Annotated in this window: 114 protein-coding genes, 3 pseudogenes and 1 other annotated feature (1 of these 118 only partly in view); of the genes and pseudogenes, 24 read left to right on the plus strand and 93 right to left on the minus strand. The window is 43.1% G+C overall.

What is annotated here, in order from left to right:
- A protein-coding gene (locus C1E58_RS03720) for a CPBP family intramembrane glutamic endopeptidase (RefSeq protein ID WP_105209390.1) crosses the window boundary here: on the plus strand, positions 1-476 show its 3' portion. The gene continues 430 nt to the left of window position 1, outside the view; only the last 476 of its 906 coding nucleotides appear in the window; its start codon lies off the left edge, out of view; it ends in the stop codon at positions 474-476.
- Here C1E58_RS03720 and C1E58_RS03725 read toward each other — a convergent pair.
- The 30 genes from C1E58_RS03725 to ligA form a co-directional block, all read right to left on the minus strand.
- On the minus strand, positions 466-1,305 hold the full coding sequence (locus tag C1E58_RS03725) for a DUF975 family protein (RefSeq protein ID WP_161951262.1): 840 nt from the start codon (positions 1,303-1,305) through the stop codon (positions 466-468). The genes C1E58_RS03720 and C1E58_RS03725 overlap by 11 nt on opposite strands.
- 56 nt (positions 1,306-1,361) lie before the next feature.
- A complete protein-coding gene (locus C1E58_RS03730) occupies positions 1,362-2,255 on the minus strand; it encodes a DUF975 family protein (protein ID WP_105209392.1) in 894 nt (297 codons plus the stop codon).
- A gap of 216 nt (positions 2,256-2,471) precedes the next feature.
- Positions 2,472-2,738, minus strand: a complete 267-nt coding sequence (locus tag C1E58_RS03735; RefSeq protein ID WP_105209393.1) for a DUF2087 domain-containing protein — start codon at positions 2,736-2,738, stop codon at positions 2,472-2,474.
- A gap of 54 nt (positions 2,739-2,792) precedes the next feature.
- The gene (gene pheT / locus C1E58_RS03740; protein ID WP_105209394.1) at positions 2,793-5,192 is read right to left on the minus strand and encodes a phenylalanine--tRNA ligase subunit beta; all 2,400 of its coding nucleotides are present in this window, start codon (positions 5,190-5,192) and stop codon (positions 2,793-2,795) included.
- Between the two features lie 593 nt (positions 5,193-5,785).
- Positions 5,786-6,829, minus strand: coding sequence for a phenylalanine--tRNA ligase subunit alpha (pheS, locus tag C1E58_RS03745; protein WP_002939760.1), 1,044 nt, complete (start codon positions 6,827-6,829; stop codon positions 5,786-5,788).
- A gap of 597 nt (positions 6,830-7,426) precedes the next feature.
- Positions 7,427-9,151: a glycoside hydrolase family 3 protein gene (locus tag C1E58_RS03750; RefSeq protein ID WP_105209395.1), complete on the minus strand. Its 1,725-nt coding sequence runs from the start codon at positions 9,149-9,151 to the stop codon at positions 7,427-7,429.
- Between the two features lie 10 nt (positions 9,152-9,161).
- Positions 9,162-10,952 (minus strand): glycoside hydrolase family 3 protein, encoded by a 1,791-nt coding sequence (locus tag C1E58_RS03755; RefSeq protein WP_105209396.1) that lies wholly within the window; start codon positions 10,950-10,952, stop codon positions 9,162-9,164.
- Between the two features lie 46 nt (positions 10,953-10,998).
- Positions 10,999-11,799: an HAD family hydrolase gene (locus C1E58_RS03760; RefSeq protein ID WP_105209397.1), complete on the minus strand. Its 801-nt coding sequence runs from the start codon at positions 11,797-11,799 to the stop codon at positions 10,999-11,001.
- Positions 11,799-12,638: an SDR family oxidoreductase gene (locus C1E58_RS03765; protein WP_105209398.1), complete on the minus strand. Its 840-nt coding sequence runs from the start codon at positions 12,636-12,638 to the stop codon at positions 11,799-11,801. The genes C1E58_RS03760 and C1E58_RS03765 overlap by 1 nt, the downstream gene beginning before the upstream one ends.
- Before the next feature lies 1 nt (position 12,639).
- Positions 12,640-13,740 carry a mannonate dehydratase gene (locus tag C1E58_RS03770; RefSeq protein ID WP_105209399.1) on the minus strand — a complete coding sequence of 367 codons (1,101 nt, stop codon included), beginning with the start codon at positions 13,738-13,740 and terminating at the stop codon, positions 12,640-12,642.
- A gap of 13 nt (positions 13,741-13,753) precedes the next feature.
- Positions 13,754-15,154, minus strand: a complete 1,401-nt coding sequence (gene uxaC / locus C1E58_RS03775; protein WP_105209400.1) for a glucuronate isomerase — start codon at positions 15,152-15,154, stop codon at positions 13,754-13,756.
- Position 15,155: 1 nt separating this feature from the next.
- Positions 15,156-15,776, minus strand: coding sequence for a bifunctional 4-hydroxy-2-oxoglutarate aldolase/2-dehydro-3-deoxy-phosphogluconate aldolase (locus C1E58_RS03780; RefSeq protein WP_105209401.1), 621 nt, complete (start codon positions 15,774-15,776; stop codon positions 15,156-15,158).
- A gap of 122 nt (positions 15,777-15,898) precedes the next feature.
- The gene (locus C1E58_RS03785) at positions 15,899-16,615 is read right to left on the minus strand and encodes a FadR/GntR family transcriptional regulator (protein WP_105209402.1); all 717 of its coding nucleotides are present in this window, start codon (positions 16,613-16,615) and stop codon (positions 15,899-15,901) included.
- A gap of 45 nt (positions 16,616-16,660) precedes the next feature.
- Positions 16,661-18,460 (minus strand): beta-glucuronidase, encoded by a 1,800-nt coding sequence (uidA, locus tag C1E58_RS03790; RefSeq protein WP_105209403.1) that lies wholly within the window; start codon positions 18,458-18,460, stop codon positions 16,661-16,663.
- Positions 18,461-18,475: 15 nt separating this feature from the next.
- Positions 18,476-19,504: a sugar kinase gene (locus tag C1E58_RS03795; protein WP_105209404.1), complete on the minus strand. Its 1,029-nt coding sequence runs from the start codon at positions 19,502-19,504 to the stop codon at positions 18,476-18,478.
- Between the two features lie 55 nt (positions 19,505-19,559).
- Positions 19,560-21,113: an MFS transporter gene (locus tag C1E58_RS03800; RefSeq protein WP_105209405.1), complete on the minus strand. Its 1,554-nt coding sequence runs from the start codon at positions 21,111-21,113 to the stop codon at positions 19,560-19,562.
- A gap of 193 nt (positions 21,114-21,306) precedes the next feature.
- Entirely contained in the window at positions 21,307-22,143 is an 837-nt protein-coding gene (locus tag C1E58_RS03805; RefSeq protein ID WP_105209515.1) for a DNA/RNA non-specific endonuclease, read from the minus strand.
- Positions 22,144-22,172: 29 nt separating this feature from the next.
- Entirely contained in the window at positions 22,173-22,364 is a 192-nt protein-coding gene (locus C1E58_RS03810; RefSeq protein WP_105113934.1) for a DNA-directed RNA polymerase subunit beta, read from the minus strand.
- Positions 22,357-23,640, minus strand: coding sequence for a UDP-N-acetylglucosamine 1-carboxyvinyltransferase (gene murA, locus C1E58_RS03815; protein ID WP_105209406.1), 1,284 nt, complete (start codon positions 23,638-23,640; stop codon positions 22,357-22,359). The genes C1E58_RS03810 and murA overlap by 8 nt, the downstream gene beginning before the upstream one ends.
- Positions 23,641-23,663: 23 nt before the next feature.
- Complete coding sequence (locus C1E58_RS03820) at positions 23,664-23,888, minus strand: DUF1146 family protein (RefSeq protein WP_105209407.1); 225 nt, start codon at positions 23,886-23,888, stop codon at positions 23,664-23,666.
- A gap of 56 nt (positions 23,889-23,944) precedes the next feature.
- Positions 23,945-24,361, minus strand: coding sequence for a F0F1 ATP synthase subunit epsilon (locus C1E58_RS03825; RefSeq protein WP_105145390.1), 417 nt, complete (start codon positions 24,359-24,361; stop codon positions 23,945-23,947).
- 10 nt (positions 24,362-24,371) lie between these two features.
- The gene (atpD, locus tag C1E58_RS03830) at positions 24,372-25,778 is read right to left on the minus strand and encodes a F0F1 ATP synthase subunit beta (protein ID WP_105113937.1); all 1,407 of its coding nucleotides are present in this window, start codon (positions 25,776-25,778) and stop codon (positions 24,372-24,374) included.
- A 19-nt stretch (positions 25,779-25,797) separates the two neighbouring features.
- Complete coding sequence (locus C1E58_RS03835; protein WP_024398204.1) at positions 25,798-26,676, minus strand: F0F1 ATP synthase subunit gamma; 879 nt, start codon at positions 26,674-26,676, stop codon at positions 25,798-25,800.
- An 11-nt stretch (positions 26,677-26,687) separates the two neighbouring features.
- On the minus strand, positions 26,688-28,208 hold the full coding sequence (gene atpA, locus C1E58_RS03840; protein WP_161951267.1) for a F0F1 ATP synthase subunit alpha: 1,521 nt from the start codon (positions 28,206-28,208) through the stop codon (positions 26,688-26,690).
- Positions 28,209-28,211: 3 nt separating this feature from the next.
- Positions 28,212-28,745 (minus strand): F0F1 ATP synthase subunit delta, encoded by a 534-nt coding sequence (locus C1E58_RS03845; protein WP_105209409.1) that lies wholly within the window; start codon positions 28,743-28,745, stop codon positions 28,212-28,214.
- A complete protein-coding gene (atpF, locus tag C1E58_RS03850; RefSeq protein WP_105209410.1) occupies positions 28,746-29,252 on the minus strand; it encodes a F0F1 ATP synthase subunit B in 507 nt (168 codons plus the stop codon).
- A 17-nt stretch (positions 29,253-29,269) separates the two neighbouring features.
- On the minus strand, positions 29,270-29,986 hold the full coding sequence (gene atpB, locus C1E58_RS03855) for a F0F1 ATP synthase subunit A (RefSeq protein WP_105209411.1): 717 nt from the start codon (positions 29,984-29,986) through the stop codon (positions 29,270-29,272).
- Positions 29,987-30,021: 35 nt separating this feature from the next.
- Complete coding sequence (locus C1E58_RS03860; RefSeq protein ID WP_105113941.1) at positions 30,022-30,222, minus strand: F0F1 ATP synthase subunit C; 201 nt, start codon at positions 30,220-30,222, stop codon at positions 30,022-30,024.
- Positions 30,223-30,362: 140 nt separating this feature from the next.
- The gene (locus tag C1E58_RS03865) at positions 30,363-31,403 is read right to left on the minus strand and encodes a diacylglycerol kinase family lipid kinase (protein WP_105209412.1); all 1,041 of its coding nucleotides are present in this window, start codon (positions 31,401-31,403) and stop codon (positions 30,363-30,365) included.
- 10 nt (positions 31,404-31,413) lie between these two features.
- A complete protein-coding gene (gene ligA / locus C1E58_RS03870) occupies positions 31,414-33,372 on the minus strand; it encodes an NAD-dependent DNA ligase LigA (RefSeq protein ID WP_105209413.1) in 1,959 nt (652 codons plus the stop codon).
- Between the two features lie 125 nt (positions 33,373-33,497).
- Between ligA and C1E58_RS12185 the strand changes: the two genes are divergently transcribed.
- The 6 genes from C1E58_RS12185 to C1E58_RS03895 all read left to right on the plus strand — a co-directional run bounded on the left by C1E58_RS12185 (position 33,498) and on the right by C1E58_RS03895 (position 38,404).
- The gene (locus C1E58_RS12185) at positions 33,498-33,635 is read left to right on the plus strand and encodes an SPJ_0845 family protein (RefSeq protein WP_172028607.1); all 138 of its coding nucleotides are present in this window, start codon (positions 33,498-33,500) and stop codon (positions 33,633-33,635) included.
- A 2-nt stretch (positions 33,636-33,637) separates the two neighbouring features.
- Positions 33,638-34,543 (plus strand): permease, encoded by a 906-nt coding sequence (locus tag C1E58_RS03875; RefSeq protein ID WP_105209414.1) that lies wholly within the window; start codon positions 33,638-33,640, stop codon positions 34,541-34,543.
- Complete coding sequence (locus C1E58_RS03880) at positions 34,540-35,355, plus strand: TIGR03943 family putative permease subunit (protein ID WP_105113945.1); 816 nt, start codon at positions 34,540-34,542, stop codon at positions 35,353-35,355. The genes C1E58_RS03875 and C1E58_RS03880 overlap by 4 nt, the downstream gene beginning before the upstream one ends.
- A 78-nt stretch (positions 35,356-35,433) precedes the next feature.
- Positions 35,434-36,921: a glucose-6-phosphate dehydrogenase gene (zwf, locus tag C1E58_RS03885; RefSeq protein WP_105209415.1), complete on the plus strand. Its 1,488-nt coding sequence runs from the start codon at positions 35,434-35,436 to the stop codon at positions 36,919-36,921.
- A 255-nt stretch (positions 36,922-37,176) separates the two neighbouring features.
- The gene (locus C1E58_RS03890) at positions 37,177-37,851 is read left to right on the plus strand and encodes a DNA alkylation repair protein (RefSeq protein ID WP_105209416.1); all 675 of its coding nucleotides are present in this window, start codon (positions 37,177-37,179) and stop codon (positions 37,849-37,851) included.
- A 1-nt stretch (position 37,852) separates the two neighbouring features.
- Positions 37,853-38,404 carry a GNAT family N-acetyltransferase gene (locus C1E58_RS03895; protein ID WP_105209417.1) on the plus strand — a complete coding sequence of 184 codons (552 nt, stop codon included), beginning with the start codon at positions 37,853-37,855 and terminating at the stop codon, positions 38,402-38,404.
- 176 nt (positions 38,405-38,580) lie between these two features.
- Here the strand turns inward: C1E58_RS03895 and rplT are convergent, their stop codons facing one another.
- The 5 genes from rplT to C1E58_RS03920 all read right to left on the minus strand — a co-directional run bounded on the left by rplT (position 38,581) and on the right by C1E58_RS03920 (position 41,090).
- Positions 38,581-38,940, minus strand: a complete 360-nt coding sequence (gene rplT, locus C1E58_RS03900) for a 50S ribosomal protein L20 (protein WP_012028296.1) — start codon at positions 38,938-38,940, stop codon at positions 38,581-38,583.
- Between the two features lie 43 nt (positions 38,941-38,983).
- Positions 38,984-39,184, minus strand: a complete 201-nt coding sequence (rpmI, locus tag C1E58_RS03905; protein WP_012027223.1) for a 50S ribosomal protein L35 — start codon at positions 39,182-39,184, stop codon at positions 38,984-38,986.
- A 26-nt stretch (positions 39,185-39,210) separates the two neighbouring features.
- The gene (gene infC, locus C1E58_RS03910) at positions 39,211-39,717 is read right to left on the minus strand and encodes a translation initiation factor IF-3 (RefSeq protein ID WP_002940606.1); all 507 of its coding nucleotides are present in this window, start codon (positions 39,715-39,717) and stop codon (positions 39,211-39,213) included.
- A gap of 40 nt (positions 39,718-39,757) precedes the next feature.
- Positions 39,758-39,886, minus strand: a sequence feature (ribosomal protein L20 leader region).
- 26 nt (positions 39,887-39,912) lie between these two features.
- On the minus strand, positions 39,913-40,590 hold the full coding sequence (gene cmk, locus C1E58_RS03915; protein WP_105209418.1) for a (d)CMP kinase: 678 nt from the start codon (positions 40,588-40,590) through the stop codon (positions 39,913-39,915).
- Positions 40,591-40,598: 8 nt separating this feature from the next.
- Positions 40,599-41,090: an SAG1386/EF1546 family surface-associated protein gene (locus C1E58_RS03920; RefSeq protein WP_105113950.1), complete on the minus strand. Its 492-nt coding sequence runs from the start codon at positions 41,088-41,090 to the stop codon at positions 40,599-40,601.
- 50 nt (positions 41,091-41,140) lie between these two features.
- On the opposite strand from C1E58_RS03920, the gene C1E58_RS03925 reads away from it, so the two are divergent.
- Positions 41,141-41,335 (plus strand): ferredoxin, encoded by a 195-nt coding sequence (locus tag C1E58_RS03925; RefSeq protein ID WP_105113951.1) that lies wholly within the window; start codon positions 41,141-41,143, stop codon positions 41,333-41,335.
- Here the strand turns inward: C1E58_RS03925 and C1E58_RS03930 are convergent.
- The 24 genes and pseudogenes from C1E58_RS03930 to miaA form a co-directional block, all read right to left on the minus strand.
- Positions 41,324-41,812 (minus strand): EbsA family protein, encoded by a 489-nt coding sequence (locus C1E58_RS03930; protein ID WP_105113952.1) that lies wholly within the window; start codon positions 41,810-41,812, stop codon positions 41,324-41,326. The two genes, C1E58_RS03925 and C1E58_RS03930, sit on opposite strands and share 12 nt — an antisense overlap.
- A gap of 188 nt (positions 41,813-42,000) precedes the next feature.
- Entirely contained in the window at positions 42,001-42,942 is a 942-nt protein-coding gene (locus C1E58_RS03935; protein WP_105209419.1) for a glycosyltransferase family 2 protein, read from the minus strand.
- Positions 42,939-44,087 (minus strand): beta 1-4 rhamnosyltransferase Cps2T, encoded by a 1,149-nt coding sequence (gene cps2T, locus C1E58_RS03940; RefSeq protein ID WP_105209420.1) that lies wholly within the window; start codon positions 44,085-44,087, stop codon positions 42,939-42,941. The genes C1E58_RS03935 and cps2T overlap by 4 nt, the downstream gene beginning before the upstream one ends.
- Positions 44,088-44,175: 88 nt before the next feature.
- Positions 44,176-45,027 carry a dTDP-4-dehydrorhamnose reductase gene (gene rfbD / locus C1E58_RS03945; RefSeq protein WP_105209421.1) on the minus strand — a complete coding sequence of 284 codons (852 nt, stop codon included), beginning with the start codon at positions 45,025-45,027 and terminating at the stop codon, positions 44,176-44,178.
- Between the two features lie 54 nt (positions 45,028-45,081).
- Positions 45,082-46,128 carry a dTDP-glucose 4,6-dehydratase gene (gene rfbB / locus C1E58_RS03950; protein WP_105118093.1) on the minus strand — a complete coding sequence of 349 codons (1,047 nt, stop codon included), beginning with the start codon at positions 46,126-46,128 and terminating at the stop codon, positions 45,082-45,084.
- A 364-nt stretch (positions 46,129-46,492) separates the two neighbouring features.
- Positions 46,493-46,978 (minus strand): phosphoribosylanthranilate isomerase, encoded by a 486-nt coding sequence (locus C1E58_RS03955; protein ID WP_105209422.1) that lies wholly within the window; start codon positions 46,976-46,978, stop codon positions 46,493-46,495.
- A complete protein-coding gene (locus tag C1E58_RS03960) occupies positions 46,978-47,571 on the minus strand; it encodes a dTDP-4-dehydrorhamnose 3,5-epimerase family protein (protein WP_105209423.1) in 594 nt (197 codons plus the stop codon). Before C1E58_RS03960 ends, C1E58_RS03955 begins: the two co-directional genes overlap by 1 nt.
- Positions 47,571-48,440, minus strand: a complete 870-nt coding sequence (gene rfbA / locus C1E58_RS03965) for a glucose-1-phosphate thymidylyltransferase RfbA (protein WP_105209424.1) — start codon at positions 48,438-48,440, stop codon at positions 47,571-47,573. Before rfbA ends, C1E58_RS03960 begins: the two co-directional genes overlap by 1 nt.
- A 104-nt stretch (positions 48,441-48,544) precedes the next feature.
- Positions 48,545-49,369: a ZIP family metal transporter gene (locus tag C1E58_RS03970; protein ID WP_105209425.1), complete on the minus strand. Its 825-nt coding sequence runs from the start codon at positions 49,367-49,369 to the stop codon at positions 48,545-48,547.
- Positions 49,370-49,472: 103 nt separating this feature from the next.
- Entirely contained in the window at positions 49,473-50,267 is a 795-nt protein-coding gene (locus C1E58_RS03975; protein WP_105209426.1) for a Nif3-like dinuclear metal center hexameric protein, read from the minus strand.
- Positions 50,254-50,940: a tRNA (adenine(22)-N(1))-methyltransferase gene (locus tag C1E58_RS03980; RefSeq protein ID WP_105209427.1), complete on the minus strand. Its 687-nt coding sequence runs from the start codon at positions 50,938-50,940 to the stop codon at positions 50,254-50,256. Before C1E58_RS03980 ends, C1E58_RS03975 begins: the two co-directional genes overlap by 14 nt.
- A 1-nt stretch (position 50,941) precedes the next feature.
- A complete protein-coding gene (locus C1E58_RS03985; RefSeq protein WP_105113961.1) occupies positions 50,942-51,616 on the minus strand; it encodes a DnaD domain-containing protein in 675 nt (224 codons plus the stop codon).
- Between the two features lie 16 nt (positions 51,617-51,632).
- Positions 51,633-52,574, minus strand: coding sequence for a homoserine O-acetyltransferase MetA (gene metA / locus C1E58_RS03990; protein WP_105209428.1), 942 nt, complete (start codon positions 52,572-52,574; stop codon positions 51,633-51,635).
- A 103-nt stretch (positions 52,575-52,677) separates the two neighbouring features.
- Entirely contained in the window at positions 52,678-53,190 is a 513-nt protein-coding gene (locus tag C1E58_RS03995; RefSeq protein WP_105113963.1) for an adenine phosphoribosyltransferase, read from the minus strand.
- Between the two features lie 26 nt (positions 53,191-53,216).
- Positions 53,217-54,353 carry a DUF3114 domain-containing protein gene (locus tag C1E58_RS04000; RefSeq protein ID WP_105209429.1) on the minus strand — a complete coding sequence of 379 codons (1,137 nt, stop codon included), beginning with the start codon at positions 54,351-54,353 and terminating at the stop codon, positions 53,217-53,219.
- Positions 54,353-56,566, minus strand: coding sequence for a single-stranded-DNA-specific exonuclease RecJ (recJ, locus tag C1E58_RS04005; RefSeq protein ID WP_105209430.1), 2,214 nt, complete (start codon positions 56,564-56,566; stop codon positions 54,353-54,355). The genes C1E58_RS04000 and recJ overlap by 1 nt, the downstream gene beginning before the upstream one ends.
- Positions 56,567-56,679: 113 nt before the next feature.
- Positions 56,680-58,227 carry a cardiolipin synthase gene (gene cls / locus C1E58_RS04010; protein ID WP_105209431.1) on the minus strand — a complete coding sequence of 516 codons (1,548 nt, stop codon included), beginning with the start codon at positions 58,225-58,227 and terminating at the stop codon, positions 56,680-56,682.
- A gap of 173 nt (positions 58,228-58,400) precedes the next feature.
- Positions 58,401-60,583, minus strand: a pseudogene (locus tag C1E58_RS04015) (copper-translocating P-type ATPase).
- 143 nt (positions 60,584-60,726) lie between these two features.
- Positions 60,727-61,482: an SDR family NAD(P)-dependent oxidoreductase gene (locus C1E58_RS04020; RefSeq protein ID WP_105209432.1), complete on the minus strand. Its 756-nt coding sequence runs from the start codon at positions 61,480-61,482 to the stop codon at positions 60,727-60,729.
- Positions 61,479-62,408, minus strand: a complete 930-nt coding sequence (rnz, locus tag C1E58_RS04025; protein ID WP_105209433.1) for a ribonuclease Z — start codon at positions 62,406-62,408, stop codon at positions 61,479-61,481. Before rnz ends, C1E58_RS04020 begins: the two co-directional genes overlap by 4 nt.
- 3 nt (positions 62,409-62,411) lie before the next feature.
- Positions 62,412-63,047, minus strand: coding sequence for a cystathionine beta-lyase (locus tag C1E58_RS04030; protein WP_105209434.1), 636 nt, complete (start codon positions 63,045-63,047; stop codon positions 62,412-62,414).
- Positions 63,031-63,177 (minus strand): annotated as a pseudogene (locus tag C1E58_RS12600) (GTPase HflX); the annotation flags it as partial. The gene C1E58_RS04030 and the pseudogene C1E58_RS12600, both read right to left, overlap by 17 nt.
- Before the next feature lie 74 nt (positions 63,178-63,251).
- Positions 63,252-64,281 (minus strand): annotated as a pseudogene (hflX, locus tag C1E58_RS04035) (GTPase HflX); the annotation flags it as partial.
- Entirely contained in the window at positions 64,274-65,158 is an 885-nt protein-coding gene (gene miaA / locus C1E58_RS04040; protein ID WP_105209436.1) for a tRNA (adenosine(37)-N6)-dimethylallyltransferase MiaA, read from the minus strand. The gene miaA and the pseudogene hflX, both read right to left, overlap by 8 nt.
- Before the next feature lie 68 nt (positions 65,159-65,226).
- Here miaA and C1E58_RS04045 point away from each other — a divergent pair, with 68 nt between their 5' ends.
- Positions 65,227-65,397 (plus strand): DUF3042 family protein, encoded by a 171-nt coding sequence (locus tag C1E58_RS04045; RefSeq protein WP_032502441.1) that lies wholly within the window; start codon positions 65,227-65,229, stop codon positions 65,395-65,397.
- A 99-nt stretch (positions 65,398-65,496) separates the two neighbouring features.
- On the opposite strand, the gene C1E58_RS04050 is transcribed toward C1E58_RS04045, so the two are convergent.
- A complete protein-coding gene (locus C1E58_RS04050; protein ID WP_105209437.1) occupies positions 65,497-66,663 on the minus strand; it encodes an MFS transporter in 1,167 nt (388 codons plus the stop codon).
- A gap of 197 nt (positions 66,664-66,860) precedes the next feature.
- Between C1E58_RS04050 and C1E58_RS04055 the strand changes: the two genes are divergently transcribed.
- Positions 66,861-68,009 (plus strand): cobalamin-independent methionine synthase II family protein, encoded by a 1,149-nt coding sequence (locus C1E58_RS04055; RefSeq protein WP_105209438.1) that lies wholly within the window; start codon positions 66,861-66,863, stop codon positions 68,007-68,009.
- 102 nt (positions 68,010-68,111) lie between these two features.
- Here the strand turns inward: C1E58_RS04055 and C1E58_RS04060 are convergent, their stop codons facing one another.
- The 6 genes from C1E58_RS04060 to folE all read right to left on the minus strand — a co-directional run bounded on the left by C1E58_RS04060 (position 68,112) and on the right by folE (position 75,964).
- Positions 68,112-72,266 carry a pneumococcal-type histidine triad protein gene (locus C1E58_RS04060; RefSeq protein WP_105209439.1) on the minus strand — a complete coding sequence of 1,385 codons (4,155 nt, stop codon included), beginning with the start codon at positions 72,264-72,266 and terminating at the stop codon, positions 68,112-68,114.
- 138 nt (positions 72,267-72,404) lie between these two features.
- Positions 72,405-73,715, minus strand: a complete 1,311-nt coding sequence (locus C1E58_RS04065) for a GntP family permease (RefSeq protein WP_105209440.1) — start codon at positions 73,713-73,715, stop codon at positions 72,405-72,407.
- 18 nt (positions 73,716-73,733) lie between these two features.
- Positions 73,734-74,228, minus strand: a complete 495-nt coding sequence (gene folK / locus C1E58_RS04070) for a 2-amino-4-hydroxy-6-hydroxymethyldihydropteridine diphosphokinase (RefSeq protein ID WP_105209441.1) — start codon at positions 74,226-74,228, stop codon at positions 73,734-73,736.
- Positions 74,225-74,587: a dihydroneopterin aldolase gene (gene folB / locus C1E58_RS04075; protein ID WP_105209442.1), complete on the minus strand. Its 363-nt coding sequence runs from the start codon at positions 74,585-74,587 to the stop codon at positions 74,225-74,227. The genes folK and folB overlap by 4 nt, the downstream gene beginning before the upstream one ends.
- Positions 74,580-75,392, minus strand: a complete 813-nt coding sequence (gene folP / locus C1E58_RS04080; RefSeq protein WP_105209443.1) for a dihydropteroate synthase — start codon at positions 75,390-75,392, stop codon at positions 74,580-74,582. Before folP ends, folB begins: the two co-directional genes overlap by 8 nt.
- Before the next feature lie 8 nt (positions 75,393-75,400).
- Entirely contained in the window at positions 75,401-75,964 is a 564-nt protein-coding gene (gene folE / locus C1E58_RS04085) for a GTP cyclohydrolase I FolE (protein WP_044755661.1), read from the minus strand.
- A gap of 167 nt (positions 75,965-76,131) precedes the next feature.
- On the opposite strand from folE, the gene C1E58_RS04090 reads away from it, so the two are divergent.
- Positions 76,132-76,614 carry an NUDIX hydrolase gene (locus tag C1E58_RS04090; protein ID WP_105124143.1) on the plus strand — a complete coding sequence of 161 codons (483 nt, stop codon included), beginning with the start codon at positions 76,132-76,134 and terminating at the stop codon, positions 76,612-76,614.
- Between the two features lie 109 nt (positions 76,615-76,723).
- On the opposite strand, the gene C1E58_RS04095 is transcribed toward C1E58_RS04090, so the two are convergent.
- A complete protein-coding gene (locus C1E58_RS04095) occupies positions 76,724-77,401 on the minus strand; it encodes a DUF4956 domain-containing protein (RefSeq protein ID WP_105209444.1) in 678 nt (225 codons plus the stop codon).
- Positions 77,388-78,131, minus strand: a complete 744-nt coding sequence (locus C1E58_RS04100; RefSeq protein ID WP_105209445.1) for a polyphosphate polymerase domain-containing protein — start codon at positions 78,129-78,131, stop codon at positions 77,388-77,390. The genes C1E58_RS04095 and C1E58_RS04100 overlap by 14 nt, the downstream gene beginning before the upstream one ends.
- A 188-nt stretch (positions 78,132-78,319) precedes the next feature.
- On the opposite strand from C1E58_RS04100, the gene C1E58_RS04105 reads away from it, so the two are divergent.
- Positions 78,320-78,622 (plus strand): hypothetical protein, encoded by a 303-nt coding sequence (locus tag C1E58_RS04105; protein ID WP_105209446.1) that lies wholly within the window; start codon positions 78,320-78,322, stop codon positions 78,620-78,622.
- Positions 78,623-78,761: 139 nt separating this feature from the next.
- Here the strand turns inward: C1E58_RS04105 and C1E58_RS04110 are convergent, their stop codons facing one another.
- Together C1E58_RS04110 and C1E58_RS04115 are read right to left on the minus strand one after the other, a co-directional pair.
- On the minus strand, positions 78,762-80,156 hold the full coding sequence (locus tag C1E58_RS04110; protein WP_105209447.1) for an amino acid permease: 1,395 nt from the start codon (positions 80,154-80,156) through the stop codon (positions 78,762-78,764).
- 153 nt (positions 80,157-80,309) lie between these two features.
- A complete protein-coding gene (locus tag C1E58_RS04115) occupies positions 80,310-81,968 on the minus strand; it encodes a hypothetical protein (RefSeq protein WP_105209448.1) in 1,659 nt (552 codons plus the stop codon).
- 156 nt (positions 81,969-82,124) lie between these two features.
- On the opposite strand from C1E58_RS04115, the gene C1E58_RS04120 reads away from it, so the two are divergent.
- Together C1E58_RS04120 and C1E58_RS04125 are read left to right on the plus strand one after the other, a co-directional pair.
- Positions 82,125-82,952: an exodeoxyribonuclease III gene (locus C1E58_RS04120; protein WP_105209449.1), complete on the plus strand. Its 828-nt coding sequence runs from the start codon at positions 82,125-82,127 to the stop codon at positions 82,950-82,952.
- A 132-nt stretch (positions 82,953-83,084) separates the two neighbouring features.
- Positions 83,085-83,981, plus strand: coding sequence for a cation transporter (locus C1E58_RS04125; RefSeq protein WP_105209450.1), 897 nt, complete (start codon positions 83,085-83,087; stop codon positions 83,979-83,981).
- Positions 83,982-84,169: 188 nt separating this feature from the next.
- Here the strand turns inward: C1E58_RS04125 and C1E58_RS04130 are convergent, their stop codons facing one another.
- The 7 genes from C1E58_RS04130 to C1E58_RS04160 form a co-directional block, all read right to left on the minus strand.
- The gene (locus C1E58_RS04130) at positions 84,170-84,982 is read right to left on the minus strand and encodes an ABC transporter permease (RefSeq protein ID WP_105209451.1); all 813 of its coding nucleotides are present in this window, start codon (positions 84,980-84,982) and stop codon (positions 84,170-84,172) included.
- A gap of 8 nt (positions 84,983-84,990) precedes the next feature.
- Positions 84,991-85,926, minus strand: coding sequence for an ABC transporter permease (locus tag C1E58_RS04135; RefSeq protein ID WP_105209452.1), 936 nt, complete (start codon positions 85,924-85,926; stop codon positions 84,991-84,993).
- 90 nt (positions 85,927-86,016) lie between these two features.
- Positions 86,017-86,949, minus strand: a complete 933-nt coding sequence (locus C1E58_RS04140; RefSeq protein ID WP_105209453.1) for a DUF2817 domain-containing protein — start codon at positions 86,947-86,949, stop codon at positions 86,017-86,019.
- 2 nt (positions 86,950-86,951) lie between these two features.
- A complete protein-coding gene (locus tag C1E58_RS04145; protein WP_105209454.1) occupies positions 86,952-87,695 on the minus strand; it encodes an ABC transporter ATP-binding protein in 744 nt (247 codons plus the stop codon).
- Between the two features lie 15 nt (positions 87,696-87,710).
- Positions 87,711-88,478 (minus strand): ATP-binding cassette domain-containing protein, encoded by a 768-nt coding sequence (locus tag C1E58_RS04150; protein ID WP_105209455.1) that lies wholly within the window; start codon positions 88,476-88,478, stop codon positions 87,711-87,713.
- Between the two features lie 3 nt (positions 88,479-88,481).
- Positions 88,482-90,011 (minus strand): ABC transporter substrate-binding protein, encoded by a 1,530-nt coding sequence (locus tag C1E58_RS04155; protein ID WP_105209456.1) that lies wholly within the window; start codon positions 90,009-90,011, stop codon positions 88,482-88,484.
- Positions 90,012-90,248: 237 nt separating this feature from the next.
- A complete protein-coding gene (locus C1E58_RS04160) occupies positions 90,249-90,992 on the minus strand; it encodes a lysophospholipid acyltransferase family protein (RefSeq protein WP_105209457.1) in 744 nt (247 codons plus the stop codon).
- 145 nt (positions 90,993-91,137) lie between these two features.
- On the opposite strand from C1E58_RS04160, the gene C1E58_RS04165 reads away from it, so the two are divergent.
- Positions 91,138-92,583 (plus strand): UDP-N-acetylmuramoyl-L-alanyl-D-glutamate--L-lysine ligase, encoded by a 1,446-nt coding sequence (locus C1E58_RS04165; protein WP_105209458.1) that lies wholly within the window; start codon positions 91,138-91,140, stop codon positions 92,581-92,583.
- A 46-nt stretch (positions 92,584-92,629) separates the two neighbouring features.
- Here the strand turns inward: C1E58_RS04165 and C1E58_RS04170 are convergent, their stop codons facing one another.
- Positions 92,630-92,995: a hypothetical protein gene (locus tag C1E58_RS04170; protein WP_105113301.1), complete on the minus strand. Its 366-nt coding sequence runs from the start codon at positions 92,993-92,995 to the stop codon at positions 92,630-92,632.
- A gap of 207 nt (positions 92,996-93,202) precedes the next feature.
- On the opposite strand from C1E58_RS04170, the gene C1E58_RS04175 reads away from it, so the two are divergent.
- Genes C1E58_RS04175 through C1E58_RS04190 form a run of 4 tightly spaced genes read left to right on the plus strand, consistent with a single transcriptional unit; the run spans position 93,203 to position 96,963 of the window.
- Positions 93,203-93,988 (plus strand): ABC transporter ATP-binding protein, encoded by a 786-nt coding sequence (locus C1E58_RS04175; protein WP_105209459.1) that lies wholly within the window; start codon positions 93,203-93,205, stop codon positions 93,986-93,988.
- Between the two features lie 23 nt (positions 93,989-94,011).
- Complete coding sequence (locus C1E58_RS04180; protein WP_105209460.1) at positions 94,012-94,926, plus strand: iron-hydroxamate ABC transporter substrate-binding protein; 915 nt, start codon at positions 94,012-94,014, stop codon at positions 94,924-94,926.
- A 13-nt stretch (positions 94,927-94,939) separates the two neighbouring features.
- Entirely contained in the window at positions 94,940-95,989 is a 1,050-nt protein-coding gene (locus tag C1E58_RS04185) for a FecCD family ABC transporter permease (RefSeq protein ID WP_105209461.1), read from the plus strand.
- Positions 95,986-96,963: a FecCD family ABC transporter permease gene (locus C1E58_RS04190; protein ID WP_105209462.1), complete on the plus strand. Its 978-nt coding sequence runs from the start codon at positions 95,986-95,988 to the stop codon at positions 96,961-96,963. The genes C1E58_RS04185 and C1E58_RS04190 overlap by 4 nt, the downstream gene beginning before the upstream one ends.
- Positions 96,964-96,981: 18 nt before the next feature.
- Here C1E58_RS04190 and C1E58_RS04195 read toward each other — a convergent pair whose 3' ends face one another.
- Positions 96,982-97,461 carry a glutathione peroxidase gene (locus C1E58_RS04195; RefSeq protein ID WP_105209463.1) on the minus strand — a complete coding sequence of 160 codons (480 nt, stop codon included), beginning with the start codon at positions 97,459-97,461 and terminating at the stop codon, positions 96,982-96,984.
- Positions 97,462-97,474: 13 nt separating this feature from the next.
- Positions 97,475-98,191, minus strand: a complete 717-nt coding sequence (locus C1E58_RS04200; RefSeq protein WP_105209464.1) for a pseudouridine synthase — start codon at positions 98,189-98,191, stop codon at positions 97,475-97,477.
- A gap of 128 nt (positions 98,192-98,319) precedes the next feature.
- Between C1E58_RS04200 and C1E58_RS04205 the strand changes: the two genes are divergently transcribed.
- Entirely contained in the window at positions 98,320-99,282 is a 963-nt protein-coding gene (locus C1E58_RS04205) for a glutathione S-transferase family protein (protein WP_105209465.1), read from the plus strand.
- Positions 99,283-99,529: 247 nt separating this feature from the next.
- On the opposite strand, the gene C1E58_RS04210 is transcribed toward C1E58_RS04205, so the two are convergent.
- On the minus strand, positions 99,530-100,237 hold the full coding sequence (locus C1E58_RS04210) for a glucosamine-6-phosphate deaminase (protein WP_105209466.1): 708 nt from the start codon (positions 100,235-100,237) through the stop codon (positions 99,530-99,532).
- A gap of 181 nt (positions 100,238-100,418) precedes the next feature.
- On the opposite strand from C1E58_RS04210, the gene C1E58_RS12190 reads away from it, so the two are divergent.
- The 3 genes from C1E58_RS12190 to C1E58_RS04225 all read left to right on the plus strand — a co-directional run bounded on the left by C1E58_RS12190 (position 100,419) and on the right by C1E58_RS04225 (position 102,181).
- A complete protein-coding gene (locus tag C1E58_RS12190; RefSeq protein WP_193441735.1) occupies positions 100,419-100,586 on the plus strand; it encodes a hypothetical protein in 168 nt (55 codons plus the stop codon).
- 9 nt (positions 100,587-100,595) lie between these two features.
- Positions 100,596-101,624, plus strand: coding sequence for a tRNA preQ1(34) S-adenosylmethionine ribosyltransferase-isomerase QueA (queA, locus tag C1E58_RS04220; protein ID WP_105209468.1), 1,029 nt, complete (start codon positions 100,596-100,598; stop codon positions 101,622-101,624).
- 83 nt (positions 101,625-101,707) lie between these two features.
- Entirely contained in the window at positions 101,708-102,181 is a 474-nt protein-coding gene (locus tag C1E58_RS04225) for an arginine repressor (protein ID WP_105118366.1), read from the plus strand.
- A gap of 59 nt (positions 102,182-102,240) precedes the next feature.
- Here C1E58_RS04225 and C1E58_RS04230 read toward each other — a convergent pair whose 3' ends face one another.
- The 6 genes from C1E58_RS04230 to C1E58_RS04255 form a co-directional block, all read right to left on the minus strand.
- Positions 102,241-103,581 (minus strand): dipeptidase, encoded by a 1,341-nt coding sequence (locus C1E58_RS04230; RefSeq protein WP_105209469.1) that lies wholly within the window; start codon positions 103,579-103,581, stop codon positions 102,241-102,243.
- Positions 103,582-103,697: 116 nt separating this feature from the next.
- Positions 103,698-105,203: a YfcC family protein gene (locus C1E58_RS04235; protein ID WP_105113463.1), complete on the minus strand. Its 1,506-nt coding sequence runs from the start codon at positions 105,201-105,203 to the stop codon at positions 103,698-103,700.
- A gap of 325 nt (positions 105,204-105,528) precedes the next feature.
- On the minus strand, positions 105,529-106,476 hold the full coding sequence (arcC, locus tag C1E58_RS04240) for a carbamate kinase (RefSeq protein ID WP_105209470.1): 948 nt from the start codon (positions 106,474-106,476) through the stop codon (positions 105,529-105,531).
- A gap of 101 nt (positions 106,477-106,577) precedes the next feature.
- Positions 106,578-107,591: an ornithine carbamoyltransferase gene (gene argF, locus C1E58_RS04245; protein WP_105118362.1), complete on the minus strand. Its 1,014-nt coding sequence runs from the start codon at positions 107,589-107,591 to the stop codon at positions 106,578-106,580.
- Between the two features lie 39 nt (positions 107,592-107,630).
- Complete coding sequence (gene arcA / locus C1E58_RS04250) at positions 107,631-108,860, minus strand: arginine deiminase (RefSeq protein WP_105209471.1); 1,230 nt, start codon at positions 108,858-108,860, stop codon at positions 107,631-107,633.
- A gap of 372 nt (positions 108,861-109,232) precedes the next feature.
- A complete protein-coding gene (locus C1E58_RS04255) occupies positions 109,233-109,928 on the minus strand; it encodes a Crp/Fnr family transcriptional regulator (protein ID WP_105113458.1) in 696 nt (231 codons plus the stop codon).
- A 275-nt stretch (positions 109,929-110,203) separates the two neighbouring features.
- Between C1E58_RS04255 and C1E58_RS04260 the strand changes: the two genes are divergently transcribed.
- Entirely contained in the window at positions 110,204-111,160 is a 957-nt protein-coding gene (locus C1E58_RS04260; RefSeq protein WP_105209472.1) for a DNA/RNA non-specific endonuclease, read from the plus strand.
- A 209-nt stretch (positions 111,161-111,369) separates the two neighbouring features.
- Here C1E58_RS04260 and whiA read toward each other — a convergent pair whose 3' ends face one another.
- The 6 genes from whiA to relB all read right to left on the minus strand — a co-directional run bounded on the left by whiA (position 111,370) and on the right by relB (position 115,199).
- Entirely contained in the window at positions 111,370-112,281 is a 912-nt protein-coding gene (gene whiA, locus C1E58_RS04265; protein WP_105209473.1) for a DNA-binding protein WhiA, read from the minus strand.
- The gene (locus C1E58_RS04270) at positions 112,278-113,252 is read right to left on the minus strand and encodes a YvcK family protein (RefSeq protein WP_105113455.1); all 975 of its coding nucleotides are present in this window, start codon (positions 113,250-113,252) and stop codon (positions 112,278-112,280) included. Before C1E58_RS04270 ends, whiA begins: the two co-directional genes overlap by 4 nt.
- The gene (rapZ, locus tag C1E58_RS04275; protein WP_105113454.1) at positions 113,249-114,136 is read right to left on the minus strand and encodes an RNase adapter RapZ; all 888 of its coding nucleotides are present in this window, start codon (positions 114,134-114,136) and stop codon (positions 113,249-113,251) included. Before rapZ ends, C1E58_RS04270 begins: the two co-directional genes overlap by 4 nt.
- A gap of 20 nt (positions 114,137-114,156) precedes the next feature.
- Complete coding sequence (locus C1E58_RS04280; protein ID WP_105113453.1) at positions 114,157-114,534, minus strand: RidA family protein; 378 nt, start codon at positions 114,532-114,534, stop codon at positions 114,157-114,159.
- Between the two features lie 178 nt (positions 114,535-114,712).
- On the minus strand, positions 114,713-114,982 hold the full coding sequence (locus C1E58_RS04285; protein ID WP_105209474.1) for a type II toxin-antitoxin system RelE family toxin: 270 nt from the start codon (positions 114,980-114,982) through the stop codon (positions 114,713-114,715).
- Positions 114,972-115,199: a type II toxin-antitoxin system RelB family antitoxin gene (gene relB, locus C1E58_RS04290; RefSeq protein WP_105113451.1), complete on the minus strand. Its 228-nt coding sequence runs from the start codon at positions 115,197-115,199 to the stop codon at positions 114,972-114,974. The genes C1E58_RS04285 and relB overlap by 11 nt, the downstream gene beginning before the upstream one ends.
- Positions 115,200-115,343 lie beyond the last annotated feature (144 nt).

The following is a 115,343-nucleotide window of genomic DNA, read 5'->3' on the forward strand; positions in this document are numbered from 1 at the left end:
AGGGAACGACCGAAGAATTACTCACTCGGGGCTGGATGTTTTCTTCCCTAGCTACCAAGCACAATATCCCTGTCGGTATCCTTATTTCTTCCCTCTTCTTCACCTTTCTCCACTTGGGAAATAATGCTATCTCCCTCATTCCTATCCTAGACCTGACCCTCTTTGCCATTCTGGCCTGTCTGGTCATGTTGAAAACAGGCAATCTCTGGGTGATTGGTGGTATCCATGCCGCATGGAATTGTTTCCAAGGAAATGTCTTCGCCTTTCCAGTGAGCGGTAACCAGGCTGGTCAAGCCTTTATCGCAGTAGAAACCTCTGGACCAGACTGGTTGTCAGGTGGCGCTTTCGGTGTGGAAGGATCCGTTATCAGCCTCATCGTCCAAGGTCTTGTCATCGCCTGGTTGGTTTACGACCTCTACTTTAAAAATAAAAATACAGCTCAACAAAATGAAGAAAGACTGTCGGCTATTCACTAGCTGACAGTCTTTCTTTTAAATCCTGATAAAAAATAGCTCTGCTGATTTGATAATAAGGTCTGACATAGAATGATAGAACATTGAGGGTCAGGCATTCACTGATAAACCAGACAAAAAATGCCAAGTCCAAACAGAAAGCTTTCCAATAAGCTCCCTTCATCAATAGCTGGCTTTCTTGAAAAACAGCTCTAGGCTGATGGTAGCGGTCCTCTGCTAGTTGGTCATATAAAACAAATACGGTCTGGGAGAAGCGATAATGGATAAAGAAATAGATTAGACTTCCAAGGACCAGAAGAATGAAGCCTGTCTGTAAGAATTGGCTTGGATGATAAAGTGCCAGCTCTGCCATTGCCCCAGGCGATAAAATCATCAAACTATGTAAAACTAAGCCGGCGATGAGATGGCCAATACCCAGGACCAGCGGTAGCCCCGCTATAAAATCAATCGAGTAATGGAAAATTAGGGTGATTAAGACTGGTTTTGTCCACTCCTTTCTGGGAAGGAACAGACTGCCCTTTACATTAAGCTTATCTACTTTTCCTTTGAGAAAGTCCATTAGCTGAAAGCTTGCTAGACCAAGGAGAATGTGTATGATAGCATTCAATATCGAGCTAGTGACCAGGGCCAGAGAGAGATGGGCTACCAAGCGTTCTACAACCAGACTGCTATCCTGCCTAAGCAGAAGAAAGCCTCTTAGAGCAGCAAGTAAGCCCCCTACAAGATGACAAATAGACAATACCACTACAGGCGAAAAGGCGACCGTCATGCCCTGGGTTTCCTCACGGATTAGGGTAGCTTCTGCCATCTTCTCCTTCATCCACATAATCATCCCTCCTCTCAACTCTCTACTTGTTAACTCAACCATTCGCTCTACTAAAGAAAAAGCTAAACTACCGACGATGACATAAACCGATTGCTTTCTGAGAAAAGACTTTTAAAGACAAGAGGATTTTTTGCCTTCAAGTCCTCATAAAACAAGACCCTACAGGTCCAATAATATGGATAAACATGGAAAGCTAGCAATCCCAAAGTCATGAAAATACCGATAAACCAGCCCAGGAAAGACAGGTCTAGCAAAAACAAACGCCATCTATTTCCTTTCATCAATTGCCAACTCTGTCTGAATAAGACCAAAGGTGAGGAATAGGTCCTAATTTCCACATGGTCGTAGAGTAGAAATTCGACCAGACTAAAACTATAGCCAATAAAACTGGTCACTAAGCCACCTATGATGAGCAAGGCTAGCCCTAATTGCATACTACTAGAATGAAACAAAGCACCGATGTCTGGTAGTAGTCCAAAATAGATAGCTCCTAAAGCTCCCTCATCTAACAGCGCCCAGGTAATCAAACTGGTTCCAATCAAAATCGGTAGACTGCACACAAAGAGCAAGGCTCTTCGAATGACAACTGTTAAAACCAGCGGGAAGATATTCTTCTCATCCAGTCGGTTAAAACAATCCATGAAAGTCAGACGGCAACCTTCTTTTCGAACAACTCGTATGAGCTGAAAACAAGCGGTGATTATCAAACATTCTATAGCCAGATTAAAAAATATGCTTGGTGGAGATAGGTGGATTTGAAAGCTACGAACACTTCCAAATTCCTCAATCGTTTTGTTAAAAATAGGGATACCAGCCCAGCCATAAGCAAGCTTCAAGTAAGATGTAACCAGAGTAGAGAGAAAAGAAATCAAAATAGGGGGCATAAACAAGAAAATCATCCCATCTGTTGTACTTCTAATATCTCTTGCTTTCGCACGAATATCACTATTTAGCATAGATTACCCCTTTCGTTTAGCCTTCGGTTCTAAGACCAGCAAGAGCAAATCTGCTTGATAGGTTATCTAGTATGAAAAACCAGTCTTTAATTGTATATATTATACTATTTTGCACAAGAAATTTCCAGTTATTCTATAAAAAAATGGCAAAAAATCCCAGTCTGAAAACTAGGATTTGATAAAATCAGATTACCAGCCTTTCTCTACTCGATGACATCAGTTCTGTTCTTCTATTCTGTATTCCAAACCATACTGGTCACGCGATAAGTAGCCATAATCTACCAAGTAACATCTTAAAATAGCATAGTCATCATAAATCTCAGCTAGAAAGGCATTGACATCTTTTTCTGTAAATGTCGAGCCCTTCTTAGCCAATTCCTCCTGCAAGTAGGCAAACAAGACCTGCTTACTTTTTAATTTCTTCGGAATGACAAGCAACTTTCCATCTCGGAAAAATTTTTCTTGAATATCTTGAGTGTTCATACTTCCCTCCAAAAAATCCTAGCCCGCTGACTAGGATTTCACAAGATTTACATGTTAACGAATTTCAGCACCAAGCGCTTCGAGCGACTTACTAATTTTCTCCATATACTTAGCCACTTCCTCATCTGTCAGGCTGTCCGCAGGATTTTGGAAGGTCAGGTTATAAGCCATAGACTTCTTACCAGCCTCAATATTGCTACCCGCATAGACGTCAAAGAGGGTCACCTTGGTCAAGCGTTTCACGCCCGCAGCCGCAATGGCATCCAGGACATCCTGGTGTTTGACATCACTGCTCAAGAGCAGGGCAATATCACGGCTAACCGCTGGGAATTTAGAGATTTCGGTAAATGGCTGAGCAGGCTGGAGAGCTTCTTCAATCGCATCCAGATTGATTTCAGCCACGTAAGTTTCAGGAATACTGTAGTCCTTAGCCGTTTGAGGATGTACCTGACCGACAAAGCCGATCACAGCCCCATTCAAATGGATTTCAGCTGTACGACCAGGGTGCAGGGCTGCAATTTCACTAGTCGCCACAAAGTCAACGGCCAACTTGTAATGAGCAAAGATAGCTTCCAAGATACCTTTGGCATGGAAGAAATCAACTGGTACAGCTGGTGTCTGGAAGTCTTTCTCAGCTACCAAACCTGTCAAAACAAGGGCAAATTTATTGATTTCTTGTGGCAGGTCCTCTTTTGGATTGCCAGACTGTTCAAAGATTTTACCGATTTCGTAGAGGGCCAAGTTCTTGTTCTTACGAGCCACGTTGTAAGCCACTGTTTCCAGCATACCAGACACCATATTCTGACGAAGGGCAGAGCGGTCAACGGTCATCGGCCACATGAGTTCGGTGACTGTGGTTGGACGAGCCGCAAACTCCACTGCCTTTTCAGGTGTTGTTAGGGCATAAGAAATAATTTCTGTCAGTCCTGCACCTTCTGCCAGGCTACGCACTTGACGACGGATGTTCTGGGTCAGGGTCAACTCACCTGCTGTTCCGTCCTCTTTTGGAAGAGTGGTCGGCAGATTATTATAGCCATAGATACGTGCGATTTCCTCTACCAAGTCTGCTGGGATGCGAATGTCCCAACGACGACGCGGTACTGCTACTGTAAACTGACTTGCATCGCCAGTTGTTTCCATACCTAAACGACGGAAAATGTCTGCGATTTGAGCATAGTCCAGATTGGTCCCGAGCGAGCGGTTAACGTAATCAATCGTCGCTGTGACTGGGACATCCGAAGTGTCAACGCTACCCGCAGAAACAATACCAGACAAGACCTGACCGCCAGCCAGTTCCGCAATCATAGCAGCCGCTGTGTCCATAGCCTCCGTCAAAGTCGCCACGTTGATGCCTTTTTCAAAGCGAGAAGAGGATTCAGAACGAAGGTTGAGGCGACCTGAGGTCTTGCGGATAGACTTGCCGTCAAAGAGAGCCGCTTCCAGCACAACCGTCTTGGAGTTGTTGTCAATCTCTGTGTTGGCACCACCCATGACACCACCGAGGGCAACCGCCTTGTCCCCAACGGAAATGACAATGTCATCAGCAATCAAGTCACGCTCTTCGCCGTCAAGCGTTACCAAGTTTTCACCCTCTTTTGCCTGACGAGCCACGATTTTCTTGCCGTCAAACTTGTCAAAGTCAAAGGCGTGCATTGGCTGACCGAAATAGAGCAAGATGTAGTTGGTGATGTCCACCACGTTGTTGAGCGGGCGGATACCTGCGTTCATGAGCAGATTTTGCAACCACTGTGGGCTCGGTGCGATGGTCACATTTTCAATGACACGAGCTGTGTAGGCAACCACCTTGTCTGACTCAATGGCCACTTCAATCACATCGCTGGCCTTCTTGTCGCTTTCCTCCAAGGTCACAGGCTTGAAGTTGACCTTGCTGTCATAGATAGCGGCCACTTCGTGAGCCACGCCACGCATAGAAAGTGCATCCGCACGGTTTGGCGTGATAGACAGCTCGATAATCTCGTCGTCGAGGTCCAGATATGAAAAGATTGGCTCACCCACGACTGCATCTTCAGGCAGGTGGTAGATTCCATCCGCATATACTTTTGGCACCACAGAGTCGGACACACCGATTTCGCTCAATGAGCAGAGCATACCCAAAGACTCAACGCCGCGAATTTTGCCTTTCTTGATCTTGTAGTTTCCAGCGATACGAGCTCCTGGCAGAGCGACGATCACCTTGATGCCAGGCTTGACATTCGGAGCACCGCAAACGATTTGCGTGATTTCCTCACCCACATTGACCTGACAGATATTGAGGTGGGTATCTGGAATGGACTCAGCAGACACAACCTGACCGACAACCAACTTAGAAAGGCCAGCACTCTTTTGCTCAACCCCTTCTACTTCAATTCCTGTTGTTGACATTTTTTCAGACAAGTCATGACTTGTCGCATCAAAGTCAACCAGTTCTTTTAACCATTTGTAACTTACTAACATAACTTTTCTTTCTTTATTTTTTTAGAAAACACTACTTTTTCAACTGTAAACCTAGTGAGAGGAGTAGGTAGACCGCTATAACAGCTACCGCTTCTCTCAATCTATTAACTTTATCGGATTACGACGCTCTAAGGTTGAAAACGATATTTTTTCAACTCTAAACCTAGTGAGACGATTAGGCAGTTCGCCATAGCGACTGTCGTCTCATAAATAGGTGCTTTAGCACCATTTATGAGTATCGGAGTCCGACGGTATTTCAAGTAAAACGATATTTTTTGCTTGAAAGCCTAGTAAGGTAGCTAGGAAAATCGCTTAATGGCGATTTCCTTCTACTCACTCCTGCGGAGTTACGACGTTCTAAGGTTGAAAACGACACTTTTTTCAACCTTAGAACTAGTGAGGGGAGTAGGTAGACCGCTATAGCAGCTACCGTTTCTCTCAAACAACAATCTACTAACTTTATCGGATTACGACGGATTTCAAGCAAAACAATATTTTTTGCTTGAAATCCTAGTAAGGTAGCTAGGGAAGTCGCAGAATAGCGTTTCCCGTCTACTTAAGAGCTGACTTTGTCAGCCTTAAGTAGTGCTACGTTAAAATTGCTCCGAGAATCGTACATCGCCTTGATAGAAACCACGAATGTCGTTGATACCGTAGCGAAGCATGGCAATGCGTTCTTGACCAAGACCGAAGGCAAATCCAGAGTACTTGGTTGAGTCAATGCCACTCATTTCCAATACTTGTGGGTGGACCATGCCGGCACCGAGGATTTCAATCCAGCCTGTTTTCTTACATACGTTACAGCCGTCACCACCACACTTGAAGCAAGAAACATCCACCTCAACAGAAGGCTCTGTGAACGGGAAGTAAGACGGACGCAGGCGAATTTGACGCTCTTCACCAAACATTTTCTTGATAATCATTTCAAGCGTACCTTTGAGGTCACCCATTGATACATTTTCACCGACAACCAAGCCTTCAATCTGGTGGAACTGGTGGCTGTGGGTCGCATCATCCGTATCACGACGGAAAACACGTCCAGGCGAAATCATCTTCAAGGCACCTTTTGAGAAATCATGCTGGTCCATTGTACGCGCCTGAACAGGTGACGTATGCGTCCGCATAAGGATTTCTTCTGTAATGTAGAAGGTATCCTGCATATCACGTGCTGGGTGGTCTTTTGGCAAATTCATACGTTCAAAGTTGTAGTAGTCTTTTTCTACTTCAAATCCGTCAACGATTTGGAATCCCATACCCAAGAAAATATCTTCGATTTCCTCAGAAGTTTGGGTCAAGACATGACGTTTTCCGACCTTGACCTGACGACCTGGCAAGGTCACATCAATAGTTTCGGATGCTAATTGTTGTTGAATTTTCGCTGCCGCAACCTTCTGAGCTGTCTCTTCAAAGGCAGCCGTCAGCACATCACGCACTTCATTGACCTGTTTACCAACGATTGGTTTCATGTCGTTAGATAGGTCTTTCAAGCCTTTCAACAAGTCGGTCAAGGACCCTTTTTTACCCAAAACCGCAACACGCAGGTCTTGTAGTTCTTTTTCGCCTTGGTGCTGGATTTCTTTTAACTTTTCTAGTGTCGTTTGGCTTAATTCAGCCAACTGTTGTTCAATGTTTGACATAATTCCTCCAATAAAAAAACGCATGACACCACTCGTATCGGAGCGTTGTCACGCGGTACCATCCGTTTTCATCTGCTAGGCAGACCTTAGTTCTATGAACCTGTATTCACAAGTAAAGTGCTTGCACATAAGAGATAGTTTTTCGCTAATCAAGGCAGTTTTTTGAGGGAATACTGACTGTATTTTGAAAAAAACTAACGATGAGTAGCTGAAAAAACTAGCCTTAGATGGAAGTGCTGAACTGTGAATACAGGTTCTAAGTCCTTGTGTGAGTGAATTCGACCAACTTTCACTGATTGAGCTTGCAGTCACGGCTCAACTCCCTGGACAGTTTCCATAGGTGTACTAGTCTCACAGACTTCTATTCAATTAAGAACATTCTATCAAAAATAAGAAAGTTTGGCAAGAAATCTTCCCATAAAAACTCCCTCTATCTAGGATAGAAAGGAGTTTACATTTAAAACATATACTCACAAGCGAAGTACTTTAAATAAGAACTAGTTTTTCGCTCATCAAGGCTGTTTTTTGAAGGAATTCTGGCTGTATTTTACCAAAAACTATCCTTAGATGGAAGTGCTGAACTGTTGATACAGGTTCTTATAGTTTTGCCTGCCATTTATTGGTCCAAACATTTTCATTTGGCACACCATAGAAGTCATCTTTTCCTTCTAATTTATCAAGAAGGGATTCAATCGTGTTTTTATTATGATGGTAGGCATTGATAGCAGTTTTGACCATGGTAACATCGTGAAGGTGAGTTGTATAGTTTAGTGAAACGAAAATGGTTGGAACTTCATGTACATACCAAGGAACTTCATTGGACATGGCCGTTTTCCACTGGATACGGTAATTATTCTGCGCTCCATATCCAATGACATTGGCAACAGTCAAGGCTAAATCAACTTCTTCTCGGTATTGCAACGTTTTTCCTTTGATCCGAGTCGTACCATCATTGACGGTCACTTCATAACCACGCGCTTCCAAGGCAGCTTTAAGGTTATCAACCACTTCTGTACTTGCCGCCATAATCCCTTCTTTTTCACCTTCCAGGTAATACAAACGGATTCTGCGATGGGTTTCTGGACTGATTGGAAGATTTTTCTGTGTATCTTTCAACAGCGTAATTGCTTTATCTGCTGCTTCACGTTGCCAAGTCAAGTGTTCTTCACAGCCGATAATAGCCAATTCATCAGCTGATTTTAGCAAGGTTCCTTCCGCTTGCTTGATATGCAGATTGAGTTTGGCTTTCAGACCTAAAATGCGACGGAGAGCATCATGAAGGCGTTCTTCAGTAATCACTCCCTTGCGGTAGCCATTGAGCATAAATTCAAAATCTTCTTCTAAGTTATTGAAGAATAAGAACATATCGCAACCCGCAGCAATAGCTGCAGGGACATAGTCTTCACGACGCATCGCTGCTGTCATCCCCAACATGTGGCTGGCATCTGTTATGACCAAGCCATTGAATTCCAGTTTTTCTTTCAATAAATCTTGAATCAATTCGGGAGCCAGCGTTGCAGGCAAAATATCTTTATCTTTCAAACTTGGATTCAATGTTTGTTGGTAGTATGGCAAGGCTATATGCCCCGCCATAATCATCTCAACACCAGCTTCAATATGATGACGATAGACACGACCAAAACTCTTGTCCCATTCTTCTGGAGAGAGCTCATTGACACCGAGGACTAGGTGCTGATCACGTTCTTCTGTACCATCTCCTGGGAAATGCTTGATACATTGAATCACATCTCTTTCAGCAGTCAATCCTTCTAAATAGGCACTGGTATAGGCAATAACATCATCAGCATTTGTACCGTAGGCTCTGGTATTGACGATAGTATTGCGCCAATTCTGAACAATGTCCACGCAAGGGTCAAAGTTGACATTTACACCTAATGCAGTCTCCTCGCGCGCAGATACGAGACCTGCTAAGTAGGGAATACGAGGATCCCGACTGGCTTCAGATTGAGCGCCTGAGGAAATATAGGTTCCTCCTTTCACAGCTCCATCTCCACCTGAGTCGCAGTTCGCTGCAACCAAGAGAGGTACTTTTGAATAGCTTTGCAACTCGTTAATCAGTCCTTGTACCTGTTCTGGACTGCCATTCATATAACGGGCACCACCTATGTGGTATCGATTCATCAATTCCTGATTACTCAGATTATTTCCGCTAAAAGCATCTCCTCCGAAGAAGAATAGATTAACAAACAATTGACCGATTTTTTCTTCATCAGTCAGATGAGCCAAGGTATTTTCCACCCAAGCAATCTGCTCTTCATCCAAACAATAGGGTTTCTTCCGCAAATCAACCAATCTAGGCATTTTTTCCTCCTTATTTTCCTCGCCAAATACGTGTATCTACCAAACCACAATAGGCATCTACAGGCGATACTCCTGTAAAGGCTGACTCTCCTGCTAATTTGGTAACCAAGGCTTCTAAAGTGACAGGCAAGCCATCATAGGCATTGATATAGGTTGCAACCTGTGGCATATCTGCAAGTGCAAATGGGTGCTGAACAGAGACAACAATGGTTGGAATTTCGTGAACATAGAAAGGCTGGTCTGGTGTTCCCTTGGCAGCTGGCCAAATAATCCGCTGAGTTGTCCCTCCTGAGTTGACATCGACTAAATTGATAATCAAATCATAGTTATCTGTGATTTCGGCAATAGGACGCTTGGAAGCATAGACATTTGCAATCGCTGCTGGTCTTTCTTCTTCTGGTAATTTAGCAATCCGTGCTTCTGTATTTTCCCAGATAGATACTTGGTGACCTCGAGCTTCTAATAATTCTTTCAACGTATCGGCTGCTCTCTTCTTGCCAGCATTGATCATGGCGCCAAAACCACCCTTATAGCCATCTACTTCTACCAACAAAATACGTTTGTAGCGTTCTGGATTGACAGGGAAAATTCCTTCTTGTTTGGCTTTTACCAAGGTAATCGCCTTATCAGCTACTTCTTTGGCAAGCTGTTTCGCCTCATCTCTACCAATCAAAGCTAGCGCTTCTTCTTTTGGTAACATGATTTCCTGACGGCGACCTTCAAACTGGTGAAGACCCAGCTTAGCTTTCAAGCCCAAGGTACGACGAAGAGCATCATGGAGGCGTTCCTCAGAAAGCAGACCATTTCCCAACCCTTCTTTCATCCATTGCAAATCTTCTTCTGGATCATTGAAGAAAAGGAACAGATCACATCCTGCCTCAATAGCTGTAGGCAATAGCTCTCGACGCGGCATAGATGCTGTCATACCGATCATGTGACTGGCATCCGTGACGATGGCTCCATTGTAACCTAACTCTCCACGAAGCAATTCATCCAAGAGGGTTTTATTCAGCGAAGCTGGCAACATGTCATCCAATTCACGTTCTGGATGCATTTCTTTCTCAACATTTGGCAAATGAATGTGTCCCGCCATAATACCTGGAAGACCTGCGTCAGCCATCTCACCGTAAATCCGTCCAAATGTTTCCATCCATTCAGACTTGGTCATGGGATTCGAAGCAAAAGAGAGATGATGGTCACGTTCATCAATGCCATCGCCTGGAAAATGCTTAGCAAACGGCACAATGCCGTGTTCCATAATGCCACGCATGTATTCTTTGGATAATTCAATGACTTGGTCTACATTAGCTCCCCAAGTTCGGTTTGCAATGATTGGATTGCGCCAATTACGGCTTAGGTCCATAATCGGTGCAAAGGAGGCGTTGCAGCCTACCGCAGCTGCTTCAAGTCCTGCAACTTTCCCCATTTCATAAGCATAGCGGGGATCGGCTGTCGCAGCAATCTTGATTTCATCCCCAATTTTCGTTCCATCCGTAACAGCACCATTCCCACCAGATTCGGTATTTGCTGCAATCAAAAGAGGAATTTTAGACTTGGTCTGCAAAATATAGTTTTGCACCCAAATATCTGCTGCTGGTCCAGGATTATAGCGAACAGCAGCAATCTTATAATCATTTAGGACTCCTGTTAGATATTCTTCTGTTCGCTGGCTACCCATGTTGACAAAAAGATGACCGATTTTTTCATCCAAGGTCATCTGAGCAATGGTTTCTTCAATCCAAGAAATAGCCTCTTCGTCAAGGTTGTAAGGTTTCTTCCGTAAATCTACTAAATGTGTCATATTTGCCTCCAAAAAAGCTAGAGGGCATAGCGCCTCTAGCCCTTCTCTAGTCGTCTAAATTATTCCAAAATGCCTGTATCAATTCTGTTTCTTTCTCACCTGTGAATGCTTGATGAACAAATACATCTGCAATCGTTTCTGTCAAATCTGTCCAAGATTGCATCTCTCGTCCTACTAAAATAGGATAGAAATGGACACCGTTCAATTCCGCCGCCTTCAAATCACCAGGCGAGTCACCAATCATCATAATCTTATCAGGACAATACCCTTCCTCTATTAACAGTTTGATGACATCTTCTTTCTTGCCACGGTCTTGACAGTACAATTCTGTAACAAAGTCCATCAAACCTTGGTCTGTCCACTCTTCTTCTACTGCTTCCTTATTAGCAGAAGAAACCACGTAGACTTTTCCTAACTGGCTCAATTTTTCCAAGCCCTTGTGAACGCCGATGAAGGCTAAAACAGGACCGCTATAAAGTTTAATGGCTTGATTGACTTGAGTGGACCATTTTAAGGCTAATTCCAAGTCTTTTGACGGCTGCTCCTCTATCAATCTTTCCAGAGAAGCATTTGATAAAGAATCTGTGGTCGCGACCCAATTTTTCAAGTTGTCTATACCAGTCACTCCTGCAAATTCTAAACCTTTAACCAAGCCTACAAAACGGTTAATGCCACGTTCTCGTGAGTACAGATTGACTCGATTCCATTCAGCTAGAAACGGTTCTTTATCTTTGACATCAAAAACATCTGCAGCCAAGGGGCCGAAAAAGAGTTTATGTTTGTAGGTCATGGTATCCATGGCACAGCCGTCAGAGTCCACACAAAATACGTATTCCGTCCTCATCATCAGACTCCTGAATAGGCTGAGAAGCCACCGTCAATCGGTAAAACAACACCGTTGACAAAACTTGCCAAATTCTCATCCGCCAAGAAGAAGACCCCTCCGACCAACTCTTCGGATTCACCAAACCGTCCCATTGGCGTATTGGTCAAAATCTTGTTGGCACGTGCCGTCGGTTGACCGGACTCGTCAAATAGCAAGCCACGGTTTTGGTTGGTAACCAAGAATCCAGGTGCAATCGCATTACAACGGATGCCAACTTTTGAAAAATGGACTGCTAACCATTGGGTAAAATTACTAATAGCAGCCTTGGCACCTGAATAGGCTGGAATTTTTGTCAAAGGAGTAAAGGCATTCATGCTGGAAATATTGATAATATTTGCTCCAGAACGACCAATCATATCCTGGGCAAAGACCTGTGTTGGTAATAGGGTTCCTAGATAATTCAGATTGAACACAAAGTTGATACCTGCTTCATCCAAGTCGAAGAAAGTTTTGGTATCAGCTGGCAGTCCAATCTCATGGAATTCATTGTCAGTTGTCGCTTTGGGACTATTGCCTCCTGCACCATTGATTAAAATATCTACAGGACCAAAATCTGCTAGGACTTGCTGGCGAACTTCTTCCAAATTTTCCTTGGAAAGGACGTTAGATTTATAGGCTTTCGCAACGCCTCCTGCTGCTGCAATCTCATCAACAAAGACCTGAGCCGCAGCCTCATTCAAATCCAAAAGCGCAACCTTTGCACCTGCCTTAGCAAATTCTTTTGCCAAATAGCCACAAAGAACGCCTCCTGCACCTGTAATAACAACAACCTTATCTTTAAACTCAATAACGCGTGACATATTAGCTCTCCTTATTTCCAACCGTTTTGACTGTAATTCCAAAATCTGGCGTCTTGCCTGCTGCTCGCATATTGGCTTCATAGAGGCCGTTAAAGTAGGTTGCGCCAAGTGCACGATCATACAGACCATAACCAGGTGTCTTGGTCTGGTCTCCCCAGATGCGACGACCGTGGTCTGGACGCAAGGCACCAGTCCAGTCATAGTCTACCAATAATTTAACAACAGCGTTCATGTCAATGTCACCAGCCTGTGACAAATGTGCAGTTTCTTGGAAGCCCCAAGCACCTGCCGTCACATTGCGCGTATGCATAAAATTGATGCGATTGCGTTTGAGAGCATATTCTGTCATGGCAAGGACATCATTTTTCGGATCAGAAGCATAGGATCCCACACACATGGTAATTCCATTGTGCTCTGAATCATAAAGATTCAAAAATCGTTCAACAGCTTCTTGACCAGTGATGATACGCGGCAAGCCGAAAATCCCATACGGAGGGTCATCCGGGTGAATGGCCATTTTGACGCCAGCCTCCTCAGCCGTTGGCAAAATCGCCTTGATGAAATACTCCAAATTCGCCCATAAATCCTCTTCGGAAATATTTTGACGATAATTTTCGATAATGGCCTTCATTTCTTCCTTGGAATAGGATGAATCCCAACCTGGTAAGTTCAAATCATCCGCCACAGGATCAACACCTGCTAAATCCGATTTAAGGAAAGCTAAAGAGGTCGATCCATCTGGAAGTGGGTGATGCAAGTCTGAACGGGTCCAGTCAAACACAGGCATGAAATTATAGCACACAACTGGAATACCTGCAGCCCCTACATTACGGATGGAAGTTTTATAGTTTTCGATTAACTCATCGCGATTTGACTTCCCTTGTTTGATGTCTTCATGGACAGGAATGGATTCAATAACAGTAATTTCAAGTCCTGCCTCTTCTACCATTTTTTTCAGCTCTAGTATGTTTTCAAGGGGCCAAGCTTGACCAACCGGTACATCATAGACAGCTGTCACAATTCCCTGCATACCAGGAATTTCTTTAATCTGTCCAAGTGTTACAGGATCCTTTTTCCCATACCAACGAAATGACATTTTCATGATTTGCTCTCCTTTATTGTTCAAAAAATTCTTTGGCATTGTAGTAGGATATGGCTTCTACAAACTGCCCTAAACGATTGTAATCTTCAGGCACTTCTTCATCAACAATCCATTTGCCGACATAAGTCGCTAAAATGCGTCTGAAATAATCATGCCGTTGATAAGACAAAAAGCTACGTGAATCGGTTAACATTCCAACAAAATTCGCTAGCATCCCTTGCTCTGCATAGGCATTCATCTGGTCAATCATACCCAACTTGGTGTCATTGAACCACCAACCAGCACCAAATTGTAGCTGGCTACGAATCCCTTCCTCATTGGACTGGAAATTCGCCAAAGTATTGGCTAGGGCAATGTTGTAACTTGGATTGAGATTGTACCAAATCATTTTTGGAAGGGCATTTTCTTTGACCAAGTTATCTAATAAACGATTCAAGTTCGCTGATAAACTGGTCTGATCTCCAATCGAATCCACGCCTACATCTGCTCCGAGTTTGTCAAACAGTCCTGTATGGTTGTTCCGTAAGGCGCCAAAATGAACCTGGGTCACAAAACCATGTTTCTTGTACAATCGACATAATTCTCTAAAGATGGCAGTCTGCCATTTATTGATACTGGATTGGCCAACTTCTTTACCTGCAAGTCTTTCTAGTAAAATATCATCAAGCTCTTCAAGGCTTGCTTCTTCGTATGAAATAGCCGTAAAACTGATGTCACTTGCTCGGCAACCATGTTGAGCAAAATAGGAAACGCGCTGACCTAGTGCCTCTACAAAACTTGTAAAGTCCCTTACTGTTCCCCCTGTTACTTCTTCCAAGCGTTTAATAAATGGATTGAAATTTCGATGTTCTATAAAGGCTTCATCTGGGCGGAAAGTTGGTGCCACTACAGTATCTATAGTTGAGTCCTCAGCCAAGCGCTTATGCCATTCCAAGCTATCTAGTGGATGGTCAGTTGTCCCAATAAAGGTCACCCTAGCATCCGCAATCAGTTTCCGTGGACTAACTTGATGTTCTTGCAAATAGGTATTGAGCTGATGATAGAGTCGCTCCGCATTTTCTTCTGTCAACAATTCATCAATACCAAAAACTTGTCGCAATTCCAAATGACTCCAATGATAGAGAGGATTTCCGAAAGCCTGTTCCAAGGTTCTTGCCCAAGCCTTAAACTTATCTAGTTTACTTGCTGAACCTGTGATTTCTTCCTCTGAGATACCATTTGCCCGCATCAAGCGCCACTTATAATGGTCACCCCCCAGCCACAGATCAACAATATCTTCATAAACCTTATCTTCAAAAATTTCCTTAGGGTCCAAGTGACAGTGGAAATCGTAGATAGGTAGCTCTGCTATTTTGCTGTAGAGCTCCTTAGCGGGCTCATTTTTTAGCATAAAGTTTGTATCGTTAAAACTCATTTTATTCCTCCAAGGCTGCTACAAAACTGCGAGCAATCATCCTTACACTTTCATAACCCTCAGCATGTACTCGACTTGCCAAAGCCGAACCGACTCCAACAGCACAAGCACCTGCCTTTTTCCAAGCTGCAACATTTTCAACTGACACTCCGCCTGAAGGCATCAAATCTACGTCAGGAACAGGACCGTGAATATCCTTGATAAATCCAGGCCCCAACACGCCACCAGGGAAAAGCTTGATAATGGGACATCCTGCCTGACTAGCTGTGACAATTTCTGTTGCAGTTGCACACCCTGGGAAATAGAGTACCTCAGCCTCTTGCGCCAACTGCTGAATATCCTTATCAAAATGAGGGCTGACTAAGAAACTAGCACCTGCATCAATTGCCTCTTGAGCTAAACTAAGATTCATTACTGTTCCTGCACCAATGACTACGGAAGAATCATCTGATAACTCTTCTTTTAACTCTGTAATGACTGCTGCAGCGTTGGGTGTCGAAAATGTAATCTCAATATTTCGAATACCTCCCAAAACCGCCTGGCGAGCAATTTCTTTTGCATCTTCTTCATCTTTTCCACGAATCACAGCGAAAAAATAATTTTCTTTTAATTGCTTTAACATCTTGACCTCCAATTAGAAAGCGTTGTCATCTATAGTTATAGTATATAATTCGTCAGATGATTTGTCAAGAAAAAATAAAAAAATACTCAGAAGAATTCTTCTGAGTATATGAATAAACACTTCTACTTATGATCATTCAATCCATGTAGGGTCATATCTTTATCAAACCATTCACTTAAAACAACCTGTCTTACCGAGATTATATGTGCTAACATGCTATCATACGCTGCAACAGGATGGCGTTGTTTGATAGCCATTAAAATATTTCGGTGAGCCTGCAAACTATCCGATTTCATCTGACGATTTGAATAGTTTTCATTGATCAGATGAATAGACTGGTTGATAACAGGCATCAAACTAGTCATGGCTAGATTTCCGCTCATCTCCGCCAACATACAGTGAAACTGTACATCCAATTCTAAATGATGAGGGTCGCCAGCAATAACTGCTTCTTCGATAGCGATAACAATTTCTTCCAATCTTGCAACATCGTCATCCGAAGCAAACTGAGCTACACGCTCTGCAATTCTAGGCTCAAGCAAATACCGAATTTCAAACAAATCTGTCGTCAACTTCACTCGATCTCTGACTAATGAAAAACCTAAGGGATCTTCTGACACACCTTTTTTCGAGCTAATGTAGGTCCCCGACCCTTGACGTACTTCTAAGATATTTCGAGTAGCTAAACTCCGAACCGCCTCACGAACAGTCGAACGTCCAACCTCCAAATCTTGAGCTAGTTCATACTCATTAGGTAACTTATCCCCTACGTTATATTCTCTCTCAAGTATCAATTCTAATAAGCGTTCCGCTGCTTTTTCAACCAAGGGTCTTGCCATGTGATTGGTCCTCCAATACAACTTTCTATTTGCTACTATTATAGCTTATTTCTTTTTATAATGGTAGATTGGAATGGAAGTCCAACGTTTCTTTATTTCTCTAACAATCCGCTTAGGCTGACGATTCCGTGAGAATAATCCCTTATGATTTCCTTGAATGCGAATGAGACCAACCGTGGTTTCAAAATCCGCAAAATTCCATACCTGCTCCCCAACTAAATTAGGAATTGAATCAAATACTCGATGGTTCATATCATAGTAATCCACCTGAAATTCCTCTGTATAAGGAATATCCCACATCGAATGCAAACCTGGAAGGGTATCTGCACCATATTCCGTCATCAAAATCGGCTTGTCAGGGTAAAGTTTTTGCCAGATCTCTAATTCTTGACGGAGTCCTTTCTCTGCCGCCTTCAAGTCACCATGAGCAACATACCAACCATAGTAACGATTGAGACAGACAACATCGACCAAATCCATAACCTCATCCTTATCAGGCGTTGCTGTCATAATATTGACCAAGGTCACAGGACGCTTAGAAGGATCTCTGTCCCTCATGCGCTGAATCAAAGGTTCAAAGTAAGCACGCGCTCCCTTTTCATGCCCTGCCGGTTCATTGGCAACAACCCACATCACTACAGAAGGATGATTCTTATCACGCGCTATCAATTCATCAATCACCAGCTCATGAGCCTCCTTGGTTTGCATAACTTCCCAAGTGTTTTTTACTTCTTCAGAATCACCAGTCAAATTCAAGGCCGCATTGAAAAGCTGGAACAGTCCAACTGCTGGCACTTCATCAAGGACGACGATTCCCAAACGATCTGCCAGCCGCATCATTTCCTCAGAATAGGGATAATGAGATGTCCTAAAAGAATTTGCTCCAATATCCTTCAGTAAATTCAAATCCATCAGATTGGCTGCTTCATTGAAACCACGACCATTAATAAAGGTATCTTCATGTTTACCAAATCCCTTGAAATAGAAAGGTTTTCCATTGATGAAAAACTGCCCATTTTCAACCGCAACACTACGAATACCGAATTGTTCTGAGTAGGTGTCGAGCAAGTTTTCTCCGTCAAATAATTCAACTTTAGCAGTATAGAGATAGGCATCCAAGACTTCCCAAAGGCGTGGATGTTCAATGGCCATTTGTCCATTTTCAAGAAGACCTACTTCCTGTCCCTCTTGATCTAAAATAGACACACGGATGGAATCGTACTGCCCAACTATCTTCACATCAACATTCACTACCGCCTGAGTCAAATCTTGATTTAGCTCCGTCCGAATAACAATATCCTCAATTCTATTTTTGGGACGTTTATAGAGATGGACTGTCCGCTGGATACCAGCATAGTTGAAAAAGTCAAAATTCTCCTTGACGGTCTTCACAATTTGACCATTCCCATCCACTTCTTCGCTATAATTCCCTACTGGAAGGGTTGTGTAATTCAACTCATTATTGGCACAGACTGTCAAACGGAATTGGTCAGCGTCGTATAAGTTTGATGGAATCAAGCATTCAAAAGGTGTGAAACCACCCTTGTGCTCCCCGATTAGCTGACCATTCGCATAGACTTTGGCCTGATGCGTCACCGAACCAAAACGCACAACCAACTCCTCATCAGCTGATACGACAGGGAGAGCCACCATGAGTTCATACCAATTATCTCCGACAAAACGACGCTTTGCTTTATCGACAATAACATCATTAAAAGAACTCGGTACAACCATTACTTCATCTGTATCTAACAGACTATGAACATCATTGTTCCCTTGCTTAAAAGCCCATATTCCATTTAAAGAATAAACTGAGCGTGTTTTTGTTTGTATAGGATACAACATACTTTTTCCTTCTTTCTATCGTTTTATTTCACGTGACCCTTTTTTCAATAGCAAATCAATATCTGATTGACTGATGACATTAATGTCCCCTTCAATGGTATGCTTGAATTGAAAACTAGCCATCCCCAAGTCAACTATTTCCTGTGGCGTTTTTTCCTGCAAATAACCCAAAATAATTCCTGCTGTAAAGGCATCCCCTGTCCCAACTCGGTCCAAAACTTGAATGGATTCTTTTTCCGTTTCATAAAGAATACCATCTTGATACAAGTATGCTTTCAGCAAATATTCATTATTGTAGGTCATTTCCCTCTGGGTAAAAGCAAGACACTGCAAAGAATACGCCTCCGCCAGACCTTTCACTACCGCCAACAAGACTTTTTTATTTTCATAAGGGCGCTTCAACCCCAGTTCATCCTTCACATCTTTTCCAAATTCATTGAAGAGTTGAATAGGCTCTAGACCAAAGCAAATATCTGCTAAACCTACAAAAGGAGATAATCTCTCCCTCGCTTCTTCAAAAGAAGACCACAAACTTTCTCGATAATTCAAGTCAAAGGAAACCTTAACACCCTGTCCTTTTGCCATCTCCATCAAATGAAAGGCCAGTCGATAAATATCTGGATTCAAAGCGACCGTTATACCACTCACATGAAACCAATCGACACCGTCAAACATACCTTCCAAATCATATTCTTCTTCCTTGGATAAGCTGAAAGTAGAATAATCACGGTCGTAGGTCACCTGGCTAGGTCTAAGAGAGAAACCCTTTTGATAATAATAAAGACCCAGCCTTCCCTCTTTTCGAATCACATATTTCTGTCCAATCTGCCTTGCAAAAAGAAAATGTTCTGCCATTTTCCCCACTTCATTCTTAGGCAGTGCCGTCACCAACTCGACTGAGTGACCAAGCTGAGCCAAGCTAGCTAAAACATTCAACTCCGAACCACCAAACTGACAATCTAAACTCGTGGCCTGTGTCAAGGTCTGATAATGGGGAGGAGATAGCCGCAATAAAACTTCTCCAAATGCTAAAATTTTCTTCATGCCGCCTCCTAGATGAAAGACCCAGCTGGCATCCACCAACTAGGTCGTTATTGTATTATTTATCGTCGTATTGGTCAACCTTATATTGAGTTACATCGACATAATCCATATCAGATAATGGAACATTATTTGCTATATCACGCACACGTTCCTCATCTTTTGCTGCCTTCATAACATGGATTTTTTCTTGAATCCGTGCCATTTCTTCACGGTCTAGTTTGTAGAATTTCATCAAGAACAAGGATACGCTCAATACTACTGCTGGAATAACTGTCAATAAGACAATCAAGGCCATTCTCAAATCATTTGAAAATGCAGTTTCAACTGTTGGATACTCTTTACCAAATCCGATACCTGCTAATACAAAACCAACAACCATTGGAGCAAATGAAGAAGCGATTGAGTCTGTCAATGAGAAGATAGTCCCAATCATACCTGACAAGTAACGACCAGATACTGAAGTTTCATAGTCTGTAATATCTGCACCCATTGTCAATACCAAACCAGATGGAGCACTAGATGCATAACGAGCAATGATATAAACAATAAAGAAACCGATTGTGTAGAGATTCCAATTTGACAAGTCTAACATCCCTGGTTTAGCAGAAAGAAGCATAACTGCTAGAATGATGAGACCTGTAATACCTAATTGCAGCGCGGTTACATATGCAAAACGTAAACCTTTACGACGAGCTAACTGAGCTGCTCCAACTGTTACTAGAATACCAGGTAAAATCAAAAGCATAGACATCTTTCCTGAAAGGGCATAATCACCAAAGATGATACCATACAGCATAACCCCAATAACAGAGTCGCCGAAAAGCTGTGCAACAAATTTTACAAAGGCTGCAGAAATTGAAAGAACTTGCAAAGGTTTATTTCCTTTGATAACTTTCCAGTAGTCTTTCAACTTAGTTTCTTGTGTCTTCTCACCAAGACCAAAATATTTCTTATTATCTTTTTCCCAGATACCAATAATGGCAAGAATAGCCAAAACAGCTGAAATTATGACTACACCAAGGAATAACTCTTGGAAGAATCCTGGTGTAAAACCTCCATGTTTTGGAACCAAAGTTCCTGATACAATAACTTGACTACCAGTCATTAAGATAGTTGTTGCAATACCATCAACAATGTTAAAGATTGGACGTTGTTTTGGATCATTGGTAAGTGCAACCTGACCAGCTTTCGTGATAGTTTGTTGTAATGAATAGCCAATTTTATGGATAATTAAAACAACTAGGAATAAAGGTAGACGCAAACTTTCACTAACACCACTCAAACCTAACATCATAAAGAGTGAAGCTGCAGTGATGATATTCCCCAAGACTAAGATTGGACGATACTTACCAAACTTAGTATCCGTTTTATCAATGATAACTCCAATTGACGGATCAATAAAGCCATCAAAGATACGGATATATCCCATCAACTGACTAACAAATAATGCTGCTAATCCAAGTACACCTGTCGATAGATAAGTTACGAAAGTAAATGCAACCAAATAAATATTGGTCGATGAATTATTCATCGCAAACAATATAATTTGCCATAACTTGGCTTTGTTATAAGTAACGTCTTCGACACGTTGCTCAACATGTTTTTCCATCGGAAAGTCCTCCTAAATTTTTCTACGATAAAATCGTAAGCGTTTTCTTTAAGTATATTTTAATATTCATCTGATGATTTGTCAATTGTTTTTGTAAAAAAATTTAATTTTTATTAAAAAAAAGACGATTTTAAGTAAAAATCGTCTGATATATTGCATTTTTGAAATACTAAATCATCTGAGAACTTATACACTAGTTAGCGTGAATCTCTCCACTATGATAATTAATACTCAACCCACTCTGCACATTCGGTACAAAGACATTAAACTCTAAGCTGCCATCGGATGATTTTGCTTCCAGATGGCTTCCGACTGGAACTAGGTCGTCATTTTCTGCATAGACCAGGGTGACACGGTAACGTACCCGCTTGTTCTTGTCTAGTGCTTTTCGTACCAAGGTTTCAAAGTAATTCTGCCCTGTCGAGGTAGGGTCGTTGGCTTGGTTGGACCAGGCTGTCTGAACTGCGATATTCTTAGGATTGCTGGTTGACGCATCAAAACCAGAAAGTCCCCCAATTAAAGCATAACCTAGAAGATGTCCACGATCAACAGCGTGATCATATTCACCTGGCAAATCATGAATTTGGTGCCAGCCAGCAGGTGTCCAAGATGTCCGACCATTACCAGTTGCCTCACGGTCCTTGTACTGCCTTGTCGACTTTGCTAGAAGAGCATTAGCGACTGTTGGAACCGTCTCTCCCTGAACAGTCTTTGTCTTGTTATCCCCATAAGGTGCACTGGCGACCGAAGCATCTAAATCAGTCTTATTGCCGTTAATTAGAAAAGCTCCAGCTCCATTCCATTCAATGGAATTCCCAAGTTGTTTCCTTACTTTCTCCGTCAATACCGAACTAGCTAGCTCCTGGCTAGGTGTAAACTCGCTTGCTTTCGACTGATTGACATAATAAGAATAGTTTGCAGCATTGTCGCTGCTCGTATTATTTAAAAAGTAGCCACCACCAACCACAACGATAGTAGCTAACAAACTTAGTAGGCTCATAGCCTGTTTCTTTACATTTTTCTTCGCCATAAAATCTCCCATCAAAAAAGTAGGTTACCCTACTTTCCTGTAAATTTATTGATTAAATCTTGCCATTTTGCAGGGGATAGGACTGCAAATAAATTATCCCCATCACCAATGACACCATAGCCTACCATAAGTCCTAAAGCAAAAACCAGTAGGGCTAAAAGTGCTACGATAGCAACCAGAAGCAGATTTTTTCCAACATAGTTCAGATTTTCCTTAAACATTTTCACTTTCTCCACTTACACGTCTGATGTCAGCGCCAAGTCCTGCCAATTTCTCATGGAAACGATAATAGCCTCGGTCCAAATGGGTTAATTTACCAACAATTGTCTCACCTTCAGCAACTAAACCAGCTAAAATCAAGGCGGCACTAGCTCGCAAATCCGTTGACATAACTGGTGCTCCCTGTAAGGCTTTCCCACCTGTAATAATAGCTGTATCCCGTAAAATCTCCGAATGCAAATCCATCCGACGCATTTCTTCCAAGTGTTGGAAACGATTCTCAAATACCGTTTCAATCATGGTCGATTCACCATTTGCAACTGCCATAAGAGCCGTAAATTGAGCCTGCATATCTGTTGGGAAACCTGGATGAGGCAAAGTTTTTACAGTTACGGGTTTAAGTTTATCCACTTGCGACCGAACTCGGATTCCCCCTTCTTCTTCTGTCACTTCAACCCCCATTTCTAACATCTTAGAAATGAGTGGGCGGTTGTGTTCCCAGACAGCATCCTTAACCAAGACATCTCCGCCTGTCATGGCAGCAGCCACCATAAAGGTTCCTGCTTCAATTCTGTCTTGGACTACTTGGTGTTCAGCTCCATGCAGCTGGTCAACACCTGTGATGGTAATGGTTTCTGTACCAGCACCCTTGACCTTGGCACCCATTTTATTGAGGAAAACTGCTAAGTCAACGATTTCTGGTTCCCGCGCAGCATTTTCCAAAACAGTGGTACCTTGCGCCAGTGTCGCCGCCATCATTAGATTTTGAGTGGCTCCTACACTTGGAAAATCAAGATAGATATGGGCCCCCTGCAATTTCTCTGCACTCGCCTCAATGTAACCCGCACGTTGCTTAATCTTGGCACCAAGTGCCTGCAAGCCCTTCAAATGCAAATCAATTGGACGGCTACCGATGGTACAACCACCCGGCATGGATACCTTTGCATAACCATTTCGAGCCAAAATTGACCCCAGAATGACAATAGAAGCCCTCATCTGACTTACATACTTATAAGGCGTTTCATTACCAAGACGACCTGTCGCATCAATGTCAATAGTCTTGCTATCTTCATCAAATTTGACCCGAACTCCTAAACCACGAACGACGTTGTTCATGGTATAGACATCTGACAAAATAGGCACTTGAGTTAATTTGGTCTGTCCTTGACTAGCTAATACCGTCGCTGCCAATAAAGGTAACACAGCATTCTTTGCCCCTTCGATTTCTACCTGACCCTTCAAGCCATTTTTACTACCTTTAACAATAATTCTGTCCATTTACTATCCTTTTCTCACTTTAATCACATATTTGCAAATGAGCGCCCTACCACCAACAATTCCAAGAAAAAGTTGGAAACTAGGTACCCTAAAGCAATGGCTAAAAAGAGAATGAGCAGATTGATTTTCCGCTGATTTTCTCCTGTAACCTTTAACCACCGTGACCAGTCAACAGTTGTCACCAAAAGATGATGGGCCAAATAGATAAAAAGTATGTGACTAAAAAATTGTAAAATTGAAATAATCATGTTTCCATTATACCACGAAATGCAAAAAAGGAACTGAACTAAGTTCAATCCCATTTTTAATGTTTACCCACTCGAATACGGTTAATAGCCCTTTGGAGTGCTACTGTAGCACGTTTTTCCAAATCAGCATTGTGGGCCTTATGAGCTTCTTCAAGCTCTCTTTCGGCACGCAACTTAGCCCTTTCTGCACGACTGATATCAATATCACGTTCTCGCTCTGCTGAGTCCGAAATCACCGTAATCATATTTTTATTGATTTCAATAATCCCACCATTGACGGCAATCCAGTCCACGTGATTTTCATCATCAACACGGCGGACTTTCATTTCATCGATTTCCAAAACGGCAATCAGTTCCTCATGCCCAGGATAGATTCCCATCTCACCTTCGACAGTCTTTACCAAAACAAAGGCTGCATGGTGGTCATATTTCATTCCATCCGGTGTCACAATTTGAACAGTCATTTGTTCCATAGGTCACCTCTTAGAATCTCATTTTTGCAGCTTTTGCGACTACATCCTCGATTGAACCGACATTTCGGAAGGCATCTTCTGGTAGATGGTCATGTTTACCGTCCAAGATTTCCTTAAAGCCTTTCACTGTTTCAGCCACTGGCACATAAGAACCTGGCATACCTGTAAATTGCTCAGCAACGTTGAAGTTTTGAGATAGGAAGAATTGAATACGACGAGCACGTCCAACCAAGGTCTTCTCTTCGTCAGACAATTCATCCATACCGAGAATGGCAATAATATCTTGCAATTCTTGGTAACGCTGAAGAACACGTTTGACTTCCATAGCAACTACATAGTGCTCTTCCCCTACGATTTGTGGAGAAAGGGCACGAGATGAGGATGCCAAAGGATCTACTGCTGGATAAATACCAAGCTGGGTCAATTTACGCTCCAAGTTAGTCGTTGAATCCAAGTGGGCAAAGGCTGTTGCTGGCGCAGGGTCTGTATAGTCATCGGCAGGCACGTAGATAGCCTGGATAGATGTAACAGAACCTTTCTTGGTTGAGGTAATCCGTTCTTGTAATTGACCCATCTCCGTCGCAAGTGTTGGCTGGTAACCAACGGCTGACGGCATACGACCCAAGAGGGCAGATACTTCTGAACCAGCCTGCGTGAAACGGAAGATATTATCGATGAAAAGAAGTACATCCTGACCTTCCACATCACGGAAGTATTCCGCAATGGTCAAACCAGTAAGAGCAACACGCATACGGGCTCCTGGTGGCTCATTCATCTGACCAAATACCATGGCCGTTTTTTCAATAACACCTGACTCCTTCATTTCCCAATACAAGTCGTTCCCTTCACGAGTACGCTCACCAACACCAGTAAATACAGAGATACCTCCGTGTTCTTGGGCAATGTTATGAATCAATTCTTGGATAAGAACGGTTTTACCAACACCGGCACCACCGAAGAGACCAACCTTACCACCTTTTAGATAAGGTGCTAGGAGGTCAATTACCTTAATCCCTGTTTCCAAAATTTCGCTTGAAGTAGATAACTCATCAAAAGCTGGTGCCTTTTTATGAATTGGCTCACGTTCAAAATCAGCTGGGAAAGGCTCATCAAGGTCAATGGTATCTCCCAAGACATTGAAGACACGACCCAGAGTTTCCTTACCAACTGGAACGGAGATTGGTCGGCCTGTATCAAGTACTTCCATCCCACGAGTCAATCCATCTGTTGATTCCATGGCAATGGTACGAACAACGCCATCACCAAGTTCCAAAGCAACTTCAAGCACAACTTTTTGCTTGGAATCATCATTTTTATATACAACGAGTGCGTTGTTAATCTCAGGAAGTTTATCTTCTGCTGCAAACGCAACGTCTACAACGGGTCCGACAACCTGAGTAATTTTGCCTGAACTCATTCTATTTCCTCTATTTCTATTACTCAAGGGCTGAGGCACCAGCTACAATCTCAGTAATTTCCTGAGTGATCGCTGCCTGACGAGCCCTATTGTATTGAATTGTCAAATCGTTAATGACATTCTTAGCATTATCCGTTGCTGTCTGCATAGCCGTCATTCCAGCCGCATTCTCAGCAGTTTTGGCATCCAAAATCGCTCCATAAATGGTTGATTCAGCATATTGCGTCAACAATTGCTCCAGAATCACTTCACGGTTTGGCTCCAATTCAAAAGTAGATGTATAACCATCTGCTTCATTATGGTCCAAATCCTCAACAGGAAGCATCTGCTGGACACGCACCTGACTGGTCAAACTATTGACATGGTGGTTATAACAGACATACAATTCATCGAAAAGTTCATTCTTATACATTTCAACAGATTTAGAAATGATTTTTTGAACCTCTTCAAAGCTTGGATTGTCCGCCAGGCCGCGCAATTCAAAGACGGGATTGATACCACGGGCACGGAAGAAATCAGCCCCCATACTACCAATGGCAATAATTTCATACTCATCTTTTGAGTCATGGTCCTGTTCAATCATGCCCATGACAGCTTTCAGAATGCTGGAATTATAAGAACCCTTTAATCCACTGTCCGATGTAATGACAATATAACCCGATTTTTGAACTGGACGACGGATGAGCATTGGATTACTCGTATCTGATGCCATCAATTCTCCACGCAAGAGGTCCGTTGTAATCTGACGAACCTTGCTAGCATAGATTTGAAACGATTGTGCTAACTGCTCTGATTTGGCTAGTTTAGATGCCGAAACCATCTGCATGGCACCGGTGATTTGACTGGTTTTCTTAGTTGATGCAATTTTTGACTTGATTTCATTGAGAGAACCTGCCATCATTCACTCCTTTACTTAAAGACAGACTGGTCTTTGAAGGCTTGAATTGCAGCGTTCAACTCATCTGTGTCAGGAAGATCTTTGGTTGTACGAATGACATCCAAAAGATTATCATAATGCAAATCAAAATAAGCATACAACTCTTCTTCAAATGCCAAGATATCATCAATCGGCACTGAATCAAGATAGCCATTTGTCAAAGCATACAAAATCAAAACTTGTTTTTCAACTGGAAGTGGCTTATGCAATGGCTGTTTCAAGACTTCCACAGTTCGACGACCCCGGTTGAGTTTTGCCTGAGTTGCCGCATCCAAATCTGAACCGAATTGCGTGAAGGCTTCTAATTCACGATAAGATGCCAAGTCGATACGAAGGGTACCAGCCACCTTTTTCATAGCCTTGATTTGAGCCGAACCACCTACACGAGATACGGAAGAACCCGCATCAATGGCTGGACGGATACCTGAGTTGAACAAATCGTCCTTCAAGAAGATTTGTCCATCCGTGATTGAAATCACATTGGTCGCGATGTAGGCTGAAATATCTCCCGCCTGGGTTTCGATAAATGGCAGAGCTGTAATGGAGCCACCACCTAATTCATCAGAAACCTTGGCTGAACGCTCCAGCAAACGGCTATGCAAGTAGAAAACATCCCCTGGATAAGCCTCACGACCTGGAGGACGACGAAGCAAGAGGGACAATTCACGGTAAGCTACCGCCTGTTTTGACAAATCATCATAAACAATCAAGACGTGCTTGCCTTCATACATAAACTCTTCTGCCATGGCAACACCCGCATACGGAGCCAAGAAAAGCAATGGTGACGGCTGTGATGCAGATGCAGTTACAACGATAGTATAATCCAAGGCACCAAACTGACGTAGGATTTCAACCTGGGTACGAACCGTTGATTCTTTCTGACCAATGGCAACATAGATACAAATCATATCTTTGCCTTTTTGGTTAAGAATGGCATCGATCGCAACAGATGTCTTACCTGTCTGACGGTCACCGATAATCAACTCACGCTGACCACGACCGATCGGAACCAAAGCGTCAATGGCCTTGAGACCTGTTTGAAGCGGCTCATTTACCGACTTCCGTTGCATAACTCCTGGCGCAGGATATTCAATCGGACGGGTCTTACTTGTGCGAATGTCACCAAGTCCATCCACAGGCTGACCAAGCGGGTTAATCACTCGACCAATCAAGGCTGAACCAACTGGTACTTCCATGATTTTACCAGTACGGCGAACAACTGACCCCTCACGAATATCCGTAAATTCACCAAGGATAATAATACCGACATCGTTGGTTTCTAAGTTTTGTGCCATACCAATGGTGCCATTTTCAAATACCAACAGCTCTCCACTCATGGCATTGTCAAGACCTTGCGCACGGGCGATACCGTCACCGATATAGGTTACGACACCAGTTTCTGTATAGTCAAAGTCAGGCTGAAAGCCTTCAATTTGTTGTTTTAGTAAAGCGCTAATTTCTTGTGCATTAATCAAAAGAACACCACTTTCTATTTCTTAAAGTTTTTTTCTAACGTCCTTCAACTGAGTTCGAACGCTTGCATCGATTACCTTGTGGTTGACAGTAACGATAAATCCGCCAAGTAAACTTGGGTCCAATTCTTCAGAGATGTTATGAACACGTAGGGCAAATCGTTCTTCAACCACTTGACGAAGACGCTCTTTTTGTACTTCAGTCAAAGGGTAAACAGAAACCACATGGGCTTCAAATTCATTTTTAAATTTACTGATTTGTAAACGGACACGCTCTAGCGTTTCAAGTAGCAAGTCTGCATGACCATCACGAATAATATCTTCAATCAAATCATTGATTTGCCAGAAACTAGATTGACGAACAGTCCGTACAAATTCAGCCTTTTCTTCTCTTGATACCGTAGCAGACAGCAAGAGACGATTGAGCTTACTATCATGGATAATAGAAATCAATTCAGAAATTTGGTCATACATATCCCAAATTTCTGCATGATCACTGACTTTTTCAACAAATGATAGAGCATATTTTTGCACGATGGCATTTTCTCTAGCGTTCATCTATTTGTCTCCTAGTTTGTCCAAATAACGATCAATCAAGTTACTATGAGCCTGTTGGTCCAAATCTTCCAAGATAATTTTACCTGCCAAGTCAACCGCTAATTCTGCTACTTGAACACGCAAGTTTTCTTGAGCTTCACGTTTTTCAGCATCAATTTCCATTTGAGCTTTTTGCTTCAAAGCTTGAATCTCAACTTCTGCTTGCTCTAGAACACGTTTTTTCTCCAATTTAGCACGTTCAACAGCATCTTGGATAATTTTCTGTCCTTCAACACGACCTTGAACTAACTCTTGCTCACGTTGTTGAACTAGATTTGAAGCAGCTGTCAGCTTTTCTTCTGCTGCATCAATATCATTGGCAATCTTATTGGCACGCTCTTCAAAAATACCCGTAATGCGATCCCAAGCAAATAGTCGGATTAGTCCAATCAAAATTGCAAAGGAAGCTGTTACCAAGATAAAGTTTCCAAGAATGGTACTAGATTGCATTGTAATAGTTGTTACCATAGTTGTCTTTCCCTTTCTTACTCACTATGACCATGGATTTTTTTATTCAAGTACATGGATACCAGCATGACAAATACATAGCCTTGCAAACATGAAATGAAGACAGAGAATGCTGTCCAAACAATGTTAAGAGCAAATGCGATTGGATAGGCCACTGCACTTTGTTGTGATAATTGAAGAAGAAGTGAAACCAAAACTTCACCAGCATAGATATTGCCATACAAACGTAAAGCAAGTGAAACAAGGTTTGTAATCTCTTCAAGTATGTTCATTGGTGTCATTGCCAATGGTGTCACAAAATCTTTTAGATATTGCTTAAACCCTCTACGGCGAATCCCTTCAACATGACAAAACACAGTTGCAATTGTTGCCAAACCGAAATCATAAGCCATATTTGCTGTCGGTGAAGTCCATAAATTATGGCCATCCGACGTTTCCAATTTGGTCATCAAACCCAGGTTGTTTGCCACTAATAGGAAGGTAAAAACAGTGAAGAAAAACAAGGCATACCTTTTAGCATCTTCATCACCTAAGTTTCCTTTTGTAAAATTGATGGTCAGCTCATAAACATACTCAAGGACATTTTGTTTGCCCTTGGGTTTGAGTTCCATCTTACGACTAGCCCAAAAAACAAGTAAGAAAATAGTGAGAATGGTAATGACAGAAACCAATACCATAGTCAAGTCAAAGGTCACGGGACCAAGGGTAAGGGTTGGACTTAAATGTTCTTCCAATGGAGGTTCCCCCCTTTTCTAATTCTCTTGATGTACTAACGCAAAACAAATGCCATAGCCAAGGTAACGAAGAAAGTACCCTCGATAAAGGCAACACCCAAGAATACACCAGCCATCAACTTGCTTTGCATTTCAGGTTGACGTGCAGTTGCGCTAAGGTAAGAAGCTACCAACAAACCCTCACCAATACTAACACCAAGACAGGCCAAACCTAAGGCCAATGCGCCTAAACTCATAACGAATTCTCCTTTTAAAATTTAATACCATGTAAGAATACTCCTAAAACATCTATTTGTCAAGAAAATACCGCTATTGGAAGCGTTTAATTCGTTATTGAAAAATAAAAAGAAAAGACCTTGTCGTCTTTTCTTCCTATTTATATTGTAGAGTGTATATGACTACTTTCTTCAATGAAACGTTTGGTCATGTTTTCCCTGTTTACTTGTTCCGTGTCCAAGGTAATGGCTTCATCAGAAACAAGGTCTGTATCTGCAAAAAATTCGATATGATTCTGGAGATTAAAGAGTTCGACAGGTGCATCTCCTCCAAATTCCCCATCCAAGTTAATCAGGAGACGACTATCTGGATCAAGATTCTCAATGGTGAGATGTTGTGTTTTAATGTATTCTATCAAATCACTTTCGATGTGCTTGCCACCATCTAAAACTTGACCAATTAAGTGGAGGATTTCAAAGAGGTTTCCAGTCTTGACCATGAGTAAGGTAAAATTCCCGTCATCCAACTTGGCATCTGGAACAATTTGCTCAAAACCACCAATAGAATTAGTCAGGGCGACGAAAATCATAGAAACTGACCCTTCAAACACTCCACCATCATGCCTTACCCGTACGGGTGTAAACTGAACTTGAGGTAAGAGTTCAGCCCCCTTGACCACATAAGCCAAATAGCCAAACATGGTTTTGAGCTGACTTGGCACACTGTAGGTCAATTCTGTCAGTGTTCCAGCAGCAGCGATATTGATGAAATAATGTTCTTGATGAATACCGTTCTTTTGATTCTTTGCCAAGCCAATATCCATCAAAATCGACTGATTTTTACCAATCAGCTTGGCTGCCTCAACTGGATTGCCTCGTGGAACCTTAAGAGCACGCGCATAGTCATTGGTTGTCCCAGTTGGAATAATAGCCATTTTCGGTCGTTTTTCGAGCGGTGCAATGCCGTTGACCACCTCGTTAATAGTGCCATCTCCACCTGCTGCAATGACTAAGTCAAAACCTGCTAAGGCAGCTCTTCTGGCTTCATTTTTAGCCGAATCCTTTTCAGGCGTCGTTTGAAAGGCAGAAGTTTCGTAGCCGAATCCTTCTAAAATATCCAATACTTCTGCCACATTTTTCTTCATGATTTCCTGACCAGAGGTCGGGTTGTAAATCAATCGTGCTCGCTTGCGTTCTTCCATATCCTTTACCTTAGAGACTTTCTAACCAAGCCTCGTCTTTTATTTCAATTCCTAATTCCTGTGCCTTGACCAGCTTGCTTCCCGCGTCAGCTCCTGCGACAACAAGATTTGTCTTCTTAGAAACAGAACCCGCTACGTTGGCACCCAAGGCTTCTAGCTTAGCTTTTGCCTCGCCCCGCTTCATCCGTTCCAACTTTCCTGTCAAGACAACAGTCAGTCCAGACAAGGCTGCATTTTCATCTGCCACCTGTCCTAGATAGGTCAAGTTTACGGCATTTTCCTTAAGTTCAGCTAAAAGTTGCTGAGCACCTGACCTGGCAAAGAAGCTGGTTAAGGACTTGGCGATGACCTGACCCAAACCTTCTAGGGAAGCAATGTCTTCTTGACCTGCTTGAGCTAGGGCTTCCAAGTCGCCGAAGTTTTCCAGCAAAATCTTGCTGGCCTTGCTACCGACATGGCGAATACCCAGACCAAACAAGAGCCGTTCTGCTGAATTACTTTTTGATATCTGAATGGCTTGGTAGAGCTTATCTGCAGATTTTTCCTTGAATCCGTCTAGGGTCAAGAGGTCATCGACTGTCAGTTTATAGATGTCTGCCACATCCTTAACCAGACCTGCTAGGAAGAGTTTTTCTACAATAGAAGACCCCAGACCTGCGATGTTCATTGCATCCCGACTGGCAAAATGTTCCAACTTACTCATCAACTGGCTCGGGCAAATAGGATTGATGCAACGGAGGGCAACTTCATCTTCATAGTGTTGCAAGTCGCTCTGACAAGACGGACATTGGCTTGGGACAGGCATGACTTCTTGGTCCGTCCGATACTTGTCCACCACTTTCAGAACGGCTGGAATAATGTCCCCCGCCTTGTAGACAATGACCGTATCGCCAATGCGAATGTCTTTTTCTGCGATGTAGTCCACATTGTGCAGGGTAGCACGGCTAACGGTTGTTCCTGCTAGCTGAACTGGACTGAGGTTGGCAGTTGGTGTAACGACACCTGTGCGGCCAACGGTCCAGTCAACCGATAGGATTTGCGCTTCTTTTTCCTCTGCTGGAAACTTGTAGGCCACCGCCCAGCGAGGTGCCTTAACGGTAAAGCCCAGTTCTTCTTGGATAGCAAGGTCATTGACCTTAATGACGATACCATCGATTTCATAAGGCAAATCGTCTCGTCGCTCTGCCATTTTTTCAATGAAAGCCCAGACATCATCCATGCTGTCAGCCAACTGGTAGTCGTGGTTTGTCACAAAGCCTAGACTATCCAGCTTTTCCAGTACTTGCGACTGGCTGGTCGCCTCAGACGGACTAGCCTCTTGGTAGAGGAAGGTAGCAAGACCGCGCTGAGCCACTACGCCTGTATCCAGCTGGCGAAGGGTGCCTGCCGCTGCATTACGTGGATTGGCAAATTCTGCCTCGCCTGCCTCCTGACGCTGCTGATTTACTCGGTCAAAAGAAGCTTTGGGCATGTAGCACTCGCCACGGACAGTGACATCAACCGTCTCTGGTAAGGTCAAGGGAATGTCCGCAACACGCTTGAGGTTTTCCGTGATATTCTCACCGACACTGCCGTCGCCACGTGTGGCACCAACAACCAGATTGCCCGCTTCATAGGTCAAGGAAATGGACAGACCATCAATCTTGAGTTCACAGATGTAGGTCGCCTGTGGAAATTCCTTACGAACCCGCTGGTCGAAAGCATCTAATTCTTCGCGCGAAAAGGCATCCTGCAAACTAAAAAGAGGATAGACATGGCTGTATTTTTCAAAGCCATCCAAGATTTTTCCACCTACTCGATGAGTTGGGCTATCTGGTAAAACCAATGCTGGATGAGCTGTTTCCAGTTCCACCAATTCTCGATAGAGTTTGTCGTATTCGGCATCAGACACGCTTGGTTTGTCTGTGCGATAGTATTCGTCGGCATATTTGTTAAGTAAGTCTACTAATTCTGATATTCTTTTTTCCATAAGACAATTATACCACGACTTAAGATGGCAACTGAAGATTTTAGTTTTGAATTAGATTAGGAAATTTTAGATACATTTGAGCAAAAAAGGGTATAATAGATATATAAAATTTTGGGAGGTGCCCTATGGCTGTAACATTTAAAAGACAAGATGATTTGGAAAAAATGCTAGAAGAATTTGCATCCTTTGACAAACTCGAAGAAGTTGAGTTTCCAGACCCAACAAGCACTGAAAAAAATAAGCAGAAAGTTGACGATAAGTAAGGATGTTTGGATTTGAGCAACTGCCCTCTTCTGTTTTACAGGCGGGGGCTATTTTCCTGTCCATTATCATCGAAGCCCTCCCCTTTGTCTTAATTGGAGCAATCATTTCTGGGCTTATAGAGGTCTTTATTACACCAGATAAGCTTGTGAAATTTCTTCCCAAGAATACCTTTCTAGCCATCCTCTTCGGAAGTTTTTTAGGCTTTATTTTCCCCTCTTGTGAATGTGGTATTGTCCCCATTGTGAATAGACTGTTGGAAAAGAAGCTTCCTAGCTATACGGCCCTTCCCTTTCTGGTAACGGCTCCCCTTATCAATCCCATCGTTCTTTTTGCAACCTACACGGCTTTTGGAAATTCTTGGACGGTTGCCTTATACCGTGTTATCGGCTCCATGCTAGTGGCTCTCGTTCTCGGTCTTGTTCTCGGCTTCTTGGTCAAAGAGCCGATTACCAAAAATCATGTGACACATTCTCATCAGCAGGATACTTCAGATAAATCCGTCTGGCAAAAAATTGGTCATGCCCTCATTCATGCCATCGATGAATTTTTTGATACGGGTCGCTATTTGGTCTTTGGTTCTTTATTTGCTAGTCTAGTCCAAGTCTACGTGCCGACCACATTCCTGACTTCTATTGGTCACAGCCCCTTATCTGCTATCTTGCTCATGATGGTCCTTGCTTTCTTGCTCTCCCTTTGCTCCGAAGCAGATGCCTTCATCGGTGCATCCTTTCTATCCAGCTTTGGTCTAGCTCCCGTCATGGCCTTCCTTGTCATTGGACCAATGGTAGATGTCAAAAATCTCCTGATGATGAAGCGTTACTTCACAGGCAGATTCATTCTTACGTTTATAGCCATTGTCAGCTTGGTCATCCTGAGCTATAGTCTACTACTAGGAGGCTTGCTATGATTCGATTTTTAATTCTCGCAGGGTATTTTGAAATGACCATGTATCTCTATATTTCTGGAAAATTGGACCAGTATATCAACCTGCATTACACCTACCTTGCCTATCTGTCCATGGTTCTGTCCTTTATTCTAGCTATAGTTCAACTCTATGTTTGGGTAAAAGACAGTGAAACACATCGTCATTTGACAAAAAAATCAGCTCAGTTTACAAGTATTTTTCTCCTAATCCTCCCGCTTGCAGTTGCCTGGCTCTTTCCGACCGTCAGTCTGGATGCTACTGCTGTAGCGGCTAAGGGCTATCATTTTCCCCTAGCAGCCGAAAACGACACCGCTACTCAAGCTCAGGAAGGGACCAGCGTCCAATACCTCAAGCCTGATACATCCATCTATTTTACTAAGTCAAGCTACCAGACAGAGATGAGAAAGGTGGCAGACCGCTATCTAGCCCAAGATGAGATAGAAGTGACCAGCGATAATTACATGGAGGTTATGGAGGCCATCTATGACTATCCCAATGAATTTTCTGGAAAAAGGATAACAATGGTCGGTTTCGTTTATAATGACCCCGACAAGACTGACCAACAATTTATCTTCCGTTTTGGCATTATTCATTGCATCGCCGATTCGGGTGTCTATGGCTTGCTATCTACTGGAGCTCCAAGTCATTTTCCTGACAATAGCTGGGTCAAAGTCAGTGGAAAAATTAAGATTGACTACCATCATTCCTTACAACAAAGCCTGCCAACTATAGAACTGGAGCAGATAGAAGAAATCCAACAACCTGAAAATCCCTACGTTTACCGCGTTTTCTAATAAATGGGATTTAAAAATGAATTTTCTGACAATTTATGCTATAATAGTGTTTATACTCAACAGAATAGGAATAAAATTATGTCATCACATGTATTGTTTACCATTTTTGGTGCCAGTGGCGACCTTGCCAAACGCAAACTTTATCCATCCCTTTTCCGTCTGTACAAGGCAGGACATATCCGAGAAAATTTTGCTGTTATTGGAACAGCCCGCAGACCTTGGACCAAGGAATTTTTTGAGCAAACTGTCATCGAATCTTTAGGCGATTTACCTGATACACCGCGTCAGGCCCATGAATTTGCAAGTCATTTCTACTATCAAAGCCATGATGTCAATGACACCGAGCATTATGTTGCCCTTCGGAAATTACAGGACGACTTATGTGAAAAATACGATACCCAGCACAACAAGGTCTTCTTCCTGTCCATGGCACCTGAATTCTTCGGAACCATTGCCAAACACCTCAAGTCTGAGAAGATCGTTGACGGACAAGGTTTTGAGCGTTTGATTATCGAAAAACCATTCGGAACAAGCCTTGCAACTGCAAGCAAACTCAATGAGGAATTGGCGGCTGCCTTCGAGGAAGACCAAATCTACCGTATCGACCATTATCTTGGTAAGGAAATGGTGCAAAACATCTTCGCTGTCCGCTTTGCCAATATTATATTTGAACATATCTGGAACCGCGATTACATTGACAATGTCCAAATCACTTTCGCTGAGGCGATTGGGGTCGAGGACCGTGGGGGCTACTACGACCATTCTGGCGCCTTAAAAGACATGGTGCAAAACCATGCCCTCCAAGTTCTTTCCCTTCTAGCAATGGATAAGCCTGCCAGCTTTAAAGAAGAGGATGTCCGTGCGGAGAAGATCAAGGTCTTCCAACACCTTCGTCAGCCTTCTGATGAGGACCTCAAACGCAACTTCATCCGTGGCCAATACGCTGCAGGTTCCATCGACGGAAAAGACTACGTTAGCTACTTGGATGAACCAAATATTGCCGAAGGTTCTCAGACAGAAACCTTTGCTGGAGGGGTCTTCTTCGTTGATACTGACCGTTTCCGTGATGTTCCTTTCTTCTTCCGTACAGGTAAACGCCTGACAGAAAAGGGCACACGCGTGACCATCACCTTCAAGCATGCGGAAGATATTTTTGATCAGCCTTCCGAAGCTAATGTCTTGACCATCTTTATTCAACCAACTGAAGGCTTTATGCTCTCTATCAACGGTAAGGAAGTTGGTTCCCATTTTGCTCTTACTCCTGCTAAGCTCAATTTCCGCCACAATGCTACTGCTCTTGGAAATTCACCTGAAGCCTATGAAAAACTATTTTTCGATGTCCTAAATGGTGATTCTACTAACTTTAGCCATTGGGAAGAAGTGAAAGCTAGCTGGAGCTTGATTGACCGCATTGTTGATTTGTGGGCAAGCAACCAAGTCCCACTCCACACCTATCCAGCTGGTACAATGGGACCAGAAGCAGCCTTTGATTTGCTAGAAAGCTACGGTTGCAAGTGGGTCTGGACACCAGATGTGTGGTATCGTGAACGTGGCTTGTTGAAGTAGTCATTTAGTTTATCTTTGATTACTTCGACGTATGAGGAAACTCCCTTTCCTTATTTCTAACTTCAAATAATCTCATCATTATTTGAACTCGCTTTGCCGTACTTCACAAAAGTGACTTGCTTCGCATGTCTTATTTCCAACCTAGAACAGCCTCTAGGCTGTTCTAGCAACCTGCAGCTCGTTGCCTTGTACTAAAAGCAAACTAAACGACTACATATGAAAACTGGAGCAATCCAGTTTTTTTCGGAGACATTTATGACTGAATTAAACACCATTCTCACCCAACTTGAAGCAGCCAGCCATGCTGGCACCCTCAAGCGTTATGAAAAAATTGGCGAAACCAAGCCCTACTACGGCGTTCCGATGGGAGCTATTTCTGGTATCGCCAAGGCCTATAAAAATCGACTGGACTTGTTTGCTCCACTCTGGCAAACAGGTGTCCTCGAGGCACAATATTTAGCTATTCAAATTGCCAAAACAAAACCTGACCAGCTGACCCAAGCTGACCTAGAGAACTGCCTCAATGAACAAGTTTCGGTCAACATCCTCGATAAGCTAGCTTCCATCATTCTTAGCAAACGCAAGGATAGCAAAGACTGGGAGGAATACTTACTCATCCAAGACCAATCTATTTTTCAGCGACTTGGTTGGTTCCTTCGTGCCAAATATTTTGCTGGAAAAACAGCAACAAATCAAGAAATTGAAGAAACGCTAACCTACATTAACGAGCATTTGCAAACCGCAAACCCGCTTGTCCAATGGACCATGAACCAGTGCTTGGTGGAGATTGCGGTTGCCTATCCTGACTACCTTGAACAAGGCCTTGCTATCGGTCAGGAATTGGCAGTCTATGTGGACATGAAAGTACCAAAAGGCTGTACTTCTGCCTACGCACCCGACTGGATTGAGGCATTATTGAGGAGAAAATAAGATGCAACATAAAGGAACTCAGGTATTAGAAACAGAACGTCTAATTTTACGCCCTTTTCAAGCAACAGATGTTGAGTCCGTTTTCCAAAACTGGACTTCAGATGAAAAGGTTACCACTTATCTGACCTGGTCAACTCATCAAAGGCTGCAAGATACAGAAGACTATATTCAGTTCTGTCTTCAATCCTATTCACAAGAAAAAGCATACAGGTGGGCTATTGAACTCAAAGCAAGTCAGCAAGCAATTGGCGATATTTCCGTCGTCAGTCTGGATGAACGGGTACAGGCTGCTGAATTGGGCTGGGTGTTAGGCAGTAAGTGGTGGGGACAGAACTATATGCCCGAAGCCCTTGAAGCAGTCACTCACTTTCTGCTGGAAGAAGTTGGTTGTTTACGGATTACGGCTGTCCACGATAATGAAAATCGCCCTTCTGGTCGTGTTATGGAAAAAGTCGGCATGACCTATGAAGGTACCCTTCGACAAGCTGCTCGAAACAATCGTGGCATTGTGGACATCGCCATTTACTCACTGCTGCATACAGATAGCAAATAAGCTGAGTTCAAGCCCTTTGTTCCTTCTCAATATTCGCGTTACCACCTCTGGGCAGTTGTTGAATCATTAACGAAATTTTTTTCCTTCCTGTAGAGTTCTTTCCAACTTCTCCACATCATTTTCAATCCATAAAAGCAAAAAGAGAGAACTTATCGTTCTCTCTAATTTTTAAAGCGTTATTTAGCAAGTTTTGCTTTAGCAGCATCTGCAAGAGCTGTGAAAGCTGCTGCATCGTTTACTGCCAAGTCAGCAAGCATTTTACGGTTTACTTCGATTTCAGCCAATTTCAAACCGTGCATCAATTGTGAGTATGACAAACCGTTCATGCGAGCAGCCGCGTTGATACGAGTGATCCACAATTTACGGAAATCACGTTTTTTCTGACGGCGGTCTCGGTATGCATAGTAGTAAGAGTTCATTACTTGTTCTTTCGCAGTGCGGAACAAGAGATGTTTAGCTCCATAGTAACCTTTAGCTAATTTTAAAATACGTTTACGGCGTTTACGAGAAACAACGCCACCTTTAACACGTGCCATTTAATTTTCCTCCAAATAATAATCTAAATTCTAGTAAGTCGGCTTATTTCAAACCTGTAAGCATTGATTTGATACGCTTGAAGTCACCAGCATGTACCATACCTGCTTTACGAAGGTGACGACGTTGTTTTTTAGTTTTACCGTGGAAACGGTGTGAAGTATAAGCGCGGAAGCGTTTCAATCCACCAGAACCTGTACGTTTGAAACGTTTAGCTGATGCGCGGTGAGTTTTTTGTTTTGGCATGTTAATTCTCCTTTTGCTTAAAAAGCTTATTTTTTATCTGAAGCTGGGGCCAACTGCATAAACATTTGACGTCCGTCCATCTTAGCACGTTGTTCGATAATGGCAATATCTTGGGTTGCTTCGGCGAACTCAGCTAATACTTTCGCTCCAACTTCTTTGTGGGTAATCATACGACCCTTGAAACGGATCGAAACCTTGACCTTGTTTCCTTTTTCAAGGAATTTACGGGCATGACGAAGTTTTGTCTCGAAATCCCCCTTGTCAATAACTGGGCTTAGACGCACTTCTTTTACAGTGACAACACTTTGTTTCTTGCGTTGTTCTTTCTGTTTCTTCTGATATTCAAATTTGAACTTACCGTAGTCCATAATTTTCGCTACTGGCGGTTTAGCTTGCGGTTGAATCAATACTAAATCCACGTTTGCGCTATCAGCAATGGCCTGAGCCTCATTGAGCGGTTTGATTCCCAACTGTTCACCCTCAAGACCGATAAGACGAACTTCACGCACTCGAATTTCATCATTGATGAACAAATCTTGCTTTGCTATGGCTTTTCACCTCATTTTATATTTTTCGAGAAAAACGAAACGGACTTGCTACACAAGTCCGCACTACACCATTATTCTTTCCGAAGAAATCTTAATCCGTAGAGCCAGACAACGTTAGTCGCAAGGCGAGAAGTTCTCACTTCTGCTTTTCTCAATACGACTATTCTAACATGTCTAAAACTACTTGTCAAGAATTTCTTTCGCTTTTTCAGAAATAAATTGAACGACTCCTTCAATAGATACTCCTGTCGTATCAAATGTAATGGCATCTTCTGCTGCTTTCAAGGGAGAAACCTCCCGAGTACTGTCTTTCAGGTCACGAGCCGCAATCTCCTCTTTTAAAGTTTCTAAGTCAGTCTCAATGCCACGTTCCGTATTTTCCTTAAAACGACGAAGTGCACGCTCTTCAACGGATGCGATAAGGAAAATCTTAAGCTCTGCTTGTGGTAACACGACCGTTCCAATATCACGTCCATCCATGACAATACCACCAGCTTGAGCAATTTCCTGCTGCAAGCGAACCAGTTCTTCCCTTACTAGAGGAAGTGCCGCCACTGCTGACACATTATTGGTCACTTGGTTATCTCGAATAGGCAAGGTAACATCTTGATCACCAACAAATACAAGTTGTTGACCATTCTCATCACGACCAAAACGAATAGGATTCTGAGCAAGTAAGGCAACAATGCCATCCTGGTCGGTTACCTCTATACCATTTTGGAGAGCCAAATGGGTAGCTGAACGATACATAGCTCCAGTGTCTAAATAAGTATAACCCAAATCTTTGGCAATAATTTTAGCAACTGTTGACTTTCCACTTGAAGCTGGTCCGTCAATTGCAATTTGAATAGATTTCATAAGACCTCTTATCTAATTCGGACAACATCTCCTGGATGAGCTAACCAGGAACCTGTTGCCATTTTTTCAGGATTTAAACGTTCTAGCTCAGCAATAGAAATACCACCACGCGCTGCCAGCGCTCCAACACCCTCACCAGCTTGAACGGTAATCGTAGAACCGTCTGCTGCTTCTGTCAAGCTTGAACTCGTTTCTGTTGTTTCAGTTGTATCTGCGGTTTCCGTCTCTACCATGTCTGTTGATACTGATGTTTCCGTCGGTGTTGTAGAACTTTCTGCTACTACAGCTACTGTACTTGGGTTGTAAAATTCTTTGGTCGAATCTGTTTTGCTACCACCAACTGACAAATAAAGCGCAATTAATCCAATAATAATAACAATAGTAAAGAAAATAATCGCCAGTACAGTAAACACTTTTGTACTTGCTACTGACTTACTCAAGCGGTCTTTGCGACTTTCTGCTGTTTGATACACTTCTTCATTCCATGGCTCTTGTGACATTCTCGGGACAACTCCTTGTTTTTTTCTAAAAATATGATTAAAATAATAGTATGAATATAAAACTGATTCCTGAACGGTGCATTGCCTGTGGGCTTTGCCAAACCTATTCACCTGTGTTTGATTATGATGACGATGGTATTGTGGTCTTTTCAGATGGCGAGCATCTGGAAAAAAAGAGCGACATAACACCTGATATACTCGAAGCCATCAAATCCTGTCCTACCAAAGCCATTTCACTGGATTGATTTGGCTTTTTTTGCATAATAAATTTCAAAATAATCTTGCTTGATCAGATGATCAGACAAAATTACTTCTCCAGAAAATGCAGGATGTAGGGCTAAATGATTCACAAAAAATTTTTTAGGCCATTTCCGCATATAATAGACCTTACCATCCGGTAATTCGTTAGAAAATATGCGAACCGCGATATAAGAAACTTCCACTTTTGTTATTTGAGCAATTTCAATATCTTGAATGGCAAATAGATTAGCCGTAACAATACGTAAATGGGTTTCTTTTATTTCAAAATACCTATGTAATCCTAGGATTACTAGTAGTAAAAAAAGAAATACTAGCAAAAGAAATAGACCTGATACGCGTAGTTTTTCCAATAATAGCGTCATACTCATGAAAAGTGGAATGAAGGTAAGTGACCAGTAAATGACACCCCAGGAAAGTTCTGGCTGCCAATGGTAACGAATTTTACCAAAAATTTTGATCATATCGGACCTCCATCTATTATTCTAGCACAAAACAAGAGATTTTCCTATGAAAATCTCTTGTTTTTGAAATTTTTTATTACATTTACATGACAATACTTAGTCGAGCGTAAAATAATTGAAATGGTTTTGAAATATTTTATTTTTGCTACTTCAACACTACAATAGACGAAAAATAAGGTTCGGTATACCTATATTTCATCACATCCCTTATAAGCAAATTTTGTCACAATCAGTGTTGTAAACACGAAGGTGTGAAAAGCCTTGTTTTTTCTCAAGCCGTATTGTTTCAATACCTTGAAACGTTCGAACATAGGTTTATCCAAAATGGATACAAAAGCTTCAACTAACTCTCTATCTGAGGGAGAGAGGGGCAGTTCTAACAACAAGCTGGCTTGTTTTTGGCTATTTTTAATCAAGTCCCAATAGACCCTAAATAAAACATGGGGGCGAATCCATTTTTTAAGTCGCTTGGATAGGGTCCTAGCTCCCAAGACATTGTCAGCATGCTGGCGATAGAGTTCTCCAGCCTTATCAATAAATACCAGTTTCCCAAATGCAGAGGCTAGTAAGGCAAGATACCAATCGTGCATGATAATATCCTCCGTTTTAGTCCACAAGCTTGCAAGAGAATGGTTGATCATGGACACACCACCTGTGACAGTATTCTCTGTCAATTCTTGCACCAACTGGGTATTGGCATGGTGGGACTGGGAACGAATCATGCTCTCCGTCATAATTTGCAGGTCTTGGTCAACAACGGTCAAATCCATATAGACCATCAATGGCTGGTCAGTCTGATAAGACTGTGCTTCTTGCAAACTAACTGCTAGCTTATCAGGCAACCAGACATCGTCCTGGTCGCTGAAAAAGTAATAATCTGCCTGTTCATAGTGAACCAGTCTATGAAAACTCTTGATAACGCCAAGATTTTCGGTTTCCTCAACATCTATTAGCCGAATACGACTGTCCTTGCTGGCAAAATCTTGAAGTATTTCCCTGGTCTTGTCACTAGACCCATCATCACGAACCAATAACGTCCAATCTGTGTAGGTCTGGTCCTGAATGGAGCGGATTTGCTCAGCCAAGAACTGTTGACCATTATAGGTTGACATCAGTATGTTTACTTTCATTGTAAAAATAATTCCTCGTATTCTTGGACTATCTTTTCCCAAGTATAAGCAGTACTCATGTGCTCTTTGGCAATCCGTCCAAGTTCCTCTGCTTCTGCTTGTCCATCAATACTGTCAATCAGTTCAGCTAGATTGCCCTGTTCCTTAGACCAATAGTGGGCGCCATTCAGGGCTACTTTCTGGTTAAAATCAACACCTAGAACGAGATTTTCGTTGGTCTGAGCCAAAGCCTCGAGCAGGCTGGGATTGGTTCCGCCCACTTCATGTCCATGAATATAGGCACGGCATTGGTTTCGCAAATACTTGAGCAGATTGCTATCATAGACAGTTCCGACAAATTTAATCCGTTTATCCCGTGAAAAATCTGTTTCCTCTTCAAGCTTTTGGAAATAAGCAGAACCCTCATGATTGGCAACGATGACCAAATCACGCTCGGTCGAACTAGCCATAAATTCCTTGATAGCGGTCAGATAATTATTTTCAGGAACAAAGCGACCGATAATCAAATAATAACCCTTTTCAATCAAGTTCCATTGTCCAAAAAAATCTAAAACAGCTTGGCTATCTGCTTGATAGTCTGTCGGACTTAAATCCGTTCCGTAAGCAATAAAACGTGTACTTGTTCCTGGATAGGAAGTCTGAATGTAATTTTCAATACCTTCATTATCGGCAATCAATAAGTCTGCATGTTTTGCCATGAGCTTTTCAGCGTATTTTAGATAGGATTGGACAGGTTTGGACCACTTGCTACGTTTCCATTCCAAGCCGTCAGGATTGACAAATAAAATTCCGCCCACAGAGTGAATCTTCTTAGCAAAGGGAGCAATAAAGCCACCTATGGTATTTCCCAAAATATAGAAAATCGGCTGCTCAATCCCTTGGGCTTTGACCAAATCCAAGGCATAGGAAATGGCCATCATATCGTAGGCAATGACGCGGGCTGGGCCCAGCTTGGGAGGGTTAATCGTAAAGCAATCCGCCCCCTTGTATTCTGTGTGTTGGTGGTGACTGCTGTCCGACAGACAGGCCACATGGTAGCGGATATGGGGGCTGACTTGGTTGGAAACCAGTTGCTCGACAAAGGTTTCAAAACCTCCATACTGGGCAGGTAAACCACGGCTACCGATGATAAAAATGTGTTTCATAAGACCTAACTCTAGAAAATATAATCAGGCTATTATACCATAATTTGAGTTGGATTTCATAGAAAAAGCGAGTCGGTGCTCGCTTCCCTTATTTCTTAGCTTGGTTATAAAATGCTTCCAAGGCTTCTTGCCAAGTTGGGATATCAAAGCCTGTCGCCTTGGCCTTATCCAAATTCATAGTTGAGTTGAATGGACGTTTTGCCTTGGCTGGGAATTGGCTAGAATCCACTGGTAATACTTTGGTATTAGTATCTTTGAGGATTTCAGTCGCAAAGTCAAACCAGGTTGTATCTTCTGCTGCATCGTTTGACAAATGATAATAGCCAAATTCTTGACCAGTTTCAACCAAGTGAACCATAAATTCCGCAAGGGTACGGGTCCAAGTTGGGCGACCGTGTTGGTCATTGACAACTGTCAAGGTGTCCCGGCTTTCCGCAAGGTTTTGCATAGTAAAGACAAAGTTTTTGCCATAGTTACCAAAGACCCAGGCAGTACGAACGGTGTAGAATTTGTCTGCGAATTTCTCGACCGCTTCTTCACCCAGACGCTTGGTACGACCATATTCAGATTGCGGATCTGGTTGGTCATCTACTTGCCACTCTTGGCCAACTGGCAACTCACCGTTGAAGACGTAGTCTGTTGAGATATAGACAAGGGTCGCATCGTATTTAGCGGCTGCCTTGGCGACATTTTCAGAGCCTGTTACGTTAATCTTGTAGTTGAGTTCCTTGCCCTCGTCTTCTGCCATATCAACCGCTGTATAGGCTGCACAGTGGTAGACAACGCTTGGCTTGATTTCTGCAAAGAAGGCTTCTACTTTCTCTGCATCTGTGATGTCCATTTCTGCTACGTCAGCAGCAACATACTCGACACCACGTTCATCCAAGAGGTAACGCAACTCAGTTCCCAACTGACCATTTGCACCTGTAATTAAAATCATATTTACTCCTCGTTTCAAGAAAGGCTTGGGCCAAAGCCCCAGCCTTCAATTGTCTTATTTAATAACTTCTTGTGTTTTTGCGTAATTGGCTTCAACAGCTTCTTTTTCAGCCTTCCACCAGTCTTGGTTATCTGTATACCACTGGATAGTTTCTTCCAAACCTTGAGAGAAATCTGTAAATTGTGGTGTCCATCCAAGTTCATCACGAAGTTTGCTTGCGTCAATAGCATAGCGCAAATCGTGTCCTGCACGGTCAGTTACATGATCGTAAGCGTCTTTTGGTTGACCCATTTTTTCAAGAATCAATTCAAGCACTTCTTTGTTGTTCTTCTCTCCGTCAGCACCGATCAGGTAGGTTTCACCCATACGGCCTTTTGTCAAGATTGCCCAAACGCCAGTTGAGTGGTCGTTGGTATGGATCCAGTCACGAACATTCTTGCCTTCACCGTAAAGTTTTGGCTTAATACCTGCCAAGATATTGGTGATTTGGCGTGGGATAAATTTCTCGATGTGTTGGTAAGGACCGTAGTTGTTTGAACAGTTTGAAATCGTTGCTTTGACACCAAATGAACGTACCCATGCTTTGACAATCAAGTCGGATGCAGCCTTGGTTGATGAGTAAGGTGATGATGGGTTGTAGTTGGTTTCCGCAGTAAATTTCTCGCCTGGACCTTCGCCATGACCTGGCAAATCTTCACGCAAAGGAAGGTCACCGTACACTTCATCTGTTGATACATGGTGGAAACGGATGTCGTATTTACGAGCCGCTTCAAGAAGAGTATAAGTACCGATAAAGTTGGTATGGATAAATGGGCTTGGATCGTTGAGAGAGTTGTCGTTGTGGCTTTCTGCCGCATAGTGAACAATGGCATCTGCCTTAGCAGCCAATTTGTCAACCAATTCAGCATCTGCGATATCACCAACAACAAGCTCAACACGGTCACCAAGAATAGCTTCCAAGTTAGCCTTGTTTCCTGCATAAGTGAGTTTATCCAAAACAGTTACGTGAACGTCTGGATGATTGTTAAAAACATAGTGTACAAAGTTTGAACCGATGAAACCAGCTCCACCAGTTACGATAATATTTTTAAATTGAGACATTTTTTTCTCCGAAAAGTTTTTTCTTTTTTGTGTGTCAGCTTAGGTAGTGGGGGGCGCCAGCAAACCTTCGGTTTCATGGCTAAATTTTGAACCTAAGGTTTCAAAATTTCCCTGCAAGATTACGTAAAACGTAATCTCGGAACCTGTATTCACAAGTGAAGTGCTTTTATATAAGAGATAGTTTTTCGCTAATCAAGGCAGTTTTTTGAGGGAATACTGACTGTATTCTGAAAAAAACTAACGATGAGTAGCTGAAAAAATAGCCTTAGATGAACGTACTGAACTATGAATACAGGTTCCTATTTTCACTACGGCGGAAACTATCGCGATTGGCTCGCTTTGCTCGCCCTCTTGCATTATCAGACTACCTCAAGATTTCTTTCAAGTAAGCAATCTTGGCAAAGTCTTTTTGATTGTTATTTTCTGCTCGGTAGGAATCTTTGGAGGAGGCTTGATAGATTTTTAGGTATTGTTTAAGTGTCGGTAGGTAATAGCGAACACCTGCTGTTTCTAGTTCTTCCAAATCTTCTAGCTCTACACCTGCAAATTCAGGAAGTGAATGAAGGCCTCCGAATTCAACAGATAAGCCGTCTTTATGAAATTCATGTTCATGACGGTCAACAAGGACATAGCCTAGTTGGTTCATCATGGCAATCAGCTCATCAGCACGATAAATCCGTTCGTCATCTGGGGCTTCCCAGCCACGCGGATCACTCGGAACATGAATATCTAAATCTCCTGCCTGCCAGTCCCTCCCTGTGCGCCTTTCTAAACCAACTGAGCCCATTAACAAGGGTATGATTCCAAGCTTGTTTAACTGCTCTGCTATTTCCAAAAAGGCTTGAAACATTAGAGGTCCTCTTTTCTCAAAGGCTTCACATCTTTGAGAAGTGGGTGATTTTTATCTGCCTCTGAAACTTCCGCTTCTTCTAGGTTTTCCCACTGGATATCAAGGTTAGGGTCAGCGTAGTTGACGAAGGCATACTTAGGCTTGAGTTCCAAAGCCCAGTAGTCGTTGACCAAGTAGCTGTAAGCCACAAAGTCTGACAAAACTTGGAAACCGTTGGCAACGCCACGTGGAACGAAGATACCTTTTGAAGCATCGATAACGGTTTGGTAAGTATTACCGAAGGTCTCGCCTTCACGAAGATCGACCCAAGTTCCCAAAACCTTACCGCCGTCCGCTACGGAGATGTACTTATCCCAAGGCTCTGCGTGAAGACCACGAAGAACGTTTTTGCGAGAGAAGGAAACATTATTTTGTAATTTCCCTACTGCAAAGAAGCTTTCAGGGAAGCCGAGAGGCAACATTTTTTCCTTTTGGAAGTTCTCCTTAAACCAGCCACGGTTGTCACCATGAACAGGAATGTCGAATTCTAACATTCCAGGAATAGCTTCAACTGGGCGAGCTGCTAGTGTTTTACCGAAAAAGTTTTCTGTCATTAGGCTTCTCCAATCAAACGGAGCAAGTATTGTCCGTATTCATTTTTCTTAAGTGGTTGCGCCAACTCATGCACTTGTTCTTTTGTAATGTAGCCCATGCGATAGGCAATCTCTTCCAAGTTAGCCACTTGAACGTTTTGCAAGCGTTGAACCGTTTCGATGTATTGAGCAGCTTCTAGTAAGCTTTCATGCGTACCTGTATCCAACCAAGCAAATCCGCGTCCCATGAGCTCCACAGACAAGTCACCACGTTCAAGGTAGGCCTTGTTGACATCTGTAATTTCCAATTCACCACGAGGGGACGGTTTGATATTTTTGGCAATCTCAACAACATCATTGTCATAGAAGTAGAGACCAGTAACCGCAAAGTTTGATTTTGGCACTTCTGGTTTTTCTTCGATAGAGATGGCATTCATATCTTCGTCAAATTCTACCACACCAAAGCGCTCTGGGTCTTTAACTTGGTAACCAAAGACAGTCGCACCCTTCTCTTTGCTAGCAGCACGTTGCAACATCTTGGTCAAGCCATTTCCATGGTAGATGTTGTCGCCCAAAATCAAGGCTACATTGTCATCACCAATAAAGTCTTCACCGATGATAAAGGCTTGTGCCAAGCCGTCTGGACTTGGTTGTTCCGCGTAAGAAAGAGAGATCCCCAATTCTGAACCATCGCCCAACATATCCTTGAAACGAGGAAGATCCTGAGGAGTTGAGATAATCAAGATTTCTTTAATCCCCGCCAACATAAGTACAGATAAAGGATAATAAATCATTGGTTTATCGTAAATGGGCATCAACTGCTTGGATGCTGCACGAGTCAGTGGATAAAGGCGAGTACCAGACCCCCCTGCCAGAATAATACCTTTCATATAAGAGTACCTTCCCTCATTTAATAATCAGTTCATTATACCATATTTTCAGAGATAATGTCATAAGAAAAAAGCCTGAACATCAGACTTCCTCCTTTTATTCCTTAACCAAGTGCCACATCCAAGACCATCATAATGATAAACCCAGCCATGAGCCCAAGTGTTGCAATATCTGTATTGCCGTTTGTTTGTGATTCTGGTATCAATTCTTCCACTACAACGAAAATCATGGCTCCTGCCGCAAAGGACAGGGCGTAAGGCAAGATAGGGGTCATATACGTCACCGCCACCGCACCTACTAGGGCTGCAATCGGTTCTACAATGGCTGACATGGAACCCCAGTAAAATGCCTTCCAACGTGAAGCTCCATCTGTCCGAATCGGAATGGCCAAGGCTGCACCTTCGGGAATGTTTTGCAAGCCAATCCCAATCGCAAGTCCTAAAGCACCTACAAAGGCAGCTGGACTGTAATTAGAAGCCAAGGCACCAAAAGTCACTCCGACTGCCAAGCCTTCGGGAATATTGTGGATGGTAATGGCTAAAAATAGCAGAGCTGTCTTAGATAGATTTTTCCTGTTCTTCTCATCGCCACCTTCTGCCTGCTCTTTGTCATGTCCCAAGTGCAAATGCGGTACCCAGGCATCCACCAAGCGCAAGAAAATACCACCGACTGCAAAGCCGACTGCAGCTGGAATCCAAGCCAGACTGCCATAGGTAGCTTCAGCATATTCAATAGACGGAGCCAGCAAGGACCAGAATGAAGCTGCAATCATGACACCTGCTGCAAAACCTAACATGGTATCCAGCAAACGACGACTGACCGTCTTAAAGAAAAAGACAATGGCTGAACCCAGAATAGTACAAAACCATGTAAATAAACCACCCAGCAGCGCCTGTAGAACCACAGACTGTTCCGTAAACCAAGCCATTTCACATCTCCTTTTTAACTGCACATAGTATGATAATTAGGATACCCTAACTATCCTAAAAAATCAAGAGGAAGACAGAAAAAAGCCACAACTTTTGTGACTTTTACAAGTGTCTAAATGGATTGGTTGAAACGGTCGAGGGTAGAATGTCCACATCCCAGCCCTCTTCTGCCTTCCAAGTTTCTAACAAATCTGCAATTTTCTTGATAAACAAGGCTTCGATATGATGACCTGGGTCAATCGCTAGCAAGCCCTGGGTCAGCATATCCTGACCTGTATGGTAGTAAATATCGCCTGTGATATAAACATCTGCCCCCTTGGCAAGAGCCTCATGGTAGTAAGAGCCACCACTGCCACCACAAATCGCCACACGGTTGACATACTGCTGAGCTTGGTGCCCATAGGTCACCAGACGGACAGCATCTAGACCAAAGACCGACTTGACTTTCAAGGCCAATTCCTCCAAGGTCTGCTCTGCTATTGTCCCCACACGACCCAGCCCCTGCCCCTCGGCAGTTTCAATCAGATAGGTGGTGTCCTGAATACCTAGGAGCTCGCAGAACCAGTCGTTGAGACCTCCGTCCACCACATCAATATCCGTATGGCTGACATAGACCGCAATGTCGTTCTTAATCAAATCCAAGTAAATTTTGGTTTGAAGATTATCCGCCACCAAATCCTTAATCGGACGGAAAATCGGAGCATGCTTGACAATAATCAGGTCCACCTGCTTGTCAATGGCCTCTGCCACCGTCGTTTCTCGAATGTCCAGTGCCACCATGACCCGACGGATTTCCTTGTTTAGCGTGCCGATTTGCAAGCCCTTGACATCACCCTCCATAGCCAAAGAAGGCGGACAAAAAGCCTGGTACCGCTCGATTATTTTACTTGCTAACATGAAGCACCTCCTGAATTTGTTGGATTTTTTGGGAAATGGCAGAGCGGTCAGCTTGGCGTTCAAGAGGCACTTGTTCCAAGGCATAGGTCAACTTGTCCAGCTCCTTGAGCCACTTCTTCTGGAAGGTTGCCGACTGCTCTTCCAGCAAATAAGGACCAAACCGCAACTGGTCTGCAGCCAAGTCAACACTGCCCTTCTCTGCCACTAAGATTTCATAAATCTTATCGTTTTCTTCCAAGATTTTCTCAGCAACCAGCTGAAAATCATGCTCAACCAACCACCGTCGGACATCATCTTCACGGTTATTGGGCTGTAAAACCAATCGCTCTACAGCGACAAGCTTGTCTTTTCCAGCTTCCAAGATTTCGGCAATTAAACGACCACCCATTCCTGCAATGGTCACAGTGCTTACTTGGTCAGCCAGCTCAACTGCTGCCAGACCATTTGCCAGGCGGACAGCAATCTTTTCTGACTGACCAGCCTGCTCCACATTTTGTAGGGCTGACTGGTAAGGTCCTTGGACCACCTCACCTGCGACCGCAAAATCAATCCTGCCCTGTTCCACCAAAAAAAGAGGGAGATAAGCATGGTCACTCCCTACATCTGCTAAGCGAGCCCCCTGGGGCACGTAATCTGCGACTGCTGCCAGTCTTTTTGATAATTTTGTTTCCATTTTAATCTTTCCACATCCACATGGCATCCAGAAAGTCGCTCGAAACCGTCACATTTTTAGGTTGCTGGGCTTCTCTTTCTGCATGTTTGGCTTCTACTTGAGCGACAGTTGTAATTCCCTCCCGTCGCCAGTTACGCAAAATCGCTTGGATGTATTTCCAGTTGGTTTTATTGTTAAAAACTGCTTCTCTTAGGGCAGCACGCACCAAGTCAACAGAGGTCTTGTCATCTTCGATTGTCTTCTGCAAATCCTCGATTTCATAAGGCGACAATAGACGACCTAATTCACGCTCAAACTCACCGACAATGGTTTTTAAGTCATTTTCGACTGGTAGGAATTCTTCTTCCACTTTAGGAGCTAGCAATTCATCTAATTTTTCAAGTGCTGGCAACGCATCAAAAATCATTTCAATTTCACCAGCAATACTGATGGTCTTAAAGTCCAGAAGACCTGCTTCCTGCAAATTTTCAATAGCTTGGTTGACCTGGGCAACCGTTTTGCCCGTCGCCTGAGCAATCTCACTAGGGGCTAAGTTCTCCAACGAGGACGTATTCTGATAAAAGAAAAATTGCCAGACTAAAAAATCATCTGCTGATGGAAAAAGCTCCTGATAATGAAATAGGATGGCTGCTGGAAGGACCAAATGCCCCTGCCGAAATTGCTGTGAATAGTTCATATTTCCTCTTTAAACATTAAAGACTTGCTGAAAGTGCTGACTGCTCGAAGGTTTTCCAATCATAAGGGGTTTCCTGATAGACAGCATAGTTGACCCAGTTGGTAAAGAATTGTGCTGCTGGAAGGTTCCATGATAAAGATGGTCTACTTGTTGGGTCATCTTGCTTGAAATAATTTTCTGGGATATGAGGATTTTTACCTGCCAAGCAATCGCGCTGGTATTCTTTGGCAAGCGTATCTCTGTCATACTCCAAATGTCCAAAACTATAGACTTCTCTCAAATCCTTGCTGGCTAAAATGGACAAGCCTACTTCCTTCCCTTGCGACAAGATGAGCAGGTCATCCAGATGGGCAATATCAGCCTCCTTGACCTCTGTATAGCGTGAGTGGGGCGAACGGAACTCGTCATCAAAACCACGCATGAGTGAACAAGTAGGATGGGTTACCTCCTGACAATAGACACCAGACAACTTTCTTGTCATGGAATGCTTAGGCACACCATAGCGGGCATATAAGCCAGCCTGCGCCCCCCAACAAATATGCAGGGTCGAATAAACGTGGCTTTTTGACCATTCGAAGACCTGTGTCAATTCCTGCCAATAATCCACTTCTTCAAAGGGCAAGTTCTCCACTGGTGCACCTGTGACAATCAAACCATCAAAAAACGTATCTTTGACCTGCTCAAAGGTCTTATAAAACTGCTCCAAATGGTCAGAATGAGTGTTTTTTGATTCATGGCTTGCCATACATAGAAATTCCACTTCCAGTTGCAAGGGAGTATTCGCCAAAAGACGGAGCAACTGAGTCTCCGTCACAATTTTCTGTGGCATGAGATTGAGAATTAAAATCTTGATAGGACGGATGTCCTGATGACTGGCACGGACACTGTCCATGACAAAAATATTCTCTTCTCTCAAAATATCTACGGCTGGTAATGATGTTTCAATTTTAATTGGCATAAGCAACCTCCTGAGTTTCTTATCTTTATTATAAGACAGGTTGTTATGCAATTCAATTAGAATAAAATAAGTACCAGTTATAAGATTTGGCTATACCCTAGTATTAGTAGTGCATCAAAACTTTGTAATCGTAATCACCGATTGCTTCACGGCCTTTCAGCTCGTCCAGCTCAATCAAGAAGGCGCAGCCCGCTACAATACCACCAAGTTTTTCGATCATTTCGATGGTAGCTTTGACTGTACCACCAGTTGCCAACAAATCATCTACGATAAGAACGCGTTGACCTGGTTTAATAGCATCTGCGTGCATGGTCAAGGTATCAAGACCGTACTCTTTTTCATAGTCAGCCGAGATAACTTCGCGTGGCAATTTGCCTGGCTTACGAACTGGCGCAAAACCAATTCCCAATTCAAAGGCAACTGGACAACCAACGATGAAACCACGCGCCTCTGGACCCACAATCATATCGATTTGCTTATCCGTCGCGTATTGAACAATTTCACGTACGGCATAGCTGTAGGCATTCCCGTCAGCCATCAAAGGACTGATGTCACGGAATTCAATACCCTCTTTTGGATAATCAGGAATAGTTGCGATGTAATCTTTTAAATTCATTTTTGTCTCTCTTTAAATTTTTAGTTTTACTCTTTATTATACCATGAAATTAGTTTTTGGTACATTTCAAATCTTATATCTTTGGCAAATCGCTTGCTCAAACCAGCTACAAGCCCTGCTCTGCTATTTCCCCGAAAGGAAAAAACACCATTGGGGTTGAAGTAGGATTGCTCCCAAGCTGTCTGATGATGTTTGACTTGATGCTTAAAAATCCGACTAGGAGATAGGTAGGTCCTAGCTTTAGACCTGATCGTTTTCTTCCGAAATGCTGGGTCATGGGGGCCAACTGGAGCCATATCTAGTTGGGCATGGCGTTTATTGTTGGCTCTGGCATAATTAAAGGAAGCACCATTGACCACTCCATTTTTAGAAGGTTTTTCATCCAAAATCAAGGCAAATTGACCATCTTGCGCCAGAATAAACTCGCTATGAAAGCCGATGAGAACTTTCAAATTGATCGGTAAGGTTTCTGCTCTTGATTGACCAAAACCTTTCTTATTATGCAGACGAGCGGATTCCCTCAAGCGATAGGACCAGCGAGGCAGGCTAGCTAGATAGGCTACCAAGGCCTGCCAATCTGTCTTCCCCTGTCCATAATGCTGGCGCACCCAACTAGCCTGCTGGTAGGAAATCAGATAGCGTAATTGATGGACTTGTCGGTTTAAAGCTCCATTCTCTGCAAGCTGCTGTTCTGGAAAAGCTCGATCAACTAGCCCAGCAAAATACCACCAAAATGGATGATGGGGAGGACAGTCGCAATCTATCTTTTCTAGCAAGTCAGGCAAGTGACTGTGGTCAAGTTCCGCTGGAAATACCAAGTTCTCCATCATTCGTTCTAGCAAACGCTGTGCTTGATCCTGGGTCAAATTAAGACTTTCAGCCCTTAGCAACTGGTAGAAGCTAGCCGAGGCAAACACTACCGCTTCTGCTACGAAATTGTTAGTGAAGATTGAAATGTCTTCCTTAGACAATCGAAGCAAGGGTCTTAGAAAGGCCTTCTGAATTGCTTTGTCCGACCAACCACCTTTCTTCAATTTTCTTAAGGCTTGCTGGACTGGTTCCATTTGTTCCAAGTCTTTCATACCTTTCTTTCGGCGATTGGTATATCGAATATGTGCAACGATAAGCAATAAAAGCAGAAGACCCAGAAATACAGTCATCATCAAGCTCGTCCACATAGCCAGTCATAGATTTCTTGAACCGTGCCAAGTGCCATCAATTCTTGCTGGATAACAGTTTTCTTCAAGTCTTGGTAAATCTGACTTTCTGCGATTTCCCGTTTCCGTGCATCTTTATTAACCCGCATGACACCGTCCGTGATAGTAACAAATTCTAATTCTTGGAAAATCTGAATCATTTTGACTAAGAGGGTATCCTTGATTTTCAAATAAGAGGCCAGGTCTTTCAGTTTGTACCGCACATCAAACTCATCAAACTGGTAGATGGTCTTGTACAATTTGGCAAACTGGTCCCGGCTACCATAGCCATCCAGATAGTAAGGCTTGGCAATTTCATTTTTGAAGTAAATTGCCTCAAAGTCATTTTCTTGGAAATAGCTGCGCAAACTACTCATGTCCTCTGGCAAACTAGCTAGGACAATGGCTTTTACATCCGTCGCTGGATTGGCCACATCCACAATAGGAATACCTACTGGAAGCTGATGTTGTTTTCCGCGAATGTTGTAGAGTTGAACACCATTGACCCTGGCATCCACTAGCATGAGCTGGAGACTGGTATTGCCATTCCACTTGTTGACGGAGAGAGTAACGGCCAACTCCAAGTTTTTAGCTTGAGAAAATTCCAAGGCAAGATTGCCCTTGCCAAAGGCTACGACATCAAAACCAGAGCCAGCTTTGGTAATACGTAGTTTGAGGTGGGCATTATTCTGCCCCATGGTTCGTGCAGATTCTACTTGGAAATCCTTGACATAGAAAACTGGTTTTTTATTATCCATTCCGTAAGGTGCCAGTTTTTCAAAGGACTTGAGAGTGTCCAGGGTCAATTCTTCTAAGTCTAATTCTTCATCTAAAATCAAAGAAGACTTGCTCGAGAGGTCCAGCTTGTTGTCAGCAATGTAGGCTGCGAGAGTTTCTGCCAACTGGTCCAGTTTTTCCACTTCCAAGGTCATACCAGCCGCACCCGCATGGCCACCAAAGGCGATAAAGAGATCTTGATGGTCTTTCAGGGCTTGAAAGATATCCACTGCCTCGACCGAGCGGGCTGACCCCTTGGCCTTCCCATCTTCAATGGACAAAACAATAACGGGTTGATGCAATTCCTCTAAGAGACGGCCAGCCACAATCCCTAGAACACCAGGATTCCAGCCCTCTTTAGCCAGAACTTGGACGGGTCTATCACTTCGAAGCATGGACTTGGCTTCATCATAGATAGCTTGAACAATACTCTTCCGCTCTTCATTTTTACTGTCAATCATGAGAGCAATCTCATGAGCTTCTTCATCATCAAAACCAGTCAATAATTCGATGGCTGGATTTGGATCGTCCAGACGCCCCAGAGCATTCAATCTCGGGGCCAGTTGGAAACCAACTGTTTCTTCGTCAAGGCTATCTACATCAATTCCTGCAATCTTCATCAATTCCTGAAGACCTGCTCGCTCGGTCTGTTTGAGAAGAGAAAGTCCATACTTGACCATGACACGATTTTCGCCTGTAAGGCTTACCATATCAGCGATAGTCCCAATGGCAACCAAGTCCAGCAAGTCTGCATGAACGGTTTCAAGAAGAGCACAGGCCAATTTGAAGGCCACACCACAACCAGCTAAGTGTTTGAAGGGATAGTTTCCCTCTGGATGTTCTGGGTGAACAATAGCATAGGCATTGGGAAGAGTTTCCTGCATGGAATGGTGGTCAGTCACAACCACATCGACACCCATTTCCTGAGCATAGGCAATGGCTTCATGACCCGCTACGCCATTATCCACCGTCACAATGAGAGAAATGCCTTGTTGCTCGATAAAATACTTGTAAACCGACTGATTGGGACCATAGCCATCTGTAAAACGGTTTGGAAGATAGACCTGGACTTCAGCCCCCATTTCTTCCAAGGTTTCCTTGAGAATAGAGGCTGAGGTCATCCCGTCCGCATCATAATCCCCATAGATCAAGATTTGTTCATAATCTTCAATGGCCCGACGGATCCGCTCCACTGCCTTGTCCATATCATGTAACAAATAGGGATCGTGGAGATCTTCTAGGCTTGGTTGTAAAAAAGCTTGCAACTCTTCCGCCGACTGAATACCACGTTCGTAGAGTAACTTTGCAGCTACAGGGTCCAATCCTTCTTTTTTAGCGACTTTGATAAATTGTTCATCAGAAAAACCGGTCAATAATTGCCAGTCATAGTTGGGTTTTATCACGTTTTTTACTCCTTTAAGCTGTCCTACTATTATACCATTTTCAAAGAAAAATGGAGCAGAGGGAGGACTGAATGTAATCAATCACCCCTTGCTCCAACTATGCAAGATTATTTTTAAAGCAATGGTGAAATAATATTCATCAAGGCGCCGGCAAGTCGCTTATACCAAGGATAGGTATTTTCAAAACCGACCAAGGTAATTCGCTCGGATTGGGCAAAGGACTCTTCGAAATCCTGTAAAATATCTGCTAGCACTTGCTCATGGTTGTAAACATACAAGCCACATTCAAAGTTGAGGTAGAAGGAACGGAAATCCATATTGACTGTGCCTACAGTTGCCTTCTTATCATCAACCAAGACAACTTTAGAGTGGACAAAACCTGGCGTGAATTCATAGATTTCAATTCCAGCTTCTAAATAGGTTCTAAAATCTGTCCGAGCGGCCAGATAGGCTGACTGCTTGTCATAGATATGAGGCAAAAGCAATTTGACCCTTACGCCTCGTTTAGCGGCATAAGTCAGGTTGTCAATCATCTCATCATCCAAAACCAAATAAGGGGTCATGATATAGATGTAGTCCGTTGCAGACTGAATCATGTCCAGACAGACTCGCTTGGCAACTTCATCATTATCAAATGGACTTTCTCCATAAGCCAAGAAATAGCCCTCACCGCCAACGACTTCTGCCTCAGCTTCACGCGCAGCTTTCAGGTATTTCAAATCGTCAGTTGGCTTTTTCTCATTGTGGTTCCACATCTGCAAGAACATAAGGGTAAAGTTGGATACTGCCTCGCCTTTAATCATGATGGCCGCATCCTTCCAGTAGCCAAAACGCTCTCGTCTATTGATGTATTCGTCTGCAATATTGACACCACCCGTGAAGGCCACCTTACCATCAATCACAGCAATTTTACGGTGGTCACGGTTGTTCTGAACGGTAGAAAGGGCGGGAATAATCTGAGAAAAAACCCTGGTCTGTATGCCAAAACTCCTCAATTTTTTATAGTAAAAATAAGGCAGATTACTGAGTGAATTCATTCCGTCATACATAAATCGGACTTCTACACCTTGAGCCGCCTTTTCCTTGAGAATGTCCAAGATCGACTCCCACATAAAGCCTTCATCAACAATGAAGTACTCCATAAAGATATACTGCTCTGCTTTTTTCAACTCCTCAAGAAGAGCTTCAAACTTGGCCTCGCCTGACGAAAAATAAACCGCATCTGTATTGGTATGAAGTGGATAACCAACATACTCGCTCATGTAGTGGGCCAGTTTCAGCTGCTCTATGTCTTCTTTAGCCAAGCCATTCATAACCTTATCAGAAGTCTTTCCATACTGTCCCAATAAATTTGCCTGATGTTGAAACGTTTTACGGTAGCGACGGGTTTCAATGTTAGATTGGAGAATATAGTAAAAGAGGGCTCCAAAAACAGGAAATCCGATGACAAAAACAATCCAGGTCAACTTGAAACTGGCGTTCATCGGGCGATTGATGATGGAAATGGCTACAATAATAGAAAAAACTTGTAATGCCGTCAAGATAGCTGGGACATAGACTGCTAGTGAGCCAACCACCCAAACTATCGCAAAGACTGTCAATAATAAAAGGGCAAGAACTATAAAAACCCGACTATAAATAATTTTCCACAATTTTTTCATACTACACTCTCACGATGTTTTTTCCCATTATACCAGATTATAGTCAAATATCCTACTAATTATCGCAGTAGATTTCTCGCAGTTCTTACTTGAAAACAGCACCCCTATCTCCTACATCATAAAACACCGACATAGACCGGTGTTTTACTTATATATATTATCTGTCAAAATTTCTACGGTTTACCGTAACGTAAACCCATAGCATTGATAGCGACAATAACCGTCGATAGACTCATGAGCACGGCCGCCAATAAAGGATCCACCATAATGCCCATGCTTGGATAAAGGATTCCAGCAGCTAAAGGAATGGCAATGATGTTGTATCCTGCCCCAAACCAGAGATTTTGCCTCATTTTGCGGATGGTTGTCTTGGCAATGCTCAACATATCCAAGACTGCTGATGGATTGGATTGAACCAAGACCACGTCTGCAGAGTGGATGGCAACAGAAGTTCCTGCGCCAATGGCAAAGCCTAAATCTGCCGTCGCTAGAGCAGGCGAATCATTGACCCCATCGCCGATGAAAAGAACTGCCCCACGCGCCTGATAGTCCTTGACCAGTTTTGCCTTATCCTCTGGTTTAAGTTCAGCTCGGTAATCCTCTATGCCCAACTGAATGGCTACTTTTTGTGCGGTAGCTGGATTGTCACCCGTTAACATCACAGGACTAATACCCTGCGCTTTCAAGCCTGCTACAAAATCTTTAGCATCTTCTTTTATCTGGTCGCCCAAGGCTACAAATCCCAAGACCACATGATCAGTCACCAAAAAACTCAAGGTTAGACCCAAATCAAGATATGGAGCAATCACGTCCTGATCCACTGACAAACCTATTTCCTGCAGACCTTTGTAGGACATAATTTCATAAATCCTTCCATCCAAGACGCCTCGAATCCCACTACCAGGGATATTCTCAACCCGTTCTGCTTGATAGAAAAGTGGACCTGCCGCATCCACAATCGAAAGGGCAATTGGGTGGGTTGAAAGAACTTCTAATGCTGCCATTTTGGCCAGCGCATCCGCTCCCTCAACCAAATCTTGGCTGTGGCGAACTTGAAATTTTCCGTCGGTCAAGGTTCCGGTCTTATCCATCAAGGCAAACCGAATCTGGTTAACCTGTTCAAGAGCTGTTCGGTTCTGAACCAAAAGACCATTTTTTGAAGAAATCGTGGTCAATCGCGCCACAACAAGGGGAATGGCTAGACCAAGGGCATGCGGACAGGCAATGACAAAAACAGAAACTGCCATCATCAAGGCAAAGGCAAGATTAGCCGTCATGGTCCAATAAATAAAGGCCAAAATCCCCACAATTAAAGCTGCATAGAAGAGCCAAGAGGCTACGCGGTCAGCCATATTTTCAAGCTTGGATTTCTGGTTTTGCGCTTGACGGACCATTTCGGTCACCTGCGCCAAAAAGCTATCCTTACCAAGACTGGTCACTTCCATTTCAAAGGGCATGTTTTGATTGAGCGAACCACCGAATACCCTATCCCCCGCCTCTTTTTTGACAGCTCGAGATTCCCCAGTAATCATAGATTCATCAATATGAGCAACACTCAAAATCTTACCGTCAGCCGGAATTTTTTCATTTTCCTTGACTAAGAGGAAATCCCCAATCTGCAAGTCCTCTACCGCAACATCTGTCCCATCCTTGAGATGGGCTTTTTCGGAATGAGAGAGGCCAAGTCTTTCAGGGCATCGCCTGCTCCCATAACCGCCTTCATCTCAATGATATGCCCAATCAGCATAATGACAATCAGCGTAGACAACTCAAACCAAAAGTTCATGCTTTCTTGTCCCAATAGCGCTAAAATTGTTGCATAAACGGAGTAAAGATAGGAAACAATAATCCCCATGGAAATCAGGGTCATCATTGCAGGTTTTTTAGCTTGCAACTCCCCTCTAGCTCCGTTAAAGAAAGGTGTTCCTGAGTAGAAGAAGATAATAGAACCTAATATCAGCTGGACAAGTTCAACACCCGGAAAACGTAAAAGAGTGAAACCTGCAATTGGAGAAATGGCAAGTAGGGGAATCATGACTGCCACTGCGACTTTGAGTTTTGTATTCATATCCCCCATGTGCATCATGTGCCCACCATGCTCCATCATGTCATGGTCATGCCCTTGGTGATGCTGATGAGCATCATGAGTATGATGAGAATGATGAGAATGATGACTGACGTCAGAGCCCCCTACATGATGATGGTCGTGATGGACGTGATGGTCAGAATGATGATTGGCGTGACCCCCCTCTTCATGGGGATGCTCCTGCTGATGAGAATGATGGCTGGTCTGACCAACTTCCTCAGAATGCATCGTATGTTGGTGTTCCTGCTTATTTTCTTTTGAATGGTTCATAAGATAACTCCTATTTCTGTCTACATTTGTAATCGATTTACAATTATAGTTTACACTTGTAGTCAAAAAATGTCAACCGATTAGATCAAAAAAACCTAGAATGGCATTAATCCATCTAGGTCATATTATGTGTTCACTTTTCTTTATTTCAAATTAAAGACCGTACTGGCCAAATAATCAGCTAGCCTCGGAAAAAGAGTATATAGCTTATGAGCTGCAGCCAAGGTCCAGGGCAGGTTGATTTCTCTCTTCCTAGTTCCCATAGCCGCCACAATCTTCTTGGCAACATAGTCTGGTTGTAGCAAGAAAGCCTTGACGCTCTCTTGATAGCTTCCATCTGGATCTGCTTGGTCGAAAAAGCTAGTTGCGATTGGACCTGGGTTAACAGTTGTAACTGTCACACCATACTGGGCTAATTCCAAGCGAATGGTATTTGAAAAACCCATAGCTGCAAACTTGGTTGCCGAATAAACCGATGACTTGCTTGAAGCAATCAAGCCTGACATGGAAATGATATTGATAATCTGCCCGCTCCGTCTGGCCTTCATTCGTTTACCTACTAAACGGCACATGGTCATGAGGGCAAAGGTATTGATGTCAAACATAGCTTGCACCTGCTGGCTGGAGAAATTCTCAAAATCATCATAAATGGCGTAGCCAGCATTATTGACTAAAATATCAATCTGACCAAACTGACTATCGAGCTCCTCAAAAAATACCGTCAGAGCTATTTCATCTCGGATGTCTACATCAAAGATAGCCTTTTTTTCATGGTAAGCATAGAGTTGCTCAATTTTCTCCACATCTCGCCCCAACAAAATCAAAAAATCATCTTTCAGCAAGGGCACCATTTCCTGTACCAAGCCACCTGAGGCACCTGTGATTAGAATGGTTCTCATAGCTCAATTTCCTCTAAATCCTTGACAATATGAACATTTTCAAAAACCTTGCTTGCATCATTACGCAACTTGCTGATATCCTTGGACAAAAAGCGTGGACTGATATGGTTGAGAAGCAACTGCTTGACACCTGCATCCTTGGCAACCTGAGCGGCTTCCATATTGGTCGAATGCCCATGCTTGCGAGCAATTTGTTCATCGCCTTTTCCGTAGGTCGCCTCATGAACTAAGACATCGGCATTGACTGCCAAGCGTACGCTGGCATGACACTTGCGCGTATCACCAAGAATAGTCACTACCTTACCAGGCCGTGGCGGCGAAACAAAGTCGCCAGCAATAATTTCAGTCCCATCTTCAAGGGTCACATTTTGACCATTTTTGATTTTTCCAAAGAGGGGACCAAATGGTACACCGGCCGCGCGCAGAGCCTCTGCATCCAGAGTCCCTTCCAAATCTTTCTGGATAACACGATAGCCGACACAAGGAATGGTATGGTCCAGCTTTTCAGCGAATACCGTGAATTTGTCGGTGTCTAAGACCTGACCAACCGTGTCCACATCAAACTCATGGAAATGAATGCGATAAGGTAGGCGTGTCCCTGATACTTTCAGACTTGCCAAGACAAAGGAACGAATGCCAAGAGGACCATAAATATCAATATCAGTCTGCTCCTCACTTGACTGGAAAGAACGGCTGGATAAAAAACCAGGCAGTCCAAAAATATGGTCTCCGTGTAGATGAGTGATAAAGATTTTTGCGACTTTACGCGGGCGAATAGTCGTTTCCAAAATTTGATTTTGAGTTCCCTCGCCACAATCAAATAGCCACACTTGATTGATTTCATCCAAGAGTTTCAAGGCCAAACTGGATACATTTCGAGCCTTAGAGGGCTGTCCAGCCCCCGTACCTAAAAATTGAATTTGCATTGTTTACTTTCTATTTTCTATAAATATTATCGCTGAGCGACCCGACCAGGCAAAAAATGACTGACCAGAAAAACCTTCCGCTACTTCCAGCACTTCTTCCTGATTAAATCCTGAAATCTTGACCAAACCTTCTGTCTTTTCCACCTGGGTCAAGAGGTAGTCTGTTTCAACTTCCTCTAACTCGGCGTCCTCAAAGGGATTGGCTTTCATGAAAATCTTGCCCTCCTCCACAAAGACGACATAGTGGGGAAAGACTTGGGCGATTTCAAAGAGCAAGCTATCCGTCACTTCCTCCTCTTGCTCCGAAAAGACCTGGGCCAAACCGTCAGCCGACACATAGGCAAAGCCGAAAGACTTGCCTGATAAATTCAGTCGGACAAATGGTTTGCTTTCAGCAAAGCTGGGTTCTTTTGGAAAAAGGCAGAGCTGCTGAGATAGAGTGAGATAGTAGTTCGTCGCCTCTTCTGCACCTTGTTTCTGGTAGATTTCCGCAAAATAAGCATTGATAACTGAAGGCGGTGGTGTGATGAAGTCCAACTTCTGCTGGTCGCTCAAGTCAGCTAATTTCTTCGCCAGATAGACCTTGTCTAGACTGGTAAAGCCACCGTATTTGATTGCCAAATCAAGATAATCCGTCATAAAATTCTTCCAACTTCCATTTATTGCTGGAAGCGATATAGCCTGATACCACTTCCACATCCTCTTCATAAGTCCGATTTTCAATCAGGGCTAGAGTAGCTAAATCATGCAATTTATAGGCTTCAGCCAGTGGAACCCTGACCTCAAATCGTTCAAACATGGTCTTAATCTTGGCCAAGACCATCATCTGTATATGGCCTTTGGCATTTTCATCCTTGGCGGACAACATGACATGAGGAAACTGACTTGGGGTAAAGCTGTCATCGGTCTTGTCCAACTTGTTGTAGAGAGCTAGACGTGGAATGTCTAGCATATCCAGGTCTTTTAGAATGTCCAAGACTACCTGCTCCTGCTCGCTATGATTGGGGTCAGAGGCGTCGATGACATGGAGCAAGAGGTCCACGTTCATGGACTCCTCCAAGGTGGACTTGAAGGCAGAAATCAACTCAGTCGGCAGGTCCTGAATGAAACCAACCGTATCGGTCAAGGTCACGTTGAACTTGTCAGCCAAGTTAATCTGCTTGGTCGTGGCATCAAGTGTCGCAAAGAGTTCGTCCGCCTCGTACTGTCGCTTATCGGTCATGGCATTCATAATAGTGGACTTACCAGCATTGGTATAGCCAATCAAGCCAATCTTAAACACGCCTGATTGCAGACGGCGTTCACGGACAGTCGCTCGGTTCTTCTCCACCGTTTTGAGTTGGCGTTCGATGTCATGAATCTGATTACGAATGCTTCGACGGTTGAGCTCCAACTGGCTTTCACCTGGTCCACGAGAGCCGATACCACCCGCCTGACGACTGAGCATGATACCTTGTCCAACCAAGCGTGGCAACATATACTTGAGCTGGGCCAAGTGGATTTGTAGTTTTCCCTCATGGCTCCGTGCTCGCATGGCAAAAATATCCAAAATCAACTGCATGCGATCGATGACCTTAACCCCCAGAATCTCCTCCAAATTGACATTCTGACGGGGTGTTAGTCGGTTATTGACAATAACGGTATCAATCTCGTCAGCCTCGACCATCTGGGCAATTTCTTCTAGTTTCCCTGAGCCAACAAAGGTCTTGCTGTCGTATTTTTCACGTTTTTGAGTGTAGACTCCCTTGACCAGAGCCCCAGCTGTCTTAGCTAGACTTGCCAACTCTTCCATGGACATGTCAAAATTTTCTGTCTGCTGTAATTCCACTCCGACCAGGAGGGCACGTTCTTGTTCTTTCTGGGTTTCAATCATTTAAAAATTCCTCCACGGCGGTGAAAATCTGAGACTTGTAATCTGGCTGGTCTACTGAATAAAAGGGAACCTGCATCCGATTTCTGAACCAGGTTAATTGGCGTTTGGCAAAGCGGCGGCTATTTTGCTTGACCTTATCAACTGCTTCTTCTAGGCTGATTTGACCTGCTAAGTATGGGAAAAATTCCTTATAGCCAATTCCCATAGCAGCTTGGGCTTGGGGATGTTCTTGGTAGAGCCAGCTAACTTCATCTAGTAAGTCCGCCGCCATCATCTTATCCACTCGCTGATTGATGCGGTCGTAAAGAACCTGTCTGTCATCCGTCAGGCAGATGTAAAGAGGCTCAAATTCTGACTCTGTATTTTCTAAGTTCTTGCCAAATTTTTTCAACTCTAACCCACGAATGATTCTCCGCCGGCTGTTTCCCTCGACCGTCAAACCTGCCTGCTCTGCCATTGTTTCCAAAACCTCGTCAGACAAGCAGTCGAGTTCCGCCCGATAAGCCAGAACTTGCTCCTGGTCAACCTGACCACCTAGATGGTAGCCTTCCAGTAGACTTTGGATATAAAGGCCTGTCCCACCCACGATAAGGGGCAGCTTGCCACGACTGGTAATGCCTGCAATCAAAGCTTTAGCTTCTGCTACAAATTCATAAGCCGAATAGCCCTCGGTCACATCTCGGACATCAATCAAGTGATGAACCGCCGCAGCCTGCTCTTCAGGACTAGCTTTTGCCGTGCCGATATCTAGGTTGCGATAGACTTGCTGGCTATCACCGCTGATAATTTCTCCATTGTAGCGCTGGGCCAATTCAATTCCTAATGCAGTTTTTCCTACCGCTGTCGGTCCAATGACCACAATTACTTTAGTTTTCATCTTTTTCCTTGAAAATATTTTGTTTTTTCGCTAAAATCTATTATAACACAAGTAAAGGAGAATTCACTATGGCTAAAGGTTTTGGCAAAGGTTTCTTGACAGGTGTTCTTTCTACAGTTGCTCTTGCAGCAGGTGCTATCTTCACCGTTCACAAAACAATTATTGAACCAGAAGAAAAGAAAGAAGCCTTCATCGAGGAAAATCGTAAAAAAGCAGCACGTAAACGTGTGGCACACTAAAAAGCTGGTGAATGTCCAGCTTTTTTTGTTTACAAAAAATCCCTTAGAAGCTCTGCTATTTCCAAAAGAAACATAATAGGCTCTCTAAGAGATAACACTTTATAAAATAATATCTTCTTTCTCAATCAACACAATGGTCCACATCATAGCGAGGGTCACAAGGGCTAGAGCAATGATGAGCGGTAGCCAGCTATTAAATAGGGGGTAGCTGTATCCCAGAAGACCTGGACCAAAGGCAGCAATGAGATAACCGCCTGTCTGTACCATGCCTGATAGCTGGGCAGTAGCCTGGCTGTTGCTTGTTTTCAAAGTAAAGCTCAACATCATATAAGGAAAGAGGGCTGCATTTGAGAAACTAAGAAGGATATTCAATCCTGACCAGAGAATAAAATCCTTGGGTAGGAAGGTCATCAAGGCTAGACCTAAAAGGGTAGCTGACGATGTGCTGAGCATGATATTACGACGCATTTCCTTGGTCTGACGAGAAAGGATGGCTGGAACAATCATGGACATGGGAATGGCAGTAAAGTTAAAGAGCCCTGCCATCAAACCAGCCTCAGCCTTGGTAAAACCAACTGATTGGGAAATGGTTGGCAACCAGGTAATCTCTGTGTAGTAGAGTACCGACTGTAGCCCACCAAACATCAGAAAGGCAAGGGCGGCCTTATTCTTCCAGATAGAACCTTGCTGCTGGTCTTGTTTTGTTGCTTCAAAGCGATGGTTGTTGCCAACATTAGGCAACCAAATAAGAAAAGCCAGCAAGACGACTGCTGTTATCAAAAGGATAAAGGTCTGCCAAGAGCTGGCTGACACAATTGGCACTGCAACCATAGCAGCCACCGTCGCAGCAACCCCCATCAAGGTGATGTAGATAGTAGTATAAAGCCCAATTTTCTTAGGAAAATTAGCCGTGACCAGACTTGGCAAGAGGACATTGATAAAGGCAATAGTAGCACCAACCAGCATGGTCCCCATATAAAGAGCTGGCAAATTGAGTACCCTCATACCTGAACCGATTACCATGACTAGAAGAACCATGGCCATGAGTTTCTCCATGCCAAATTTCGCGGCTAGGCGAGGAGCCAAGGAAGAACAGAGTGCAAACATAATCAAGGGAATAGAGGTCAAAATGCCTAGTGAGCTTACCTCAACTCCCAGACCAGATGCTACGTCTGTCAAGATGGCAGGAAGGGCTGTAAAAGGGGCACGCATGACCACACCCAACATGATAATACCTGCCACAATAAACGGTGATTGTTTTTTCATTTTTTTCTCCTAAATAAAAACGTTCGGATTTCAGCAATTTCGATTATATCACACTTGACAAATGATAGAAAGTTATTTTTCTATTTTAATTTTCGTTATAGCTATTAACTATACTTTTACCCTAGAAATAACTATTTTTCAAATGAGACTTTCTAGGTTAGAATAAATTCATCACAAATCGAAAGAGAGATATATACATGACAACATCAAGATTCCAATTAGTAGGTTCACTTCTCCGTCCTGCAAACTTAGGAGAATTTAAACGTCAGATCGAAGCTCGCGATGACATCAAATACCCATTCTATGATGACTTCGATGGGTACAAAGAAACCGAAACTTCACTTATCCAAAAAATTGTTGCAGAACAAAAAGAAAACGGTTTGGATATTGTGACAGATGGCGAATTTGGTCGCTCAATGTGGCACTTAGACTTTCTCTGGGGTTTTGAGGGAATCGAACGCTACATTGCTAAACATGGCTATCCTTTCAAAGACCACGATGGGAAACCATACGAAACACGTAAGGATATCGGCCTCCGCATCACTGCACCACTTTCATCAAAAAATCATCACTACATTGATATCTACAAACAAGTGAAAGAATTAGCAGGGGACACTGTAACGAAACAAACTATTTTTGGGCCAGCCCACGCCTTTAATGAATTAATCCTTTTCAATGGACAAGTTGGACCTGATCACGTTTACAAGACTCGTGATGAATTGAAAGACGGTCTCATCGCTGCCTATAAAGAATTTTTAGACCAATACAAGGCTGCTGGAGGTCAGATTATTCAGTTTGACGATTGCCTATGGGAACTCTTCGATCCATCAAACCCAGTTCCGTTCTTACCGCAAGATGACCCGGAAGCTTTGGCTGCCCTTGCAGATGAATTTATCGCCATCAACAACTCTGTCGCAGACTATGGTCATGAGATTGGATTAGCTGTTTGGACCCACAACTGCCGTGGCAACTATGAAAGTCGTTCTGCTGCAGGTGGTACCTATGAAGCTATTGCTGAGAAATTCCTTAAAAACCAGCGTTACAGCCGTTTCTTCCTTGAATGGGATGATGAGCGTGCGGGTGATTTGAAAGCCTTGGAGAGCTTGCGTGATAAGGATGTCGAAGTTGTACTTGGTTTACTTTCAAGTAAGACTTCTGACCTTGATGATGAAGAACGCGTTTACAAATTACTCGAGGAAGCTAGCAAGATTATTCCGAAAGAGCGTCTCTACCTCTCTCACCAATGTGGTTTCGCGTCCTGTGATTCAGGTAATGAATTGGCCATCCCGCAACAGTGGGCTAAAATCAAGCAAGGTCAAGATATCGCAGCAAAATTCTGGTCCTAGTCCTCTATCTATATTTGCTATTCGTGCACCACAAAAGCCCTGTTTCGCAGGGCTTTTGTTTGCTTCTCTGAAAGTTAGAAGCCTGAAAATGATTTAGCAAGGCTATTCGGCAGATTCATTTTCAAAAGAATCAACCAAGCTTCCTAACGGTTTCCAGGTCAAGCCGATGTCTTCATTTTCCTCTTCTAAACCTGAACCTATAAATTCACCAAAAATATCGGACAGCCATTCCAGGTCTTCATCGGATAATTCCACATCTTCTTCCTCGGTGCTTTCGCTAGGTAAAGCTTGCTCTTCTACTGCTGTATCAGTTGGTTCTGAAACTGGTTCACTAGTTGTTTCATCCCTTACTAACGGGATTTCCTGCACTTCTGCAGGGCTTGTTGAGCCACTTGAAGCACTCTCCTCTTCTGCACTTTCGCTAGTTATTGGGGCAGTAGCTTCTGCCTCGCCAACTTCTGTAGGACTGGTTGCCTGTTCTGAACTGGTCTCAATTTCTGAAGAAGAACTTTCTTCAACTGGTTGTGATAAATTGGATAGACTTTCACTTTCATGTTCATGGATTGGACCAGATGAGCTTTCAGGACTATCCTGACTGGTTGGACTAGCTAGACCTACACCTTCCTCACTTACTGGGATAGGACTTGTCTGCTCTGATCTTGCTAGAACTTTCTCTGGAAAGCTCAAAGGACTGACAAAGAAATCCCTAGTTCCTTCAACAAACATATTCATTTCTAGGCGGTTCATCTGCATCACGCCATAGTCATCTGACATTTCTAGTTGCTGATGGACTTGAGTTTTCACATCATTGGCAACTGCAATACTGCTGGCAATTAAGTCTTCTGCCAGAGAGATTGGACTGGCAGCCAACTCTCTGCGAACAACCAAACCATAGATTTGATTGATGAGGCGAGCAGCCTCCTGACGAGTAGGTGCTTGAAGATAAGGACTATCAATATGGGCAAGTAAATAATCCATATACTCCATCAAACGAGTTTCTGCTCGGTCTTGGAATTGCTGAATCTCCTTCAAACTATGGGAAATCCGTGCCAACTCACGCTCATCTCCTTTCAGACTAGCTTGGTTGATTTGGTCAACCCAGCTAGCTTGCGAGGTCACTGTCCCTGTTATATTGGTCTGTCTTAATAGGGCAAGTAGGTCCTGATAAGCCTGATTATCCATCACATGATGAGGAGATGTTGTTGAAGTTTCATGCTCTGCTTTCTCCATAACTTCAGGGAAGGTCATCTGTCTGGTAAACATCTCACGGATGTCCCCCACAAATGCTTCCATGAATTCCCTGTTTTCCTGCAATTTTTCAGAGGCAGGACTGGTTTGGATAGGGTAGGTCTGATTGGCTGCCTTGGCAAGATGGAGAGCAATTTTCAGGTCAACCAATTCTTTGGACAAGTCCAGTGGTTTGATGGAACCATTGCCACCTAAGGTTGCTTGGAATAAACGATCCAATGTGCTCGCCAATCTTTCCTGCAAATCAGGTGCAAGATAGGTTTGATCCAACTGACCAAGCAAGTAATCCATATATTCCATCACTGTAATATCTGGACGGTCTTGGAAATGTTTCAACTCTTGCAAGAGATGTTCCAAATTGAGCAAGGTCTGTCTGTCCTTAGCTTGACTGGCTTGATTGAGTTGGTTGGTTAATCCTTCCTTATTTACTGGCAGATTGCTGGTATCAAGTAAGCGGATCTGTTCCAGAATAGATGGGTAGAGTGGGTCTGTATTTTCCTCTGTAGAATGAGTAACTTCCTGCAAGATATGGACCTTTTCAAATTGTTCCAACATTGCCAAATACCCCTTGGTCGAATTGGTCACAAGTTCATCTAAATTGCTAGCAAAGTCGTCCAAAGCCCGTTCGATACGACGGTATTCCTTGCTGCTTGCCCCAAATTTTTCAGCCGCCGCTTGACGCAAATGAGCAAGCTGACTATCTACAGTCGCTCGGTCAAATTCCCCTTCCTGATAGCTACCTGAAATGGCTGGCAATTTATTGGCAAGATAAGGCTCAATGCCCTCCACGGCCTGAATGTGTAAGACATGGTCATGGCTACCATGTGGCAGAACGAATTTCTTATCGCGAATGATGAGTTTAGATGGTGCGATACCAGTCCGCTTGGCTACCGCCAAAAGCTCCGCTTCAAAGTCCCTCTCTGGATCCCCTGTCACCTCTGGAATGACCAACATGGACCGTAAAATCACATAGGGATGGACATGGGTCGGGTCATAGGCATGGCTTGGATCATTGAAACTAAAGGTCGTATCCGAAACTCGAATGGCTTCTTTTGGCACTCCATAGACCTTGGAAATATAGTCAATTTTTCGTGCCAAGTCCTCTTCACTTTCAAAAGGCTTGGTCAAGTCAATATTCTTCAAAAGCACCAAATGAGCATGGTCGCCATGGGGGTACATGAAGGCCTGACCTTGTGGGGTATCTAAAAGAGTAATGGAGCTGGCTGGCAAGCCGAGGGATTGGGCCAGATAGTTCCGTTTAGCTGCGACCTCATCCTCGACAGTCACCTCTGTCGGCACTGATGGCACCGTGCTTGAAACGATCTCAGAATGTGTCGGTTGGCTTGGTTGAGCTGGTTCAACGACTTCTGACATTGATGGAAGTGTTTCGGTAGATTGACTTGGCAAACTACTTGAGCTAGCGGTGCTAGATGACAGCGACGTTGATGAACTCATTTCACTGCTGGATGGAGAACTTGGAGAATGGTCAGTGGCTTCCTCCTCTGGACTTTCAAAAGGCTTGGTCAAGTCAATATTCTTCAAAAGCACCAGATGGTCATGGTCGCCATGGGGGTACATGAAGGCCTGTCCTTGTGGCGTGTCCAAAAGAGTAATGGAGCTGGCTGGCAAACCGAGGGCTTGGGCTAGATAGTTCCGCTTAGACGTAACTTCGTCTGCCACAACCTCCTCTGTCGGAGCAATAGGTACTGGACTTGCTGCTTGTGGTTGACTGGAAATACTTGGAACGGCTGCTACTTCCGTTTTTTCCACAGGTTTTGCAGCTACTGTTGTTACCACATCTGGCAGGGGACGGATTGGACTTACTTGACTGGCTTGATTTTCTAGTAAATGAGCCCACTTGGAAGCAGCTACCTGCTCCCTACGCAAGACATGGATATGCCCCTGGTGTTGAATGAGCAGTCCAACAGCATTCTGACCAATAACCCCACTTCCATCAAAGAGAAAACCATCGCTAGTTGGATAATCAATTCCAGCAATTCCTTGAGCAGAAGTTCCCGAAACTCCTTGGTTACCACCTCCAGTGACTGTTGGAACTGGTGAAGTAGCTATTGGGGAAACAGGTAAAGTCACCAACTGATTTTCCATAACCGATGGTGCCACTGCCCCCCTAGCAAATTGACTAGCAGCTGCATGGGCAGGATTTCCCAGACTTCCACCGACAGCTTGTTTTAAAATATAATGGTAATGATCCCCGTGGCGAACCGTATACCCATTGGCATCTTCTGCCACAATATCAGCAGGATTAAATTGATAATGGTCCTGCCCAGCCTGATTGGATGATGTACCAGCCGTGTTCCTTTCCTGTTTTTTGGTCATGTCAGCTCCGGCTGGGATAAGGTACTCCCACTTACTGCCTTTCAAATCACCATAAAAGATAAAGTGGCTGTGGCCATTGTGTTCTACGATAATGCCCGTATCCGTCTTGCTAGAAATTTGCTTGGCATCGCTCAATAAGAAGCCATCGCTGGTTGGTCTATCAATTCCAGCTACACCTGCCTGATTGGTCGATGACTGCTTTTGCTCTTCATGGGTATGGTCATGGTTGTGATCGTGGCCATGGTGGTCATGTTCAGGATTGTTTGCTGTTAGTTTCCGCGCTTCCTCTAAAGTGACAATGCCGTCCCCAGTCTTCTTAGGATAATAATAGACCTTGCCATTGACTTGAATGATGTAGCCTGTTCGTACCTTATACAAGACATCTTTTTCATTAAATTGATAGTTCTTATCTTCTAACAAGGTTTCCTTTAGGAACTTGGCTTCGTAGGGTACAGAGCCTTTTTCCACATGTTGATGATCGCCGTGGATAAGGACATAACCATCCTCTGTCAACTCCGCAACGACATAAACTGTTTCCTCTTTCTGAACCTGTTCCTGCTTTACTTTTTCGTCAAGCACCTGTGTAGCTTGTTTCTGCTGGCAGGCCAACAAGGTCAAACCACACAATAAGCTTATGCCTGTCAAGGCAAGATTTCGTTTCTTCTTCACCATACTCTCCTTGATAAAAATAAGTATTTTACCAGTTAAGTATACACCTTCAAAGACAAATAGTCAACCAGTTAATTATAAAACGGTTAAGTTTATTCTAAAAGAATAGAACTTTCCAAAGAAAGTTCCATTTCAATTCTTCTAATAAAGTAAGCCTACCAAGGCTAAAATAACCATGAGAGCCAAGATATGTCCAACAGTTACCAGTACAAATGAATACTTCAAACCACGCTTCATACTTAATTTTGACAGATTGTGGAAGGTAATCATCACACCTGATTGTGGTACAACGGTCAGAATAGCTGAAGCCACTACAACTACACGGTGGAGGATTTCGGGATTGATCCCCATTTCCAAGTAAGCTGGTAAGAAATTACTTGAAGCGATCCCAACCGCACCAGAGGATGAACCAATAATACCACTGAGCAGGGCAGTTGACACAGACAAGCTAATCAAAGGCGAACCTGGAATTTGTTGGATCCACTCCTGGATAACTGCGAAACCAGCTGACAAGGTCAAGACCGTACCAAATGCCACCGTACTAGATGTAGCAAAGGCAGGAACAATAGAAGCTGTCGCACCTGAATTCAAAAGTTCCTTCTGATTAGGCAGGTAGGGGTAGAACAAGATAGCTGACAAAACAATAGACACCAACAAGCCGATAGCCAAGACATTAGGCGTCTTGTTCAAGAGGAAGATAGTCCCAATCAAGCTAAGCAAGGGCAAGATAGAAAAGAGCAAATTTGGTCTTTTTTCAGCCAATTCAACAACAGTATCGTCATCATCCTCGGTGTAGGTTTCCCCATTTGCCAAACTTTTCTTGAGGCAATATGCCATGTAGAAGAGGCCAAAGAGCAAGAGAACCAAACTAGCTGCTAAACTAATGAGCGGAGCAGCTGTCAAACTCGTTCCCAAAACCTTGGTCGGAATAACGTTCTGAATGGACGGTGTCCCGGGTAAGGTGGTCATGGTATAGGTACTAGCCCCCATGAAAACTGGAAGCGGAAAGAGAGCCCAGTTGATATTCAACTCCTTGAAAAGAGGACGTGACAGAGGTAAGAGGGTGAAGATTACAACGAAGATACTCACACCACCATAGGTTAAGATACTTGTGATAAGGGCAATAGCCAGCAAAACCTTGTAAGGACTATCTTTTCCCATAACCTTCAAAATACTATTGGCAATGGTCAGGGTTGCTCCACTGGCTTCCATGTAGCGAGCCAAAATAGAGCCCAACATGAAAATCACAAAGTTATTGATTAAAAAGCCAGCCAGACCAGCCATATAGGACTGTTCCTTTCCCAACATAGCTTCGATAATGTTCATCTGGTTGGTCACCAGAATAATCAAACTAGCAACAGGGGCTGCCACAATAACGTGCAAATTCTTTGATGTCAAATAAATAATGGCTACAACAGCCAACAACACTCCTAAAATCGCTAAAATTTCCATAGTTCTCCTAACATTTTTCTAAATTTTTTTATCTAAACATTCAATTCTTTCATCTTTCAAGGGAAGCAAGAGCTCTGCCACCGTCTTTTGCAAGACAGGATGACGGTAATCTGCTGCAATGTCAGCCAGGGGTAAAAGAACAAATGCCCGCTCATGGGCATATGGATGGGGAATGATGAGGTTTTCTTCCTCTATCACTTGTTCATCCCAAAAAATAATGTCTAAATCGATGGTGCGTTGGCCCCACTTTTCAATCCTGACCCGATCCAAGTCCAATTCAATCTGCTGGCAGACAGCTAAAAAGTCCTGGGCAGATAAATCTGTTTCAACCTGACAGGCTAGATTGAGGAAATCAGCCTGGTCCGTCTTGCCCCAAGCTGGAGTTTCATAAATGGAAGAAACCAAACCAAGTCGACAGTTAGGATGACGGTCTAGGGCTTCTAAAGCAGCTTCTAAATAAGCTAGACGGTCTCCCATATTTCCGCCAATGCTGAGATAGGCTAAGTGTTTCATGGGCGTTCACGCTCCAGTTCAATCCCAACAGAGTCATAATGACCAGCAATAGGGGGATTCTCCTTGTAAATGGCCAAGCGAATCTTCTCCACCTTTGGAAATTGATCAAAAATCTCCTGACAGATGACACCTGCCACCTTTTCAATAAGGGTATAGGGCTTGCCTTCCACAACTGCTTTAATGGTTTCAAAGACCATGCCATAGTGGACCGTATCTTCCAACTGGTCTGTTTGCGAGGCAGCTGTCAGGTCGACATACAAATCACAATCTACTGTAAAAATCTGACCGAGGACCTGCTCTTCTTTGAATGCCCCATGATAGCCGTAAAAACGGCATTTATTGAGGGAAATCTTATCCATTTGCCCCTCCATTTACAAGTTGATCCCAGACCTTGACGATATCTCGATTGGCAGCGACATTATGGACACGAACCATTTTACAGCCTTTTTGAACTGCCCAGGCGGACAGGGCTGCTGTAGCTTGATCCCGATCAGTCGGTAAACTATTGCCCCCAAGCAAGTAATCCACCACGCGCTTACGGGAAATCCCGAATAAAACCGGATAACCAAGACCAGTAATCTGATCCAAACCTTGCAAGAGATCCAAATTATGCTGAACATTCTTAGAAAAGCCAAAGCCTGGATCCAACCAAATCTTGTCTGCAGCTATACCAGCATCCAAAGCAGCTTGAGCACGCTCAACTAGAAAGCTTTTGACTTCGCCAACAACATCCGTATAGCTTTCCTCCTTTTGATTGTGCATAAGCATGATAGGCACCTGATATTCCGCAGCCAGAGCTAACATTTCCCCGTCATACAGACCCGCCCAAACATCATTTAAAATATCTGCACCCGCTTCAAGGGCTGCACGGGCTGTACCTGTTTTATAGGTGTCAATGCTGACCAAACAATCGTAATTTTCTTTAATTGCACGGATAATCGGAACCACACGCGCAATCTCCTCTTCTTCCGTCACAAAGCTTGCGCCAGGACGAGTGGACTCACCACCGACATCGATGACGGTCGCGCCGTCTGCCAACAATTTTTCGACTTGAACTAGAGCTGCTTCTACTTCATTATAGTTACCGCCGTCAGAAAAGGAATCTGGAGTCACATTGAGAATTCCCATGATAGTCACTTGATTTGCTAAATCTTGAATGGACATAGAACCTCCTATTTATTGTGGATCATGGACAAGAGTTCACGACGCAAAATAGCATCTTCCTTGTATTTGCCAAGGGCAACTGTCGTGACTGTCTTGCTACCTGGCTTGCGAATGCCACGCATACTCATGCACATGTGCTCTGCTTCTACCATGACAAAGACACCCTCTGGCTCAAGAGCATCTTGAAGAGCATGGGCAACCTGATGAGTCAAACGTTCCTGCAACTGAGGACGACGGCTAGCCACTTCGACTGCACGCGCCAACTTGCTCAGCCCTGTCACCCTGCCCTTGCTTGGAATATAGGCCACGTGGGCAATTCCGTAGAAGGGCACCAAATGGTGTTCACACATGGAGTGGAAAGGAATATCCTTGACCAAGACCACTTCCTCATGTCCCTCTGAAAAAACAGCAGTGAACTGGTCTTTGGGATCTTCATTTAAACCGTTAAACATCTCCAAATACATCTTGGCTACACGTTTTGGCGTATCCAGCAAGCCCTCCCGATTAGGATCCTCGCCCAATAATTCCAACAACTGATAGATGGTTTGTTCAATTTGTTCTTGTTTTGACATAATACACCTTAAATAGTTTGATGTTCTTATTATACCCTAAATTCCCTTTTCAGAAAAGGGCTTTCAGTATTCTCATACAAAAACTGTCCCCTGCCAGATAACAGTTTCATCATCCCAGTCAATAGGCTTTATGGTATAATGAAAGAAATCACATTCAAGGAGCTATTATGACCAAAAAACCTGTCCAACTGGCTACCATTTGCTACATTGATAATGGCAAGGAATTCCTCCTCCTCCATCGAAACAAGAAGGAAAATGATGTCCACCAAGGAAAATGGATTGGGGTCGGTGGCAAGCTGGAAGCTGGTGAAACGCCTCAAGCCTGTGCCATTCGCGAGGTCTTTGAGGAAACGGGTCTGACCGTCACCAAACACGCTCTCAAAGGAGTTATCACCTTCCCAGACTTTACTCCAAACACAGACTGGTACACCTACGTCTTCAAGATAACTGGTTTTGAGGGAAGTCTGATTGACTGCACAGAAGGCGACTTGGAATGGGTTCCTTATGACCAAGTCCTATCCAAACCGACTTGGGAAGGCGATCGGCATTTTCAGGAATGGCTCTTGGAAAACCGTCCTTTCTTCTCTGCCTGCTTTCGCTACGATGGAGATACTTTGCTGGATTACAGCGTTGATTTTTATGAAGAATAAGCTAAGAACCTATATTCACAGTTCAGCACTTCCATATAAGCACTTCACTTGTTCATCCCAATTCTAAGTGAAAGAGAAAAAGCCTTGGAAATCCAGGGCTTCTTTGCTATTACAAATATTTCTTCTTAGGCATTTGCTTATTCAATACGACATCCAAGGGACCTGCTGATAAGACTGTATCGACCAGTTGCTTATCTGTAATGGTCTTGTCGAGAAGGACTTGGTATTCTAAGACAAGGGCTTCTTTTTTCTTTTTGTATTTGAGGGACATTAAATCTGACTGCTTGCATGAACTACCAAATTGTTGTTCAAAAAATTGGTCATAGTTGAAGTCAATCGGTACAGTCACCAAGAGATGACGGCGGTTTTGATTGACCTGTGCAAAACTACTATTTTCAAACAGCAAGATACAAGCTGACAAGACAAGGGTCATAAAGATAGCGAGACCTAGGAAGCCCATACCCGTTGCCAGACCGATAGCCATCGCTAACAAGATGGCCAACATCTCTTTTGATGAACCTGCAGCAGAACGAAACTTAATCAAACTGAAGGTACCTGCCACCGCTACACCGGCCCCTAAATTCCCGTTTACCAAGGCAATAATAACAGCAATCAGGGCGGGCATTAAACTGAGGGTGATGACAAATTCTTTGCTATAGTTGGCCTTGTATTTGTAAACAGCCGCATGAATGACCCCCATGGCCAGACTGACACCGAAGACTAGGGATATCTGAAGGAGGGTAATGTTATTGTTTGAAGTTGAAAAGATACTATTAAACAGTTGCATATAGGGCTACTTCCTCTCCGCTCATTTGATGAGCCAGCTTGTAGGCATTTCCATATTTTGAAAATGATTGTTTTTCCAGTTGGTATTTTTCTAACAAGTCGAGCAACCAGTCTGGAAGTTGTTCTGGTACCTTGATTTCCATAATGACCTTGTTGGGATCTAGGAGAGCCTCTCCAAATTTCCCATCTGTTGCAGAAACATGGTAATCACGATAAAGCAAGTTCTTATCGATGGTCAAGCGGATTTTCTTATCCTCAATCCCTTTATAAGATACACGGTCATAATAGATATACATCTTTGGTTTGATGGTTCCGTATCGTTCACGTAAGATTTCTAATTCTGAAGTAACCATTTCATCTGTTATGGTCTTATCTACCACACCTTTTTCGATATAGTTGGTCACCGATAGAGGATTGGAAGTCAGACGGTACTTGTAGCCAATTTTATTCTCTTTCTTTTTGATTTCTAAAAAGGCCTGACTGCCTGCAGATGGCTGGGCATCATAGATACGCATACGGATTTTCTCACGCCCATTTTTCTTGGCAATGGAATCTTGAATCATGTCGAAGTCTTCATTATCAAAATAGATATTTGTGATAGTCGAAGTCGCAAACTCATCTGAAACCATGTGTTTCTTTAAATCCTTTTCAAGCAGTGCAAATGTTTCTTTATCAACGATGTATTTGGTTTCCTTGCGTTTAAATTGTTTTTGTACGATTCTAGTTTTCATGTTTTTTCCCTCTTTATCTAAAACTACTCGGCTCCTACCTGCCTCGTTTACAGTCTTAGTTTAACCCCCAACCTTTAAACGAAACTAAAAGTAATGTTAAACAAAACTTAAACTGCAATAAAGTTGAAATCCTTTTGTCACATTCCAAACTGTGCTACAATAGTTTTATCAATAGCAAGGAGAACCCCATGTACGAATTTGTCCTAGAATACGGCTCTTTCCCCGTAAAACTCATTGACGGCTTTGTCAACAATCGCTCAGAAATCCCTGATTTCCTCAAAGAGGATGAAGAAATGATTGCCCGCTTGAATCAGATAAACGAACTCTTCCACCAACTCTTTTTAACCATCGAGTGCAAGTTTGACTACATCGGCAAGCAATTTCCAGATAAAATTGAACAGCTGAGAACCCTCTATCATCCTCTAGCAGCTGACTTGCAGGCCAAATACGGTGAAACAGTTGATATCAACATTGAACCCTTTATTTTGTAAAGCAAAAGAGATGGCGCCTAACCATCTCTTTTTACTTATACTCTTCGAAAATCAAACTCAAACGTTGTTGACTTGATTTGATTTGATGAACTTCAGTTCTATCTTCGTCTTCGTGGCCTAGTTTGATTTTCATTGAGTATTATTTGGAATGAACTTCCGAATGTTTATAGCCATAGAAAAGATAAATCAAACTTCCTACGATGAGCGCCACTCCAAAGGCAATCCAGGTATCTAGGCTGTACTGGAACATAAAGGACAGGCAGATAATGATGGAAAGGATTGGCAAGACCGGTACAAATGGCGTTTTGAATTGACCTTCTGTTGGCAGACCCTCAACCTGACGGAGACGGATAAGTCCAAGGGCAAGCATAATCAGATAAGCGAGGGTACAGATATTGAGGAAGCTGGCAATGCTCGCCAAGGGGAACATACCCGCACAGATTGCCGCAAAGATACCCACCAAGATGGTTGCATTTTTTGGAACCTTACTGGTCGCCGTTAATTGGCTGAGAGATTTGGGCAAGAGCCCATCACGACTGATGGAGTAGACCATACGAGAGAGGGCGTAGGTCATGGAAATACATACCGTAATCAGAGTCAAGATAGCCACGACAGATACATAGCTAGCCGCCCAGCCCAAACCAACTTCACGTAGGGCGAAGGCAACTGCGTCTGCTACATTGAGTTTGCTATAGTGAACCATACCCGTCAAAACCAAGGTCACGACAATGTAGAGAATGGTTACGATAGACAGGGACAAGACAATGCCCTTAGGCACATTCTTCTCAGGGCTTTTCACTTCGTCAATCGCCAATGAAATGGACTCAAAACCAAGGAAGGCAAAGAACATCAGAGAAGCCCCTGCCATAATCCCTGCCTGTCCACCATAGACCGCACCAAAACCAAATGGAGCAAAATTGGACCAGTTCTCTGGTTTGATGAAGAAAATACCAGCTACAATAAACAAAGCCAGGGCTGAGAATTTCAATACAACCAATGCCGAGTTAAAGCGAAGAGCAGCCTTTGAGTTCAACAGAACAACACCCACTACAAAAAACAAGACCAAAACTGGTAAAAGGTCGATATAGGTACCTTGAGCTGGATTGAAAGTACCATTCAAGGCCGGAGGCAGAGCAAGACCAAAATTGGCTAACAGACCTTTCAAATAAGAACCCCAGCCAGAAGCCACACTGGACACTGCTGTCAAAAATTCCATAATGGTCAACCAACCTGCAAGCCAGGCAGGAAATTCACCAAATACCGCATAGAGATAGCCGTAGGCTCCACCATTGGTTGGAATACGGGAAGCAAATTCGGCGTAGAACAAGGCCGTTAACCCAACTGAAATCGCTGCGATAACAATGGAAATAACCAGGGCTGGACCAGCATATTGCGCAGCCGCTAAACCAGTGACTGTAAAAATTCCTGTTCCAACCATGGAACCAATTCCTAATAAAATCAAATCTACCAAGCCCAAGTGACGCCGCATGTGACTGCTCCGTTCACCGACTTGTTTCTTCCTAAATAAATCCACAAGATACTCCTTTTTTATATGATGGCCTATTGGTATATAGTCGTTTAGTTTCCTTATAGGCACCGCCACATTATACCATAAAATCAAGCATTAAGCACCAATCATGGCAAAGAAAAGAGCAGGGTGCCCCTAGGGCAGTCCTGCTCTTCTTTCTTATTCTTGGCTAAGGGTGACATTTTTTAGGTAATTGTTCTTATCCAACTGACCTGTAAAGCTATCTCCGACCTTGATAAATGGCAACTTGTCTGTGCTATCCTCTGTTGCCTTAACCTTATAAATCTGACCTGCTGACTGGATATAGTAAACGGTTGAGCCAGCAATCATCTGGCTGGCCAAGGCTTCTACCTTACCAGAAATGACTTCGGTCTCTTCGTTAGCCTCACCAGTTCCGGTCGCAGTCAATCCTGCTAGGCTTGTGGCATCTCTTCCAGTTACCTGAGAAATCAGGTTGGCAACGTCATTGTTGACGGTCACTTGCTGGTAATCTTCCGCATCGACCAATGCATAGGATTTGACCAGACCAGCATCATCTTTGAGAGAAACTAGATAGTAGGCTGTGTCTGCCAATTTGACCAGACTTGGAGCAGTTGCTTGATAACCTTTTTCCTGCACTTCTCCTTCGGCGGATTCTTGGGCTGCGGTTTCTGTTGCAGAAGCCAGCTTGTAGTTGGTGATTTCACGGGTCCGCATATTGACAAGGATGAAACCAAGGTTGGATGAATCGGCCGTTGCGGAGGTAATGCCTGTATAAAGGTAAATATCAGAACCGATAGAAATGTAGTTGTAGCTATCCGTTGTGTGTTTGACACCTGTTTGGCTGAAAATGGTATTCCAGAAACCATTTTGATAGGTATAGTGGTCATCAACACGGCTGATTACATTGCTAGCAGAGTAGACACGGTCCACCCATTCAGGAATATCTGCTAGACTATACTCCTTACTCTCGCCTGTCACAGCATCCAAAACAATGGCACCGGTTGGATCATTAGAAGACAGACCAAATTTTGGCTGGTAGGTCGTTGCGATGTAGTACGGATTGCCTTGGTCGTCCACTTCAAAGGACGGTTTCCCGAATATCGTCGTTGGGTATTGAAGGCGGAGATGCCGCATGGTGTCATTGAACAAATACTCGGAATCTGAGTAGTGCATGGACTTGCTCAGCTTGGCAAGCTCAGCTTTCCCTGTCGTCTGATTGACCTTTACATAATAGCCAATCCCGTCTTGGTGGTTGCTCAGCCATTTCCAAAAAGACTTGTACTCCAAGGGAGATACGCGGAAAGGCTGCTGACCAATGGTAATCTGACGGTAATCATCGGAAATGCCGAACTGGGAAACCTTGTCGATAGTGCCCAAATAGGTATCACCAATCTTTTCTGCCGAAGCCCGATCCAAAAGAGCCAGCTTGGAAATATCGGTTTCAGGGAAGTCTGACTTGAAATCCGCATCTGTCACCGAAATGACAGCCGCATAATCCTTGGCACGGAAGATAGGCGAGTTAAAAATACCAAGTCCAATAAGACCAAGCACTACTACGAGCCAGAGGCGACCTGTCCAAGATAGGAAGGCAGGTAATTTCGGATTGATATTGTAGGTCGTGACCTGACGCTGTCTGCCCGTCACTTTGGTAGCCTGTTGAACAAGCCCAGCAGGATTGCTAAAGAGTAAAATCAACCAGGCTAAAGCTGTCGATTGTAAGACGAATATCCAGAAACCAAGGCTAAAGACGTTGATAGCCGGCAACTGATACCAGTAGTAAACCATCATTTCGAGAATGAGGGCTAGCCAAGCAAAGCCAATCAATTTTCTTTTCATAACAACCTCCGTAAACAAAGATTTATTTGCTACTATTGTACCATACTTTTAATACTGTAACACAAAAATGACAAAAATTTTTCAAGTTCCCTCATTCGCTAGGGGGGAGGTTTTTTGGTATAATAAAACACGATAAAACTAGAAAAAGGAACCCATATGAAACTCATTTCTTGGAACATTGATTCCCTCAACGCTGCTCTGACAGCAGAATCCCCACGCGCCCTCCTATCCCGCGCCGTGATTGACACGCTCGTTGCGGAAGATGCCGACATTATCGCCATTCAGGAAACCAAACTCTCTGACAAGGGCCCAACCAAGAAACACTTGGAAATTTTAGAAAACTACTTCCCAGGCTATGCCAATACCTGGCGTTCATCTGTCGAGCCTGCACGCAAGGGCTATGCAGGGACCCTCTTCCTTTATAAAAATCACCTGACACCAACCATCACCTTCCCAGAAATTGGTGCTCCGACTACTATGGATTCTGAGGGACGCATCATCACGCTTGAGTTTGACGACTTCTATGTTACCCAAGTTTATACGCCAAATGCTGGAGATGGCTTGAAGCGATTGGCCGACCGCCAAATCTGGGACGTTCAGTATGCCCAATACCTATCACAGCTTGACAGCCAAAAGCCTGTCTTAGCTACAGGTGATTACAACGTTGCCCATAAGGAAATCGACCTTGCAAACCCAGCCAGCAACCGCCAGTCACCAGGGTTTACAGACGAAGAACGGGAAGGCTTTACAAACTTGCTAGCCAAGGGCTTCACAGATACCTTCCGCCACTTGCATGGGGATGTCCTCAATGCTTATACCTGGTGGGCACAACGCAGCCGCACCAGCAAAATCAACAACACAGGCTGGAGAATCGACTACTGGTTAGTTAGCGACCGTATCGCTGATAAGGTCACTAAGTCAGACATGATTGACTCTGGTGCTCGCCAAGACCATACACCAATTGTTATGGAAATTGACATGTAATCTTATTTATAGGAAAGAGCTACGGCTCTTTTTTTTAATTCACAAAAATCTTAGTTGTAGGCAGTCAAACTTGCTAAACATTGAAAAGGTTGATATGATAAATATATAATAAACCAGTTAAGGAGGACTTCCATGACCCCAAAACAAATCGAAGCACGTTGTTTGACCGTTTCAGCTCTTATCAATGGCTTAAACAGGTTGGCAGGGTTGGCTGTCTATATTATGACAGACCTCAACGCCCTCCTGCTTGATGGGGTGTTTTCCCTCATTGCTTTTGTTTCCTCACTGGTCGCTTTTCATATTTCCAAACACAGTCATAGAAAAACTGAAACCTTCCCCCAAGGATTACACTTTTTAGAGCCCCTCTATGCCATTATGAAATCCTTGGCAACCTTACTCTTGCTGATTTTTGCTGTTCTTGAAACAGCCGCAACCGCCTTTGCCTACTTTGTCCACGGCATTGCACACAAGATGACCACGGGTCCTGTCCTACCCTATACAAGCATTATGCTCTTTATTTGTTTTAGCTTGTATGGCTACAATCGCTACATGAATAAAAAAATCGGCAATATCTCAACTATTATTGCTGCCGAGGCCAAGGGCAACTTAATTGACGGCTTGATTTCAGCCGCCATTGGTCTTGCCTTTCTATTCTTAGCCTTTATCCCAAACAACAGTTCTCTGGATTTCCTACATTATACAGGTGATTTCTTCGTAACCCTTACGCTTGCCATCATTTCATTTAAAGAGCCCCTCACCCTACTCATTTATTCCTTCAAAGAACTAGCCCACGGTACTGTCCATTTACCTGAAATTCAAGAATGTCTCTATGAGATTTTAGAACAGTACCTAGAGGAAACTGAGGATGTGGATATTCATATCTACAAACAAGGCATGCAGGTTCGAATTAAAATCCACTTGCAGGATGTTGAACATGATATTATGCGCCAACTTGTTGCCAAAAAGCCACATATCCTCAATACGCTCAAACAACATCACGAGTACATCACTGTAGAATATGCCCTCTAGCCTTCTAATCTCGATAACAATAAACACCCGTCTATAACCTATCTAGCAGTTGGAAAAATCCAACTACTTTAGAAATGGTGAATAGTGGGTGATTTTTTATGTTTAAACAAAGCAGGACTGACAAAATAATTACAAAAGACAAATACCTCTAAGATACTTGTCTCAAACATACTGTCTTGATAAGCTTTTTAACCTGAAACCTCATTATTGTAATATTTCTTTAACTCATCTCCAAATTTTGTAAAGATCAAAATCGTAATCATGAGCATGATACACGGGAAAATAACAATCCATGGTGCTTCTTGGATATAAATCCTACCATCATTGATCATGGTTCCCCATTCCGGACTAGGTACCTGCGCCCCCAAGCCAATGAAACTCAGACCCGAAATCTCCATGATAACAATGCCCACATCAAAACTCATGGTTGTTAAAATCTGAGGCTTTATCATGGGCAAATAATAATTTAGTATGGTTGACCAAAAGCTATTTCCGTACATTTTAGCAGATTTAATGTAGGACTCTTCTTTTAGCTGTAGGGTGATGGAACGTGTCAGATAAGCATATTTGGTCCAAGCAACCATACACATAGCCAAGACTGTTTGCTGGAGCCCCACACCTAAAATCCCTACAATAGCAATCACCAAGACAATGGCTGGAAAGGCTTGAAAGGCAGTGATAATCAGTAGAACCACCTGGTCAACTCTCCCACCAATTAAACCACTAGAAATACCAATGACGGAACCAATGACTACAATCGTAAATAAGACTAAGATACCCGAAAAAATACTTTCTCTACCACCACTCATTACCCTCGCAAAGACTGACCGACCAAGCGCATCAGTCCCAAACCACTCCGTCTGACTTGGTCCCTGCAAAGCATTGGATAAGTCCACCTTGGTAATACTGTCAGTAAAAAAATAGGGCAATAGATACATCATAGCCAGCCAAACTAGGAGGATTATTCCTAAAATCAATAATCGTTTATTTCTTATTTGCATACAGACTCCTATTTATTTCCCAAGCGTATTTTCGGATTTAACCAAGCAATCAAAACTTGTGAAACCAGATTGACCGTCAAAACACCCACTGTTACAAAGAGTACGGTCCCTTGTATAATTGGATAATCCTGATTAGCTACTACTGTAACAAGGAGCTTTCCCATACCTGGCCAAGAATACAAATGCTCAATAATCGTTACTCCACTAACTAAGGCCCCCAAAGAAAGACTGACTAGGGTAATAATGAACGGAACTGTATTTTTTAAAACATCGAAAATGATAATACGCCATTCACTAATTCCCCGTCCCCTTGCTCCTTCTACAAAAGGCATATTAAGTTCCTCTAAAAAAGCTGTCCGAAGTTGAGGGGTATAAACTGAGGACATGGCCAAAGCCAAGGTGACAACCGGTAAAACAATCCCCAAGGAATTAGCCGTAGATTGCACTGGAAACCATTTTAAATGTACAGAGAAAATTAAAATAAGAATAATTCCAAAAACGAAGGTAGGAATAGCATTTAAAATCCCGAGTAATGACATAAGGGTCCTATCAAACAAGCTGTCCTTCTTATAGGCCATGACCAAGGCTGTAGGAATCGATAGCAACAAGGTTGCCAAAAGAATATACATGGACAAATAGAGGGTATTAGGGAAATAAAATACCAACTGATCCCAAACAGGAGCACCAGTATTGTAGGTCACACCGAAATCAAAGACCACAATTTTTGAAAGCCACCTAAAATACTGAGTAAGGAAAGGATCGTTTAAACCCAATTTTTCTCTCGTTAAATCCAGTAATTCTTGTGTGACTGGAACACCTTCCTGGTTCAAAATAGCTTCAGCAGGATCTCCAGGTGCCAAGTAAGAAAGCAAGAATGAGATAAAACTTACACAAAATAAGATGATGATAAATTTAAGCAATATCTTTGCAATACTTTTTAACATGATTCTCCTTCCACTCAATCACATAAACTGATATAGACAGTCATCTACAAACGCTGATGCAGCTGTTTCAATTTATTGATGAGTTGCGAACTAGTAAGCAATGGTTATCAAAGACTCTCCTCTACCGGTGATTAGATTTGCCTTCTGATAAAGGACAGTCCCCGATTCTAAGGCAAAAAAATCCTCCAATACTTCCCCATGTATGGTATGTAGCTGACCGATAAACTGACCTTTTTCAACCCTATCTCCAGGTTTTACAAAGCAGAACCAGCAAGCTAAATAACTGCTACTAAATGAATAATATTTTTTGTAATAAACCTGCTGTGTCTGATCAGATTCTTTCTCTTCAAAAATATATTCCAGCAACTGAAGCAAAGAAACTTTCATCTTTTGAATATCTTCTGGCAAACAAGTTCCACTATCTCCTTGCTCTATTAGAATACTGGGTATTTTATAGTCAATAGCTGCTGCCTGATAAAGTCCCCCTACATTCGAAGAAGCAAAAATAATTGGACTTCCACTTACTTGGGCAAGTCGTTCAGAAGCTTGAATAGTCGCCATATCTCCTAGTAGAGAATAATAAACATGAGGCGTTAGAAGTTCCTCTTTATTCCCTCCATGTAAATCTAAGAGATAATCAACATGAGGTAGCAACTTTTCCCTAAAAACCTGCTTTATTTGATAGCTCACGGTCTGATAACAGTTAGTATCCTGAAATATCCGATTGAGGTTTACCCTATCTTCTGGTACCAGAGTCGTTATTTTTTGATAAAAGCCTGTCAGATTTACTGCATGAAAAAGCAAGACAGACCCCTCGAATTGTTTCGCCTCAATGTCCTTTACTACAGACATACTGGTTTTCATTCCCACATATTCACAACCATGTATGCCTGCTGTAATCAAAACCAAGGGATGACTCTCTCTTCCTTTTATCAATGTATAGGGGATCGAATACTCATCCGTAATAGGCATATAAGCCCTAACCAGTGTGTGACTGGGAGTATTTTCTATAAGTTCAATCATCACTAAAATCTTCCATAGGCTTCCAAAAGCAACTGAGTATAACTAGTCTGAGGGTGATTGACCAAGGTCAAGGTATCTGCCTGTTCAATGATTTGACCATCTTTTAAAACAATAATCTGCTCACAAAACTGGCTGACCAGGGCAATATCATGACCGATAAAAAGAAAAGCGGCATCATGCTTTTCTTTTATTTCTCCCAATAACTTCATAATATCCGCCTGAATGGTCACATCCAAGGCACTGGTCACTTCATCACAAATGATAAGCGAGGGATGCAGTAACAAGGCTCTGGCAATACTGGCACGCTGACACTCACCACCACTTAATTGATGGGGAAATTGATAAAGATGCTGTTCTCTTAATCCAACTTCTGAAACTGCTCTTACCAAGACATCTATTTTTTGCTCACCAGGAAACAGCTTAAAATTATCAATGACCTCCTCTAAACTTTCCTTAATTGTCCTCTTAGGATGAAAATACTCCTGAGGATTTTGAGGAATATACTGTACCGCCCTATAGAATTCCTTAGGTGAAAATGTTTGGAAAGATCGATCTAGTAATTGAACATCCCCCTCTTGAATGGTCAGTAATTGACAAATAAGCTGAGCAATGGTGCTTTTTCCACTACCGCTTTCACCAACCAATCCAAGTGCACGCCCAGAAAACAACTCAAAGCTGATATTTTTTATACCTACATCTTTTTTATAAAAGTATGTTAGATTGTGACATTGTAAAATACGCTTCATTTTCTACACCTGCTTCTATACTGTTCTTATAGTTGGAATGGCATCCAGTAACTTTCTTGTATAGGTTTCTTGTGGTTTAGACAAAACCTCACCTGTCTTTCCAGTTTCAACAATCTTGCCATCCTTCATCACAACCAATCTTTCTGAAATATCCTTGGCAACGCTCATATCATGAGTGACAATCAGCAGGGACACCCCTTCATTTTGATGCAATCGTTTTAAAAGATTGACTAATGTTTTTTTATTTAAAGCATCTAGGGCACTGGTCGGCTCATCTGCCAAGAGTAACTTAGGTCTTGCTACCAAGGCAAGCGCTATTCCTATCCGTTGCATCTGTCCCCCACTAAATTCAAAGGGATACTTATTGATGATTTCATTGCTATAAGGCAAGTCTACCAAGGCAAAACATTCTTCTAAGGTTCGCAAATCAGTCCTATACTTGCTGTAGGTCTGATACAAATCTCTATAATGTGATTTTATGGTTCGTTTTTCATTAAAACTTAGTGTAGCATTCTGGGTAATCCAAGCAATATCAATACCAATAAAAGGCAACTCTTGCCTTTTATTGGTTAATTCGATTGTCTGGTCCTCAAACTGAATATGCCCAGCCGTCTGCCTTAAATTTGCAAGAGGAAGAGCTAGGATACCCTTGATTAAGGTTGTCTTACCACTCCCACTTTCACCAACAATCGCTACACTTTCTCCACTTTTCAAGTGAAGAGTTATTCCTTGCAGAATATCATTTGTTGGAGATGAGATGGTTAACTGGTTGATCTGTAACATCTTCTATTCCTTCACAATCTGATTTGTTACATGATAGTAATCGGTTGCGTGAGATTCAAATCCCTGAATATTGTTGTTCATGACAAGTGCTACTTTGAAATGACCAATGTAGGTAAAGATATAATCCTCATCTACCAATTTTTGAATTTGTTTACTCAATTCACTACGCGTTGCTTGGTCAGGCTCTACCTGTAACTGATCAATAAGGCTATCTACTGCTGGATTTGAATAGTGGGCAATATTGGCAGATCCGTTAGTATAAAAGACACTCTTGTAATAAGCATATGGATCACCGATCGGTGCCGCAACAACGGTATAGGTTAAGACATCGTATTTATTCTCAGAAACCGCCGTAGTCGGTTTATCCACAGTAATGACCTCCGAATCAATACCAACTTCCTTTAATTGTTGTTGATAGGCTTGAACGGATAAAGGCATTTCTGCAAGACGGTTATATGTAATCAAATCTAACTTGATATTTTGACCATTTGCCTCTCTTAGTCCATCACCATTTGTATCTTTATAGCCAGCTTCATCCAATAATTGTACTGCTTTCTCTACATTGTATTCATGAACACTTGTTCCCAAGGCAAATTCAAAATTATTAGGAAAGGCTGTATCTGCCACCTTAGCTGCTCCTTTAAATAAGGAGGACGTATAGGTTTCCTTGTCCACTAAACTATCAAGGGCTTGGCGGAATGTTTTATCTTGACCTTCTGGTTGTTCCAAGTTATAGCTAAATTGAACATATCTTGAACCCTCAACTTCACTGGTTTTAAAATTGGTACTATCTGATTTGAAGGTTTCTAAGTTAGCATACGGCAAGCCATAAACAGCATCTACTTCACCTGATTTGAGCGCAGCGGCAATGGCTGTTGCATCTGTAAAATACTTAATATTTATGTTCGTTGTTTTTGGTTTTCCTGCCCAATATCCCTCGTAGGCTTCTAATTCAACACCGCTTTCAGGTATATATTTCATCATTTTATAAGGTCCTGTTGCCACTGGTCCTTGTTTGGCTATTGGCTCTGCAGCAACATCTATAATGACTGAATAGGGTTCTGCCAATAGATTGGCCATAATCGGTTGTCTTTGCTCTGTTTTTATAATAACTGTTTGACCATCTGCACTGATAGACACAATCCCCAAGTCTGCCTTGGCACGATCGCTTTTAGAAATAAGATACTCTAGCGACTCCTTTACCTTCTGCCCTGTCATTTTTTCACCATTTTGGAAGGTAATGTTATCCTTTAAGGTAATTTTCCACTCTACATCACTGACTGATTCGATTTTTTCAGCTAACCAAGGTTCTACTTGTAAATCGTTGTTCAATTTGAACAAGGTTTCCCCCACACCATAACGGACTGTGAACCAGCCATTATAATCTTCAGCAGGATGGATATTAGCTGGCAATTGTGAATAACCAATATTGATAGTGGTATTGGTTCCACCTGGACTTGTTTGAGTAGGTACGCATGCTCCCAAGGTCAAGGCAGCCATTCCCATCAGCAACAGTTTTTTATAATGTTTCATCACAAAAACTCCTTATATGTAGATATTTATATATTATAAATATAGTATATCAATTTCTCCAGAAATGTAAAGAGCATAAAAAATTTTTTTGTTAATTTTTTCAATTATTTCTAATCATTAGAATGACTATTCTTAAGAGCATGCTCGGTGTTGTTGAAAGCAAAACACATGTGCACAATTAAGGGCTTTGCCTAAAATGATTGCAAACAAAAAACCCGCAAAAGCGAGTTTAAAAATTTACTTATCGAGTTTAGTACTTGGTTGCCAGAAGAAGCTGGCAATATAGCTAAAGACATAGGTCAGGCCCAAGATAAGGGCAACCAGTATCAGAACTGGAATACGATAGATATAGGTCAAGATATTTGGTTTCTTCTTGGTTTGGAAAGAGGCAGCAAGGTCATCTAATCGCTTGAATTCCACCTCGATTCGGCTAGTTACTTCTGCTGTACCTGCATCATCCATACGCTTGATGTCCGAAACATCGATAGGATTTCCAAAAACCACATCGATTCGCTCACCAGCTAAGAGCCCCTTGATAGTCATGGGACCCACATAGGTGGCTGGCATGAGTTTGACCTTGGCAGACTTGGCAATAACCGCCACACCACCTTTTAATTCAGAGGAATGACGGCTACCAGATGGGAACATAACAAGCGAACGGTCACTTTTTTTCAACATGTTAACTGGATACTTAATGGCTGCCATACCAGGATTTTCACGGTCAATGGGAAAGGCTCCACATTTTGAAATCCACCAGCCAAAACCGCGGTCCTTGAAAAGTTCTTTTTTGGCCATAAAGATGAACTGCTTAGGAGCAGCTGCGTAGCCCAGAAAGACTGGATCCCAGAAGGTTTTGTGCGGAGCGATAAGAATATAATTTTCCTCCTGCGGCAAAATATTTTCTCTGTCATGGTAATGAATATTACCATTGATGGCCCACAACAAGAATGTTAATAGCGTTCGTAGATAAGAATAAAACATAGACTTCTCCTTTTTCAATCCCTCCTATTATAGCATAAATTTGTTTCAGGAAGAAATGTCATATGTAATCATTTTAACAATCAAAAAGCCTTTATTTACAAAGTCCAGACTTGTAAAAACCACTAGATAGGTTTACAATAGAAACATGATTACAATTGAACGAGTATTAGACACCTTAAAAGCGGATGACAACTTCCGCCAGATCAAACAAAATAATCAGACTGACAGCACTTGGACAGATGTCCAGTTCGACGCTCTCAGCTATGACAGCCGAACGGTCAGCCCTACGACCCTCTTTTTTGCCAAGGGTTTGGCCTTTAAGAAGGAATTTTTGGAAAAGGCTATTGAAAACGGACTTGCTTTTTATGTGTCTGAAATCGACCATGCAGTCGGTATTCCTGCCATTCTGGTCAAGGACATCAAGCAGGCAATGAGCTTGATTGCCATGGAATTTCATGGTCATCCCCAGAAAAAGCTCAAACTTTTGGCCTTCACCGGCACCAAGGGTAAGACAACCTCGGCTTATTTTGCCTTTAACATTCTCAACATCAACCACAAGCCTGCCATGCTTTCGACCATGAACACTACCCTGGACGGCAAAACCTTCTTCAAATCTGCCCTGACCACTCCTGAAAGTCTGGACCTAATTGCCATGATGGCGGAGGCGGTTCAAAACGGCATGACCCACCTGATTATGGAAGTGTCCAGCCAGGCCTATCTGGTCAAGCGGGTTTACGGGCTGACCTTTGATGTCGGCGTCTTCCTCAACATCAGCCCCGACCACATTGGGCCCATTGAGCACCCGACATTTGAGGACTATTTCTACCACAAGCGTCTTTTGATGGACAATAGCAGAGCAGTTATTGTCAATGCTGGCATGGACCATTTTGAAGTGGTGAAAGAGCAAGTCATCTCCAAAGACCATGACTTTTATGGACCGACTTCTGAAAATGAAATCACCCAGTCAGCAGGTTTTGACTTCACAGCGACCGGCAAATTAGCTGGCCACTATGACATCCAACTGATCGGTGGCTTCAACCAAGAAAATGCCATCGCAGCTGGACTGGCCTGTCTCCGCTTGGGTGCAAGTCTGGAAGACATTCACACAGGAATTGCCCAAACCAATGTCCCTGGCCGTATGGAAGTCCTGACTCAACAAAACGGAGCCAAGGTTTTTGTAGACTACGCCCACAACGGTGACAGTGTGAAAAAGCTAATCGATGTCGTCTTGGAACACCAGACAGGCAAGGTGATTTTAATTCTGGGAGCTCCTGGCAATAAGGGAGAAAGTCGCCGCAAGGACTTCGGTCTGCTGCTCAATGACTATCCGCAGATTGAGGTGATTCTGACAGCTGATGACCCCAACCGTGAGGACCCTGCTGAAATTGCCCAGCAAATCCGCGCCCACATGACCCGACCAAGTGAGTTCATCTTAGACCGCGAAGAAGCCATTCGCACAGCTATGAGCCAAACTGCTACTTCTCAAGATGCCGTCATCATTGCAGGCAAGGGAGCTGATGCCTACCAGATTGTCAATGACCAGCGTCAAGACTATGCAGGCGACCTTGAAATCGCTAAAAAATATCGATAAACCCAAAACAAGCCATCGTTCCCTTTGGAGCGATGGCTTGTTTCAGTCATTCTGACAATTTCTTATTAACTAGCAAATAATGGCGAACAAGGTAAAGAGTAAGCAAGACCAACAAATAGAAGAAGACCATCTTATTGGGCACTGCAAAACCAACTATTCCACTGTCACGCAGAAGGCTGCTAGTCAGTCCCCCTAAAAAAGTGACTAGCAAAAATCTCTTCCTACTTGGTTTGTGAAAGAAGGGCAGGTACACAATGGGAAGGAGAAACAACTGGAGGAAAAAGAGGCTATAGTCTTTGTCATGGACAAACTGGATCAGGCTTGTCAGCACCAACAGCATACTAGATATACAAAGGGCACTCAATAGATAGCTATCCAATAGACTTCTATCTTCTCGCCATAGGCTATTCATAGAACATTCCTCCTATATCTTATTTCTATAGATATTATAACATTATAGAAAATACTAAACAAATATAATTCTGCTTCCGCCCAGCATTCCCCTGTGCTTAGTTAGCATTTTTATAATCATTCTTATTAGATTAAAATTGTCAGAAAAATCTTTGTTTATCCTAAAAACTATGATATAATGGATTTCAATGTGAGTAAAGGAGGGTGTATGGCTACCATATCAGCCAAGGATTTGGTCGTTTCTTATGGGAAAAAATCAATCCTAGCAGACCTATCGATAGACTTTCCTACTGGAAAAATCACCAGTATTATCGGTGCCAATGGCTGTGGAAAATCCACGCTACTAAAGGCTCTCAGCCGTATTTTACCAGCTGAAAAGGGAGCGGTCTTTTTGGATGGAAAAGACATGCAACAAATTCCGACAAAGGAGATTGCTAAACAGTTGGCCCTACTCCCACAGGTACAGGAAAGTTTGGACGGGATTCGAGTCTATGATTTGGTTTCTTATGGCCGCTTTCCTCACCAGCATGCCTTTGGCAGACTGACGGACCTCGATAGAGAAAAAATTGACTGGGCTTTGGAAGTGACGCAAACCATGGAATTCGCTCAAGTATCTGTCCAATCCCTATCAGGTGGGCAGCGGCAACGGGTTTGGATAGCTATGGCCTTGGCACAAGATACGGATACCATCTTTTTAGATGAACCGACCACCTATCTGGATATGCAGCATCAACTAGAAGTCTTGCAGTTACTGAGGAAACTCAATCAAGAAAACGGCAAAACCATTGTCATGGTCCTGCATGACATCAACCACGCTGCCCGCTTCTCTGATTGCCTCATTGCCATGAAAGATGGACAGGTCCTTCATAAAGGAAGCGTAGATGAGGTTATCACTGTTGAACATCTGCGACAAATCTTTGGTATTGAAGCAGAAATTCTGCCTGCCAGTCACTATGGTTATCCCATTCTAGCCACCTACACTCGCACACCATGATCGATTAACATAAAGGAGTTTTTATGAAAAAGTTTCTACTTTCTCTCAGTCTTGTTTTGTCAGTCCTTGTCTTGACTGCCTGCTCTGCTATTTCCCAAAAGGAAAGCCAAACAGCCCTTTCGAGCATGCCCACTATCGAGGGAGTTGCCTACTATGGAGACATTCCTGCTCAGCCTAAAAAGGTGGTCAGCCTCAACTTTGCTAACACTGGTTATTTGTTACAGCTGGGCTTTGATGTGGTCGGTGCGACTTCCTACGACTTGGAAAATCCAGCCTTTGCTGAAAAATTAAGCGATGCTACTGCTGTTACTAGCGAGGATTTGGAAGCTATCGCTGCGCTGGAACCAGACCTTATCGTGACTGGCTCGACAGATGAAAAAATCGAACAGCTTGCTGAGATTGCTCCTACCATTTCCCTTGAATATGGCAAGCATACTTATGCTGAAACCTTGACAGTCTTTGGTCAAATTTTTGGACAAGAAGCCGCTGTTGAAGAATGGCAAACTACTTGGAAAGAGAATGTTGCAAGTGCTGCCAAGGAAATTAAGGCTAAAACAGGCGACAATGCAACCTTTACCATCATGGGCTATCTTGGTCAAGACCTCTACCTCTTCGGTAATAACTGGGGACGTGGTGGAGAGATTATTTACCAAGAACTAGCTTATACCGCTCCTCAAAAAGTCAAGGATGAAGTCTTCGGTCCAGGTTTCCTTGCTGTGTCACAGGAAGTTTTGCCAGACTACGCAGGGGACTACATTATCTTGGCTGTTGAAGACGAAAGTGTTGCCGCAGGTCTATTGAACAGCGATTTGTGGAAAAACCTTCCAGCTGTTCAAAACAATCGTGTCATCAAGGTAGATAGCAAGGCCTTCTACTTCAACGACCCGATTTCACTTGAGTATCAACTGAACATTCTCAAGGAAGCTATCACAAAATAAGGATTGATTCTCTATGTTTTTGAAACACTTGGAGAGAAAAAATGGGGAAGAGGTTGCAGCTAACTTCAAGGTTAGCCTATCGCCTTCCCCTCTTTTTTTCCTCCTGCTCTTTCTTCTCTTGCTGGGTTCTTACTGGGGATTTCGTTTGGGAGCTATTTCTTACTCTCATGACCAAATCCTCTCCGTCTTAAAAAATCCCTTGCGTCAGTCAAAACTTCAAGATGTTCTAATTGAATTGCGCTTACCTCGGATTTTGGCGGCAGGGCTGGTTGGGGCAAGTCTTGCGACCTCTGGAACTATCATGAAGGCCGTGACGCGTAATCGCTTGGCAGACCCTGGGCTACTGGGAATTCCTGCTGGAGCTGGGCTCTTTCTGATTTTGAAAATGGTCTTCTGGCCCCATTCTTCTGAGCTCCTTAGTATTCTTGCCTGTTTAGTGGGAGCTGCTTGCTCAGCTAGCTTAGTCATCTTTCTCAGCCAAGAAAAAAAGCATTCTAAAGGTCCACTCCAACTTATTTTAGCAGGTATCATGGTCACTGCTCTCACGCAAGCCTTGGGACAGGGAATAGCTCTATTATATGATTTGTCCAACCACATTGTTGGTCTTGAAGCAGGTAGCCTGACCAACATTAGCTGGAATAGTTTATACTGGTTAGCCCCTCTTATTTTACTGGGGCTGCTACTTGCACAAGTTTTTGCCCATTCTTTGACCATTCTGAGTTTGGATGATACAGTGGCTACTGCCTTGGGACAAGATACTCATAAGATGACCATCTTCTTCCTGGCCATCGTTGTACTCTTGTCAGCTTCTTCTGTCGCCTTAGTTGGTTCCCTATCCTTTATCGGACTTATTATCCCCAACCTCTTGACTTCCATGCTTCCAAAAGATTACCGTTATATCTTACCCTTTTCATCCTTGGCTGGAGCTGGTTTTCTAATCTGGCTGGATTTGATTAGTCGAACCCTCCATCCACCTTATGAAACTCCCTTGAGCAGTTTGATTAGCTTTGTCGGACTTCCAATCTTTCTCTGGCTCATTCGAAAGGGGGAATTTCAAGCATGAAGAAAAAGGATATTCTGCTCTTGCTTTTACTCCTTCTGACCGTCCTTTCCTTGCTCTCCCTAATAATAGGCTACAGTAAACTTGGGCTGACAGATTTATTCGCAACCTTAAGCGGACAGGCAAACACAGCGACCCAGTTGATTTTCTGGAAAATCCGCCTGCCACGTCTTTTGGTTTCCATTCTAGCTGGTGGTGCTCTGGCAGTTAGTGGACATTTATTTCAGACATTGACAAGAAATGCCTTGGCAGATTCTGGCATTCTGGGTGTCAATGCGGGGGCAGGGCTCTTGCTGACGCTTGCACTGACATGGAACGTAACTTTTCCACTTTCGCAGCCAGTTCTGGCTCTTACAGGGGGATTTCTAGCAACTGGCTTGGTCTATTTACTGGCTTATAAAAAGGGCCGAGGGATAGAACCGACGCGACTGGTCCTAACTGGTGTTGGTCTGGCTAGCCTGTTTTCCAGCAGTATGATTAGCCTCATGGTCCGGTTTGACCGCTACAAGTTGGAAAACATTATCGGTTGGTTAACAGGGAGATATGTCGGAGATGACTGGCAAACCATCAGTCTTGTCGGTCCAGCCCTGCTTGTCCTCTGCTTGCTGAGCTTCATTCGTTTCTCCAGACTAAATATTCTGCAATTAGAAGCCAGCCTGGGAACTGGTTTGGGTCTAAATAGGCAGAAAGAAAGCCTGATGGTCATTTTAATAGCAACAAGCCTAGCCAGTCTTAGTTCCCTACTGGTTGGTAATACTGCCTTTGTCGGCCTACTGGCTGGTCATTTGGCCAAACAAATAGTTGGTAAACAACATCAAGTCAGCCTACCCACTGCCTTTCTGATTGGAAGTATCCTGATGGTTCTTGCTGACATGGTCGCCCGTTCCTTCTTGGTCGGTACAGGTATACCAACTGGTTTGGTACTTACCATAATTGGAGCGCCCTATTTTCTATTCTTATTAAAACAAGAAGGCTAGATTTCTCCAGCCTTCTTCTTACTTTTCCAAATAAAGTTCAATGTCCTCTTTCAGTTTTAATGGACTAGTCGTTGGTAAATAGCGTTTGACCACGCGCCCCTGTCTATCGACCAAAAACTTGGTAAAATTCCATTCAATTCGACCTCCTAATAAGGTTGATTTTTCTTTCTTGAGATAGCGATAAAGCGGACTAGCTTCTACACCGTTTACAGCCACTTTTGCAAATCGTGGGAAACTTGTTCCATAGTTCAAACTGCAGGTCTGATTGATTTCTTCAGCAGAACCAGGTGCCTGATTTAAAAATTGATTGCAAGGAAAATCCAGTACCACAAATCCTTTGTCTTTATAGCTATCATAGAGCTCCTGTAATTCCTTGTATTGAGGAGCTAATCCACAGCCTGTTGCCGTATTGACAATCAAAAGTACTTGTCCTTGATAGTCAGCCATGGACTGGTCTGTCCCATCTTGTTTTTGTACTGTAAAATCATAAATACTCATCATTTTCCCTCCTCTAGTCAAAATAAGTGAGTAGATGGTCCATTTCATTGGGACTAAGTTGTCTGTATGCACCTCGTTCCAAATCCCCCAGCTCAAATCCTCCAAAGGAAATCCGCTTGAGATAGGTGACCTTGACACCATAGGCTAAAAACATCTTCTTGACCTGATGAAACTTGCCTTCTGCCAACTTGATGGTCGCTCTGCTATGGCCCAAAGAAGCCTCCAAAACAGTCAAATCTGCGGGCTGGCAACGGGTGCCGTCCAAAAAGGTAACGCCTGAAGCAAAGAATGTCGGGGCATCCTGACCCAAGGGGCCGTTGACCTCCACATAGTAGACCTTGTCTACATGGTGACTAGGATGGAGCATGCGGTTGCCAAGTGGACCGTTGTTGGTGATGAGCACTAGACCTTCGGTGTCCCTGTCCAAGCGACCGACAGGATAGAGCCCGTCTGCCCTATCCTCTGGTGAAATCAGGTCGATGACAGTCTGGTGGTCCTTATCAGACACGGCAGAAACGACACCAGCAGGCTTATGGAGCAGATAATAACGACTACCCTCCTGCTCAACCCTCTTACCAGCTACCATGATTTCTTGCAGGCCTGGGTCAACAATCTGACTGAGACTTTGAGCAACTAGCCCGTTAATCTTGATGTGTTGGGCCTTAAATAATTTTTTTACTTGCTTGCGGGAGCCAATTTTTGCCTTTTCTAAACACTTATCCAATCTCATAGCACTATTCTAGCATAAAACATCTGACTTGACTTTGTTTTAAAATCTTTTATAATACTAATTAGTGATATAAAGAAAGAACTCAACTAATTATCGGGTGATTTCCTAGTAAAGAAAAGGAGAACGTTATGGGACTTTTACAAGATGGCAAATGGTTGGACCAATGGTATGACACCAAGTCAACAGGCGGTAAGTTTGTCCGTACTGTCACACAATTTCGCAACTGGATTACACCAGACGGTCAGGCTGGTCCAACAGGAAACGGCGGTTTCAAGGCAGAATCTGGTCGTTACCACCTCTACATTTCCTTGGCTTGTCCTTGGGCCAGTCGGACCTTGATCATGCGAAAACTGAAAGGCTTGGAAGAACACATCTCGCTTTCTATCGTCCATCCGCTCATGTTAGAAAATGGTTGGACCTTCGCAGACGGTCCTGGTGTGATCAAGGACCCAATTTTTAACAGCGACTATCTCTATCAAGTTTACTTGAAAGCAGATGCTAATTACACTGGTCGAGTAACGGTTCCTGTTCTCTGGGACAAAGAAACCAATACCATTGTCAGCAATGAATCGGCTGAAATCATGCGCATGTTCAATACTGCCTTCAATGACATTACAGGCAACTACGATGACTACTATCCAGAACACCTACAAGCTGAGATTGATGCCATGAATGATTTTGTCTATCCCAACATCAACAACGGTGTCTACAAGGCAGGTTTTTCAACCAACCAGAAAGTTTATGAGAAAGAAGTCAACAATCTCTTTGCTGCCTTGGATAAATTGGAAGAGCATTTGGCAGATAAGGACTATCTGGTGGGCAATCAGCTGACAGAGGCTGATATTCGCCTCTTTACTACCTTAGTGCGATTTGACCCTGTCTATTTTGGACATTTTAAGTGCAATATCAAGGCCTTGGTTGACTTTCCAAATCTGTGGGACTATACCAAGCGACTTTATAATCATGCTGGTATTGCGGAAACGGTTGACTTCGACCATATCAAGCAACATTACTATGGTAGCCACAAGACCATTAACCCAACAGGTATTGTCCCAGTTGGCCCTGACTTAGACTGGACACTTGAAAACTAGAGACATATATGTTATAATCATTGTGCTTAAAAGTTCGGTAAAGTTAAGCATAAAGTAAAACACCCATGGTTGGCCGCCATGGGTGTTTTACTTTATGCTTGCTCAAGGCACGCAGGCTAAGTTAACTGTCGCATTTGTCCGCTTATGGGATTAGCCATTCCGAAATCACGTTTGCTAATATGGATACTAGCAAGTTGGAAGAAAATAAGAAAACCGACTGCCTAAAAAGGTGGCCGGTTTTTAACTCTTATTTTGTCAATTTACTTGCTGCGGCTTCGTCAATGATGAGAACGACGTCATCGTGGTTTTGGAGGACACTTGCTGGAACTTCCTCCGTCACGGTACCTTCCACTGTCGCCTTAATGGCGTCAGCTTTTTCAGGACCATAAGCCATGAGGACAATGGTCTTGGCTGCCATAATATTGGCGATGCCCATGGAGATTGCCTGCTTAGGCACTTCCTCTGGATCCGCAAAGAAGCGAGCGTTGGCTTCGATGGTTGATGGCGCCAAATCCACAACGCGGGCAACTCCGTCAAAGGAAGCCCCTGGCTCATTAAAGCCGATATGACCATTGCGACCGATACCTAGAATTTGGAAATCAACAGGATGCTCTTCCAAAATAGCATTGTAGCGCACCAACTCCGCATCAAGATCAGTAGCTAAACCGTTTGGCAAATGGTTTTCCTTGAATGGTTTAGCAGTAAAAAGATGCTCTTTCATAAAATAGACATAGGACTGGTCACTGTCTTCACCCAAACCAACATACTCATCCAGATTCACAGATGTCACCTCAGAAAAATCCAGATCACTTTCACGAACCTGCTTGTAAAATTCGATCGGGCTGGAACCTGTAGCCAAACCCAGAACCTGCGCACCATCTGCTAATTTCTGCTTGAGAATATCAAAGGCAATAGCTGCCCCTTCCACTTGATTCTTCACGATATGAACTTTCATTCTTATTTCTCCTTTTTGGTATAGACCGATTTTATAAACCTATTATATGGTATAGACCAATTTTTGTCAAGCTTATCACATTATATTTTTCAATAAAAATTAGTATAATAAATTAGAAAATTATTTCTCATTCCTTTTCGTTCGTCAAGACTTAGGGATGCAACTATGGTATAATAAAGGTATGACAACTGTACTTATATACCTATTTTTTCTCGGTATTCTCAACTGCCTAGCAGGCTATCTTATTACCAATTCAAGAACATTGAAAATCGTATTTTTCACGATTGGACTTCCCTTGGTCTTGCTTCCATTTGGCCTACTCTTCTATTTTATTACCATTTTTTCATAAGGAGAACACATGAATACCGCAGATTTTGATTTTGAATTACCAGAGGAACTGATTGCCCAAGTTCCACTTGAAAAACGCGACAGCTCAAAACTACTCATTCTCGACCGCCAGCAGAAAACCATGGTCGATAGCCACTTCGACCACATCATTGACCAGCTAAATCCTGGGGATGCTCTGGTCATGAACAACACGCGCGTGCTCCCTGCCCGCCTCTATGGCTACAAGCCCGAAACCAAGGGTCATGTGGAGCTTTTACTTTTGAAAAATACCCAAGGTGACCAGTGGGAAGTGCTTGCTAAACCAGCAAAACGCCTGAAAGTCGGCACCACAGTTGCCTTTGGTGACGGCAGACTAACCGCCACTATTGTAGAAGAATTAGAACACGGTGGGAGAATTGTGGAATTTACCTATGAAGGTATCTTCCTAGAAGTCTTAGAAAGTCTGGGCGAAATGCCACTTCCGCCTTACATCCATGAAAAATTAGAAGACCGTGAACGCTATCAAACAGTCTATGCCAAAGAAAATGGTTCTGCCGCCGCACCGACCGCCGGCCTTCATTTCACCCAAGAACTACTAGAAAAAATTGAAGCCAAGGGTGTCAAGCTAGTCTATTTGACCCTTCATGTTGGTCTAGGTACCTTCCGACCAGTTTCCGTTGACAATCTTGACCAACATGAAATGCACTCCGAATTCTATAACCTATCCGCCGATGCAGCTCAAACGCTCAATCAGGTCAAAGACCAGGGCGGTCGGATTGTTGCAGTTGGTACCACATCCATTCGCACCCTGGAAACCATCGGAAATAAATTCGATGGTCGCTTAGAAGCTGATTCTGGCTGGACCAATATTTTTATCAAACCTGGTTACCAATTCCGCATCATCGATGCCTTTTCAACCAACTTCCATCTACCAAAATCAACCTTGGTTATGTTGGTATCTGCCTTTGCAGGTCGAGAATTCGTCTTAGATGCCTATAAACACGCTGTTGAAGAAGGCTACCGCTTCTTCAGTTTTGGAGATGCTATGTTTCTTCAATAGCGACACTTTCCTTGTCCATGGCCAATCCAGTCAAGACTTTCTGATGAATTTTCCATGTACAACCATATTTGTAGGAGGTTCCTATGAACAAGATTGAAAGTCGTCACCAATTGATTTTGTCCTTGGTTATGGAGAAAAAAATCCATACCCAACAAGAACTACAAGAACTCCTCAATTTGAACGGTGTAACTGTCACCCAGTCCACCCTATCCCGCGACATTAAGATGCTCAATTTGGTCAAGGTCAATGAAGATGATTCTTCTCATTATGTCATCAATCCCATTGCTCCAAGTCGCTGGGAAAAACGCCTTCGGCTCTATATGGAGGATGCCTTGGTCATGCTCAAGCCTGTTCAGCATCAGGTCATCTTGAAAGCCCTGCCTGGTCTGGCCAATTCCTTTGGCTCTATTTTGGATGCAATGGAAATCCCTGAAATCATCGCGACAGTTTGTGGCGATGATGTCTGCTTGATTATCTGTGAGGATAATGAAAGTGCCCAGTCTTGTTTTGAGTACCTCAAACAGTATGCTCCTCCTTTCTTCTTTAGCAAGGCTTGATTAGAAAGCTGTCGAATAAAAGAAATGTTCTCAGACCAAACAATCTGAGAACATTTCTTTTATTCCGCCGCCAAACGATAAATAGCTTCCGCGTAAATGTCCATTGTTTTGTACAAATCTTTCAATGGCATGCGTTCATTTTCCTGGTGTTCCGTCTGCTCTGTGTCAGGGAAACAAGCTCCAAAGGCCACACAGTTTGGCATGGTTCGAGCAAAAGTCGCTCCCCCAGATGAGATAGGCTGGCTGTCCAGATCTCCTGTTTTATCCTGATAGACGGACATAAGCGTTGATACCAACTGGCTATCTAGTGGGACGTACAAGGAAGCAAGGTAGTCGTACTCCTCATAGGTCAAGCCACAGGAATGCGCTTTAGCTTGTAATGTAGTAACTAGAGCCTCCTTATCCGCAGTTACAGGAATACGAATATCCAATCGAATTTCTGATTTCTTGGCATGGATGGTCAGACCCGCAATATTGAAACTCAAGGTACCTGACGGCTCGTCGGTTACATCGCCAAACAGCTTGAAGCCTGTGGCATCTTCACCGATAGCATGGACAATAAAGTTTAAAGTCGGATGGTCTTCAAATTTGTCCAAGGCCTTGGCCAAACGTACGATGGCATTAACCCCCTCAGCAGCATCCTTGGCGTGCCGCGAAATACCCAGAACGGTCACTTGGTCATCATTGCTTTCATAATCAAAGCCCAGCTGGTCCAACTCTGCCATGACCCCAGCTAATAAGTGACCTGAGTAACTAGCCTTGGCAGGTACTACGTTATAGGCAGTTCCTGCATCAATACTCAGACAAGAGTGACCTGGTCCATGCAATTTGGCCTGGAGCAAGCCTTTTTCAGCATAAGTCAAAGGGAAGGAAGAATCCGGTGCAAAGCCCATGGTCGCTACTTCTTCTTTTTGATTGTAGCGATTCATACAGCGCCAAAGTGTTTCTTCATCGGTACCAAAAATAAAGCGAATACGTTTGGTAAAAGTGATACCTGCATCCATCAAAGCCTTGACCGCAAAGAGGGCTGCCATAGATGGTCCCTTATCGTCTTGAACACCGCGACCAATCAGGAAGCCATCTTTTACGACTGCTTCAAATGGCGGTGTATTCCATTGCTTGAGATCACCAGCAGGTACGACATCCAAATGACAGAGAACAGCCAGCAAGTCTTTCCCCTGACCAATTTCTGCATAGCCATAATAGCCTTCTGGATCCAGATAGGTAGTAAAGCCCATCTTCTCAGTCATGGCTAGGGTGTGTTCCAAGACATCCTGAATAGCCTGACCAAATGGTGTGTCAGCCTGATGTTCATGTAGGACAGACGGAAAAGCCACCAAATCTTTAATAGCCTGGACACACTCTTCCTGATGAGTAGTTTGAATAAAACTTGTTTCCATTGTTACTCCTTTCAACAGATTAAACTATTGTTCTTACTAATTCCATTCTATCACAAAAGGAAAAACTGAGCCAGATTTCATCTGCTTCAAAGATAGAAACTGACCCAGATTTTCGATTAGAAGAATGTCGCAATGACAAGGATAGCGATTGAGGCAAGGACGATAGCTGCAATCAATTTACCAACAAACTTGTACCAAGTACCGATTTCCACACGACCAAGAGCCAAGGCACCCATTACGATACCTGATGTAGGAGCAACCAAGTTCAATACACCAGAAGCTGCTTGGAAGGCTGTGATAATCAAATGAGCTGGTACATTGACAAATTCGCCTAGAGGTGCCATGATACCCATTGATGCGCCTGCAAGACCAGATGTGGATGGAATCAAGAAGGACATCGGTAAGTAGAAGAGATAGGTCAAAATAATGAAGACCTGTGAAGATAGACCTTGTAAACCAACTTCGCCCCAATGTAGAATGGTCGCCGTAATCATACCATCATTCATAATCACTTGAATACCACGCGCCACTGCACAGATAAGGGCAACGCTGAGCAAGTCCGCAGCACCATTCATAAAGGCCTTGACAAGACGCGCTTCATCCATGCCATAGACCACACCGACCAAGACACCTGCTACTGCAAAAAGCATAGCTCCTTCAGGGAAGTACCACCAGCCAAATGGATAGGTTGAGCTACCAATGACTTGACCGATACCTGGCAAGCCAAGCAACCAAGTATTGAAATCAGCAAAGACAGAGACACCCAAGTCTTCCCAAGGAATAAAGCTACAAATCATGACAACAAAGGTCAACACAAATACCCAAAGAACACGTTTTTGAGCAGGGGTTAAGACAGCATTTACTTCTTCTTTTGAAGTATTGACATTGAAGTGGGCCATATCTGCTTCACGTTGTTTGTAAACAAGTGATTTAGTCGGGTCCTTTTGCACTTTTTCAGCATAGTTAGCAACGAACCAAACGCCCAAGCCCAAAATGACGATAAAGAAGATAATCCGCCAAATCATACCATCTGCCAAAGACACACCTGCCGCATCAGAAGCAACACCTGTCGCAAATGGGTTTACAGTAGAAGCCAAACAGCCGATTTGAGAACCAAGTAAGATAATAGCCACACCAGTGATACTGTCAAAACCAACCGCCATCATAACTGGAACTAGCAGTGGGAAGAAGGCCATGGTTTCCTCACCCATACCATAGGTGGAGCCACCCAAGGCAAACAAAGGCATGAGAATGTAAATCAACATTTTTTCACGGCCTTTGAAACGTTTCACGATAGAGGCAATCCCTACATCAAGCGCGCCCGTTTCATTGACCACACCCAAGAAGGAACCAACCATCAGGATGAAGAAGGCAACGTCGATAGCCTTGCTGGTATCACCGTGACCCAACATAGCCCGAACAGGTGCCATCAAAATATCCCAAATCCCCTGCGGATTTTGAGCTACAGCCTGATAGGTGCCTGTGATAAATTTCCCAGCTTCGTCTTTCTCATACTGACCAGCTGGAATAATCCATGTCATAACTGCCATAAAGGCAATAATGAGCATCAAAATAGAATACGACGAAGGCATTTTAAAGCCTTTTTTCACTTTTTCGCTCATCGCAAAAACCTCCTATAATATTTTTAAAGTAATCTTGTATCCGAAATGACCGTATCAAATATCCACCTATCTTCAAGAGATGTCTATCTCCTTCAGTCTATTATCTGAAATCATTGCTTATAGATAGATACTTGATAGGAAATGGATGAGAGGGGAGGGAGCTTAGAAGCCCAGACCTTCATGTTTCGATTAAAGGGAACCCTTGTAGGACTATCAATACTTCCACTCCCCTAACTCCATCAATAAATAACCCGTCTAGTTTAAAAACTATATTTTCATGCAGAGTAAATCAACAAATAGAAGCCTCAACGATACATACAGCTACTTAGCCTTTGACAATGATAGTACCGCTATCGGATTCAATCAAAGCGCCTAAGTTTTCTAATGAGGTAATGACTGCTTTTGATTGCGGCTTATTGTTTACAAAAGCAATAGCTGCTTCAACTTTCGGTAGCATGGAACCAGGTGCGAATTGATTTTGTTTGATGTATTCTTCCAATTCAGCTACGGTAACAGTTTCTAATTTTTCTTGGTCTGGTTTATTGTAGTTGACAAAGACATAGTCTACGCCTGTCAAAACGATAAATAGGTCTGCATCAACCAATTCTGCCAAGCATTGAGAAGCAAAGTCCTTATCGATAACTGCTTCCACACCGGTAAGAGTACCGTCTGCTTCTTGGACAACTGGAATACCTCCACCACCAGCAGCTACGACCACTTCACCTGCATTGAGAAGGGTACGAATGGTACCTATTTCCTTAATACCTACTGGTTTTGGCGAAGCCACGACTTTACGCCAGCCACGACCAGCATCTTCTTTGAAGGTTGCGCCAGTCTTTTCAGCTTCTGCTTTGGCTTCTTCCTCTGTGTAGAATGGTCCGATAGGTTTGGTCAAATTCTCAAAGGCTGGGTCATTTTTATCAACAATAACCTGGGTAACGACGGAAGCTACATCTTTTTCAATGCCTTCCTTGATCAATTCATTTTCCAAGGCATTTTGCAACCAGAAACCAATGGAGCCTTCTGTCATAGCTACCAAGCTATCCAGTGGAAAAGCTGGGTTCTTTTCTGAGTCAGCTGCCAGGTTTTGGAGCAAGAGGTTTCCGACTTGAGGACCATTACCATGCGTGATGATCAAGTTGTCACCATTTTTGATTAGTTTAACAAGGTGCTTGGCTGTTTGTACCAAGGCTTCCTTTTGGGCTTTAGCCGATGGGTCGGAAGATAAAATAGCATTGCCACCCAAGGCTACTACAATTTTACGATTTACCATATCTTATGTTTTCGCCTCTCTTTCAATTAGAAATCGCTTACATTTTCAACTCCATAAAAGGGGGCCGGGTACAAGCCCCCAGGAGGTGCGATGACTAGATTTTACACACGTGGAACAAATGGATCACCTAAAGTAGCCGCCATAACCGCTTTAATTGTGTGCATACGGTTTTCAGCCTGGTCGAAGTGACGAGCATACTTGCTGCGGAATACTTCGTCTGTTACTTCCATTTCTTCTACGCCGAATTTTTCAGCAACATCTTTACCATAAACCGTGTTTGTATCATGGAAGGCTGGCAAGCAGTGCAAGAAGATAAGATTGTCATTTTCTGCTTTTTTCACCAATTCCATATTGACTTGGTATGGTTTCAAGAGGGCAACGCGTTCTGCGAATTTGTCTTCCTCACCCATAGATACCCAAACGTCTGTATAGAGAACATCTGCGCCTTTGACTGCTTCATCAGCATTGTCCGTGATCAATACACGTGCTCCGCTTTCTTTGGCAAAGCCTTCTGCCAATGCTACAACTGTTTCATCAGGGAAGAGTTCTTTTGGTGAGAAGATATGCACATTGACACCAAGAATGGCACCTGTTACCAACAGTGAGTTGGCAACGTTGTTACGTCCATCACCACAGTAAACCAAGGTCAAACCTTCCAATTTGCCAAAGTTTTCTTTGACTGTCAAGTAGTCCGCCAACATTTGAGTTGGGTGCCATGCATCTGTCAAACCATTCCATACTGGCACACCAGAGAATTCTGCCAATTCTTCCACCATTTTTTGGCTGAAACCACGGAATTCAATACCGTCGAACATGCGTCCCAAAACCTTAGCAGTATCTTCAGTCGATTCTTTCTTACCAAGTTGGATGTCATTTGCACCAAGATATTCTGGATGAGCACCAAGGTCAATGGAAGCTACTGTGAAGGCAGCACGAGTACGTGTTGATGTTTTTTCAAACAAGAGGGCAATGTTTTTTCCTTCCAAATAGCGATGAGGAATGTTGCGTTTTTTCAAATCTTTCAAATGTGCTGAAAAATCAATCAACCATTCTAACTCTGCACGAGTAAAATCTTTTTCTGCAAGGAAGTGTCTGCCTTTAAAAATGTTTGTCATTGTTTTTCTCCTATGTTTCTTTTTAACTCATTCCTCTTCTTAGAGGTCTTCCCGTTCAAATGGCATAGACATACAACGTGGTCCACCACGACCGCGTACCAATTCGCTTCCGCTGACCTTAATCAAACGAAGACCCTTGGATTCCAAAATGGCATTGGTGATAGTATTGCGTTTGTAAACAACAACGACGCCCGGTGCAATGGTCAGAGTATTAGAGCCGTCATTCCACTGCTCACGACCTGCTGCGACAATGTTGTCCCCACCGCAACGAATCAACTCTACTTTTTCAAGACCAAGGTTCGCTGCCAACAACTCTGCCAAGTCTCCATGTTCTTCTTCGATGTGAAGTGTTTCATCTTCATAAGTCACAGAGAAGACACGAAGATCTCCTTCAATTTCTGGGTGAATAGTGAATTTATCATAGTCGACCATGGTAAAGACAGTATCCAAGTGCATGAACTTACGGTTATTAGCAAATTCGAAGGCTAATACTTTCTTGAAGCCAACATTTTGTTTGAAGATGTTTACTAAGAGTTTCTCAATAGAAGCTGCATCGGTCCGTTGTGAAATACCAACTGCCAAAACATCTTTAGATAGAACGAGCTCGTCACCACCTTCAATACGGGTTGTTTCCTCACGGTTATAAACCAAAGGAACCTTACCTGCATAGTCTGGGTGATAGGTGAAGATATACTTACCATACAAGGTTTCGCGGTTACGGGTTTCCGCATACATATGGTTGAGAGATACCGCGTTACCGATGGTCGCAAATGGATCCCGTGTGAAGTAAAGGTTTGGCATTGGATCAATCGCAAATGGGTAAGAAGATTCAACCAAATCTGTCAAACCTTTTTCTTCAGCAGGGACTTCTGGTAATTCAGCTTTTTGAATACCAGCCATGGTTTTTTCTACCAACTCCTTGTTATCCTCAATAGCCAACAAGAGTTTGCGAATGGCTTTTTTGGTAGCACGACCACGAATATTGGCTTCTTCAAGATACTCATCAATAAATTGCTCACGAATTTCAGGGGTAACCAATGATTCCGCAGCCAATTGTTCAAGGTAAAGTACTTCTACGCCTTCATCACGAAGGGCTTGTGCAAAGGCATCGTGCTCTTTTTGAGCATCTTCTAGGAAAGGAATATCATCAAACAAGAGACGTTCGAGGTAGTCTGGCATCAGGTTTTCGATTTCCTTACCTGGCCTGTGCAACATAACTTTTTTCAGCTTACCAATTTCTGAAAAGACATGGATTGGATGATGTGACATGATTTATCCTCCTATTATATTTATGACTTGATTGGAAATTATGCAGACCGTACGCTTTCCACATGTATCGTCATTTAGTTTTTCTTTTATTACGTTGTTAACTCGCTTTGCCGTACTTCAGTACAGCCTACAGCTCGTTGCCTAGTACTAAAAGTAAACTAAAAGACTATATTTCCTTGACATCTACAGTCTATCAAAGAAGATAAATAAAAACTTGAAAACGTTCACATTTTTTTGAGAAATTCATCACATTTTTCTCCTTATTTTTGGGTAAATATCGATATTACCCACCACAATATGCATATTTCTACTTGTCTATATCATTATGTGAATTTTTATTTTTTGTAAAAATTAAAAGAAAAAACGAAAACTTCAATAAGTTTCCGTCAAATTCGCTAAAAAATACTCAATATCTAAATACGTCAAGTTTTTTCGTCGATAGGCAATCCTCTTTTCCTGCTTTAACTCTTTCAAGACATGACTGACCGTTTCCCTCGTCGTCGCAGCAAGACGAGCAATTTCCTGAATATGAATATCAAATGGCAAGCTAGTCAGCTGATCCCGTTGGCACATATCCCAGTAGAGTAGGGCTAGAGCCTGAACAACCCGTTCCGAAGCTTTAGAGCGCATACTATTACGCAGGCGCAGTTCTTGAAAACCCAGGATTTTAGATAGTTTTTGGCAAATATAAACCAATTGTCGAGGGTTGATTTTCGACATGGATTCAAACAAGCCCATGGGCACTATCAAACATTCCAAATCAGTGATGGCAATCGCAGTATAGTGGTAGGGCTTATCTTGAAACATATCAGCCAAAGGAAAAGCACCGCCCTGTCGAATATAGTCTAAGTAAGAAAAACTATCTGTTTCATCATACTGCTCAATCCGAGCATATCCCTTCTGTAAGACAAATAAATAATCCCTCGGATCTTGGGCATAAAAAAATATCTGCCCTTTGGGAACCTTTCGAAAACGGATATGCTTGGCTAGCTGGTCAAAGCTATCTCGTGTCAGGTTTTCAAAGGTCGGATGGCTCCTAAGATAGCTATACTGCTCACGGCTGATCATTTTCAAGCTCCCCCTATCCAAACATTCTATCACAATTATAACATATATTAACTTAATGTACCAATGATTGTAGGCAAGCTTAAAAAGAAAAACCAGCTCAAAAGGAACTTTTTCTATGAAAATTAACCTATTATCAATTATTGTCCGCACTAGACGTTGAGCGTTCAGGCTTCTATTCGCTATTAATCAACTTTACAGTGTTTGACAATGAATGTATCCATTTCCAAGCATTTTATCAACTTCTTATGTTATACTATTTTCATGGAGGATTTCATATGAAAAGAATTGTATTCGTAATACTCGCTCTTTTCTCATTTATTATAAGTGGCTTAACTGTTAAGGCAAATCAAGATCCTATTGACTACAGTAGCTTACATTTGATTAGGTTCAATGGAACAAAACAAATTGTTCTCGGAGAATTTGATCCTTTAGGCAGAGCAACCTCGGCTCATATTCAACTTCAGGATAAGGACGAACCTAAAAAACAGAGAGAACCGCGAATAAAATTTACTCCTGTGGGATGGCATAACTATAAAATGACCTTTGGAAATCAAGGTAAGAAATCCTGGCTTTTCAACAGAGGACATTTAATTGGCTACCAATTTAGTGGACTTACCGATGAAGGCAAAAATCTGGTACCTTTGACCGCCTGGACCAATAGCGGAAATTACAAGGGAACGGATGATAGCAATATTGAAGGTATGCTTTACTATGAAAACCGTCTGGATAGTTGGCTGGCAAATCATCCTCATTATTGGTTAGATTATAAAGTAACTCCGATTTATACAGGAGATGAATTGATACCTAGACAAATCTCGCTTCAGTATGTTGGTTTGGATGAAACAGGAAATCTGATAAACATAACCTTAGGAAGTCCGAAAGAATCAATCGACGGGTATGGCATTACAACTGTCATCTTAGATAATTACTCTAAAAATGCAACAATAGATTATTTGAAAGGTACTGCGGCTCCCTCTCTAGTTCCAACTGAAGAAAGTAGTCAACCTAGTCCCTCTAGCACAACTGCTGAATCACAAGTAAGTGAGAGCCCGCAAACTACTCAACCTGCTACTGAACTTGCACCAATCGTTTATGTCGCTAGGAATGGGAATGCGGATGTTTATTGGTACTCAAAGGAAAATATGCCAGCAAACACTAATTTCTCTAGGGTTGTTGAGATGTCAGAAGAGCAAGCACTCAATCTTGGAAAGCGACACACAAGTAAAGAATAAGTTTTTGATGACAAAATATATTCCCATTTTTAAAACAAAAAACTAGGAGTAGGCAAGTGACCTATTCCTAGTTTTTGTTAGATATGTTTTTTCTTATATATTAGATAATAGACCTATTTTATCCAAAATTCCACTTCAAATATGGAATAGTGATAATGACTGCTATAGTGTTTCGATTCCCAATTTGAAAATGATAGAAACGCTACAAACTATAATTCATCCGCAATCTTATTGATTTTTCTCAGACGATGATTGACACCGCTCTTGGTAATGGGCACCGTCAAACTATCTGCTAACTGCTGAATGGAATAATCTGGATGCTGAATACGGAGTTGGGCAATCTCTTGCAGGTCACCCGATAACTGATCCAAGCCAATGGTATCCATAATTTTGATGATATTGTTGATGGTTTTCATGCTGGCATTGACCGTTTTAGCAATATTTGCCATTTCAGCATTATTGGCCCGGTTGAGGTCATTACGAGCTTCACGTAGAAGCTTAATATCTTCAAAGGCTGTCTTGGCCTCTTCTGCTCCAATCACCAGCAAGAAATCCATAATATCTTCTGCCCGTTGCAAATAGGTAATAGTTCCCTTGCTTCGCTCAATAACCTTGGCATCCAAGAGAAACTTCTGCAACAAATTGGCCAGGTCCTGGGCATGGTCGCTGTAAACCGATGCGATTTCCAGCTGGTACCGTCCTTTTTCAGGATCTTTGACTGAGCCAGCTGCCAGAAAAGCGCCACGCAGATAGGCCTGGCTCCAAGAATCATTTTCAAGGACAAGGGGAGAAATACCGGTTTCCAGTCCAAAAAAACTATCTGCCAAATGCAAATCATGTAAGATGTCATTGACTCCATCTTCAATGACAACCGCATAGACACGATTCTTCTTGAGATTGGGCTTTTGATGGTGACGAATTTCTGCTTTTACTTGGTAGAAATGCAATAGCAATTCGTAGATATGTCTGGCAATTTTGGCATTCTCAGTCGAGATAGACAGGGTCAAGCCTGTTGAAGCCAGCCCGAGACTGCCAGACAGTTTAATTATGGCTGCCAGCTCACTCTTATTTTGACTGGACTGGATCAAGAGTTCTTCTTTGACTTTTATGGTAAAACTCATGACCGCACCTGCAAAATCTTGAGCAACTCTTCTACCACCAAATCACCATCATGAAAAGCTCCGCCATTTTCCAAACGAAGAAAATTGGACGAAATCACGCGCTTGGTCTGCTCTTGCAAGCCAGCAAAGTCATGCTTGACCTGCACCAAGTATTCGTCAAACTTGTGGGTATTCATGTAGTCGTGTGGTACAGGCTCACTATTGACCAAAACAGTATCAATAAACTTCTCACCCAGATGCCCATTCAAGACGGTCACATGGTCGGCATCTGAGAAAAACTCGGTTTCACCACGCTGGGTCATGATATTGCAGACATAGGTGACCTCCGCCTTGGTTTCTTTCAGAGCCTTACCAAGGTCCGAAATCATGAGATTGGGCAAGATGGATGTAAAGAGGGAACCTGGTCCTAAGACCACCATATCACTCTCCATAATAGCCTCAACCACCTGACGACTGGCCTTGGGCTCATCATCATTGTAAGAATTGGTCACATAGACATGACCAATCATGCCCTTGTGCTTGGCGATTTTGCTTTCACCAGAAACCTCCGTACCGTCGGTAAAAACAGCATGAAGGGTCAGGGCCTGTTCACTAGAAGGATAAATCCGACCAGTCGTGTGGAAAAAGCGGGTCAATAGCCGCATAGCATTGTAGGTCGAACCCTGCATCTCAGAAATTCCTGCGATAATCAAATTACCCAAAGGATGCCCAGCCAAAGGCCCATCCGAATCCGCAAAACGATACTGGAAAATCTGTTCATACAACTTAGGCATATCGGACATAGCCAAGAGAACATTGCGCAAATCCCCCGGTGGCGTGACCTGCAGGGCCTGGCGGATCTCACCCGAAGAACCACCGTCATCTGCTACGGTCACGATGGCCGTAATGTCCACATCCTTGTCCCGCAGGCTCTTTAGGATAACCGGAATACCCGTTCCCCCACCAATCACTGTAATCTTTGGCTTTCTCATGAGCGGTTAACCGTCTCCTTCCGTCTGTCCTTATCACGATGGCTACGGTTGACAATCCAGTTTTTCTCCAAATCATCTGCCAAGCGTTTGGCAAAAGCAACGCTTCTGTGTTGACCGCCCGTACAACCAACAGCTATAGTCAGGACAGATTTTCCTTCCTTCTGATAGCCAGGCAGAATGGGTTCAATCAAGCCGATAAGATGGCTGTAAAATTCTTCCGATTCCTGATGGTCCATGACATAGTCAAAGACAGGAGCATCCAAACCGGTCAGATTTCGTAACTCCTTCTGGTAATATGGGTTAGGCAAGAAGCGCACATCAAAAACCAAGTCCGCATCCAAGGGCAGACCGTATTTGAAACCAAAAGACATGACTTCCACACGGAAGGATGGTTGGTTGTCTTGACTAGCAAACTGTTCTGAAATGGCCATCCGCAGATTACGAGGTGTCAGCTCTGTCGTATCGATGACATTCTGGCTCATATTTTTCAGGGGAGCCAAGAGTTCACGTTCTAGCTGAATGCCGTCTAAGACCCTACCATCTGCTGCAAGAGGATGAGACCGACGGGTTTCCTTGTAGCGTGCTACCAGTTCATTGTCCGTCGCATCTAAAAACAAGACCTTGAAATCCAAATCTTCTGCCGCCTCAATCTCATCTAAGACTTCTCGAATTTCTGAAAAGAAAGACCGGCTCCGCATATCTACCACCAAGGCAATCTTATTATTGTCTTGGCTGTGGCGAATCAATTCTAAAAATTTTGGCAAGAGTGTCGGCGGCATATTGTCAATGGTAAAATAGCCCAAATCCTCAAAAGACTGGATGGCTACTGTTTTACCTGCACCCGACATCCCTGTCACAATCACTAAATGGAGTTTGTCTGACATGACATTCCCTCCTTTACTTTCTACTCTACTACTGCAATCACTTCAATTTCAACCTTGACATCACGTGGCAAACGCGCCACTTCCACCGCTGAACGAGCTGGAAAATCTGCTGAAAAGGCTGTTTGATAGACTTCATTAAAAGCCACGAAGTCATTCATATCCTTGAGGAAGCAAGTCGTTTTGACTACATGGTCAAAGTCTGTGCCAGCCGCTTCTAAAATCGCTGCGATATTTTTCAAGACCTGCTCAGTCTGTTCTTGAATGGTTTCCCCAACCACTTGGCCCGTTTCAGGTGACAAGGGAACCTGACCAGAAGCGAAGAGGAAATTTCCTACAACCTTACCTTGTACGTATGGACCAATAGCTGCTGGTGCTTTATCTGTATGAATGGTTTTCATCTGTCAATCTCCTTTATTCTTTCTAAGTCTATTATAGCATACTAAAGTGCTAAAAGGAGCCCAGCATAGCTCTCTTGTAAGGTAAAATCTCCCCGACTGTTCCGACAAGCACCTTTCATAAGAAAACAGACCACATTTGTAGTCTGTTTGGCTATTTCTAATCTAGTTTCCTAGAGCTTCACTTTTTATAGATTTCTTTACGATGCCCGATTTCAAGAGCTAGGATGACCATTTTGTTATCAATAATATCGCAAATCACACGGTAATTCCCCACTCTATACCGCCACAGGCCCTTATAGTCTCCAACCAGAGCCTTGCCAAACTGTCTTGGATTTTCCAAACCGTCCAAACGTTTTTTCAAATCCTTAGCAAGCATCAGCCCCACATGCCTGTCCATTTTTTTCAACTGTTTCAAGGCATCATCGCTGATAACAAGTTTATAGGCCATCTTCTAACTCCGCAAGAACATCATCAATCGAGTGTGTAACAGGATTTTCTTGGAATTTCTTCAAGGCCTTGATACCAATTTCATAGTCCAACTGGTCTTCTATCTGTTCAGCAAGTGCAGTTTTGAATAGCTCAGACAGGCTTTTTCCAGTATGAATGGCATAGCTTCTGAAAATTTCCTCTTCAGTTTCATTTAATCGCAAGGATACAATTCCCATCATTCCACCTACTTTCTTCTTGTAATACATTGTATAACAATTACGCAAAAATGTCAATGGACACTCAAAAAACAGACCACGTTTGTAGTCTGTTCCATAAAATATTTTTATTCTCAATTAACTTCTAAACCCTATGGAGATTGT

It is taken from the genome of Streptococcus suis (assembly GCF_002964575.1).
In the GTDB taxonomy this organism is placed as follows: domain Bacteria; phylum Bacillota; class Bacilli; order Lactobacillales; family Streptococcaceae; genus Streptococcus; species Streptococcus suis_R.

Bases quoted from the DNA above. Each gene is read 5' to 3' on its own strand.
- atpD (WP_105113937.1), bottom strand. From the start codon at position 25,778: ATGAGTTCAGGCAAAATTACTCAGGTTGTCGGACCCGTTGTAGACGTT.
- C1E58_RS04030 (WP_105209434.1), bottom strand. From the start codon at position 63,047: ATGACGGATTATCTTGATTTGGCAATCAAATACGGTGGCTTTACCAGT.
- C1E58_RS04130 (WP_105209451.1), bottom strand. From the start codon at position 84,982: ATGCAAATAAGAAATAAACGATTATTGATTTTAGGAATAATCCTCCTA.
- C1E58_RS04205 (WP_105209465.1), top strand. From the start codon at position 98,320: ATGGGACTTTTACAAGATGGCAAATGGTTGGACCAATGGTATGACACC.
- C1E58_RS04185 (WP_105209461.1), top strand. From the start codon at position 94,940: ATGTTTTTGAAACACTTGGAGAGAAAAAATGGGGAAGAGGTTGCAGCT.
- C1E58_RS03860 (WP_105113941.1), bottom strand. From the start codon at position 30,222: ATGAGTTTAGGCGCATTGGCCTTAGGTTTGGCCTGTCTTGGTGTTAGT.
- C1E58_RS04060 (WP_105209439.1), bottom strand. From the start codon at position 72,266: ATGGTGAAGAAGAAACGAAATCTTGCCTTGACAGGCATAAGCTTATTG.
- pheS (WP_002939760.1), bottom strand. From the start codon at position 6,829: ATGTCAAACATTGAACAACAGTTGGCTGAATTAAGCCAAACGACACTA.
- C1E58_RS04180 (WP_105209460.1), top strand. From the start codon at position 94,012: ATGAAAAAGTTTCTACTTTCTCTCAGTCTTGTTTTGTCAGTCCTTGTC.
- miaA (WP_105209436.1), bottom strand. From the start codon at position 65,158: ATGAAAACTAAAGTAATTGTGGTCATTGGACCGACAGCGGTAGGAAAA.
- C1E58_RS03875 (WP_105209414.1), top strand. From the start codon at position 33,638: ATGTTTGGATTTGAGCAACTGCCCTCTTCTGTTTTACAGGCGGGGGCT.
- C1E58_RS03955 (WP_105209422.1), bottom strand. From the start codon at position 46,978: ATGTTTCAAGCCTTTTTGGAAATAGCAGAGCAGTTAAACAAGCTTGGA.
- C1E58_RS03760 (WP_105209397.1), bottom strand. From the start codon at position 11,799: ATGATGAGGACGGAATACGTATTTTGTGTGGACTCTGACGGCTGTGCC.
- queA (WP_105209468.1), top strand. From the start codon at position 100,596: ATGAATACCGCAGATTTTGATTTTGAATTACCAGAGGAACTGATTGCC.
- rfbA (WP_105209424.1), bottom strand. From the start codon at position 48,440: ATGAAAGGTATTATTCTGGCAGGGGGGTCTGGTACTCGCCTTTATCCA.
- C1E58_RS12185 (WP_172028607.1), top strand. From the start codon at position 33,498: ATGGCTGTAACATTTAAAAGACAAGATGATTTGGAAAAAATGCTAGAA.
- C1E58_RS03750 (WP_105209395.1), bottom strand. From the start codon at position 9,151: ATGCCTAGATTGGTTGATTTGCGGAAGAAACCCTATTGTTTGGATGAA.
- C1E58_RS03800 (WP_105209405.1), bottom strand. From the start codon at position 21,113: ATGGAAAAACATGTTGAGCAACGTGTCGAAGACGTTACTTATAACAAA.
- C1E58_RS03920 (WP_105113950.1), bottom strand. From the start codon at position 41,090: ATGTCACAAGAGCCATGGAATGAAGAAGTGTATCAAACAGCAGAAAGT.
- cls (WP_105209431.1), bottom strand. From the start codon at position 58,227: ATGAAAAAATTGTGGAAAATTATTTATAGTCGGGTTTTTATAGTTCTT.
- C1E58_RS04175 (WP_105209459.1), top strand. From the start codon at position 93,203: ATGGCTACCATATCAGCCAAGGATTTGGTCGTTTCTTATGGGAAAAAA.
- C1E58_RS04170 (WP_105113301.1), bottom strand. From the start codon at position 92,995: ATGAATAGCCTATGGCGAGAAGATAGAAGTCTATTGGATAGCTATCTA.
- C1E58_RS04255 (WP_105113458.1), bottom strand. From the start codon at position 109,928: ATGATCAGCCGTGAGCAGTATAGCTATCTTAGGAGCCATCCGACCTTT.
- C1E58_RS03985 (WP_105113961.1), bottom strand. From the start codon at position 51,616: ATGAACTATTCACAGCAATTTCGGCAGGGGCATTTGGTCCTTCCAGCA.
- uidA (WP_105209403.1), bottom strand. From the start codon at position 18,460: ATGTTGTATCCTATACAAACAAAAACACGCTCAGTTTATTCTTTAAAT.
- C1E58_RS04120 (WP_105209449.1), top strand. From the start codon at position 82,125: ATGAAACTCATTTCTTGGAACATTGATTCCCTCAACGCTGCTCTGACA.
- C1E58_RS04095 (WP_105209444.1), bottom strand. From the start codon at position 77,401: ATGCAACTGTTTAATAGTATCTTTTCAACTTCAAACAATAACATTACC.
- rnz (WP_105209433.1), bottom strand. From the start codon at position 62,408: ATGCAAATTCAATTTTTAGGTACGGGGGCTGGACAGCCCTCTAAGGCT.
- pheT (WP_105209394.1), bottom strand. From the start codon at position 5,192: ATGTTAGTAAGTTACAAATGGTTAAAAGAACTGGTTGACTTTGATGCG.
- C1E58_RS03930 (WP_105113952.1), bottom strand. From the start codon at position 41,812: ATGATCAAAATTTTTGGTAAAATTCGTTACCATTGGCAGCCAGAACTT.
- C1E58_RS04280 (WP_105113453.1), bottom strand. From the start codon at position 114,534: ATGAAAACCATTCATACAGATAAAGCACCAGCAGCTATTGGTCCATAC.
- C1E58_RS03725 (WP_161951262.1), bottom strand. From the start codon at position 1,305: ATGATTATGTGGATGAAGGAGAAGATGGCAGAAGCTACCCTAATCCGT.
- C1E58_RS03895 (WP_105209417.1), top strand. From the start codon at position 37,853: ATGCAACATAAAGGAACTCAGGTATTAGAAACAGAACGTCTAATTTTA.
- uxaC (WP_105209400.1), bottom strand. From the start codon at position 15,154: ATGAGTTTTAACGATACAAACTTTATGCTAAAAAATGAGCCCGCTAAG.
- C1E58_RS04065 (WP_105209440.1), bottom strand. From the start codon at position 73,715: ATGGAAATTTTAGCGATTTTAGGAGTGTTGTTGGCTGTTGTAGCCATT.
- C1E58_RS03865 (WP_105209412.1), bottom strand. From the start codon at position 31,403: ATGGAAGAACGCAAGCGAGCACGATTGATTTACAACCCGACCTCTGGT.
- C1E58_RS04235 (WP_105113463.1), bottom strand. From the start codon at position 105,203: ATGAGCGAAAAAGTGAAAAAAGGCTTTAAAATGCCTTCGTCGTATTCT.
- rfbD (WP_105209421.1), bottom strand. From the start codon at position 45,027: ATGATTTTAATTACAGGTGCAAATGGTCAGTTGGGAACTGAGTTGCGT.
- C1E58_RS04155 (WP_105209456.1), bottom strand. From the start codon at position 90,011: ATGAAACATTATAAAAAACTGTTGCTGATGGGAATGGCTGCCTTGACC.
- C1E58_RS03820 (WP_105209407.1), bottom strand. From the start codon at position 23,888: ATGATTATTTCAATTTTACAATTTTTTAGTCACATACTTTTTATCTAT.
- ligA (WP_105209413.1), bottom strand. From the start codon at position 33,372: ATGGAAAAAAGAATATCAGAATTAGTAGACTTACTTAACAAATATGCC.
- C1E58_RS04160 (WP_105209457.1), bottom strand. From the start codon at position 90,992: ATGTTTTATTCTTATCTACGAACGCTATTAACATTCTTGTTGTGGGCC.
- C1E58_RS03755 (WP_105209396.1), bottom strand. From the start codon at position 10,952: ATGACACATTTAGTAGATTTACGGAAGAAACCTTACAACCTTGACGAA.
- C1E58_RS03975 (WP_105209426.1), bottom strand. From the start codon at position 50,267: ATGTTAGCAAGTAAAATAATCGAGCGGTACCAGGCTTTTTGTCCGCCT.
- rapZ (WP_105113454.1), bottom strand. From the start codon at position 114,136: ATGTCAGACAAACTCCATTTAGTGATTGTGACAGGGATGTCGGGTGCA.
- C1E58_RS04000 (WP_105209429.1), bottom strand. From the start codon at position 54,353: ATGATGACTGTATTTCTGGGTCTTCTGCTTTTATTGCTTATCGTTGCA.
- zwf (WP_105209415.1), top strand. From the start codon at position 35,434: ATGTCATCACATGTATTGTTTACCATTTTTGGTGCCAGTGGCGACCTT.
- C1E58_RS12190 (WP_193441735.1), top strand. From the start codon at position 100,419: ATGACAACTGTACTTATATACCTATTTTTTCTCGGTATTCTCAACTGC.
- rpmI (WP_012027223.1), bottom strand. From the start codon at position 39,184: ATGCCAAAACAAAAAACTCACCGCGCATCAGCTAAACGTTTCAAACGT.
- C1E58_RS04260 (WP_105209472.1), top strand. From the start codon at position 110,204: ATGAAAAGAATTGTATTCGTAATACTCGCTCTTTTCTCATTTATTATA.
- C1E58_RS03880 (WP_105113945.1), top strand. From the start codon at position 34,540: ATGATTCGATTTTTAATTCTCGCAGGGTATTTTGAAATGACCATGTAT.
- C1E58_RS04150 (WP_105209455.1), bottom strand. From the start codon at position 88,478: ATGTTACAGATCAACCAGTTAACCATCTCATCTCCAACAAATGATATT.
- C1E58_RS03765 (WP_105209398.1), bottom strand. From the start codon at position 12,638: ATGTCACGCGTTATTGAGTTTAAAGATAAGGTTGTTGTTATTACAGGT.
- C1E58_RS03735 (WP_105209393.1), bottom strand. From the start codon at position 2,738: ATGAACACTCAAGATATTCAAGAAAAATTTTTCCGAGATGGAAAGTTG.
- C1E58_RS03935 (WP_105209419.1), bottom strand. From the start codon at position 42,942: ATGAAAGTAAACATACTGATGTCAACCTATAATGGTCAACAGTTCTTG.
- C1E58_RS03810 (WP_105113934.1), bottom strand. From the start codon at position 22,364: ATGTTTAAGGAAAATCTGAACTATGTTGGAAAAAATCTGCTTCTGGTT.
- C1E58_RS03770 (WP_105209399.1), bottom strand. From the start codon at position 13,740: ATGAAAATGTCATTTCGTTGGTATGGGAAAAAGGATCCTGTAACACTT.
- C1E58_RS04225 (WP_105118366.1), top strand. From the start codon at position 101,708: ATGAACAAGATTGAAAGTCGTCACCAATTGATTTTGTCCTTGGTTATG.
- atpF (WP_105209410.1), bottom strand. From the start codon at position 29,252: ATGGTAACAACTATTACAATGCAATCTAGTACCATTCTTGGAAACTTT.
- C1E58_RS04135 (WP_105209452.1), bottom strand. From the start codon at position 85,926: ATGTTAAAAAGTATTGCAAAGATATTGCTTAAATTTATCATCATCTTA.
- C1E58_RS04105 (WP_105209446.1), top strand. From the start codon at position 78,320: ATGTACGAATTTGTCCTAGAATACGGCTCTTTCCCCGTAAAACTCATT.
- cps2T (WP_105209420.1), bottom strand. From the start codon at position 44,087: ATGAAACACATTTTTATCATCGGTAGCCGTGGTTTACCTGCCCAGTAT.
- argF (WP_105118362.1), bottom strand. From the start codon at position 107,591: ATGACAAACATTTTTAAAGGCAGACACTTCCTTGCAGAAAAAGATTTT.
- C1E58_RS03785 (WP_105209402.1), bottom strand. From the start codon at position 16,615: ATGGCAAGACCCTTGGTTGAAAAAGCAGCGGAACGCTTATTAGAATTG.
- C1E58_RS04270 (WP_105113455.1), bottom strand. From the start codon at position 113,252: ATGAGAAAGCCAAAGATTACAGTGATTGGTGGGGGAACGGGTATTCCG.
- metA (WP_105209428.1), bottom strand. From the start codon at position 52,574: ATGCCAATTAAAATTGAAACATCATTACCAGCCGTAGATATTTTGAGA.
- C1E58_RS04140 (WP_105209453.1), bottom strand. From the start codon at position 86,949: ATGATTGAACTTATAGAAAATACTCCCAGTCACACACTGGTTAGGGCT.
- C1E58_RS04115 (WP_105209448.1), bottom strand. From the start codon at position 81,968: ATGAAAAGAAAATTGATTGGCTTTGCTTGGCTAGCCCTCATTCTCGAA.
- murA (WP_105209406.1), bottom strand. From the start codon at position 23,640: ATGGACAGAATTATTGTTAAAGGTAGTAAAAATGGCTTGAAGGGTCAG.
- C1E58_RS04165 (WP_105209458.1), top strand. From the start codon at position 91,138: ATGATTACAATTGAACGAGTATTAGACACCTTAAAAGCGGATGACAAC.
- C1E58_RS04055 (WP_105209438.1), top strand. From the start codon at position 66,861: ATGACAACATCAAGATTCCAATTAGTAGGTTCACTTCTCCGTCCTGCA.
- folP (WP_105209443.1), bottom strand. From the start codon at position 75,392: ATGTCCATTCAAGATTTAGCAAATCAAGTGACTATCATGGGAATTCTC.
- C1E58_RS03780 (WP_105209401.1), bottom strand. From the start codon at position 15,776: ATGTTAAAGCAATTAAAAGAAAATTATTTTTTCGCTGTGATTCGTGGA.
- arcC (WP_105209470.1), bottom strand. From the start codon at position 106,476: ATGGTAAATCGTAAAATTGTAGTAGCCTTGGGTGGCAATGCTATTTTA.
- C1E58_RS04285 (WP_105209474.1), bottom strand. From the start codon at position 114,982: ATGGCCTATAAACTTGTTATCAGCGATGATGCCTTGAAACAGTTGAAA.
- C1E58_RS04020 (WP_105209432.1), bottom strand. From the start codon at position 61,482: ATGAGAACCATTCTAATCACAGGTGCCTCAGGTGGCTTGGTACAGGAA.
- C1E58_RS03970 (WP_105209425.1), bottom strand. From the start codon at position 49,369: ATGGCTTGGTTTACGGAACAGTCTGTGGTTCTACAGGCGCTGCTGGGT.
- C1E58_RS03795 (WP_105209404.1), bottom strand. From the start codon at position 19,504: ATGAAGAAAATTTTAGCATTTGGAGAAGTTTTATTGCGGCTATCTCCT.
- C1E58_RS04190 (WP_105209462.1), top strand. From the start codon at position 95,986: ATGAAGAAAAAGGATATTCTGCTCTTGCTTTTACTCCTTCTGACCGTC.
- folK (WP_105209441.1), bottom strand. From the start codon at position 74,228: ATGAAACACTTAGCCTATCTCAGCATTGGCGGAAATATGGGAGACCGT.
- C1E58_RS04045 (WP_032502441.1), top strand. From the start codon at position 65,227: ATGGCTAAAGGTTTTGGCAAAGGTTTCTTGACAGGTGTTCTTTCTACA.
- C1E58_RS04145 (WP_105209454.1), bottom strand. From the start codon at position 87,695: ATGAAGCGTATTTTACAATGTCACAATCTAACATACTTTTATAAAAAA.
- C1E58_RS03730 (WP_105209392.1), bottom strand. From the start codon at position 2,255: ATGCTAAATAGTGATATTCGTGCGAAAGCAAGAGATATTAGAAGTACA.
- C1E58_RS03835 (WP_024398204.1), bottom strand. From the start codon at position 26,676: ATGGCAGGTTCTCTCAATGAAATCAAGTCAAAAATTGCATCAACTAAG.
- folE (WP_044755661.1), bottom strand. From the start codon at position 75,964: ATGTCAAAACAAGAACAAATTGAACAAACCATCTATCAGTTGTTGGAA.
- C1E58_RS03995 (WP_105113963.1), bottom strand. From the start codon at position 53,190: ATGAATTTAAAAGATTACATCGCAACTATTCCTGATTATCCAAAAGAG.
- rfbB (WP_105118093.1), bottom strand. From the start codon at position 46,128: ATGTCTCAATTTAAAAATATTATCGTAACTGGTGGAGCTGGTTTCATC.
- C1E58_RS03980 (WP_105209427.1), bottom strand. From the start codon at position 50,940: ATGGAAACAAAATTATCAAAAAGACTGGCAGCAGTCGCAGATTACGTG.
- C1E58_RS04050 (WP_105209437.1), bottom strand. From the start codon at position 66,663: ATGAAAAAACAATCACCGTTTATTGTGGCAGGTATTATCATGTTGGGT.
- C1E58_RS04210 (WP_105209466.1), bottom strand. From the start codon at position 100,237: ATGAAAGTTCATATCGTGAAGAATCAAGTGGAAGGGGCAGCTATTGCC.
- relB (WP_105113451.1), bottom strand. From the start codon at position 115,199: ATGGGAATTGTATCCTTGCGATTAAATGAAACTGAAGAGGAAATTTTC.
- C1E58_RS03960 (WP_105209423.1), bottom strand. From the start codon at position 47,571: ATGACAGAAAACTTTTTCGGTAAAACACTAGCAGCTCGCCCAGTTGAA.
- C1E58_RS03845 (WP_105209409.1), bottom strand. From the start codon at position 28,745: ATGAACGCTAGAGAAAATGCCATCGTGCAAAAATATGCTCTATCATTT.
- C1E58_RS04195 (WP_105209463.1), bottom strand. From the start codon at position 97,461: ATGAGTATTTATGATTTTACAGTACAAAAACAAGATGGGACAGACCAG.
- C1E58_RS03825 (WP_105145390.1), bottom strand. From the start codon at position 24,361: ATGGAACAAATGACTGTTCAAATTGTGACACCGGATGGAATGAAATAT.
- whiA (WP_105209473.1), bottom strand. From the start codon at position 112,281: ATGAGTTTTACCATAAAAGTCAAAGAAGAACTCTTGATCCAGTCCAGT.
- C1E58_RS04090 (WP_105124143.1), top strand. From the start codon at position 76,132: ATGACCAAAAAACCTGTCCAACTGGCTACCATTTGCTACATTGATAAT.
- C1E58_RS03925 (WP_105113951.1), top strand. From the start codon at position 41,141: ATGAATATAAAACTGATTCCTGAACGGTGCATTGCCTGTGGGCTTTGC.
- C1E58_RS03890 (WP_105209416.1), top strand. From the start codon at position 37,177: ATGACTGAATTAAACACCATTCTCACCCAACTTGAAGCAGCCAGCCAT.
- folB (WP_105209442.1), bottom strand. From the start codon at position 74,587: ATGGATAAGATTTCCCTCAATAAATGCCGTTTTTACGGCTATCATGGG.
- arcA (WP_105209471.1), bottom strand. From the start codon at position 108,860: ATGTCACATCATCCAATCCATGTCTTTTCAGAAATTGGTAAGCTGAAA.
- rplT (WP_012028296.1), bottom strand. From the start codon at position 38,940: ATGGCACGTGTTAAAGGTGGCGTTGTTTCTCGTAAACGCCGTAAACGT.
- C1E58_RS04200 (WP_105209464.1), bottom strand. From the start codon at position 98,191: ATGAGATTGGATAAGTGTTTAGAAAAGGCAAAAATTGGCTCCCGCAAG.
- cmk (WP_105209418.1), bottom strand. From the start codon at position 40,590: ATGAAATCTATTCAAATTGCAATTGACGGACCAGCTTCAAGTGGAAAG.
- C1E58_RS04100 (WP_105209445.1), bottom strand. From the start codon at position 78,131: ATGAAAACTAGAATCGTACAAAAACAATTTAAACGCAAGGAAACCAAA.
- C1E58_RS04230 (WP_105209469.1), bottom strand. From the start codon at position 103,581: ATGGAAACAAGTTTTATTCAAACTACTCATCAGGAAGAGTGTGTCCAG.
- C1E58_RS04125 (WP_105209450.1), top strand. From the start codon at position 83,085: ATGACCCCAAAACAAATCGAAGCACGTTGTTTGACCGTTTCAGCTCTT.
- C1E58_RS03805 (WP_105209515.1), bottom strand. From the start codon at position 22,143: ATGGCGAAGAAAAATGTAAAGAAACAGGCTATGAGCCTACTAAGTTTG.